The following is a 111,812-nucleotide window of genomic DNA, read 5'->3' on the forward strand; positions in this document are numbered from 1 at the left end:
AGCGTCACCCTCGACGTCGGTGACCAGAAAGGTGGTTACGAAGCCATCCTGCGGGCGTCCGGAGAGCTCGACGACCTGGACTACCGCGTCAAATGGTCCACCTTCACCTCCGGCCCACCGCTGCTGGAGGCCGTGAGCGCCGGGGCCGTCGACATCGGCGGGGTGGGCAACACGCCGCCGGTCTTCGCCGCCGGGTCGGACTCGAACATCGTCGTCGTGGGGGCAAGCCACGGATCGTCGGCGGGTGAGGCCGTCGTCGTCCCGAAGGACTCGCCGCTCAAGAAGCCCGAGCAGCTCAAGGGCAGGTCCATCGCCGTGGCGCAGGGCAGTTCGGCCCACTTCCAGCTGGTCGCCTCGCTCAGGAAGGCCGGTCTCTCCCTCAAGGACGTGAAGCTCAACTACCTTCAGCCCGCTGACGCGTTGCCGCGTTCAGCCGGGGCAAGGTGGACGCCTGGGCGATCTGGGACCCGTACACCTCGCAGATCCTGCGGGCGGGGAACGCCCGGGTGCTGACGACCGGCGAAGGCGTGGTCAACGGCCTCGGTTTCCAGGTGGCTTCACCTGGCTCGCTCAAGGACAAGCAGAAGTCGCGGGCCATCGGCGATCTGCTCGTCCGGCTGGAGCGGGCGCAGAACTGGGTCTTCGAGCACCCGGAGGAGTGGGCGAAGGTGTGGGCGAAGGAGACCGGGCTCCCCTACGAGGTGGCACTGGACGCCGTGAAGCTCACCTACGGCACCCGCGTCCCCGTGGCGATCGACGCGGCCGCCATCGCCTCCGAGCAGGAGATCGCCGACACCTTCGCCGAACTCAAGCTGATTCCCCGGCGGTTCGACTTCGAGGAGTACGTCGACACCCGCTTCAACCGGAACCTCCCCGCCTCCTCCACCGCCCCCCGCTCGTACGGAAAGGCCTCGTCGTGAACGTACATCTGCACTGGTTCCTGCCCACCGGAGGTGACGGCCGGACGCTCGTGGACCGGCACGCGTACACCGACGGCGGGATCAAGCGCGACCGGATCACCCCGGTGAGCGGGGTGCGCGCACCGGACATCGAGTATCTGGCGCAAATCGCGAAGGCGGCCGAGCAGTTGGGCTTCGAGGCCGTGCTGACGCCCACCGGAACGTGGTGCGAGGACGCCTGGCTGACCACGGTGGCGCTCGCCCAGCACACCGAGCGGCTGAAGTTCCTGGTGGCCTTCCGGCCGGGGGTCATCTCGCCCGTGCTCGCCGCCCAGATGGCCGCGACCTACCAGCGGATCACCCGGGGGCGGCTGCTGCTCAACGTGGTGACCGGGGGCGATTCGACCGAACAGCGGCGGTTCGGGGACCACTTGGACCACGACCGGCGCTACGCGCGCACCGCGGAGTTCCTTTCGGTGGTACGGGGTGCGTGGAGCGGGCAGCCGTACGACTTCGACGGCGAGCACTACCAGGTGGAGGGCGGGCTGACCGCGCTGCCGCCGGACCCGCTGCCGGAGATCTTCTTCGGCGGGTCGTCGGCGGCCGCCGGCCCGGTGGCGGCCGCGCACGCCGATGTCTATCTGACCTGGGGGGAGCCGCCGGCGGCGGTGAAGGAGAAGATCGACTGGATTCGCGGGCTCGCGGAGGAGCAGGGACGCACGGTCCGGTTCGGTATCCGGCTGCACACGATCTCGCGCGACTCCTCGGCCGAGGCGTGGGCCACCGCCGACCGGCTGCTGGGGGACCTCGACGCCGACACGATCGCGGCGGCGCAGCAGGCTCTGGGGCGGAGCGAGTCGGTCGGGCAGCAGCGGATGCTGGCGCTGCACGGCGGTTCGCGGGACAAGCTGGAGATCGCGCCGAACCTCTGGGCGGGCGTCGGTCTGGTGCGCGGCGGGGCCGGGACCGCACTGGTGGGCAGCCATGCGGAGGTCGCCGACCGGATCGAGGAGTACCACGCGCTGGGCGTGGAGCACTTCGTGCTCTCGGGCTATCCGCACCTGGAGGAGGCGTACTGGTTCGGTGAGGGCGTGACGCCCGAGCTGGCGCGGCGCGGTCTGCTGTCGACCGTACCGGCGTCCCCGCGGCTGGGGGCGCCCGGCGCCGAGACCCGGGCGGCCCCGGCTCCCGGCGGGGCGCCGCTGCTGCTGGCCGGAGGGCGCTGAACCTCGCGGCCCCTGCCGGCACCGGGCGCCCCGCCCGGTGCCGGCAGGGGTCGTCCCGGGAAGATCCCGGGCGCCCCGCGAGTTAGTAGAAACGTGAACATTACTGGGGTGCGCGAGCTGGACGTGGTCGTGATCGGCGCCGGACAGGCGGGGCTGTCGGCCGCTCACCACCTGCGCCGCGTCGGACTGGAGCCGGACCGCGATTTCGTGGTGCTGGACCACGCTCCCCGGCCGGGCGGGGCGTGGCAGTTCCGCTGGCCCTCGCTGACGTACGGCAAGGTCCATGGGATGCACGCGCTGCCGGGCATGGAGCTGACCGGCGCGGATCCCGACCGTCCCTCGTCCGAGGTGATCGGCGCGTACTTCACGGCGTACGAGGAGCGCTTCGGCCTGCGCGTGCACCGGCCCGTCGAGGTCAGCGCCGTACGCGAGAGGAGCGGCGGGCGGCTGCTCGTGGAGACGTCCGAGGGTACGTACGCCCCTCGGGCGCTGATCAACGCGACCGGCACCTGGGACCGGCCGTTCTGGCCGCGCTACCCGGGCCAGGAGACGTTCCGGGGGCGGCAGCTGCACACGGCGGACTATCCGGGGCCCGAGGAGTTCGCGGGGCGGCGCGTCATCGTGGTCGGGGGCGGCGCCTCCGGTACGCAGCACCTGATGGAGATCGCCGAGTACGCCGCCGAGACCTTCTGGGTGACCCGGCGCGAACCCGTCTTCCGCGACGAGCCGTTCACCGAGGAGTGGGGGCGGGCGGCCGTGGCGATGGTGGAGGAGCGGGTCCGCCGGGGGCTGCCGCCGCAGAGCGTGGTGAGCGTGACCGGGCTGCCGGTCACCGACGCCGTGCGGCGCGCCCGTGAGCAGGGTGTGCTCGACCGGCTGCCGATGTTCGACCGGATCACCCCGGCCGGGGTGGCCTGGGACGACGGACGGACGGCGGAGGCGGACGTGATCCTCTGGGCGACCGGCTTCCGGCCCGCGGTGGACCATCTGGCACCGCTGAAACTGCGCGAGCCGGGCGGCGGCATCCGGGCGGAGAACACCCGTGCCGTACGGGACGGACGCGTCCATCTCGTCGGGTACGGCCCGTCCGCCAGCACCATCGGCGCCAACCGGGCGGGGCGCACCGCCGTGCGGTCGGTGCTGCGGCTGCTGGGGAGGACCGGCGACCGGGAGCAGGATGTGACCGGCGACGGGCGGGGCGCGGAGGAGAAGGCCGGGGCGGCCGTGTGACGGTTGCCGTCGTCAGCCCGCGGCGGCCGACCGGCGGTTGCGGTTGAACTCCTCGACGTTCTTCAGCTGTTCGTCGTAGCTGTCGGTGAACCTGGTGTCCCCGGGCGCGACCGTGACGAAGTACAGCCACGGGCCCGGCGTCGGGCTGATGGCGGCGCGCAGGGCCTCCTCCCCCGGGTTCCCGATGGGCGTCGGCGGCAGGCCCTTGCGTACGTAGCTGTTGTACGGGCTGTCCAGCTGGGTGTCGGCGGTGGAGGTGTCCAGGGTCGAACGCTTCAGGGCGTAGTTGATGGTGGAGTCCATCTGCAGCGGCATGTCCTTGAGCAGCCGGTTGTAGACGACCCGGGCGACCTTGCCCATGTCGGAGGCGGTGTCGGCCTCGGCCTGGACGATGCTGGCGATGGTGGCCGTCTCGTAGACGGTGACGTTGTTGCGCTGGGCTCCGGCGGTGATGTGGTCCGCACCGAACCGTTTGCGGGCGGTGTCCGCCATGTAGCGCAGCAGGCCGGCCGGCTCGGTCGCGGAGTCGATCGGATACGTGGCCGGGAAGAGGTACCCCTCGGGGTTGCCCTCGGCCTGGTCGGGCAGGTCCAGGTCCACCGTCGTCACGGTCTTCCGCGCGGAGCCGGGCTTCAGGCCGAGCGCCCGGTCGACGGCGGCGTACACCTGCGAGGCGCGCCAGCCCTCCGGGATCACCAGCGTGCTCTGCGGGCTCTCCTTCTTCTGCTCGTCCGGCCCGATCAGGGACAGCGGGATCAGTACGGCGGCCGACACGACGAGCAGCGCGGCGACGACCAGGACGATCTTTCCGCGGCGGGTCGGGCGGAGTCTGCGACGGGGACGGGCGTCCGGGGACTCGTTCACCATGCGGGCACGTTAACCCGGGGTGCGGCCCGGGGCCGGTAGCCCGGCTGGGAGGTCGGCTCCGGCGACACGAACGCCGTACCGCACGACCAGAACACACGAACAAGGGATCGGGTGTTCGCTGGAACGCGTGATCGTACGAGGAATCGTTGCCCGTCTCCCCCGCCGGGCGTGATGATTGCAGAGCGCAGTCAACGGGCTGCAGACCGCTACCGCGCACGTCCCACACATGCACCACGCACAAGGAGAAAGACCGGATGAACTTCCTGACCAACCTGCTGGCCGGCATCGTCCACTTCGTGGGTTGGCTCGTCTGACCATCGCTCCGCCCGGCGCCGTCGCTTCCCGTCCCACGGAAGCGGCGGCGCCGCTGCGTGTACGGAGCCGGGGCGCCGTACACAGCCTGCGTACGGCTTCAGCCCCTTGCCCCGCCCGGTCCGGCGAAGGGCGGCAGCGCGGTGAACCCGGGATCGACCGTCACGACCTCCGCGAGCGCGCCGAGTGTCCGGCGGACCCGGGTGAGCGGGTGGTCCGGGAACTCCGCGTCCCACTGGGCGTGGTCCGCCGCGTGGAAGGGCAGCCCGCCCTGGACCTCGGGGGCGTACGGATGCGGCCGGAAGTAGCTCTCGGGGCCGAGCTTGGCCAGCACCACGGCCTCCCGCATGCCCGTCATGCCGCGCTCGGCCGCCTGGATCTTCACGACGGTGCTGCAGGCGGCGCGCGGCACGGTGAAGCTGCCGATGAACGCCTGGCCGCTGGGCTGCCCCGGCAGCGGCAGTTTGAGTATCTGCCGCAGAGCGGGCAGCTCGCCGAGCCGCTTCACCGATGCCTCGATGAGCCCGCCGCCCGCTCGTGCCGTGAAGTGGGTCAGGCCGTGGCGCAGGGCCGGGCCGTCGTCCAGGGCGGCCGGCAGGTCCGGCGGCAGGTCGAAGAAGTGCAGCGACAGCACATCGCCGTGGTCGTTCAGCCAGGTGTCGGTGTCCACGGTCCGGTAGCCGGGGAGTTCGACCCCGAGGAGAGCTCTCATGCGCGGGGATCATGCCGTACGGACGGTGCGCCGGTGACGTCGGGGTCCGGCCGCACGGAGAGCGGTCAGGAGGCCGGGACCGGGGCCCGGTGGGAGTCGCGGCGGATCAGGGCGGCGTACCGGCCGTCCCGGTCGAGCAGCTCGTCGTGCGTACCGCGCTCGGCTATGCGTCCGCTGTCCAGGACGACGATCTGGTCCGCGTCGCGGACGGTGGAGAGGCGGTGCGCGATGGTGAGGGTGGTGCGGCCGGCCGAGAGCGCGTCGATCGCTTCCTGCACGGCGTGTTCCGTACGGGTGTCGAGCGCGCTGGTCGCCTCGTCGAGGATCAGGACCGGCGGGTCGCGCAGGATGGTGCGGGCGATGGCGAGGCGCTGCTTCTCGCCGCCCGAGAAGCGGTAGCCGCGCTCGCCGACGAGGGTGTCGTAGCCGTCGGGGAGGGAGGCGATGTGGTCGTGGATCTGCGCGGCGCGGGCCGCCGCCTCGATCTCCTCGTCGGTGGCCTCCGGCTTGGCGAAGCGGAGGTTGTCGGCGACGGAGGCGTGGAAGAGGTAGGTCTCCTGGGAGACCACGCCGACCGCTCTGGCCAGCGTGTCGAAGTCCAGGTCGCGGACGTCGACTCCGTCGAGCGTGACCCGGCCGCCGGTGACGTCGTAGAGCCGGGGCACGAGATAGCTGAGGGTGGACTTGCCGGAGCCGGTGGGGCCGACGACCGCCAGGGTGTTGCCCGCGGGAACGGTCACGTCGATGGAGCTGAGCGTGGGGCCGCTCTTGTCGTCGTAGGCGAAGTCGACGTTCTCGAAGGCGATCTCACCGCGGATCTTCTCCAGCCGGACGGGCTTCTCCGGCTCGGTGATGTCCACCGTGAGGTCGAGGTACTCGAAGATCCGCTGGAAGAGGGCGAGGGAGGTCTGCATCTGCACGCCGGTGGAGAGCAGGCTCACCGTGGGGCGGAACAGCCCCTGCTGGAGCGTGACGAAGGCGACGAGCGTACCGATGGAGACAGCGGTGCCGCCCGGCTGGAAGGTCAGGCCGGCCACCCAGTAGATGACGGCGGGCATGGCGGCCATGACGATGCCGATGGTGGACATCCGCCAGCGGCCCGCCATGTTGGAGCGCACCTCCAGGTCGACCAGGCGCTCGGACTCCTCGGTGAACCCCTTGGTGAGGGAGTCGGAACGGCCCATCGTGCGGCCGAGGAGGATGCCGCTGACCGAGAGGGATTCGGTCACCGTGGCGGCCATGGCGGCCATCTGCTTCTGGCGCTGGGTGGTGATCCTCTTGCGCTCCCGGCCGACGCGGCGGCTGATCGCGACGAACACCGGCAGCAGGAGCAGCGAGACGACGGTGAGGCGCCAGTCGAGCGCGAGCATGGCGACGACCGTGGCGATGACGGCGGTGAGGTTGGAGACGAGGGAGGTCGCGGTCGAGGTGACCGTCGCCTGCATACCGCCGATGTCGTTGGCGATGCGGGACTGGACCTCGCCCGTGCGGGTCCGGGTGAAGAAGGCGAGCGGCATCCGCTGGAGCTGGGTGTACACGGCGGTGCGCAGGTCGTGCATGACGCGCTGGCCGACGGTCGTCGAGATCAGGGTCTGCAGGACGCCGAAGACGCTGTTCATCACGGCGGTGAGGATCATGCCGAGCGCCAGCAGCGTCAGCAGTCCCGTGCGCCCCTGAGGGATGGCGGTGTCCAGGATCTCGCGCAGCAGGAACGGGGAGGCGACCGACACCAGGGAGGAGGCGCCGACCAGCAGTCCGACCACGGCGAGCCGGCCGCGGTAGGGGTGGAAGAGGCGGAGGATGCGGCGCACCTCGCCGGGCGGCCGGTCCGAGGCCGCGTCGGGTGGGGGCGTCCACACGGGTTCGTCGGGTTTCATGGGCTCCTTCGTGGGGCGTGCGGAACAGTCGGAGGTGTCCGAAGTTCAGAGCTTAGCTCATTGTTACCTACACTCACAATGAACGGGGTCCTGATATTGTTCCCGTATGGATGTCTCCGATTCCCCCGACGCCGACCCGGCGGATGCTGTCCCTGCCGCGGATGCCGTCCGTGCCGCGGATGCGGCAGGTGCCGACCGTGACCGTGACGCCGACGGCATGCTCGCCGAGCAGTTGCTGCGGCTGACCCGTCGGCTGCACCGCATCCAGAGCCGCCAGCTGGAGCCGATCGGTATCACCCCGGCCCAGTTCCGGCTGCTGCGGACCGTCGCGAGTTACGACGCGGCCCCCCGGATGGCGGATCTCGCCCAGCGCCTGGACGTGGTCCCGCGCGCCGTGACGACGCTGGTCGACGCCCTGGAGGCGAGCGGGCGGGTCCGCCGCGCCCCGGATCCGGACAGCCGCCGGGTCGTGCGCATCGAGATCACCGACGAGGGACGCGCCACGCTGCGCTCCCTGCGCAACGCGCGCCGGGCGGCCGCGGAGGAGATCCTGGCTCCATTGACCGCCGGCCAGCGCGAGGTGCTCGGCGGACTGCTCTCCGCTCTGGTCGACGGAATGCCGGAGCGCCGCTGCTGAGACCGGCCGCGGACCACCGACCACCGGACCGCACCGGCTGTACCGACCGCACCGCACCCACCGCACCGACCGCCGAGGGGACACCGAGATGCCGCTGCTGGAGCCCGAGCCGGAAGCCCTCCGCCCCGGTACGGCACGCGAACCCGCCCCCGACCGGGTCACCGACCGGAGTGCGACCGGCACCCCCGAGCCCCTCCGCGCCGAGCTGACCGCCCTGCTCGGCGCGGACAAGGTGCTCTGGAAGATCTCCGACCTCGTGCGGTACGCCTCCGACGCCAGCCCCTACCGCTTCCTCCCCCGGGTCGTGCTGGTCCCGGAGGACCTCGACGACATCTCCGCGATCCTGTCGTACGCCCACGGCAAAGGCCGCGAGGTCGTCTTCCGGGCCGCGGGCACCAGCCTCAACGGCCAGGCGCAGGGCGAGGACATCCTGGTCGACGTACGCCGTCACTGGACCGGGATCGAGGTGCTGGACGACGGGGCGCGGGCCCGGATCCGGCCCGGCACCACCGTCCTGCGGGCCAACACGACGCTCGCCCGGTACGGCAGGCTGCTGGGCCCCGACCCGGCGAGCGCCATCGCCTGCACGGTCGGCGGGGTCGTCGCCAACAACGCCTCGGGCATGACGGCCGGCACCACCCGCAACTCCTACCGGACGCTCGCCTCGCTGACGTTCGTCCTGCCGAGCGGCACCGTCGTCGACACCGCCGATCCCGCCGCCGACGAGGAGCTGGTCCGGGCGGAGCCGAAGCTGTGCGCGGGGCTGTTGGCGCTCAAAGCGGAGATCGAGGCGGACGAGGAGCTGACGGCCCGTATCCGCGCCAAGTACGCGATCAAGAACACCAACGGCTACCGCCTGGACGCCTTCCTCGACGGCGCGACGCCGGTGCAGATCCTGCGCGGTCTCATGGTCGGCTCCGAGGGCACGTTCGGCTTCATCTCCGAGACCGTCTTCGACACCCTGCCCCTGGACCGGCGGGTCACCAGCGCCCTGCTCTTCTTCCCCTCCCTCACCGCCGCCGCGGCCGCCGTCCCCCGGTTCAACGAGGCGGGGGCCATCGCGGTGGAGGTGATGGACGGCAACACCCTGCGCGCCTCGGTCAGCGTGAAGGGAGTTCCGGCCGACTGGGCGGCCCTGCCCCGGGAGACGGCAGCGCTGCTGGTCGAGTTCCGCGCCCCGGACGAGGCCGGGCAGGAGGCGTTCGAGGAGGCCGCAGCCGAGGTGATGCGGGGGCTCGACCTGGTGGTTCCGGCGGCGTCCGTCACCAACGCGTTCACCCGGGACGCGGGGACGATCGCCGGGTACTGGAAGGCGCGCAAGGCGTTCGTGACGGCGGTCGGCGGTTCCCGCCCCTCGGGTACGACGCTGATCACGGAGGACTTCGCGGTCCCCCCGGACCGGCTGGCCGACGCCTGCGAGGCACTGCTGGAGCTCCAGTCGCGCCACGGCTTCGACGCCGCCGTGGCCGGTCACGCGGCCCACGGCAATCTGCACTTCCTGCTCGCCTTCGACGCGGCGCTCCCCGCCGATGTCGAGCGGTACGACGCGTTCATGCAGGAGTTCTGCGCCCTCGTCGTGGACCGTTTCGACGGGTCGCTGAAGGCGGAGCACGCCACCGGCCGCAATATCGCGCCGTTCCTGGAGCGCGAGTGGGGTGAGCGGGCGACGGAGCTGATGTGGCGGACGAAGCAGGTCATCGACCCCGAGGGGGTGCTCGCACCGCGCATCGTTCTCGACCGTGATCCGCGGGCCCATCTGCGGGGGCTGAAGACCATTCCGAAAGTGGAGGCGGTCGCCGACCCGTGCATCGAGTGCGGCTTCTGCGAACCCACCTGCCCCAGCGAGGACCTGACGACCACTCCGCGCCAGCGGATCGTGCTGCGCCGCGAGATGATGCGCCAGGCGGACGGCTCCCCGGTGGAGGCCGGACTGCTCGACGCCTACGGGTACGACGCGGTGGACACCTGCGCCGGGGACTCCACCTGCAAGCTCGCCTGCCCGGTCGGCATCGACACCGGGGCGATGATGAAGGGGTTCCGGCACCGCAGGCACACCCCGCGCGAGGAGCGGATCGCCGCGCTCACCGCCAAGAACTTCCGCGTGGTGGAGGCCTCGGCGCGGCTCGCGGTGGCGGCGGGGGACGCCATCGGGAAGCGGGGCGGCGACCGGCTCCTCGCATCCGTGACGCGGCTCGCCCGCAGGGCCGTCCGCCCCGATCTCGTACCGGAATGGCTGCCCCAGCTCCCCGGTTCCGCCGCCCGGGAGCTGCCCCGCACCACGCGGGTGGGGGCGAGCGCGGTCTACTACCCGGCCTGCGTGAACCGCATCTTCGCCGGACCGGAGGCGGGACCCGGGGGCACGCCCGCCCCCTCCCTGGCCGAGGCGGTGGTGGCCGTGTCCGAGCGGGCCGGAAAGCCGGTGTGGATCCCCGGGGACGTGGCGGGGACGTGCTGCGCGACGATCTGGCACTCCAAGGGGTACGACGCGGGCAACAGGGTGATGGCCAATCGCATCGTGGAGGCGGCCTGGGGCTGGACCGCGGGCGGGACGCTGCCGCTCGTCGTGGACGCGTCCTCCTGCACGCTCGGCATCGCCGAGGAGGTGGTGCCCTACCTCAGCGAGGACAACCGGGAGCTGCACCGGGAGCTGACGGTGGTGGACTCGCTGGTGTGGGCGGCCGGGGAGCTGCTGCCGGAGCTGACAGTGTTCGAGAGGGCCGGTTCGGCGGTCCTCCACCCGACGTGCTCGATGGAACACCTGGGCGATGTCGAGCAGTTGCGCGTGCTGGCCGAGGCCTGCGCCGAGGAGGTGACCGTGCCGGACGGGGCGGGGTGCTGTGCCTTCGCGGGCGACCGGGGCATGCTGCACAAGGAGTTGACCGACGCGGCGACGGCGAAGGAGGCGGCGGAGGTCAACTCCCGTGACTACGACGCCTATCTGTCGGCCAACCGCATGTGCGAGATCGGCATGGAGCGGGCCACCGGGCATCCCTACCGTTCGGCCCTGATCGAGCTGGAGCGCGCTACCCGGCCGCCCGGCCGCTGAGCGTCCGAAGGTCCCTTCCGGCGCAGGTCAGACGCCCCAACTGGTTGAACCAGTTGGGGTTTTCGCGTGCCCTGAAGAAAAGTCCATGGTTTGAGGACGAGAGTCCAATTGGCTCCCTTGCGCACCATCAGCCTCACCGTCCAGGGTCCTTACCGAGGCCCGGTCCCCAGGTCGCTCACGCGCGTACGGGACCGGACGCGCTCGCGCACCGTCAGAACCCCCACACCCCACCTGGAGGCTCGATGAACGACGACGACGCCCGGCCCGGACAGCCCCCGCAGGACCTCCCCCCGCAGAACACCGGAGACGGCCCCGCCCGGCAGGACCCCAGCCGCCGTTCGGTGCTGTGGACCACGGCGGGCGTGGCCGGCGCCGGACTCGGCCTCGGCGCGCTGGCCCCCGGCACCGCGTCGGCCGCCGGAAGCAACGTTCCGGAAGCCGTGGCGGCCGCGGCCGCCGCCCCCGCCCGCCAGGGCCGCACGATGACCGACGTCCCCTTCGAGCGGCGCTCGACGGTCCGGGTCGGCATCGTGGGCCTCGGCAACCGGGGCGACAGCATGATCGACCTCTTCCTCGCCGTCCCGGGCGTCCGGGTCGTGGCGGTCTGCGACCCGGTCCGGGACAAGACGGAGAAGGCGGCCGCCAAGGTGACGGCCGCCGGGCAGCCCGCCCCCGCCGTCTACGCCAAGGGGGAGGACGACTACGTCAACCTCTGCCGGCGCGGGGACATCGACTTCGTCTATGTGGCCACCCCCTGGGAGCTGCACTTCCCGATGGCGAAGGCGGCGATGCTGAACGGGAAGCACGTCGGCGTGGAGTGTCCGATCGCGATGCGGCTGGAGGAGCTCTGGCAGCTCGTCGACCTCTCCGAGCGCACCCGGCGCCACTGCATGCAGCTGGAGAACTGTTGTTACGGCAAGAACGAGATGCGGGTGCTCCGGATGGCGCACGCGGGTCTCTTCGGGGACCTGCTGCACGGCGCGGGGGCGTACAACCACGATCTGCGCGAGCTGATGTTCGACCCGGACTACTACGAGGGTCCGTGGCGGCGGCTGTGGCACACCCGGCTGCGTGGCGACCTCTACCCCAACCACGGGTTCGGCCCGGTCGCCAACTACATGGACGTCAACCGGGGTGACCGTGCCGTCTCCATCACCAGCATCGGCACCCCCGCCCTCGGCCTCGCCGCGTACCGCGAGGAGCACATGCCCCCGGGCGACCCCAGCTGGAAGGAGTCGTACATCGGCGCCGACCGGACGATCAGCCTCGTGCAGACCGCCAAGGGCCGGGTGATCCGGCTGGAGCACGATGTGTCGTCGCCGCACCCGTACTCCCGGATCAACAGTCTCGGCGGGACCCGGGGGGTCTTCGAGGACTATCCGGAGCGGATCTATCTGGAGCCCACGAACACGAACCACCAGTGGGACGACTTCAAGAAGTACGCCGAGTGGGACCACTGGCTCTGGAAGGAGCACGCCAACCCGCCGGGCGGCCACGGCGGGATGGACTACATCATGGTGTTCCGGCTGATGCAGTGCATGCGGCTCGGGCTCGTCCCTGACTTCGATGTGTACGACGCGGCCACCTGGACGGCCCCGGTGCCGCTCAGCCACCTCTCCATCAAGGCCAAGGGCGTCCCGCTGCCCATACCCGACTTCACCCGGGGCGCCTGGAAGAAGGCCAGGTCCGGCATGGACTCGGAGAAGCCGGCCGCATGACGGCGGCGGGGTCCCGGGCGGCTCGGCGCGGGACCCCGCAGGGGGCTGAACGGCCGTAAAACCGGTTGCCCCGAAGGGGGCCGGGAAGCGAACCTTGCACGGTTTGGTCACCCCGTATCTCCGAGGTCCGCACGGACCTCGCGCATACCGAGCCCTGGGACGTCATGCAGATTCGCGATCTTCCGTATACGGATCCCGGCGACCCCGATGTACGGTCGGGCCCACGCTTCCTGTACTGGCTCGGGCGCAATCAGCTCGGCGGACAGCTCAAGGCCCTTGGCTGGGGACTGCTCCATCAGCTGGGCATCGCCGGACTCCCGGTCACCGTGGGCGTCGCCGTCCAGGCCGTCATCGAGCGCTCCGGCACCCGGCTGGCGCTGGCCGGCGGTCTGATCCTGGCCCTCGGCATCCTCATCGCGGTGGGCGACACCATGCTCCACCGGACCGCCGTCACCAACTGGATCACCGCCGCCGCCCGGGTGCAGCAGCTCCTGGCTCGCAAGACCGCCGAGCTGGGCGCCGCCCTGACCCGGCGGGTCGCCGCCGGTGAAGTCGTCGCCGTGTCGACCGGTGACGTGGAGAAGATCGGCTGGTTCGTCGAGGCCCTCTCGCGCTTCCTGGCCGCCGCCATCGCGCTCGTCGTGGTCTGCGTGGGGCTGGTCGTCTACCTCCCGGCCCTGGGCGTGCTGGTGGCCGTCGCCATGCCGGTGCTGGCCCTCGCCGTGCTGCCGCTGCTCCCCCGCGCCACCCGGCGCGCCGACGAGCAGCGCGAGAAGGCGGGCAAGGCGACCGAGATGGCCTCGGACACCGTGGCCGGACTGCGGGTGCTGCGCGGCATCGGCGGCGAGGAGCTCTTCCTCGGCCGCTACCGCCGCGCCTCCCAGGAGGTCCGCAAGGCCGCCGTGCGCTCCGCGAGGATGTGGGCGCTGATCTCGGCGGTGCAGGTGTTGCTGCCGGGCATCCTGCTGATCTCCCTGGTCTGGTACGGGGCGACGCTGGCGCGGGACGGCCGTATCGACGTGGGCCAACTGGTCACCGTCTACAGCGCGGTCACCCTGATGCTGTTCCCTCTCCGTCACTTCGAGGAGATCGCCATGGCCTATTCCTTCTCGCGGCCCTCCGCGCAGCGCGCCGTACGGGTGCTGTCGCTGCGCCGCAGCGACCGGACGGCCACGGAGGCGGGCGTTCCGTCGGGCGACCTGTACGACCCCGCCACCGGGCTGATGGCCCCCCAGGGGCAGTTCACCGCCGTCGTCTGCGGCGACCCGGACGAGGCGGGACGGCTGGCCGAACGGCTGGGCGGCCACGCCGAGACCGGCGACCAGGACACCGACACCGAGCAGGAGAAGCAGGCACCGTCCGTCCTGCTCGGTGCCGTCGCGCTGGACGAACTCCCGCTGGACACCGCGCGGACCGTGGTCCTGGTCCAGGACAAGGACCCGGTGCTGCTCTCCGGCACGCTCCAGGAGCTGCTGGACGTGCCGTCCTCGGGCCTGGTCACCGCCGAGGCGGCGCTGGAGGCCGCGCAGTGCGGCGATGTGCTCGCCGCACTGGCCCAGGCCTCCCCCGACGCCGACCGGGACCCGATGCGGACCCGGATCACCGAGCGGGGCAGGTCGCTCTCCGGCGGTCAGCGCCAGCGCCTCGCGCTGGCCCGGTCGCTCATCACCGACCCGGAGGCGCTGGTGCTGGACGAGCCGACCTCCGCCGTCGACTCGCACACCGAGGCGCGCGTCGCCACCGGGATCGCGGGGCTGCGCCGGGGCCGTACGACGGTCGCGTTCGCCTCCTCGCCGCTGCTGCTGGACGTCGCCGACCGGGTCGTCCTCGTCCACGAGGGCAGCGTGGTCGCCGTGGGCACCCACCGCGACCTGCTGCTCACCGAACCGCGCTACCGGGCCGTCGTCACCCGCGAGACCGACGACGAGGCGGCGGCCGACCCCCGCCAGGACATCGGGGCGGTCCCCGCCATGAACAGCATCCAGGAAATCGAGGAGAGGGCATGATCGGCGTCGCACCACCGGCGTACGACCCGGCCGCCCCGGAGTCGGCCACCACCCTGCCCGTGGGCACCCCCACGACCGTACGGAGTTACGTACGGGATCTGCTGCGGCGCCACCGCAAGGCCTTCGCCCTCCTGATCGGCGCCAACACGGTGGCGGTCGTCGCGTCGATCGCCGGACCGTATCTGCTGGGCGGGCTGGTCGAGGACCTGTCCAAGGGGGTCGCCGAACTGCATCTGGAGCGCACGGCGGCGATCTTCGCCCTGGCGCTGGTGATCCAGACGGTCTTCACCCGGTCCATGCGGCTGCGCGGGGCCATGCTGGGTGAGGAGATGCTCGCCGACCTGCGCGAGGACTTCCTCGTCCGGGCGGTGGGTCTGCCGCCCGGAGTTCTGGAGCGGGCCGGGACGGGCGATCTGCTCTCCCGGATCACCACGGACATCGACCGGCTGGCCAACGCGATGCGGGAGGCCGTGCCGCAGCTGGCCATCGGTGTCGTCTGGGCCGGGCTGCTGCTCGGCGCGCTCACCGTCACCGCGCCCCCGCTGGCGCTGGCCGTCGCGATCGCGCTGCCGGTGCTGATCGTGGGCTGCCGCTGGTACTTCCGGCGCGCGCCCTCGGCGTACCGCTCGGAGGCCGCCGGTTACGCGGCCGTCGCCGCGATGCTCGCCGAGACCGTGGACGCCGGGCGGACCGTGGAGGCGCACCGGCTCGGTGCCCGCCGGGTGGCGCTGTCCGACCGTCGGATCACGGAGTGGACGGCCTGGGAGCGGTACACGCTGTTCCTGCGCTCGGTGCTGTTCCCGGTCTTCAACGCGACGTACGTGACGATCCTCGGCGCGGTCCTGCTGCTCGGCGGCTGGTTCGTGCTGGAGGGGTGGCTGACGGTCGGGCAGCTGACCACGGGGGCGCTGCTGGCGCAGATGATGGTCGACCCGATCGGCCTCATCCTGCGCTGGTACGACGAGCTCCAGGTGGCCCAGGTGTCCCTGGCGCGGCTGGTCGGCGTACGGGAGATCGAGCCGGACGCCGGGAACGCGGAGGTCGGGCCGGACGGCCGGGACGTGCGGGCGGACGAGGTGCGCTTCGGGTACCGGGAGGGCGTCGACGTCCTGCACCAGGTGTCGCTGAACGTGGCTCCGGGGACCCGGCTGGCCCTGGTCGGGCCTTCGGGTGCGGGCAAGTCGACGCTGGGGCGGCTGCTGGCCGGGATCTACGCCCCGCGCACCGGTGAGGTGACCCTCGGCGGGGCCGAGCTGTCGCAGATGACGGCGGAGCGGGTCCGTGAGCACGTGGCCCTGGTCAACCAGGAGCACCACGTCTTCGTGGGTTCGCTGCGGGACAACCTGCTGCTGGCCCGGAACGGGGCCCAGGACGCCGAGCTGTGGGCCTCGCTGGCCGCGGTCGACGCGGACGGCTGGGCGAAGGGCCTGGACAAGGGGCTGGACACGGAGGTCGGTTCGGGCGGGTTCGCGCTGACCCCGGCGCAGGCCCAGCAGATCGCGCTGGCCCGGCTGGTGCTGGCCGACCCGCACACGCTGGTCCTGGACGAGGCGACCTCGCTGCTGGACCCGCGGGCGGCCCGTCATCTGGAGCGTTCACTGGCCCGGGTGCTTGAAGGCCGTACGGTGGTGGCGATCGCGCACCGGCTGCACACCGCGCACGACGCGGACGTCATCGCGGTGGTGGAGGACGGCCGGATCAGCGAACTGGGCAGCCACGACGAGCTGGTGGCGGCGGACGGCGCGTACGCGGCGCTGTGGCGGTCCTGGCACGGGTGAGACCCCCTGTCCTGGCACGGGTGAGACCCTGTCCTGGCACGGTGAGGCCCTTGGAGGCCCCGGGCGTCACCGTACGGTTCGCGTGCGGTGCGGCTGGAGGAGCTGGTCCACCGGTGCGTGGTCGTCGGTGAGGACGGGGACGTCACCGGTCCAGGCGGTGACGGTGTCGCCGGTGGCGATCCTCCAGCCGGTCTCCCGGGTGTCCAGGGCCTTCTGGATCGCGGGGGCGTCGAACGGCCGGTCGGAGGCGAGCACCACCAGGTTGCCGCCCACGGGGGTCGCGGCCGGATCCAGGCCGATGTCCACGGGGGCGCCCATGACGGCGACGTGCTCGAAAACCCTCGCGAGCGTGGCGACTTCGGCGCGGGCGAAGGCCAGGCGGCCGTGGTCGATGAGGTTGGCGGCGTACAGGCCGTCGTCCTTGAGGGCCCGGTGTACGTCCCTCAGCGCCTCCGTTGTCGTGAGGTGCCAGGGCACGCTGACGCCCCCGAAGGCGTCGCCGACGACGAGGTCACGGCTGTCGGCTTCCAGCCGCTTCAGGCCCAGCCTGCCGTCCTCCACGCGTACGTCGATGCCGGTGGACGCCCCCAGATCGAGCTGTTCGCGGTCGATGCGGACGACCCCGCCGTCGATCTCGGAGACGAGGCTGCGGGTCCCGGGGCGTACGGCGGCGAGGTAGCGGGGGAAGGTGAGCCCGCCGCCTCCGATGTGGTGGGCGGCGAGCGGCTCGCCCGCGGGGAAGGTGGTGTCGACCACCGCCGCGATGGCGCGCACGTATCCGAACCGGAGGTACGTCGGGTCCTCGACGTCGACATAGGAGTGGCGCAGGCCGTCCAGGACGAGCGTCCGGCCGGTGGCCCGGTCGGGGTCCGCGACGATCCGGGCGCAGTGGTACCGGGTCTCCGCGTCGCAGCCGCCGGGGGCGAACGCGGTGGCGAGGGTGCCCGCGACGACGGTGGCCAGCGCCACGGCCGAGGCCCGGCGCCAGCGGCGGGCCCGCCAGCCGGTCAGGAGAGCACCGAGCACCAGCAGGGCTCCCAGGCCGATCAGGATGGAGCTGACGGGCAGCCGGGAGACCAGGACGAAGCCGGTGAGGACGGTGCCGACGATGGCGCCGAAGGTGCCCACACCGGAGAGCCGCCCCACGACCGTCCCGGTCTCGGCGAGGCTGGTGAGCCGCAGCTTCGTCACGAACGGGGTCACCGCGGAGAGCAGCGCGCCGGGCACGAGGAGGGTCCCCGCCGCGACCAGCAGGAGCAGCGGCGAGGCCCACTCGGCGGTGGTGCGGAGCAGGAGCGGGGTGAGCGCGACGACGACGCCCGACACCCCGAGCGCGGGGGCGATGAGCCGGTGCGGATCGACCTGGTCGGCGACGCGCCCGCCCAGCCAGGAGCCCAGCGCGATCGCGGTGAGGGCGATGCCGATCACCAGGGTGCTGGTTTCCAGGGTGAGGCCGAGGTACGGGGCCAGCAGGCGCAGGGCGACGATCTCGACGACCAGGACCGCGGCCGAGGATCCGAACACGAGGACCGCGGCGGAGCGTTGGCTCAGGCCCTGGTCGCTGGGCGGGGCGTCGGCCACGGGCGGGGAGGACGGTGTGGTCACCGCAGCATCCTCGCATGCGGGCGGAGGAACTCCGTGCGGCCGGACGGGCACTTGGACGCAGCCGCAGCCCTCAAGCGCTTCCTGGCTGACACCGCTCCCGGCTGGAGCGGGTCAAAGCCCGGCCCGGCATGCGGAGCCGGGCCGGACAGGCGATCAGGCCGGGGCGTCAGGAGTCCAGGAAGACTCCGCAGCCGCTCCAGACCCAGCGGTGGGAACTGATCTGGTTGTTCACCGCGACTCCGCTGGTGAAGTACTGGCCCGCGAGGCTGGACATGTACTTCTCTCCCGTCGAGAGACAGGTGTGGCCGCCCGCCCAGTCCTGTCCCGTTCCGTTGAAGAGCTGGACGTGCATGCCACTGTCGCCCTTGTTGATCAGGGACGATGCCTTGTTGGTGTCGCCACCCCGGAAAGGCCCGCTGCTGTTGCCCCAGTCCGAGTCCCAGCTCGCCGTGATGCCGAGCCGGGTGCCGCAGTTCGTGGCGTCGTAGGCGACGAAGTTGCCGACGTCGACCGCGCGGTAGGCGTTGTCGCACGCGGTCGCGGCGTGGGCGCCGGTCGCGGGGACGATGAGGGCGAGGCTCGCGAGGCCGGTCGTCGCGGCCAGGGCCAGGATCTTGCGCATGATGGGCCACTCCTTCTGTGTGGGTGTGTTCTGTATGGGTGTGGTCGTGCGGATCTCCCGCGGCGCTGTCCGCCACGGAGGTCTGGGAGGGGTGAGGCCCGGGTGCGCCGAGCCTCCGCCCCGATGGGGAGGGAGGGGTCAGGCCGTCGAGCCGGTGATCCTCTCGGCCCGGTCGAGTGCGTCGAGGCGCATCTGCCGGTAGGCGGCGATCTCGCCGGAGTACCGGGCGAGCCGTTTCTCCCGGTACTCGGTGTCGAGGGCGCGGGCCGTCTCCGCGAGGGGCGTCGTCGTGGCGCACGTGGCCTCGGCGACCGCCAGGCCGACCTCGACGGCGTACGCCTCCGGCTCGTTCAGCCCGCGGGTGAGTTCCGGCAGCTTCTCGCGCGCCGCCGGCGGGGTGGCGTGGTCGTGGCCGGCCGCGCGCATACACGCCGACCATGCCGTGACCGCCCCGGTGAAACGCGGGTCCTCGACGAGGTCCGGCACGTACAGGGACGTCAGGTTGGTGGCCGTCTTCTCGGCGTGGAACCAGGCCGGGTGGTCCCCGTACAGCCGGCCCTTCGCCGCCGCCCGGCAGCCGTCCCGCGGGGTCTCGACGGTGCCGCCCCCGGGCAGTTCGGCCGTCAGCGCCCCCTTCGACGGTGTTCCCAGGAGGGTGTCGGAGTAGCGGATGCCCTTCTCGTCCGGCAGCGTCCTGACGTAGACGCTGTTCCGGTCGTCGCGCCGGGTGTTCTGGGCCTTTCGCTGGAGCCGGCTGCCGTAGCCGTGACGCTTCGCCCAGCCGACGTCGGTCAGGAAGTACCCGCCGCCCTTCAGGTCGTCGGGTGTCGGCAGCGTGTCAGCCCAGTACGGGAAGCCGGCCTTCTCCATGCACTCCTTGACGAGCAGTTGCTCGGCCCGCCGTACGAGTACCTCCTCGGCGGCGGTCAGTTCACGGTTCCCGTCCGCGGGTCCGCCGTTCCGGTGGGAGCGTTCGGGCGCGGGCCGGTCCGGTGGTGCGGCCGCGATGCAGCCGGCCGTCGTCACCGCCGCGATGGCGGTGAGGGCGGTGGCGATCGCGACCGTCGCGGCGGAGCTGAACGCGCGCATCATGTCCGTTGAACCCCCGTTCATCACCTGTTGATCCCTCGCGACCTACGATCGCCCGGCCGGCCGTGACCGGCCAAGGCCGTTGCACCGGAGTGCAAAAGTCGAGCAGGAGGGGGATGCCGGCATGCTCCGCATCCATTTCACCGACGCGGACCTCGCGCGGACCCGGATCGCCACCGCGCCCGATCCGGTCTGGGAGATCGCCGTGAGCCTGCACCGCCTCCAGTCGCGCAAGGGCCGGTGGGCGTACGCCGGCTGGTACCGCGAGGCGCGGCGGCAACTGCGGGAGAAGGGGCTGGAACGCGCCCTGCGCGGGGTGCTGCTGCCTCTGTATCCGAGGGCCGCGTACTTCCCGGACTTCCTGACGCCCGCCGACGCGGTGGGCGACCTGGACGCGGGCCTGGAGTCGATCCAGGCCACCCCTCCGCGGCGGGTGCTGGGGGAGCTGGCCATCCTCGACCGGACCGTCGGGGCGCCCGCGTGGGCCGGGCAGCTGGCCGGGCAGGCCGCCCGCACGGAGTTCGCGGGCATCCTGCGCGCCTACCACGACGCGGTGATCGCCCCGCACGAGGAGGAGGTGCAGGCCCGGGTCGAGGCGGAGCGGGCGGTGCGGTGCCGGGGGCTCCTGGACGGCGGGACCGACGGCATGCTCGCCGGTCTCGGGCCCATGCTGCGCTGGCGGCCGCCCGTCCTCGAGGTCGCCTACCCCCGGCAGGCCGATGACCGGGATCTGCATCTGAACGGCCGCGGGCTCACGCTCGTCCCCTCGTACTTCAACTGGGGCGAACCGGTCGCCTTCGCCGATCCGCGGCTGCCGCCCGTGCTCTGGTACTCGCTGCTCCACGAGCCGGGCCCGCCGGGCAGCCCGCTCCGCGCCGACGACCCCGTCCGGTGCCTGGTCAACCTGCTCGGGCGGGCCCGCGCGGTCGCGCTGCGCGCCGCCGCCACCGGGGCCACGACCGGCGAGATCGCCCGGGCGGCCGGGGTCTCGGCGTCCTCCGCCAGCCGGCACGCCACCGCCCTGCGGGACGCGGGGCTCGTCACGACCGTCCGCACCGGGCCGTCCGTGCTGCACACCCTCACCCCGGCCGGGGCCTCGCTGCTCCGGGCAGGCACCCGGGCCCGCGACTGAGCCGGGCCGGGGTGCCTCCTGGCGCCGCACGTCCACCGTGCGGGGGCCCGTTCACCGCAGCCGGGAGGCGGACCGAGCCGCATCCGGTGAGGATGAGGAGTGCATCGGCCGGTATACGGGGCAGGCGAGCGCAGAACCACGCAAGCCCGAGAAGGGACGCAGACCGTGGCACCACCCAGGATTCTCGTCGTCGGCGCCGGCTTCGCAGGTGTCGAATGTGTACGACGGCTGGAGCGCAGGCTCGCTCCGGGCGAGGCCGAGATCGCGCTCGTCACGCCGTTCTCCTACCAGCTGTACCTGCCGCTGCTGCCCCAGGTGGCCTCCGGTGTTCTCACCCCCCAGTCGGTCGCGGTCTCCCTGCGCCGCAGCCGCCGCCACCGCACCCGGATCATCCCCGGCGGAGCGATCGGCGTGGACCCGAAGGCGAAGGTCTGCGTCATCCGGAAGATCACGGATGAGATCGTGAACGAGCCGTACGACTACATCGTGCTGGCCGCCGGCAGTGTGACCCGGACGTTCGACATCCCCGGGCTGCTGGACCACGCCCGCGGGATGAAGACGCTGGCGGAGGCGGCGTACGTACGCGACCACGTCATCGCCCAGCTCGATCTGGCCGACGCCAGTCACGACGAGGCCGAGCGGGCCTCGCGGCTCCAGTTCGTGGTGGTCGGCGGCGGATACGCGGGCACCGAGACGGCCGCCTGCCTCCAGCGCCTCACGACCAGCGCCGTCAAGCACTATCCCCGGCTGGACCCGAAGCTGATCAAGTGGCACCTGATCGACATCGCGCCGAAGCTGATGCCGGAGCTGGGCGACAAGCTGGGGCGGGCCGCACTGGAGGTGCTCCGCAAGCGGAACATCGAGGTGTCGCTCGGGGTCTCCATCGCCAAGGCCGCCGCGGAGGAAGTGACGTTCACCGACGGCCGGGTGCTGCCCTGCCGGACGCTGATCTGGACCGCGGGGGTGGCCGCCAGTCCGCTGATCGCCACGCTCGGCGCGGAGACCGTACGCGGCCGCCTCGCCGTGACACCGCAGCTGAAACTGCCGGGCGCGGACGGGGTGTTCTCCCTCGGTGACGCGGCGGCGGTGCCCGACCTGGCCAAGGGCGACGGGGCGGTCTGCCCGCCGACCGCACAGCACGCGATGCGCCAGGGCAAGGTGCTGGCGGACAACCTGATCGCCTCGCTGCGCCGTCAGCCCCTCAAGGACTACGTCCACAAGGATCTGGGGCTGGTCGTGGACCTCGGCGGCAAGGACGCCGTGTCCAAGCCGCTGGGCATCGAGCTGCACGGGCTGCCCGCGCAGGCCGTGGCGCGCGGCTACCACTGGTCGGCGCTGCGGACGAATGTGGCCAAGACCCGGGTCATGACGAACTGGATGCTCAACGCGGTCGCCGGTGACGACTTCGTACGGACCGGGTTCCAGTCCCGCAAGCCGGCGACGCTGCGGGACTTCGAGTACACGGACGCCTATCTGACGCCCGAGCAGATCAAGGAGCACATGGAGTCGACGGTCATCAAGCACTGAGCACCCGGCTGAGCGCGCCCCCTTCCGTCAGGGGGCGCGCTCAGCGCTGTCGCGAGAGGACCGTCTCCACCGTGTCCGCCTCCTGTGCGGTCTTGTCATCGCGGTAGCGCAGGACGCGGGCGAAGCGGAGGGTGACGCCCGCCGGGTAGCGGGTGGAGCGCTGGAGTCCGTCGTAGGCGATCTCCACGACGAGTTCCGGGCGCACGGTCACGACGTGTCCGTCCTCGCCGGTCGCCAGCTCCCGCAGCTTCTCCGTCTGCCACTCCAGCAGTGCGTCGGTGAGCCCTTTGAAGGTCTTGCCGAGCATCGCGAACGTACCGTCGGGGCGGCGCGCGCCGAGGTGGAGGTTGGAGAGCTTGCCGGTGCGCCGGCCGCTCCCCCATTCGGCGGCCAGCACCACCAGGTCCAGGGTGTGCACCGGCTTGACCTTGAGCCAGGAGGCGCCCCGGCGGCCCGCGCTGTAGGCGGCGGCCAGGTCCTTGACCACCACCCCCTCGTGACCGCGTTCCAGGGTCTCGGCGAGGAACGCCTCGGCGGCCCGGCGGGCGTCGGCGTCCCCCGCTTCGGGGACCAGGGCGCGCCGGACCCGCAGGTGCTCGGGGACCAGCCGGGCCAGGGCGGTGTGGCGCTCGGTGTAGGGGAGGTCGAGCAGGTCCTCGCCGTCGGCCGAGAGGGCGTCGAAGAAGACGGGGACGATCGGTACGCCGGCGGCCGCGGCGGCCACGTCACGCCGCGAGCCCACCCGGGCGGCGGTCTCCTGGAACGGGCGCGGCCTGCCGTCGTCGCCCAGCGCGATCACCTCGCCGTCCAGGATGAAGCGCCCGGTCTCCAGTGCGGCCACGGCGGTGACCAGTTCGGGCAGCCGGTCGGTGATGTCGTCGAGGGTCCGGGTGAAGGCGCGGACCCGGTCGCCGTCCCGGTGCACCTGGACCCGGATGCCGTCGAGCTTCTCCTCGACGGCGCAGGGGCCCAGCTTGTCGACGGCCTCGGTGACCGAGGCGGCGGTGTGGGCCAGCATCGGCTGGACCGGCCGTCCGACGGTGAGGCGGAAGGCGGCGAGCGCGCCGGGTCCTTCCGCGAGGAGGGTCCGGGCCACTTCCTGGAGCGATCCGGCGAGCATCACGGCCCGGCGGACGTCGGCGGGCGGGGCCTCGGCGGCCCGGGCCAGCGCGTCGGCGGCGACGGCGTCCAGGGCGCCCTGGCGGACCTCCCCGGTGAGCAGGGCCCGCAGGAAGTGCTGCTCGTCGGCGGTGGCGGCGGCGAACAGGGCGCGCAGCCGTTCGCGGCGCAGGGCCTGGGAGCCGCTGCCGCTGACCGCCGCCAGCGCGGTCAGCTCGGCGTCGACGCCGGTGACGGTGAGCGTGGGCTCGGAGGCGGGCTCCACGGGATCCCCGAGGCTCCGCCAGCCGACACCGATGCGGCCCTGGGGCAGCCGTCCGGCGAGGTACGGGATGACGACGGGGACGTCGTCGGGTCCGGCGTCCCGGAAGAGTGCGGCGAGGAGCGCCACCTTCTTGGACCGGGCGGAGGTGGCGGCGACCTCCAGGGAGACCTGGGCGAGCTCGGCGAGCAGCATGCGGCCATGGTGCTACGGGCCGGGGCGGCGGGCGCGTCGGGAAGCCGGCGCGTCCGTCATATGTAGTTGAGCGCGGCGGCCCCGCCCACTCCCCCGAGCACCATGAACGCGGGCATCAGCACCTTGATCTCCACCCAGCTGCCGGCCCGGAACCGCATGAACTTCGGAGGGCCGAGCGGGTACCAGCGCTTGCCGGCGATCGGGAGGGGCCACAGGATCGGGCACCCCGAGACGGTCAGCGCGTCCCCGATGTCGTGGACCAGGGCGCCGAGCACGATGGGCAGGCCGAGCCACATGTACTCCTGGCCGGGGGCCTCGAAGAGCCAGCCCGCGCCGTTGCCTGGCTGGTCCAGGACGCCCGCGAGGATCCAGGCGCTGGTGGCGCCGAGGAGCCAGACGAGGACGTCGCTGGAGACCCGGGCGGCCCGCCAGAGCAGGCCCTCGACGGCGAGCACCAGGTGGACGAAGAGGATCGCGAGGACCGCCCAGCGCCCGCCCGTGATCGCGGCGAAGGAGCAGCCGGCGCCCATCAGGACGGCGAAGAACCAGGTGTGGGTGAGGGTGCGGTGGCCGCCGGTGCGGCGGGGGTCGGCCTTGCTCTTGGTCGCCTTGTAGACGGCGTACGAGAGCTTGTCGGCTATCTCGCAGAGCCCCTTGGAGAGCGGGCCGAAGGCGCGCGAGATGGTGGCGGACTTGTGGTCGAGGTCGGGGGCGAGCGCGGCTCCCGCGCAGATCAGCGCCCCGACGACCAGGACGGGCCAGGGCATCGTGTGGCCTGTGGCGGCCGCCGCGGCGCCCACCCCCAGCCAGGCCGCTGCCCCTGACAGAGAGTGTGCCGGTCCCATCATGGTCTGTTCCGCCCCCAGAGCGTGGTGCGCCCATCGCCGGTGCGGCGCGGGCTGGTTGAGAGCGCAGCGTATCGCCCGTGATCTTCGTGCCGTCCGCCGGTTCCCTCATCCGGGCGGAAGACAGGCAAGATGGGGGGTGTGACCCTCATCGACCAGCTGCCTAAGACCCCCGACCCGGACGCCCTCTTCGAGGCCTTCTCGTCATGGACCGAGACCCAGGGCATCACCCTTTACCCGGCTCAGGAGGAGGCGCTGATCGAGGTGGTCTCCGGGGCGAACGTGATCCTTTCCACCCCGACCGGCTCCGGGAAGAGCCTGGTGGCGGCGGCCGCGCACTTCACCGCGCTGGCCCAGGACAAGGTCACCTTCTACACCGCGCCGATCAAGGCGCTGGTCTCGGAGAAGTTCTTCGACCTGTGCAAGCTCTTCGGTACCGAGAACGTCGGCATGCTCACCGGTGACGCCTCGGTCAACGCGGATGCCCCGGTGATCTGCTGTACGGCCGAGGTGCTGGCCTCCATCGCGCTGCGCGACGGGAAGTACGCCGACATCGGCCAGGTCGTGATGGACGAGTTCCACTTCTACGCCGAGCCGGACCGGGGCTGGGCCTGGCAGATCCCGCTGCTGGAGCTGCCACAGGCCCAGTTCGTCCTGATGTCGGCGACGCTCGGCGACGTCTCGATGTTCGAGAAGGACCTGACCCGGCGCACCGGCCGCCCCACCTCCGTGGTGCGCTCGGCGACCCGCCCGGTGCCGCTGAGCTACGAGTACCGCTTCACGCCGATCACCGAGACGCTGACGGAGCTGCTGGACACCCGGCAGTCGCCCGTCTACATCGTGCACTTCACGCAGGCGGCGGCCGTCGAGCGGGCGCAGTCGCTGATGAGCATCAACATGTGCACGAAGGAGGAGAAGGAGAGGATCGCCGACATGATCGGCGGCTTCCGCTTCACCACCAAGTTCGGCCAGAACCTCTCCCGGTACGTGCGCCACGGCATCGGGGTGCACCACGCGGGGATGCTGCCCAAGTACCGCCGGCTGGTGGAGAAGCTGGCCCAGGCCGGTCTGCTGAAGGTGATCTGCGGTACGGACACGCTCGGCGTCGGCGTCAACGTACCCATCCGTACGGTGCTGTTCACGGCGCTCACCAAGTACGACGGGACCCGGGTGCGGACCCTGCGCGCGCGGGAGTTCCACCAGATCGCGGGGCGCGCCGGGCGGGCCGGGTTCGACACGGCCGGCTTCGTCGTGGCGCAGGCCCCGGAGCACGTCATCGAGAACGAGAAGGCCGTCAAGAAGGCGGGCGACGACCCGAAGAAGAAGCGCAAGGTGGTCCGTAAGAAGGCCCCCGAGGGGTTCGTCGCCTGGTCGGAGACCACCTTCGACAAGCTGATCACCTCCGAGCCCGAGCCGCTGAACTCGCGCTTCCGGGTCACGCACACCATGCTGCTCGCGGTCATCGCCCGTCCGGGCAACGCGTTCGAGGCGATGCGGCATCTGCTGGAGGACAACCACGAGCCGCGCCGGGCGCAGCTGCGGCACATCCGGCGGGCCATCGCCATCTACCGCTCGCTGCTGGACGGCGGGGTGGTGGAGCAGCTTCGGACGCCGGACGCCGAGGGGCGGATCGTGCGGCTGACGGTCGACCTCCAGCAGGACTTCGCGCTGAACCAGCCGCTGTCCACGTTCGCGCTGGCCGCGTTCGACCTGCTGGACGCCGAATCCCCGTCGTACGCGCTGGACATGGTCTCGGTCGTCGAGTCGACGCTGGACGATCCCCGGCAGATCCTGGCCGCCCAGCAGAACAAGGCGCGCGGTGAGGCCGTGGGCCAGATGAAGGCCGACGGGGTCGAGTACGAGGAGCGGATGGAGCGGCTCCAGGAGGTCACGTACCCCAAGCCGCTGAGCGAGCTGCTGTGGCACGCCTACGACGTGTACCGCACGAGCCACCCGTGGGTGAACGACCATCCGGTGTCGCCGAAGTCGGTGATCCGGGACATGTTCGAACGGGCCATGACCTTCACGGAGTTCACCTCGCACTACGAGCTGGCCCGGACCGAGGGCATCGTGCTGCGGTATCTGGCGAGCGCGTACAAGGCGCTGGAGCACACGATCCCGGACGACCTGAAGTCCGAGGACCTACAGGACCTGATCTCCTGGCTCGGCGAGATGGTCCGCCAGGTCGACTCCAGTCTGCTGGACGAGTGGGAGCAGCTGGCCAACCCCGAGGTGGAGACCGCCGAGCAGGCCCAGGAGCGGGCGGACGAGGTCAAGCCGGTCACGGCCAACACCCGCGCCTTCCGGGTGCTGGTGCGCAACGCGATGTTCCGGCGGGTGGAGCTGGCGGCGCTGGACCGGGTGCGTGACCTGGGCGAGCTGGACGGCGACTCCGGGTGGGACGAGGACGCGTGGGGCGAGGCGATGGACGGGTACTGGGACGCGCACGAGGATCTCGGCACCGGCCCGGACGCGCGCGGCCCGAAGCTGCTGAAGATCGAGGAGGACCCGGCGCACGGTCTGTGGCGGGTCTGGCAGGCGTTCGCCGACCCGGCGGGCGACCACGACTGGGGCATCAAGGCCGAGGTGGACCTGGCGGCGTCCGACGAGGAGGGCCGGGCGGTCGTCCGGGTCACCGAGGTCGGCCAGCTGTGAGGGACCCCCTGAGGCGTGAGCGGAGAGGTACGGCATGACGAATCCGGCCGAGCGCCTGGTCGACCTTCTCGACCTGGAGCGGATCGAGGTCAACATCTTCCGCGGCCGCAGCCCTGAGGAGTCCCTGCAACGGGTCTTCGGCGGGCAGGTCGCGGGCCAGGCGCTGGTGGCGGCGGGCCGCACCACCGACGGGGAGCGGCCGGTGCACTCGCTGCACGCCTACTTCCTGCGGCCGGGGCGTCCCGGGGTGCCGATCGTCTACCAGGTGGAGCGGGTGCGGGACGGGCGGTCCTTCACCACCCGCCGGGTGACCGCCGTCCAGGAGGGCCGGACGATCTTCAACCTGACGGCGTCCTTCCACCGCCCCGAGGAGGCGGGCTTCGAGCACCAGCTACCGCCGGCCCGGATCGTCCCGGACCCGGAGGAGCTGCCGACGGTCGCGGACGAGGTGCGCGAGCACCTGGGCGTACTGCCGGAGGCGCTGGAGCGGATGGCCCGGCGCCAGCCCTTCGACATCCGGTACGCGGACCGGCTGCGCTGGACGCAGGAGGAGATCAAGGACGCCGATCCGCGCAGCGCGGTGTGGATGCGCGCGGTGGGCCCGTTGGGCGACGACCCGCTGGTGCACACCTGCGCGCTGACGTACGCGAGCGACATGACGTTGCTGGACGCGGTGCGCATCCCGGTGGAGCCGCTGTGGGGTCCGCGCGGCTTCGACATGGCGTCCCTGGACCACGCCATGTGGTTCCACCGGCCGTTCCGGGCGGACGAGTGGTTCCTGTACGACCAGGAGTCGCCGATCGCGACGGGCGGGCGCGGTCTGGCGCGCGGCCGGATCTACGACCGTTCGGGGCAGCTGCTGGTGTCGGTGGTGCAGGAGGGGCTGTTCCGGCGGCTGGAGAAGTAGGGGACCGGCTCAGGTGCCGGGCAGCGGGTCCTGCTCGACCTCGTGGCGGCGGGTGCGGATGTCCGGCGGCGCGGGGTGCAGCTTGGCGTCGCAGGAGGGCCCCAGGCCGGTGCGGCGGGAGTCGGCGCCGGTGAGGGGGCGGCCGCAGAGGCGGCAGCGGATCAGGCGGCGCCCCGGGGGCGTCCCGTCGTCGGCCGCCGGGCCCTGTGCGCCGGCTCCGTCGGCCCCGGGCAGCGGTTCGGGGAAGGCATCGGGAGTATCCACGCCCCGATCCTCCCAGTACGGCTCCGTGGCTGCCCGAGGGGGCGGCCGACCGCCTCAGCGGCGGTCGTGCTCCCGGTCGAGTGCCTCGTCCAGGGTGCGGGCCGCCATGATGAGCGAGAGATGGGTGAACGCCTGGGGAAAGTTGCCCAGTTGTTCGCCACTGGGGCCGATCTCCTCGGCGAACAGGCCGACGTGGTTGGCGTACGTGAGCATCTTCTCGAAGGTGTAGCGCGCCTGCCGCAGCCGCCCGGCCCGGACGAGCGCGTCGACGTACAGGAAGGTGCAGAGGCTGAAGGTGCCCTCCGAGCCGCGCAGCCCGTCCGGGGAGGCGGCAGGGTCGTAGCGGTAGACGAGGCTGTCCGAGACGAGGGTGCGGTCCATGGCGTCGAGGGTGGACAGCCAGCCGGGATCGCGCGGAGCGAGGAATCCCACCCTCGGCATCAGCAGCAGGGACGCGTCGAGCACGTCGTTCTCGTAGTGCTGGACGTAGGCCTGCCGGGTCTCGCTCCAGCCGCGCTCCACCACCTGTTCCAGTACGGCGTCCCGCGCCCGGGTCCACCGGGCCGTGTCGGCGGGCCTGCTGAACTGTCCGGCGAGCTTGAGCCCCCGGTCGAAGGCGGCCCAGCACATGACCCGGCTGTAGGTGAAGTCCTTGCGCCCGCCGCGGGTCTCCCAGATGCCCTCGTCGGGGCGGTCCCAGGAGTCCGCGAGCCAGTCCAGGGTGCGGGAGAGGATCTTCCATCCCTGGTAGCCCGCCTGGATACCGACCTCGCGGCCCTCGGACAGCGCGTAGAGCGCTTCGCCGTAGATGTCGAGCTGGAGCTGGTCGGCGGCGGCGTTGCCGAGCCGCACCGGGTGGGAGCCCCGGTACCCCTCCAGGTGCCCGAGGACCTCTTCCGCGTCCAGGGGCCGGCCGTCGACCCGGTACATGATCCGCAGGGCCTCGCCGCCGCCGTCCTGCCGGTCCCGGAGCCGGTCGCCGAGCCAGTGGGTGAAGGCGGTCGCCTCGTCGACGAAGCCGAGGTCCAGCAGGGCCCGTACGGACAGGGAGCCGTCCCGCACCCAGGTGTACCGGTAGTCCCAGTTGCGTTCGCCGCCCAGCTGTTCGGGCAGGCCCATGGTGGCCGCGGCGACGGGCGCGCCGCTGGGCTCGTAGGTGAGGAGCTTCAAGGTGATCGCGGAGCGGTTGACCATGTCGAGCCAGCGGCCGTGGTAACGGGAGCCGCGTACCCACCCCTGCCAGAAGTCGACGACGTCCCAGAGCTGTTCGGTGATCCCCTCGACGGTGGGGCGCGGCGGCTCGGGGCCGTCGGGGCCGCAGAGCGTGAGGACGGCCCCCGCGGTCTCCCCGGCGTTCAGGGTGACGCCGCCGACGGCGTCCTGGCCGTCGCGGGTCAGGGGGAAGGCCGTCTGGAGGTGGGCCGTGATGCCCGGTGCCCGGAAGACCGCTCCGTGCCCCGTCGGGCCCAGTGCCAGCTCGTGGGCGGCCCGGCCGTAGTCGAACCGGGGCCGGCACTCCAGGCCGAAGCGCACGGTGCCGCGCACCGAGCGCACGGTGCGTACCAGCGTGTGCCGGTCGGTCGGCCCGCCGGAGCGTACCGGGGTCATCCAGTCGAGGACCTCGCCGACGCCGTCGGGGGCCATGAACCGGGTGACGACGACCGCGGTGTCGGGGTAGTAGAGCTGCTTGCACGTGTGCGTGCCGCCGTCGGGCGACAGCCGGAAGAAGCCGCCGCGTTCGTGGTCGAGCAGGGCGGCGAAGATGCTGGGCGAGTCGAATCTGGGGGCGGCGAACCAGTCGACGACTCCCTGTGAGGAGATCAGGGCGGCCGTCTGCAGGTCGCCCACGAGTCCGTGGTCGGCGATCGGCGGATACCGGTCCATGAGCCGTTCCTCCCGGTCGGGCCCCCGTGCCCCTCACTATCCGGCACTCCCGCCCCGGGTGCGCGGTACGCATCCGCGCCGACGGGTCCGGGGCCGGGTGCCCGGTTCGCCGAACGGGGCGAGGTGCCCGGTTTGCCGAACGGGGCCGGGGCCGCGTTACTGGAATGAGCCCCCGTGCCGCCGGCCGGGCGGAGCTCCGCCCCACGGAGCCGGGAGCCGCGGAGGTGGCGGTATGGACATGATCCACATCCGCGCGGTGAGCCCGCCCGGGCTGACCGACGAGGTGGTCGGCCTGCTCGCGGACGATCCGTGCGTGCTCAACCTGATCGTGCAGCGGGACGCGGCCCGCAATCCCGACGGCGATTCCATCGCCTGCGACGTGCTGACCGGGGCGGCCAACGACGTGCTGCACCGCCTGCGCGGCGTCGAGCTCGACCAGCGGGGCTCCCTCGTCATCGAACCGGTCGACATGGCCTTCTCCGGCAGGGCGAGCGAAGGGGGACGGCGGGCGCTCGGACCGCTGAGCCGGGCACCGGTCTGGGAGCAGGTCGAGGCACGTATCAGGTCCGAGGGGCGGTACCCGCCGAGCTTCTATCTCTACCTGGTCGTAGCCGGGATGATCGGCTCGGTCGGCATCGTCACGAACTCGCAGATCCTGATCGTGGCGGCGATGGTGGTCGGGCCCGAGTACGGCGCCATCGTGAGTGTGGCGCTGGGGATCGACCGGGGCCACCGGGCCATGGTGCGGAGCGGGCTGGCCGCCCTGGGCACCGGCTTCCTCCTGACCGTGGTGGTCACCTTCCTCTTCGCCCTCCTCATCCGTGGCTTCGGGCTGCAGTCGGAGGCCTTCGACCGGGGACTGCGCCCCGTCTCCAACCTCATCAACACGCCGAACTTCTTCTCGGTCGCCGTCGCCACCCTGGCCGGGATCGTCGGGATCGTGTCCCTCACCGAGGCCAGGACGAGCGCCCTGCTCGGCGTGTTCATCTCGGTGACGACGATCCCGGCCGCCGCGGACATCGCGGTCTCCACCGCGTTCACCAGCTGGAGCGATGTGCGGGGTTCGGCCATCCAGCTGCTGGTGAACATCCTGGTGCTGATCGTGGTGGGCGCGGCCACGCTCAAGGCCCAGCGGGCGATCTGGCGGCGCGTCGGCCTGCGGCGTGACCGCAGCCGCGCGGGCGGAGAGGCCTGACGAACTCCGGAAGGGGCTGTCCCATGGACCAGGAAGCAGCAGCGCCACTGCGCGCCTCGCCGCGTGCGACACCGGCCGAGCGGGCGGCCCTCGGCAGGGCGGCCCGCCGCACGGCTCCCCGTTCGAGCCACGCCGGGTTCACTCCCCCGCCGGGGCGCCCCGACCCGCTGGCCCTGCTGGAAGCGCAGTCCGCGGACCGGGTTCCCGGGCTCGTCCCGATCCGCTACGGCAGGATGACCGAGTCCCCGTTCCGCTTCTACCGGGGCGCGGCCGCGGTGATGGCCGCCGACCTGGCCAGCACGCCGGATTCGGGGATCCGGGCCCAGCTGTGCGGCGACGCCCACCTGATGAACTTCAGGCTGCTGGCCTCGCCGGAGCGGAATCTGGTCTTCGACATCAACGACTTCGACGAGACACTGCCGGGCCCCTGGGAGTGGGACGTCAAACGGCTGGCGGCCAGTCTGGTCATCGCGGCGCGGGCGAACGGCTTCACGGACCGGGAGCGGGCGGGCATCGTGCGGGCCTCGGTGCGGTCGTACCGGGAGTCGATGGCCCGGTACGCCGGGATGCGCAATCTGGACGTCTGGTACGCGAAGACCGATGCCGAGGGGCTGCGTACGGTGGCGGCGGAGCGGCTGCCCGGGCGCGGCCGCAGGAACCTGGACCGGGCGCTGCGCAAGGCCCGTTCGCGGGACAGCCTGCAGGCCTTCGGCAAGCTCGCCGAGGTGGTCGACGGGCGGCTCAGGATCGCCCCGGACCCGCCGATGGTCGTCCCGCTCACCGATCTGATGCCCGGCGTGGAGCGCGACGCGGTGCACCGGCGGTTCCGCGGGATGGTCACGAGCTACAGCGGCAGCCTGGCGTCCGACCGGCGCAGTCTGCTGGAGGACTTCACCTTCGTCGACGTGGCCCGGAAGGTGGTCGGGGTGGGCAGCGTCGGCACCCGGTGCTGGATCATCCTGCTGCTCGGCCGGGACGGCGGGGACCCGCTCCTGCTCCAGGCCAAGGAGGCCGGCCCGTCGGTGCTGGCCGAGCACGCCGGGGCGAGCCGGTACGTGAACCAGGGCGAGCGGGTGGTCGCGGGCCAGCGCCTGATGCAGGCCTCCAGCGACATCTTCCTCGGCTGGGAGCAGGTGGACGGGATCGACGGCCGCCGCCGGGACTTCTACGTCCGCCAGCTGCGCGACTGGAAGGGCATCATCGAACCGGAGTCGATGGTGCCGAAGGGGATGCGCGCGTTCGGCGAGGTGTGCGGTGCCACGCTGGCCCGCGCCCACGCCCGGTCCGGGGACCGGATCGCCATCGCGGCCTACCTGGGGCGCAAGGACACCTTCGACCGGGCGATCGCCGCGTTCGCGGAGTCCTACGCGGACCGGAACGAGCTCGACCACCGGGCGCTGGTCGACGCGGTGCGCTCCGGCCGGCTGCCCGCGGAGGGTGCGGTGACCGGGTGACCCGGCCGTGGCGCACCGGCGACCTCCCGGAGGGCCCTCCGGGGCCGGGCGGCTGACCTTCGCCGCCGGAAGGCGTGTCCCGGGCCGCCGGGCGGCTGTCTGTCGGCCGGTGCGTGATATCCCGGCGGGAACCCGTGGGGCGCGTCCCCTTCCCCGCGGACCGCGCGTTCCGCGGGGACGTCACGCCGAGGAGTCGAGATCATGCCGGCCGAGCCCGCGGGCACATCCGTCACCGGACCGGCGGACCCGTACGCGCCGGTCCGCACCCGGCGCTACGTGGGGCTGCTGGTGATGGCGGCCGCGCTCGGCGTGCCCGTCTCCGCGATCGCGTTCGGCTTCCTGGCCCTGGTCTCGGAGCTCCAGTCGCTGACGTACACGGAGCTGCCGAAGGCGCTGGGCTTCGAGGGGACTCCGTCGTGGTGGCCCGTCCCCCTGCTCGGCCTGGCCGGCCTCCTGGTCGGAGTCACCGTCCGTCATCTGCCGGGCGGGGGCGGGCACCGGCCGGCGGAGGGGCTGGTGTCCACCGGGGCCCCGGCTGCGGCGGAGCTGCCCGGTATCGCTCTCGCGGCGCTCGCCTCGCTGGGCGTGGGAGCCGTGCTCGGGCCGGAGGCGCCCCTGATCGCGCTGGGCGGCGGGCTGGCCGTCTGGGCGGCGGGCCGGGTCAAGCGGGACCTGGCACCGGAGGCGCGGACCCTGGTCGGGGCGTCGGGGAGCTTCGCCGCGGTGAGCGCCCTGCTGGGGTCACCGCTGCTCGGCGCGTTCCTGCTGATGGAGGTGGCGGGGCTGGCCGGGCCGATGCTGGGCGTGGTCCTGGTTCCCGGGCTGCTCTCCGCGGGGGTCGGTGCCCTGATCTTCACCGGTCTGGGCTCCTGGACCGGTCTGGGCACGTACTCCCTGACGCTGGGCGAGGTTCCCCCGGCGGCGGACCCCGGTATCGCCGAGTTCGGGTGGGCGCTGGTCCTCGGTGTCGCGGCGGCCTTCGCCGGTGCGGGCATCCGCAGGCTGTCGCTGGCGCTGCAGGAACGTGTGGAGCGGCGGACGGTGGTGGCCACGGCGGCGATGGGGCTGGTCATCGGCGCTCTGGCGCTGGTGTACGCCGAGACGTCGGGCAAGGACGGTTCCGAGGTGCTGTACTCGGGCGAACACGAGCTGGGCCATCTGCTGTCGAGGAGCGCGGAGTACTCGGTGGGCGCGCTGGTGCTGCTCATCGTCTGCAAGTCGCTCGCGTACTGCGCCTCGCTGAGCTGCTTCCGGGGCGGTCCCGTCTTCCCAGCGATGTTCGTGGGCGCGGTGGCCGGCGTGGCGCTGTCCCACCTGCCGGGACTGCATCTCACCGCGGGGTTCGCGATGGGCATCGGGGCCATGTGCGTGGCGATGCTGCGGCTGCCGATGACCTCGGTGCTTCTGGCGACGCTCCTGCTGGGCAGGGAAGGACTCACCGTGATGCCCCTGGTGATCGTGGCGGTGGTGGTGGCGTACGTGGTCACCCTGCGGCTGACGCCCGCACCGGTGGACCGGGCACGGCCGGAGGCGGCGTAGCCCTCTCCGGCATATCGTCTCCCGCATATCAGGGACACCATCCGGACAGGAGAGATACGGCGGAGGAGCCGGATCACGTCGGCGTCCGGCGCGCCGCGCCCCGCGGATCGTCCTGCCCCGACTCCGTACCCCTCCCGACCGTTGCGCTGGAAAGGACCCCGTACCCATGACCGAGATCGTCCACGTGAGCGGCCCCGAGCTGGTCACGTACGCCGATGAGATGGCCGAGCTGCTGGTGGAGACCGTCGAGGAGGGTTCCTCGGTGGGGTTCCTGGCCCCGCTGGACCGGGAGAAGGCCGCCGTCTGGTGGCGGGAGCGCGCCTCGGCCCTGGAGTCCGGGCAGCTGTCCGTCTGGATCGCCCGGGAGGGCTGCCGGGTCGCCGGCACGATCGCCCTGGTCCGGGCGCCGCTGCCGAACGCCCGCCACCGTGCGGAGGTGGCCAAGCTGATGGTCCGCCCCGCCGCCCGCGGCCAGGGCCTCGGCCGGGCGCTGCTGGCGGCCGTCGAGGCGTACGCCGAGGTCGAGGGCATCACGCTGCTGATCCTGGACACCGAGAGCGGCAGCCTGGCCGAGCAGGTCTACTGCAAGGCGGGCTGGACGGAGGTCGGCACCGTGCCGGGATACGCGGCCGACCCGGCGGGCAGCCTCAAGCCGACCACCTTCTACTACAAGGAGCTCGCCGCCCGATGAGCGGCGGGCGGCACAATGAGCACCACGCACGCGATGATCAGGGAGAGTTTCATGACGCTGCACGACATTCCGCTGCACACCCTCACCGGCGAGCCGACCACCCTGGGCGCCTGGAGCGGCCGGGCCGTCCTGCTGGTGAACGTGGCGTCCAAGTGCGGGCTCACCCCGCAGTACGAGGGCCTGGAGCGGCTGCAGCAGGCGTACGGGGACCGGGGGCTCACCGTGCTCGGTGTGCCCTGCAACCAGTTCGCCGGGCAGGAGCCGGGCAGCGCGGAGGAGATCCAGACCTTCTGCTCGACGACGTACGGCGTCACCTTCCCGCTCCTGGAGAAGCTCGACGTCAACGGGGCGGACCGGCACCCGCTGTACACGGAGCTGACGAAGCTGGCGGACGCGGACGGGGAGGCCGGGGACGTCCAGTGGAACTTCGAGAAGTTCGTGATCTCACCGGCCGGTGAGCCGGTGGCCCGGATCCGGCCGCGCAGCGAGCCGGAGTCGACGGAGGTCGTGGCGGCGATCGAGGCGCAGCTGCCGGGCTGAGTACGCGGAAGGGGCCGTCCGGGACGTGTGCCCGGGCGGCCCCTTCCGTCCGTCCGCTAACGGATCGGCATGCCCGACAGGGTCCGGGCTATCACCAGGCGCTGGATCTCGCTGGTGCCCTCGAAGATGGTGTAGATGGCCGCGTCGCGGTGCATGCGCTCGACCGGGTACTCGCGGGTGAAGCCGTTGCCGCCGAGGATCTGGATGGCCTGCGCGGTGACCTTCTTGGCGGTCTCGCTGGCGTAGAGCTTGGACATGGAGCCCTCCGCCGAGGTGAACGGCTTCCCGGTGGTCGCCATCCAGGAGGCGCGCCAGACCAGCAGCCGGGCCGCGTCGATCTGGGTACGCATGTCGGCGAGCTGGAAGGCGATGCCCTGGTTGTCGATGATCGGGCGGCCGAACTGGCTGCGCGTCTTCGCGTAGTCGAGGGCGACCTCGTACGCCGCGCGGGCGGTGCCCACGGCCATGGCGCCGACGGCCGGGCGGGAGGCCTCGAAGGTGGCCATCGCCGCGTTCTTGACGCGCTCGCCGCCGGACTTGACGCGCTCCCGGGCGCGGGCGAGGCGCTCGTCGAGCTTCTCCTTGCCGCCGAGCAGGCAGTGGCCGGGGACGCGGACGCCCTCCAGGACCACCTCGGCGGTGTGGGAGGCCCGGATGCCGTGCTTCTTGAACTTCTGGCCCTGGGAGAGGCCGGGGGTGCCCGGCGGCACGATGAAGGAGGCGTGGCCCTTGGAGCCGAGGCCGGCGTCGACGACGGCGACCACCACGTGGACGTTGGCTATGCCGCCGTTGGTCGCCCAGGTCTTGGTCCCGTCGAGGACCCACTCGTCCGTGGCCTCGTCGTAGACGGCGCGCGTCCGCATGGCGGCGACGTCGGACCCGGCGTCGGGCTCGGAGGAGCAGAAGGCGGCGACCTTCACGTCGTTCGCGTCGCCGTACATCTGCGGGATCCAGGTGCCGATCTGCTCCTCGGTGCCGTTGGCGAGGACGCCGACGGCCGCCAGGCCCGTACCGACGATCGACAGGGCGATGCCCGCGTCGCCCCAGAAGAGCTCTTCCATGGCCATGGGGATGCCGAGCCCCGTAGGGTCGAAGAACTGCTGGGCGTAGAAGTCGAGGGAGTAGATGCCGACCTTGGCCGCTTCCTGGATGACGGGCCAGGGCGTTTCCTCACGCTCGTCCCACTCCGAGGCCGCGGGGCGGATCACATCCGCCGCGAAGCCGTGAAGCCAGTCACGGACCTGCTTCTGGTCGTCGTTGAGGTCAAGCGTGAACTCGGCCATGTTCCCCTCCATGCACTGCCGTGAAAAGCATGCGTTACTTGCGGTAACCGCAGTCTGTTACCGGACAGTAGCCGCTGTCAACCGCCCCGGAGCTGATCGACAGGGGCACCGGGCAGGGTGTTACGTTGCGCAGGCGCGAAGAAGCAGACGTGAAGAAATTGCATGGCCTGGGGTGGGAGAGACGACATGGAGAGCACACGCGGCGCCGAGCGAGCACGGACCGCGGCCGAGATCCGCCGCCGCGAACTGCTCGAAGCAGCGGACCGGGTGGTGCTCAGGGACGGCCCGCAGGCGTCGATGAACGCGATCGCCGCCGAGGCCGGGATCACCAAGCCCATCCTCTACCGCCACTTCGGCGACAAGGGCGGCCTCTACCGCGCGCTCGCCAAACGCCACACCGACGCCCTGCTCAGCGCCCTGCGCGCGGCCCTGGACGCCCCCGCCGAGCGCCGCGCACGGGTCGAGGCCACGCTCGACACCTATCTCGCCGCGATCGAGGCCCGCCCCCAGGTCTACCGCTTCCTGATGCACCCCGCCGACGGAGCGGACTCCACCATCTCCGCCGAGGCCGCCCTCTCCACCGAGCAGGGCTTCGACGTCGGCCGCCACTCCGCCCCGCTCCTGCGCCGGCTCGGCGAGGAGCTGGGCCAGGTGATCGCCGAGCGGGTGGACCTGGGACCGGACAGCGAGCTGACGGCGCGCATCTGGGGCCACGGCATCGTCGGCATGATGCACGCGGCGGGCGACTGGTGGCTCGGCGACCGCCCCTGCTCCCGCGAACGGCTGGTGCGCAGCCTCGCCGACCTGCTCTGGGGCCGGCTGGCGGAGGCGGGCGACCGCGACGTCAAGGGCGGCCCGGGGTTCTAGACCCCGTCCTTACGGGCCCACGGCGCCCGCCGCGCCGCCCGCAGCGCCCGGGACCGCCGCAGCCCGGTCAGCCGGTCGGTGTAGACCATGCCCTCCAGGTGGTCGCACTCGTGCTGGAGGCACCGGGCGAACCACCCCGTCCCCGCGATCCGCACCGGCTCACCCGTCATCGTCAGCCCCTCGACCACCGCGTGGTCGAAGCGTTCCGTGCCCGATTCCAGCCCCGGAAGTGACAGACAGCCCTCCGGTCCGCGTACGGTGAGTCCGTCCGCCTCGACCAGTTCGGGGTTGACGACGTGTCCCAGATGACGGACGTCGTCGTCGTCCGGGCAGTCGTAGACGAACACTTTGAGCGGGACGCCGATCTGGTTGGCGGCGAGCCCGACACCCTGCGCGGCATACATCGTGGCGAACATGTCCTCGACCAGCTTCGCGAGCGACGGGCCAAAATCCGTGACGTCCTCACAGGCACGGTGGAGCAACGGGTCGCCGAGCAGACTCATCTCACGGATGAGTCCGGAACTGCCGGGGATCGGGCGGTTTCGCATGGCGGTAAGCGTACGTTCCGCCACGGCCCGGGAGTTCCCGTGGTGCCGCGGTGCGGTCGCCGCACCGGACATCGATAGGCTGGGCGCGGACCGATGCAAGGAGGATCTAGGACGATGGCAGGCAACACGGAGCCGTTGTCGCCGCGGGCCAAGCTGGCCGTGACGGCGGGCAAGGCCGCGGCGGCGGTGTCACGCGCCGCGGGGCGGGGCAGCGGATCGGTGATCGGCGGCCGGGTGGCGCTCAAACTCGACCCCGACCTGCTGGGGCGGCTGGCGCAGCACCTGGACGTGATCCTCGTGTCGGCGACGAACGGCAAGACGACGACCACCCGGCTGATCGCCGAGGCACTGGGGGCGGCCGGGCCCGTCGTGTCGAACGCGCTCGGCGCGAACATGCCCGCGGGCATCACCTCGGCGCTGGCCGGCGGCTCGGACGCGAAGTTCGGCGTGATCGAGGTCGACGAGAAGTATCTCGCCGGTGTCGCGCGCGACACCACCCCCAAGGCGATCGCCCTGCTCAACCTCTCCCGCGACCAGCTGGACCGCGCGGCCGAGACCCGGATGATGGCCGAGCACTGGCGCGAGGGCCTCTCCGGCTCGAAGGCCGTGATCATCGCCAACGCGGACGACCCGCTGGTCGTCTGGGCGGCCTCCTCCTCGCCCAACGTGGTGTGGGTGGCGGCCGGTCAGGCGTGGAAGGACGACGCCTGGTCCTGCCCGTCCTGCGGTGGTGTGATGCAGCGCCCCGGCGACGACTGGTTCTGCGGGCAGTGCGGCTTCCGCCGCCCCGCCCCGAGCTGGGCGCTCAACGGCGACTACGTCCTGGACCCGCACGGTTCGGCCTGGCCGATCCACCTCCAGCTGCCCGGCCGCGCGAACAAGGCCAACGCCACCAGCTCGGCCGCCGTCGCCGCCGTCTTCGGTGTGCCGCCGCAGGTCGCACTGGAGCGCATGTACCAGGTGCAGGCGGTCGCCGGACGGTACGACGTCGTCACCTTCCACAACCGTGAGCTGCGCCTGCTGCTGGCGAAGAACCCGGCCGGCTGGCTGGAGACGTTCTCGCTGATCGACCCGCCGCCGACGCCGGTGATCCTCTCCGTCAACGCCCGCGGCGCGGACGGCACGGACACCTCCTGGCTCTGGGACGTGGACTACACGCAGCTGGCCGGTCACCCGATCTTCGTGCTCGGCGACCGCAAGCTGGACCTCGCGGTCCGCCTCGAAGTGGCCGGTCTGGACTTCCGGGTCTGCGAGACGCTCGACGAGGCCGTGCAGTACGCCCCGCCCGGCCGCATCGAGGTCATCGCCAACTACACCGCCTTCCAGGATCTGCGCCGTCGTGTCGGCAACTGACCCCGGCCCCGGCCACCTCCGGAGAGGACGAAGCATGAGCAACAACGGTCTGCGTCTGGTCTGGGTCTACCCCGACCTGCTCAGCACCTACGGCGACCAGGGCAACGCCCTGGTCGTGGAGCGGCGGGCCCGGCAGCGCGGGCTGGACGTGCAGCGCGTCGACGTGCGCAGCGACCAGCCGGTGCCGACGTCCGGCGACATCTATCTGATCGGCGGCGGTGAGGACCGGCCCCAGCGCCTCGCGGCGGAGCGGCTGCGCCGCGACGGCGGGCTGAGCCGGGCCGCCTCCAACGGCGCGATCATCTTCTCGGTCTGCGCGGGCTACCAGATCCTGGGCCACGAGTTCATCAACGACCTCGGTGAGCGCGAGCAGGGCCTCGGTCTGCTCGACGTGGTCTCCACCCGCGGCGAGGGCGCCCGGTGCGTCGGTGACGTACTGGCGGACATCGACCCGCACCTCGGCCTGGAGCCGCTGACCGGGTTCGAGAACCACCAGGGCGTCACCCATCTCGGCCCGACGGCACGGCCGTTCGCCCGGGTCCGGCTGGGCCGGGGCAACGGCACCGGGGACGGCACGGAGGGCGCGTACAACGACACGGTCTTCGGGACGTACATGCACGGCCCGGTGATGGCCCGCAACCCGCAGATCGCCGATCACCTGCTGAAACTGGCCCTCGACGTGAACGCGCTGCCGCCCACGGACGACCGCTGGTACGAGGCGCTGCGCGCGGAGCGGATCGCCTCGGCGACACAGCCCGCCTGATGAGGGGTTTTCCGCTCTGTTGAGCGGAGTCCAGCAGGCGGACGCACGGTTCGGTCCCGCCACCCTGCGCCGGTAGGGTGGCGGGGATCCAACCGGACGACGTGGTCCGGTCGTCGACTTAACGTTGCAAAGGTTCTCGGGCCATGCGCATTGGCGTACTCACCTCCGGCGGCGACTGCCCCGGCCTCAACGCCGTCATCCGTTCCGTCGTGCACCGCGCGGTGGTGGACCACGGCGACGAGGTCATCGGCTTCCACGACGGGTGGAAGGGCCTGCTGGAGTGCGACTACCGCAAGCTCGACCTGGACGCGGTGGGCGGCATCCTGGCCCGTGGCGGCACCATCCTCGGCTCCTCCCGGGTCCAGCCCGCGCATCTGCGTGACGGCGTGGAGCGGGCCCGCGGCCATGTCGCCGATCTCGGTCTCGACGCCATCATCCCGATCGGCGGCGAGGGCACCCTCAAAGCGGCCAACCTCCTCTCGGAGGCCGGGCTGCCCATCGTCGGGGTCCCCAAGACCATCGACAACGACATCGCCTCCACCGACGTCACCTTCGGCTTCGACACCGCCGTCGGTGTCGCGACCGAGGCGCTGGACCGGCTGAAGACCACCGCCGAGTCCCACCAGCGGGTGCTGATCGTCGAGGTCATGGGGCGTCACACCGGCTGGATCGCCCTGCACTCCGGGATGGCGGCCGGCGCCCACGCCATCGTCGTGCCCGAGCGCCCCTTCGACATCGACGAGCTGACCGAGCTGGTCGGCAAGCGGTTCTCGGCGGGCAAGAAGTTCGCCATCGTGGTGGTCGCCGAGGGCGCCAAGCCCCGTACGGGCTCCATGCAGTTCGAGCAGGGCGTCAAGGACATCTACGGCCACGAGCGGTTCGCCGGGGTGGCCACGCAGCTCTCCGGGGAGCTGGAGCAGCGGCTCGGCAAGGAGGCCCGCCCGGTCATCCTCGGCCATGTCCAGCGCGGTGGCACGCCGACCGCGTACGACCGCGTCCTGGCGACCCGGTTCGGCTGGCACGCGGTGGAGGCGGCGCACCGGGGCGAGTTCGGGATGCTGACCGCGCTGCGCGGCACCGACATCGTGATGGTCCCGCTGGCGGAAGCCGTCGAGACGCTGAAGACGGTCCCGGCCGAGCGGTACGCCGAAGCGGAGTGCGTGCTCTAGTCGTCGCTCCCGTAGAACTGCCCCCGGCCGCAACCGCGGCCGGGGGCAGTTCTACGCTGTACCGGACAACCGGCACGAAACGGGGACGTGTCCCCATCGGGAGTGAACAGATGGATCACAGCGGGCACGGCATGAACATGGATCTGCCGCCGTTCACGCTGGGACGGGGGCTGGAGCTCTCCGCCGACCCGTTCTTCCTGACCGGCTGCGTCCTCGCACTCGCCCTGTACGGGTACGGCGTGGTGCGGCTGCGTCGGCGCGGGGACGGCTGGCCGGTCAACCGGATCGTCTTCTTCACCGTGGGTGTGCTGAGCATCGCCCTGGTGATGTGCACCAAGCTCAACGACTACGGCATGGTCATGTTCAGCGTGCACATGGTGCAGCACATGGTGATCAGCATGCTGTCGCCGATCCTGCTGCTGCTGGGCGCTCCGGTGACGCTGGCGCTGCGCGCGCTGCCGCCCGCCGAGCGGGGCCGGACCGGGCCGCGCGAGCTGCTCCTGAAGCTGCTGCACAGCCGGTACATGAAGATCGTCACGCATCCGGCGTTCACGATCCCGCTCTTCATCGCGAGCCTCTACGCGCTGTACTTCACGCCGGTCTTCGACTTCCTGATGAGCTCCAAGCCCGGCCACATCGGGATGATGGTGCACTTCCTCGCCGTCGGCCTGGTCTTCTTCTGGCCGATCATGGGCGTCGACCCGGGCCCGCACCGGCCCGGCTATGTGATGCGGATGCTGGAGCTGTTCGCCGGGATGCCGTTCCACGCGTTCTTCGGGATCGCGCTGATGATGGCGAGCACGCCGATGGTCAAGACGTACGAGAACCCGCCCGCCTCCCTCGGTATCGACGCCCTCACCGACCAGAACTGGGCGGGCGGTATCGCGTGGGCGTTCAGCGAGATCCCGTCCGTGCTGGTGCTGATCGCACTGGTGTACCAGTGGTACCGCTCCGAGCAGCGCACGGCCAAGCGTTCGGACCGGGCCGCCGACCGCGACGGCGACAAGGAGCTGGCGGCGTACAACGCCTATCTCGCGTCATTGCAGGCGCGACAGTAGCGCGGGGGGCGCGTTCGGGGTGACCATGGGGACAACGGCCGCGCGGCCGACGAGGAGCGTGCGCGCATGTCCGGATCGACGAAAACCATGGGATACCTGACCGTCGGGGCGCTGGTCACGGTGACCGCGTACACCGTGGCACTGGGAAGCAGCGGCTGGCTCTGGTTCGGCTGGGTGGTGCTGGGGCTCTGCACCCTCGGCATGCTGGCCACCCAGGACACCTGACGGTCCCGGCCGACACGCCTGACGGGCCCGGTGGCGGGTACGAGCCGGGTGACCGGTTCGCTACGGTCGCACGGTGATACCGGGGACCTACACTGACGTCCCCGGCACGACCATGACCTGGTAGTACGCAGCGACCTGGCAGAACGCAGCCCTGACGCCGGCCCGGCAGAGCGAGGTGCACCCACAAGGTGTTTTATTACATCCTGAAATATGTCGTGCTGGGGCCCGTGCTGCGGGTGCTGTTCCGCCCTCGGATCGAGGGTCTGGAGAACATCCCGGAAGAAGGCGCGGCGATCGTCGCGGGAAACCATCTCTCCTTCTCCGACCACTTCCTCATGCCCGCCATCCTCAAGCGGCGCATCACCTTCCTCGCGAAGGCCGAGTACTTCACCGGCCCGGGGATCAAGGGCCGGCTCACCGCCGCGTTCTTCCACAGCGCGGGCCAGATCCCGGTGGACCGCTCGGGCAAGGACGCGGGCCAGGCGGCGATCCGCGAGGGCCTGGGCGTGCTGAGCAAGGGCGAGCTGCTGGGGATCTACCCGGAGGGCACCCGCTCGCACGACGGCCGGCTCTACAAGGGCAAGGTCGGGGTGGCGGTCATGGCGATCACCGCGGGGGTGCCGGTGATCCCGTGCGCCATGCTCGGCACGTTCGAGATCCAGCCGCCCGGCCAGAAACTCCCGAAGATCAAGCAGGTGGCCATCCGGTTCGGTGAGCCGCTGGACTTCTCACGCTACGCGGGCATGGAGAACCAGAAGGCCGCTATCCGGGCCGTGACGGACGAGATCATGTACGCGATCCTGGAACTGTCGGGCCAGGAGTACGTGGACGAGTACGCGGCGAAGGTGAAGGCCGCCGAGCAGGAGGCCGCCCCGCCGAGGAAGTTCCCCAAGCTGCGACGCTGACGGCGGATTCGCCACCGGCAGAGCGAGCTGGTCCGGCCGGGGCCGCTCCCCTAGCGTCGTCCGTATGAGCCAGGGACATGCGTGGGTGCTGGGAGCGACGGGACAGATCGGGCGGGCGGCAGTGAGCGCGCTCGCCGGGGACGGCTGGGAGGTGACCGCCGTCTCGCGCGGCGGCGGCCGGGACGGGCGGTGGGACGGCGGGGTACGGGCCCTGGCGCTCGACCGGGACGAGGAGGGCGCGCTGGAGAAGGCGCTCGGCGAGGGCTGCGACGTCCTGGTCGACATGGTCGCCTTCGGCGCGCGGCACGCACAGCAGCTGACAGGGCTCGCCGGGAGGGTCGGCTCGGCGGTCGTGATCTCCAGCGGCGCGGTGTACGAGGACGACCGGGGCCGCAGCTTCGACACCCAGGAACAGCCCGACGGCTTCCCCCGCTACCCCGTGCCGCTGCCGGAGACCCAGCGCACGGTGGAGCCGGGCGGGGCGACGTACGGGACCCGCAAGGTACTGCTGGAGCGTGAGTTGCTGGCGGTGGGCGACGCGCTGCCGGTGACCCTGCTGCGGGCGGGCGCGGTCCACGGCCCGTACTGCCGCACACCGCGCGAGCTGTACTTCGTGAAGCGGCTGCTCGACGGCCGGCGGCGGCGCGTGCTCGCGTACGGCGGCGAGAGCCGCTTCCACCCGGTCCACGTGTCGAACGCGGCGGAGCTGATCCGGCTGGCCGCCCGCCTCCCCGGTTCGCGGGTGCTCAACGCGGCGGATCCGCAGGCGCCCACGGTCGCCGGCATCGGGGCGGCGATCGACGAGGTGCTGGGCCGGGAGACGGAGACGGTCCTGGTCGACGGCCCGGCGCCAGAGGGGGGCGTGGGCGAGACGCCGTGGAGCGGGGCCCATCCGGTGGTGTACGACATGACGGCGGCGGAGCGGGAGCTCGGCTACCGGCCGGTGACGGGGTACGTGGAGTCGCTGCCGGAGACGGTGGAGTGGCTCGCCGGGGAACTGGCGGGGCGGGACTGGCGGGAGGCGTTCCCGAAGATGGCGCGCAACTACGGGGAGGCGCTCTTCGACTATGCGGCGGAGGACGCGTGGTTGGAGGCGTACGACCGGGGCGGCCGCTGAAGGATGCGGGGCCCCGGCCGTACGCCTCACAGGATTGCTACGGCTTCGGCGTGGCGTGCGGGGTGCACGTCACGTCGCGCCGGTCGGTCTTCCCGGTGAGCAGGTAGGTGTCCACCCGCTCGTTGACGCAGGGGTTGGCCAGCCCGGTGACGCCGTGGGACCCGGCGCCCTTCTCGGTGATGAGCCGCGAACCCTTGAACCGCTTGTGCAGCTCGACGGCGCCTTCGTACGGGGTGGCGGCGTCCCGTGTGGCCTGCACGATGAGGACCGGCGGCAGGCCCTTGCCGGTCTTCACGTTCAGCGGGGTCTGCTGCTTGGTGGGCCAGGTGGCACAGGGCAGGTTCATCCAGGCGTTGGCCCACGTCATGAACGGGTACTTCTTGTGCAGCCGGGTGTTGTCCCGGTCCCAGGTGCGCCAGCTGGTGGGCCACTTGGCGTCCGCGCACTCGACGGCGGTGTAGACCGCGTTGCCGTTCTCGGCGGAGGCGTTGCCCGCGAGGTCGCTCATGTCGGGGGCGGCGGCGTCGATCAGCGCCTGGGTGTCACCGGCCCGGTAGGCGCTCCAGGTCTTGGCGGTGGGCGCCCAGGCGGAGTCGTAGTACGGGGCGCTCTGGAAGAAGCCGATGAGTTCGGCGGGTCCGACGACACCGCCGATGGGCTTCTTCTTGGCGGCGGCGCGGAGCTTCAGCCACTCCTTCTCGACCTTCTGCGGGGTGTCGCCGATGCCGTAGACGGAGTCGTGCTTGGCGACCCAGGCCTTCCAGTCGTCCCAGCGCATCTGGAAGGCGATGTCCTGGTTCAGGTTGGCCCGGTACCAGATGCTCTCCCGCGAGGGGTTGACCACGCTGTCGACGACCATGCGCCGTACGTGGGTGGGGAAGAGCGTGCCGTAGACGGCGCCCAGGTAGGTGCCGTAGGAGACGCCGAGGAAGTTGAGCTTCTTCTCCCCGAGCGCGGCCCGGATGACATCGAGGTCACGTGCGGTGTTGGGCGTGGTCATGTGCGGCAGCATCCAGCCGCTGCGCTCGGCGCACCCCTCGGCGTACTCGCGGGCCAGCTTGCGCTGGGCGCGCTTGTCGGCCTCGCTGTCGGGAACGGGGTCCGCCTTCGGAGCCTTGACGAACTCCTGCGGGTCGACGCAGGAGATCGGCGCCGAGCGGCCCACCCCGCGCGGGTCGAAGCCGACGAAGTCGTACGCCTTCGCGGTCTTCGTCCAGAGCGGGTTCTTGGCGGTGACACGGGTGGGGAAGCGCATCCCCGAACCGCCGGGTCCGCCGGGGTTGTAGATCAGGGCGCCCTGGCGCTCGCCCTTGGTGCCGGTGCTGACGTGCCGGTCGACGGCGAGCTTGATCTTCTTGCCGTTGGGCTTGGCGTAGTCGAGCGGTACGGTCACCCAGCCGCACTGGATGGGGGCGGTCAGGCCCCAGTCCTCCGGGCAGCTCTTCCAGTCGATCCCGGCCCTGGCCGAGCGTTCGGCGGCGATCCTGACTCCGCGCGCCTCGGAGCCCACCCGGTCGTGGTGGCGGCCGTCGGCGCTGGCGGCGGGCGCGGTTATCGCTCCCGCGACGAGCGTGCCCGCGATCAGCGCCCCGGCCGTGCCCAGCACTGCTGTGCGTCCCACGTGGAACCTCCCCCATCGTCGTCCGATGCGCCGCCGGTGGCGGCGTGGTCTCATCGGAGCGTTCCGGGGATCCTTTCGTCTGTGGGGTTCCTGGGGCCAGGGCGTACACCTGTTTCTTTACCGAACCCATAACCGGTGAAGAGAATCCGCTCAGCGGACTTCCTGACGGTGATCCGCCTTCAGACCGTCCAGCAGCTCGCGCATCGCCTCGTTCAGGACGGCGCGGAGCAGGCGGGCGTCGGCGGCCACCGCCGTGACGAGGACGGCGGGACCGGCGAGCGGGGTGAGGGCGGCGGTGGGGCCGAAGAGGCGGGCGGGCAGCGGGGCGTCCTCGAAGGACGGGTCGGCCAGCAGGAGTTGACCGACCGCACGGTGGCCGCCGAGGACGGCGGGGCCGTCCCAGCCGCCGGGTGCGCCGGGCCCGTAGGCCAGTTGCTGGTCCAGGAGCGGGCGGCCTCCCCGGTGGACGGTGAGCCGGGTGGTGAGGGCGCCGGTGGGCTCGCCGTGGCGGCCGAGGATCTGCTCCTCGCGCAGCAGCAGCCGGGCGGTGGGGGCGAGTTCGACACGGGTGGACTGGCGGAGGTCGCTGCCGTGGGCGGAGACGAGCTGTTCGGGCAGCCAGCGCAGGGCGGCCCCCTCCCCCACCCTCAGATGCACGGCGTACGTGGACGGCTCGCCGTCCGCCCGCGCGCCCGGCAGCGCGACGGTGGCCGCCGCCGCGTCGACGGTGAGGTGTGCGCCGTCCGCGACCTCGGCCTCGATCGTCAGCCGGTCGCCGTTGAGCGGGGCGCTCATCGCGCCGACGACGGTGGCCCGGGCGTGTCCGGGGAGCGGAGAGCGGGTGCGGCGCAGCGCGAGCGGCCCGTCGCTCTCCAGGACGGGCAGGGCGGTGCCACCCCGACCGTCGGGCTCGGCGCGGAGGCGGGCGGTGGCGCGGACGCTCATGCGGTCCAGGCGGCGAGCTGCGCCCGCACCCAGTCGGCGACCGGCCCGACGCCCTCGGCGGAGGTCAACGAGGTGAAGAGCACGGGGAGTTCGCCGCGCTGCTCCTTGGCGTCGCGGGCCATCCGCTGGAGGTCGGAGCCGACGTAGGGGGCGAGGTCGGTCTTGTTGATGACGAGGAGGTCGGCGGTGGTGACGCCGGGGCCGCCCTTGCGCGGGATGTCGTCGCCGCCCGCCACGTCGATGACGAAGACCTGGGCGTCGACGAGCCCCTTGGAGAAGGTGGCGGTGAGGTTGTCGCCGCCGGACTCCACCAGGATCAGGTCGAGCGGGCCCACCGCGTCCTCCAGGTCCTCGACGGCTTCGAGGTTGGCGGAGATGTCGTCGCGGATCGCGGTGTGCGGGCAGGCACCGGTCTCGACGGCCTGGATCCGCTCGGGCGGCAGGACCGCGTTGCGCAGCAGGAAGGCGGCGTCCTCCTGGGTGTAGATGTCGTTGGTGACGACGGCGATCGAGATCCGGTCGCGCAGCTCGCGGCAGAGGGCGGCGACGGTGGCCGTCTTGCCGGAGCCGACGGGGCCGCCGAGTCCGATGCGCAGGGCGCGCCGGGTGCCGTCGGGGCGGGTGGCGTCGGCGCTGACGGCGGCGGGGCCGTCGTGGGTGTGGCCGAGGTGCATGGTGCTGCTCCTGTTTCTTTTGAAGGTGAGGGTCAGGAGGCGAAGAGGCGGACCGGCCAGGCGGCGTGCGCCTCGGCGGTGATGTCGAGGAGCGGGGCGGAGGCGGCGGGCAGGGCGTCGATGCCCCGCCGGGCGGCCTCGGCGGCCTGTGCGGCCACATCGTCGAGCTCGGGGGCGAGCCGGGCCAGTACGGCGGTGGCGTGGAAGGGGTCGAGGGAGAGCAGCCGGACCACGGCGGTGGCCGGGCCGCTGACCGTCTCGTACGCCACCCAGTGCGCGGCGTCCTCGGATTTCAGCCCCGCCGCCCGGGCGGTGAGGCCGAGGACGACGGGCTGGTGGGCGCCGCGCGGCCGGGCCGTGGCGAGCGCGTCGAGTTCGGGGCTCGGCCAGGTGGCGCGGGCGGCCCGCATCATCTGCCGGCCCAGCTTGCGGGCGGTGGCCCGCAGGGCGGGCGAGGGCGTACGGGCGTCGGCGGCCTCGTCCAGCGCGAGCGGGTCGAGGCCGTGGGCGGCCGCCGCCGCGAGGGCGGCGGCGGTGAGCCCGGCGGTGTGCAGACGGCCCCGGCAGAAGGCGGCGAGGTCGTCGGCGTTACGGATGCGCCCCTGGGTGACGGCCGGTTCGGCCCCACCGGAGTGGGCGTGGCCGCCGGCGGGGAAGCGGCCGTCGGCGAGGACGAGCAGGGCGGCGCGTGACATGACCGGTCCCGGCTCAGAAGAGGAAGTAGCGCTGGGCCATGGGCAGTTCCGCCGCCGGTGCGGGCTCGACCGGTTCGCCGTCGATGGTGACGGCGAAGCTGTCTGGGTCGACCTGGACGTGCGGCATCGCGTCGTTCTCCCGCATGTCCGCCTTGGTGACCCCCCGGGTGCTGGTGATCGGGGTGAACCGCTTGTCGAGGCCGAGCCGTTCGGGCAGTCCGTCCTCGATCGCCGTCTCCGTGACGAAGTTGAAGGAGCCGCGTGCGGCGGCCCGGCCCAGTGCGCCGAACATCGGCCGGGGCAGCACCGGTTGGGGCGTCGGGATGGACGCGTTGGCGTCGCCCATCTGCGCGTACGCGATCTGGCCGCCCTTGATGACGGTCTGCGGCTTCACCCCGAAGAACGCCGGGTCCCAGAGCACGAGGTCGGCGAGCTTTCCGCTTTCCACCGAGCCGATCTCCCGGTCCAGGCCCTGGGCGACGGCCGGGTTGATGGTGTATTTGGCGACATAGCGACGGACCCGGTGGTTGTCGGCCGCTCCGTCCCCGGCGAGCGCGCCGCGCCGCTTCTTCATGACGTGGGCGGTCTGCCAGGTCCGCAGGATCACCTCGCCGATGCGGCCCATCGCCTGGGAGTCCGAGGAGATGATCGAGATGGCGCCGAGGTCGTGGAGGATGTCCTCGGCCGCGATGGTGGAGGGCCGGATGCGGGACTCCGCGAAGGCGAGGTCCTCGGGGACGGCGGGGTTGAGGTGGTGGCAGACCATCAGCATGTCGAGGTGTTCCTCGATGGTGTTGACGGTGTGCGGCCGGGTCGGGTTGGTCGAGCTCGGCAGGACGTACGGCTCCGAGACGACGGTGATGATGTCGGGCGCGTGCCCGCCGCCCGCACCCTCGGTGTGGTACGCGTGGATGGAGCGCCCGGCGATGGCGGCGAGGGTGTCGGCGACGAACCCGGCCTCGTTGAGGGTGTCGGTGTGGATGGCGAGCTGGGCGCCGGTCTCCTCGCAGACCGTGAGGCAGGCGTCGATGGCGGCCGGGGTGGCACCCCAGTCCTCATGGATCTTGAACCCCAGTGCTCCGCCGCGCAGTTGGGAGTACATGGCGTCGTGGGAGGTCGTGTTGCCCTTGCCGAGCAGCCCGATGTTGACGGGGAAGGTCTCCAGCGCCTCGAACATCCGGGCAAGGTGCCAGGGGCCGGGGGTGATGGTGGTCGCCTTGGTGCCTTCGGCGGGTCCGGTGCCGCCGCCGACGAGGGTGGTGATGCCGCTGGAGAGCGCCTGGTCGACGAGGGTCGGCGAGATGAAGTGGACGTGCGCGTCGACCGCTCCGGCCGTCAGGAACTTGCCGTTGCCCGCGATGATCTCGGTCTCGGGGCCGATCACCAGGTCGGGGTGGACGCCGTCCATGGTGTCCGGGTTCCCGGCCTTGCCGATGCCGGTGATCCGGCCGTCGCGGATGCCGATGTCGGCCTTGACGATGCCCCAGTGGTCGATCACGACCGCGCCGGTGATGACGGTGTCGGGTGCGCCCTCGGCCCGGGTGGTGCGGGCCTGGCCCATGGACTCGCGGATCACCTTGCCGCCGCCGAAGACCGCCTCGTCGCCCGCGTGGCCCGGGCCGCCGGAGCGGTCCTCCTCGATCTCGACGAAGAGGCCGGTGTCGGCGAGGCGGATCCGGTCGCCGGTGGTGGGCCCGAAGAGGTCCGCGTACACGGTCCTGCTGAGGTCAGGCATCGAGGGCACCTCCGGTTTCGCCGCGCAGGCCGGGGACGATGCGGCGGCCGGCGAGGGGGACGAGTTCGACGTCGACGGGGATGCCGGGTTCGAAGCGGACCGCCGTACCGGCCGCGATGTGCAGCCGCAGTCCGCGGGCGGCCGCCCGGTCGAACCGGAGCCCGGGGTTGGCCTCGGCGAAGTGGTAGTGGGAGCCGACCTGGACGGGGCGGTCGGCGGCGTTGAGGACGGTGAGGCGGGTGACGGGACGCCCCTCGTTGAGGGCGATGCCCCCGTCCCCGTACAGGATCTCTCCGGGAATCATCGGCGTGGCCCCGTCAGACGATCGGGTCGTGGACGGTGACGAGCTTGGTGCCGTCCGGGAAGGTGGCCTCGACCTGGACGTCGTGGAGCATCTCGGGGATGCCCTCCATGACCTCGTCGCGGGTGAGCACCTTGCGGCCGGACGCCATGAGCTCGGCGACCGTGCGGCCGTCGCGGGCGCCTTCCAGCAGATGGGCGGTGATCAGGGCGACGGTCTCGGGGTGATTGAGCTTCAGCCCGCGTGCCCGGCGCTTCTCGGCCACATCGGCGGCCACATGGATGAGCAGGCGTTCCTGCTCGTGCGGGGTCAGTTGCACGCTTCCACCTCATCGTCTTCGCCCGGTACCGGCCTCCGGGCGCAGCGGGACCCTATCCCCGTTCAACAGTTCGTTGAACGACGGACCCGGCCCTCGCGACCAGGTATTGCACGTTAGGGCGGAAGTTTTTCCGTTGCGTTAACTGGCCTTTTGCGGACCCATGGACATCAGCCCGCGCAAGCCGTCCGCCAGCACCTCGGGGCGTACGTCCCCGAACAGGGCCTCCTGCACGATGAAGCCCTGGGCGGTGGCGATCATCGTTCGCGCCACATGGTCGGCCGCCACGTCACCGCTCAGGATCCCGGCGTCGCGGTAGGCCTCGACCAGCTTCGTCCATGCGGCCCGCATCGTGGCGTAACCCTCGTCGAGCTGTACGGCGAGTCGCTCGTCGCGCAGCGTCTCGGACCAGAGCTGTACGGCGAGGGCGGCGAAGGTGCGGCGTTCCAGCCCGTGCAGCTCCCCGGCGAGCACCCGGCCGAGCACCCCGCTCAGCAGCACGTCCGGGGTGGGCGGCGGAGACATGCGGCTCGCCTCCGCGAACGCGCCACGGATGGTGGCGAAGGTCTCCTCGGTGATGGCCGCGATGATGTCCTCCTTGCCCGGGAAGTAGCGGTAGACCGCACCGGCCGACAGGCCCACCTCCTTGAGGACGTCCTGCATGGACGTGCCGTGGAATCCGCTGCGGGCGAAGCAGCGCGCCGCGCCGTCGAGGATCTGGCGGCGCCGGGCGTCGAGGTGTTCCTGGGATACACGAGCCATGGGCTCAACCTAAAACGAACGTTCCTTCTTGACAAGCGAGCACCCCGTCCGGACAGTGGGAGTATCTGCAAAACGAACGATCCTTCTTTTTGATCGCCGCCCGAATCGAGGCCCCCATGTCCACTCCACCCAATCGCCGCGCGGTGGCGGTCGTCCTGCTGATCCCGCTGGTCGTCACGCTCGCCCTCTGGGCCTTCGCCTGGCCCGCCGCCCGGATAGCGCCCCGCGACCTCCCGGTGGGGGTGGCCGGTGCGGCGCCTGCGGCCGGTCAGCTGCAGCAGCAGTTCGAGCAGCGGGAGGGCGCCTTCGAGGTGCACCGCTTCGACGACGAGGCGGCAGCACGGGAGGCGATCGAGGACCGGGTCGTATACGGAGCGGTCGTCGCCGGACCGGAAGGCCCGCACGTGCTCACCGCCTCGGCCGCGAGCCCCGTGGTCGCCCAACTGCTGCGCGAGGCGGTGACGGCGGCCGCACCGGAGGGTGCGCGGGTCCAGGTCACCGACGTGGTGGCCGCCCCCTCCGGGGACCCGCGCGGCAGCGCGCTCGGCGCGAGCGTGCTGCCGCTGGCCCTGGCGGGGATGGGAGCCGGAGCCGCCGTGACCCTGCTGGGGCTGCGCGGGGCGCGGGCAGTGCTCACGCTGACCGGATCGGCTGCCCTGGTGGGCCTCGCCGCCACGGCCGTCGCGCACAGCTGGCTCGGGGTGATCACGGGCGACTGGTGGACCGAGGCAGGCGTGCTCGCCCTGACCGTCCTGGCGATCAGCGCGGCGGTGGCCGGGCTCGCCGCCCTGCTGGGCCCACGCGGGCTCGGCCTCGGAGGGCTGCTGATGATCCTGCTGGGCAACTCCTTCTCCGGGGTCACCAGCGCTCCCCAGCTGCTCCCCGATCCGGTCGGCGTGATCGGCCAGTGGCTGCCGCCGGGCGCGGGCGGATCACTGCTGCGCTCGGTGGCGTTCTTCGACGGCAGCGCGGCGGGCGGCCCCGCCCTGATACTCGCCCTCTGGTCGGCGCTCGGCCTGGCGGCGGTGCTGATCGCGGGCCGACGCATGGCGGCGGCCCCGGCCGGTCCGGCCGGACCGGCCGGACCGGCACCAGTCACGCGGGAGACAGCGATGGCGGGCTGAGGGCGCGGGGGCTTCCCTCTGGGGGCGGGCGCAGCGAGCGGGCGATACGGGCGGGCGTTGCCAGCGGGCGATACGGGCGGGCGTTGCATCCGGGCCGAAGCCCCCCGGTAACCCCCGCCCGAACGTCAGCCGTCCGGATGCCAGGCGTGCGGACGCCAGGCGTGCGGACGGTCAGGCGTGCGGACGGTCAGGCGTCCGGGTTTCCGTGGTCGCGGTGCTCGGCGGCGATGCCGAACCGCTGCCGGTCGCCGTGGACCGACGGCGCGGAGCCGACCGAAGAGACCGAGCTGATCACCTGCTCCTCGACCACGGTCTCCTCCCCTTCGAGCCGTTCCAGGTCTGCGGCGGACACCAGCGCGACGAGCGGCTTGCCGTGCCGCGTCACGACCACCCGCTCGCCGCCGTAGACGACGCGGTTGATCAGGTCGGCGAGCTCCGCCCGTGCTTGCGTCACCGGAATCTCGTAAGCCATGGCCCCAGCTTAAGGCGCGCGCGCAACCGCCACGGAGCCTTGCGGCACCTCGCGTGCCCAGCCTCCGAAAGGCCGGCGATAGAAAGGGGCGACCACTACTCCCCCGCCTTTTGGTCACAACTCCATCACCACCGGAACATCCTGCTCCTGTGGGTGCACCCGGCTCGCTAGCGTCATGCCTCCACGAACTGCCTTGGGGGACACATGAATTGGAACGACCCGCAGCACCCGTCCCGGCAGGCCGACTGGGGCCCGGGCGTCAACGTCCCGCCGCCGAGCCCGTCCACCGGCCCCGGGTGGGCCCGTAAGCGTGTCGTACTCCCCGCCGCCGGTGTGCTGTTCCTGCTCGGCATCGGGATCGGCACCACCGGCGAGCAGCCGGAGACCGTGCGGACGGCGGCGGCGAAGGCGGAGCCCGGGCCGACGGTGACCGTCACCGTCACGGAGACGGCGAAGGTCACGGTGACGGCCACCCCGGAGCCGGCCCCGACCGTCACGAAGATCAAGAAAGTGCGGGTGACGGTCACCGCGGCCCCGCCGGAGCCGGATCCGGCGCCTGCCGCCGAGGAGCCCGACCCGGTCTACGAGGACGACTCGGGCGGCGGGTCCACGTACTACAAGAACTGCACCGCCGTCCGCGCCGCGGGCGCCGCCCCCATCAGAAGGGGTGACCCCGGCTACGACTCCCACCTCGATCGCGACGGTGACGGAGTCGGCTGCGAATAGGGACGCCCACCGGCCCTCCCCGCCACCCACCGGCACGGAACCCCCTCCCCTCATTCTGTACGTCCTGTACATTTCTGACGGGGCGTACGAAGCACCGGCCTGCGCCGCCCCGGCGTTCCGTTGTGCAACGAGGAGAGGGGCTCCGCCATGATCCGACCCGCCGCCCGTCATGTACTGCCCGAGTTCACCGAGCGCACCGCGACCGGAACCCGGACCCAGGACCCGTACTCCAAGCTCCTGTCCGAGCGGATCGTCTTTCTCGGGAGTCCCATCGACGACACCGCCGCCGGCGATCTGATCGCGCAGTTCATGTATCTGGAGCACGCCGACCCGGACCGGCCGCTGTCGCTCTACATCAACTGCCCCGGCGGCTCGTTCGGGGCGATGGCAGCGGTCTACGACACGATGCGGTTCCTGACGTGCGACGTGGAGACCTTCTGCCTGGGGCAGGCCGGCTCCTACGCGGCCGCCCTGCTGGCGGCCGGAGCCCCGGGGCGCCGACATGCCCTGCCCGGTGCGCGGGTAGTCATTCAGCAACCCGCGCTGGAGGAGCCGCTGCGGGGCCAGCCGTCCGACCTGGAGATCCACGCGCGCGAACTGGTCCGCACCCGCGAGCAGTTCACGGCGATGCTGGTCCGGCACACGGGCCGGACCGCCGAGCGGGTCGCCGCGGACATCGAGCGCGACACCATCCTCGACGCGCCGGCCGCCCTCGCCTACGGGCTGGTGGACCACGTCGTGGAGAACCGTAAGCTCTCCCAGCCGCCGCACGACGCGAGGTGAACCGCCCATGGAGCCACCGGAGTTCCCGCCGCTGCCCGCACTGACCCACGCCGAGGGCGAGTTCATCGACTGTTACCTGGCAGTGCTCGACCAGGTGGGCCGTATCAACCCGGCGCGCGGCAACGACACCTACAGCGCCCTCAAGGCCGCACAGGCCCTGGCCTCCCGGGCGGCGGCCCTGCGCGACGCACTGGCCCTGATGCACGAGCGCGGCGAGCGGCAGATCCACGCGGCGACGCTGGCGCGGGCCCTGCGGGTGCTGGACGGCGAGCGCCGGGCGGGCCGGGTCGCCATGCCTCCGCCGGCGAACTGAGCCGCTCCGTCCGCCGACGTGGAACTGAGCCGCCCCGCGCGCCGGGAGCGCATTACGGGAGCGGGCCGGTCACCGCGCCTCACGACACGCCCGGCCCGGCGATCAATTCCTCTCGCTCGTTCGGCGTAGGCGATCACCCGCGCGAGCGACGGCTCAACTTGCGCTCAGCACGCGGTACGTACTCGAAATGTGCCCTTTCGTCGCTGGTACGAGGGTGTGCGCCCGGCGCGTCGGCGGGGGCGAATCTCCCCTGTCCACCTGAATGGATCAGTGGTGAGGAGACTCACAAATCACTGTTTCGACTCGGAAATCCGGCACTTCGTGAGTCAAGATCCCTGGGACGACAAGCCCCCGCCGCCGCGGCGGGGCGGTCCGGGTGGACGCCGAGTCCTGCCGCTTCCCGGATGACTGGTCGACAGGAGTGGATCGGCAGGAGTGGAGGACCCGAGCAGTACGGGCCGACCGGGAGACCGGGGAGCCCTCGGGGTGAAGCCGCATCATGCGGCCGGGCAACTTCGCCAGCCCGAACCCGACAGGTCATCCTTCACAGGCGGCTGACGAAGGGTTGCGCATGTCTGCGCAGGTTCATGTCCCGTCTCTGTTCGCCCGGGTCGGTACGGCTTCCGTACTCACCCTGGCCGTGACGTCCTCGATGCTGGCGCCAGGTCTGGTCAACGATGCCGAGGCCGCCACCCATTCGACGAAGGCGCTCAAGGTAGCCGCGTCGAAGAAGGGCGCTCCTTACAAGTACGGGGCCGCCGGTCCCAGCCGCTTCGACTGTTCGGGGCTCACTCTCTACTCGTTCAAGAAGGCCGGGAAGAAACTTCCCCGCACGGCACAGCAGCAGTACAACAAGACCCGCCATATTGCGAAGTCGCAGCGCAAACACGGCGACCTCGTCTTCTTCCATTCGGGGCGCAGCGTCTACCACGTGGGCATCTACGCCGGGGGCGGGAAGATCTGGCACTCCCCCAAATCCGGGGATGTGGTGCGAAAGGCGAAAATCTGGTCCAAGAGCGTCTGGTACGGACGGGTCCGCTGACCCACCGGCCGGACGCTCTTCCCTTGCGGGCGGCCCGGGCTTCCCCTGCGGGCGGCTCGGGCACCCCCGGTGCCGCCCGCAGGCTTCCCTGCGCACCTCAGCGCAGGAGGGGCCCGGTCACCAGGGCCAGCCCCAGTCCGGTGAGCGCCACGCCGCTGCCGCCCTCGATCGCCCGGGCGGTACGCGGTCGGCGCAGCCACCGCCCCAGCCGGTCCACTAGGAGGGCGACGGCCGGGAACCAGATGAGGGCCAGGGCGACCACCAGGGCGGCGAGCAGCAGTGTCCGGGGCAGCGGCGGCTGACCTTCGGGGACGAACTGGGGCAGCAGGCTGAGGAAGAGGACCGGCGCCTTCGGGTTGAGCGCGTTGGTCAGGAACCCCTGCCGCAGCGCGCGCCCGGGCTGCTGGGGTGAAGCCGACGGTACGTGGTCCGGTGCGCTGCTCTCCTCGGAGACCCGGCGCCGGACCGCGTACAGCGCACTGATCCCCAGGTAGAGCACGTACGCGCCGCCCAGCAGCTGGACCGTGCGGAAGAGCACGGGCATCGTCACCAGCACCGCGGCGAGCCCCGCCACGGCGAGCGCGGTGTGTACGAGCAGTCCCCCGGCGACGCCGAGCGCGGTGGCCAGGCCGGCGGTGCGCGAGGCCAGGGCGTTGCGTACGACGACGGTGAAGTCGGCGCCGGGCAGCGCGACCATCCCGGCGGCGACCCCGGTGAAGGCGATCAGTTGTGCGTCCATGGGGTCCAGCCTGGACCGCCGGAGCCTTTAGCGTGTACTTGCAATCTTCTGGGTCTGCCTAAAGGAACGCTTCATGTACGACCCGACACGGCTCGCCGCTCTGGTGGCGGTCGCCGAGACCGGATCGATCACCCGGGCCGCCGCCCACCTGGGCTACACCGCGCCCGCACTCTCCCAGCAGCTGGCCAAGCTGGAGCGGGAGGCCGGGGCGACGCTGCTGGTGCGCCACCACCGCGGGGCGCGGCTGACGGCCGCCGGTGAGCTGCTGGCGGGCCGGGCCCGTCGGGTCCTGGACGAGCTGGACCAGGCGCGGCACGAGCTGGCGCAGCTGGCCGGGCTCTCCGGCGGCAGGCTGCGGGTGGGGACGTTCACGACGGCCGGGGTGCATCTGCTGCCGCCGGTCCTGAGCGCGTTCCGGCGGGCCCATCCGGATGTCGAGCTGGCCGTCACCGAGTACGAGCCACCGGGCGGGATCGCCGCGGTCACGGCGGGCGAGGTGGACCTGGCGCTGACCCACACGTACGAACCGGCGGTGGCGGACCCGCCGCCCCCGGGCGTCACGGTCGAGCCCCTGCTGGTCGAGGAGCTGGTGCTGGCGACCGCGGTCGGCCACCGGCTCTCCGAGGGGTCCGGACGGCTGGCGGTCGCCGAGCTGGCGGGGCGGCCGCTGATCAGCAGTGCTCCGGCGCATCCGCCCCGGCGCGGGGTGGAGAGCGCGCTGGCGGAGGCGGGCGCCACCCCGGCGGTGGTGTGCGAGTCGCCCGGCTACGCGCTGGTGTGCGCGCTCGTCAGCGCGGGGCTCGGGGTGGCGGTGGTGCCGGAGATGGTCGCCTCGCTGTCGTCCACCCCGCTGGCCGTGCGGCGGCTGGAGCCCGCGGACTTCCGCCGGACGATCTCCGTGGTGCACCGCGGCGACCGGGCGACCGCCGCGGCGGCGACGCTGCTCGCCCTGCTGCGGAGCGGGTTCGGGCGGGCCGCGGCTCCTTGACCCGCGGCCCGACCAGTGGCGGCCCGGCCGTGGCGCCCTGACCGTGGCGGCCCGACCCGTGGGATCAGCCCTGGACCGCTACCGCCCAGGGCAGCACGATCCAGACCGTCTTGCCGCCCTCGGCCGTCGGGACGACGGTGAGCCGCCCGCCGTACTCCTTGGCCAGGGCCCGGATGATCACCATGCCCCGGCCGTTGTCCTGCCGTACGGCGGCGGGCAGCTTCTGGGGCCACCGGGGGTGACTGTCCGTCACCCCGAGGCGCAGTTCCTCGTCCCGTTCGAGGCGCAGATCCACGGTGAAGGTGGGTGACTGGCCGAAGGTGTGCTGAACGGCGTTGGTGGCGAGTTCGGAGATGATCAGCCGGATGGTGTCGGCGAGTTCCGTGTCTTCGGAGAGGCCCCATTCGGCCAAGGTCCTGGCCACATATCTGCGGGCCGATGAGACCGAGACCGGATCGCTCGGCAGAGTGACGGTTGCTTCCTGATGGTCTGCCATGGCGACGCCGTCCCTTTCGCGCCCCGGCCGACCGGCAGTCGGCCCGGATTGTGCTTCGCGCCAGACTGCCACTGTTGAAGCTCGCTGTAACGACGTTCGACCAAGATATGCATATATCTGTCGCTCGAAGCGGTGAATTCGGGTCCCGGACGACGGGGACGAAGGGCACACTGGCCCCTCTGCGGGCCCGGACCGTGCGGTGTGTGCCGGTCCCGTCCCGTTCCGCACAGCCCGTTCCGCACAGCCCGTTCCGCACAGCGCGAGGAGACCTGGATGCTGCACGGCCCCGTCGTCCGACGACGGAAGCTCGGCGAGGAGTTACGGAGTCTGCGGCACGCCTCCGGACTGACCAGCCGGGACACGGCGCGCCTGCTCGGCTGGCACCAGTCGAAGGTGAGCCGCATCGAGACCGGCGCCAGCGGTGTCAGCCCCGGCGATGTGACGCGCCTGCTCGACATCTACGCGGTCCGCGACACGCAGCTGCGTGCCCTGCTCGAAGTGCTCGCGGGGTCGGCGGGCGGCGGCGGCTCGGGGTGGTGGCACGCGTACCGGGGGCTGATCCCGCCCCAGTACCGCGACTTCATCAGTCTGGAGTCCCAGGCCGGTACGGTGCGGACCCTGGAGACCTCGGTGGTGCCGGGGCTCCTCCAGACCGCCGGATACGCGCGGGCGGTGACCCGTGCCTCGCTCGACGGGTTACCGGCGGACCATCTCGACTCCCTGGTCGAGGTGCGGCTGACCCGTCAGAGGGTGCTGCGCGCCGATCCGCCGTTGCGGTTCACCGCCGTACTGGACGAGGCGGTGCTGCACCGGGAGGTGGGCGGGCCCGAGGTGATGCGGGACCAGCTGCACCATCTGACCCAGGTGGCCCAACTCCCTCATGTGGAACTCCAGTTGCTGCCGTTCTCGGTCGGCGGGTATATCGGACTCACTTGCCCTTTCGTTATCTTCTCCTTTCCGAACATTTCTGATCTGGATGTGGTCGTTCTTGACCACTTGACGAGTAGCCTCTATCTGGAGCGGAAAGAAGACCTTGAGGCGTACAGCTCGGCCTTCCGCACCTTGCAGGCGCACGCACTGACGCCTGACCGATCGCTGGATCTCGTCGCCGCGATCCGCCGCGGCTTCCGTTAGCCCGACCACCCGCCAGGACGTCCGACTCTGCCCGAGGGGGGCATCATGTCCGACCGTCTCGCACCGCATCCGTCACCTCCCACCGCCGGGCCACCGCTGTGGCTCCGCAGCAGCCGCTCCACCGGAATGAACAACTGCGTGGAGACCGCGCTCCTCGGCCGCCCCGGCTCCGGCGGCGCGCTCCTCGCCGTACGCGACTCCAAGGATGTGGAGCGGCCGCCGCTGCGCTTCTCCGCGACGGCCTGGACCACCTTCGTGGCCGGGCTCGAGCCGGACCGGTTCAGCTGACCGGAGCCACAGCCTGCCGGGGAGCGGTGGAGAGGACCGTGGCCACCGCGGCTCCGATCTGCTCCTCGGTCAGGTCCGCCCGCGCGGTCAGCCGCAGCCGGGAGATGCCGTCCGGTACCGACGGCGGGCGGAAGCAGCCCACCGCCACCCCGGCCGCCCGGCAGTCGGCCGCCCACCGCACCGCCGCGTCCGCCGAGGGCGCCCGGACGGAGACGACCGCCGCGTCGGGCCGGACCGCGGTCAGCCCTGCGGCGGTGAGCCGCGTGTACAGCGCGGTGGCGACCTCCCGGGCCCTGGCCGCCCGTTCCGGTTCCCGGCGCAGCAGCCGGAGCGCGCCCAGTGCGCCGCCCGCCGCGGCCGGGGCGAGGCCGGTGTCGAAGATGAACGTACGGGCCGTGTTGACCAGGTGGTCGATGACCCGGGCCGGTCCGAGGACCGCACCGCCCTGGCTGCCCAGCGACTTGGAGAGGGTGAGCGTGGCGACGGTCCCCGCGCCGCCCGCCAGTCCGGCGGCGGCGAGGGCCCCGCGTCCGCCGTCGCCGAGGACGCCGAGGCCGTGGGCGTCGTCGACGAGGAGGGCGGCGTTCGCGGCGCGGCAGACCTCGGCCAGCGCGGGCAGCGGTGCCGCGTCCCCGTCGACCGAGAAGACCGAGTCGGTGACGGCGAGCGCCCGTCCTTCGTGGGCCTGGAGCGCCTTGGCGACCGCGTCCGGATCGGCGTGCGGGACGACCGCGGTCTCCGCGCGCGAGAGCCGGCAGCCGTCCACGATGGACGCGTGGTTACCGGCGTCGGAGACGATGAGCGAGCCGCGCCCGGAGAGCGCGGTCAGGGCCGCGAGATTGGCCGCGTAGCCGGAGGAGAGGACGAGGGCCGCCTCGAAGCCGCAGAAGTCGGCGAGTTCCCGTTCGAGTTCGGCGTGCAGCGCGGTGGATCCGGTGACCAGCCGTGATCCCGTCGCGCCCGCACCCCAGCGGTGGGCGGCGTCGGCCGCTGCGGCGACGACCTCCGGGTGCCGGGTGAGGCCCAGGTAGTCGTTGCTCGCGAGGTCCAGGAGCTCGGCTTCCGCACTTCTCGGGCGCAGGGCCCGCACGAGTCCGGCCTCGGCCCGGCGGCGGGCCTCGTCGTCGATCCAGTCGAACGGGGCGAAGGACATAGGACGGTCCCTTTTGTAGGCAGCTCACAGACCCTAGCGGGGTGCGCAGCAGGTCAGGGTGTGGCAATACACACACCCTCGGCGACGTCTCCTGTCTGGTTCCTCCTTGGCTGGAGGCGGTGCCGTAAGCCAGGATCATCTTTCATGGACCTGCTGAACACGCTGGTGGACAAGGGGCTGCGGCGCGAACTGCCGACCCGCGAAGAAGCGCTCGCCGTGCTGGCGACCTCCGACGACGACCTGCTCGACGTGGTGGCCGCCGCGGGCAAGGTACGCCGCCAGTGGTTCGGGCGGCGCGTCAAACTCAACTACCTGGTCAACCTCAAATCGGGGCTCTGCCCCGAGGACTGCTCGTACTGCTCGCAGCGGCTCGGCTCCAAGGCCGGGATCCTCAAGTACACCTGGCTGAAGCCGGACGAGGCGTCCAAGGCCGCTGCCGCCGGGGTCGCGGGCGGGGCCAAGCGGGTCTGTCTGGTGGCGAGCGGGCGCGGGCCGACGGACCGGGACGTCGACCGGGTCACCAAGACCATCGAGGCGATCAAGGAACAGAACGAGGGCGTCGAGGTCTGCGCCTGTCTCGGTCTGCTCTCCGACGGACAGGCCGACCGGCTGCGCTCCGCGGGCGCCGACGCGTACAACCACAACCTCAACACGTCCGAGGAGACGTACGGGGCGATCACGACCACCCACACCTACGCGGACCGGGTGGAGACCGTGCAGCAGGCCCAGGCCGCCGGGCTGTCGGCGTGTTCCGGGCTGATCGCCGGGATGGGCGAGAGCGACAAGGACCTGGTCGACGTCGTCTTCGCGCTGCGGGACCTGGACCCGGACTCGGTGCCGGTGAACTTCCTGATCCCGTTCGAGGGAACGCCGCTTGCCAAGGAGTGGAACCTCACCCCGCAGCGCTGCCTGCGCATTCTGGCGATGGTCCGCTTCGTCTGCCCCGACGTGGAGGTCCGGCTCGCGGGCGGCCGTGAGGTGCATCTGCGCTCGATGCAGCCGCTGGCGCTGCACCTGGTCAACTCGATCTTCCTCGGTGACTATCTGACCAGCGAGGGCCAGGCCGGCCAGACCGACCTGGACATGATCGCCGATGCCGGTTTCGAGGTGGAGGGCGCGGGCACCACGACGCTCCCCCGCCACCGGGCCGACGCGCTGAGCGGCGGCGGCTGCGGTTCGCAGGGCGCCCCGGAGGCGGCGGGCTGCGGATCACATGAGGCGTCCGGTGCCACGGGCTGCGGTTCGCACGGAGGTGCCGGTGGCTGCGGCCCGTGCGGCGGTCACACGGAGCCGGAGCCCGTGGTCGTCGCGGATGCCGGGGACAGCGTCCCGGCCGGGCGTACGGATTCGGCGCGTACGGATGCGGGCGGCGGGGCGCGTACGGATCTGGTGACGGTCCGCCGCCGGGGTGCGGGGACGGATCTCGCGCCCAATGCCTGAGCCGTACGTCCCCGGGGCCGGCCCGGACCTCGGACCCGCCGCGCCGAAGCCGTACTCCCCCGACGAACTGCGGGCGCTGGACCGCGCACACGTCTGGCACCCCTACGGCCCGATGCCGGGCCGGCAGGAGCCGCTGATCGTGGAGTCCGCCTCCGGGGTACGGCTCCGGCTCGCCGAACCCGTCGAGGGGCGGCGGGAGTTGGTGGACGGCATGTCGTCCTGGTGGTCGGCGGTGCACGGCTACAACCATCCGGTCCTCAACGAGGCCGCGCGCGGCCAGCTGGACCGGATGAGCCATGTGATGTTCGGCGGGCTCACCCATGAGCCCGCCGTCCGGCTGGCCACCCGGCTGGTGGAGATCACCCCGGAGCCGCTCCAGCACGTCTTCCTCGCCGACTCGGGGTCCGTCTCCGTCGAGGTCGCGGTCAAGATGTGCCTGCAGTACTGGCGTTCGGCCGGCCGCCCGGACAAGCGCCGGCTGCTGACCTGGCGCGGCGGCTACCACGGCGACACCTGGCAGCCGATGTCGGTGTGCGACCCCGAGGGCGGGATGCACGAGCTGTGGTCGGGGTCGCTGCCCCGCCAGGTCTTCGCAGACGCCCCGCCGGACGGCTTCGACGCGGAGCCGGACCCCTCCTACGTCACCCATCTGCGGGAGCTGATCGCGCACCACGCTGACGAGCTGGCCGCCGTGATCGTGGAACCCGTGGTGCAGGGGGCCGGCGGGATGCGGTTCCACTCCCCCGCCTATCTGCGGGTGCTGCGCGAGGCGTGCGACGAGCTGGACGTCCTGCTGGTGTTCGACGAGATCGCGACCGGCTTCGGACGTACGGGGAAGCTGTTCGCCGCCGGGCACGCCGGGGTCTCACCGGATGTCATGTGCGTCGGCAAGGCGCTGACCGGCGGCTATCTCACGATGGCGGCGACCCTGTGCACCTCGCGGGTGGCCGAGGGGATCTCGCGCGGCGAGGTGCCGGTGCTGGCGCACGGCCCCACGTTCATGGGCAACCCGCTGGCCGCTTCGGTGGCCTCGGCTTCGGTGGACCTGCTGCTCGGGCAGGACTGGGAGGGCGAGGTGGCGCGGATCGGCGCGGGACTGCGCGCCGGTCTGGCGCCCGCGTCGGAGCTGCCCGGGGTCGCGGACGTACGTGTCCTGGGGGCGATCGGGGTCGTCCAGCTCGACCACGAGGTGGACATGGCCGCGGCGACGCGGGCGGCCGTGCGCGAGGGCGTGTGGCTGCGGCCGTTCCGCGACCTGGTGTACACGATGCCGCCGTACGTCACCGGGGACGACGACGTACAACGGATCTGCCGGGCCGTGTGCGCCGCGGCGCGGGAAGGCTGACATGACGATCCTGGTGGTGTCCGGTACGGGCACGGAGATCGGCAAGACGGTGGTGACCGCTGCGGTGGCGGCCGCCGCGCGGGGCCGCCGGGTCGCGGTGCTCAAGCCCGCGCAGACCGGGCTCGCGCCCGGGGAGCCGGGGGACGCGGCCGAGGTGGCGCGGCTGGCGGGCGGACATGTGACCGCGGTCGAACTGGCCCGTTTCCCCGACCCGTTGGCCCCGGCCACGGCCGCCCGGCGGGCCGGGCTCGCCCCGGTGCGGCCGCACGAGGTCGCCGAGGCGGCCGAGAAGCTGGCCACCGAGCACGATCTGGTGCTGGTCGAGGGGGCGGGCGGGCTGCTCGTCCGGTTCGACGACGAGGGCGGCACCCTCGCGGACGCCGCCCGGCTGCTGTCCGCTCCGGTGCTGGTGGTGGCGCCCGCGGGCCTGGGCACGCTCAATGCCACCGCGCTCACGGCCGAGGCGCTGCGGGCTCGGGGTATCGAATGCCTGGGCGTCGTGGTGGGAAGCATGCCCCGGCGGCCGGACCTGGCCGCCCGGTGCAACATCGGGGACCTGCCGGTGGCGGCGGGGGCCCCGCTCCTGGGAGCCGTCCCGGCCGGTGCGGGGGCACTGCCGGGCGCCGAGTTCGCGGCGGGGGCGGCGGGCTGGCTGGCCCCGGAGCTGGGGGGTACCTGGACCGTGCCGTCGCTGTGAGGCGGGGGCCCGCCCCGGGCCCGTACGGACATGCCTGGACCGGCCCCTACGGGGGAGAATCGATGAGGAGAGCCGTACGCCCTCTCCTCCCGGAGGTCCGTCATGCAACTGCGCAGCAGGAAGCTCCCGCGGGACGCCGTGCACCACCCGGTCTTCGCCCGCTTCTACGCCCGGATGAGCGTGACGGCCGACCTCAAGGGCGGCGTCGCCGCGTACCGCGACGAGCTGCTGGCGGGGCTCTCCGGCCGGGTCATCGAGATCGGCGCGGGGAACGGCCTGAACTTCGCCCACTACCCGGGGGCGGTATCGGAGGTCGTGGCGCTGGAGCCGGAGCGCTCACTGCGGCAGCTCGCCGTCCGTTCCGGGCTGCGCGCCGAGGTGCCGGTGGACGTGGTGCCGGGGGCGGCCGAGGCCCTGCCGGTCAAGAGCGAAGCTTTCGACGGCGCGGTGGCCTCACTGGTCCTGTGCACGGTACGGGACCTCCCGAAGGCGCTCTCCGAGATCAGACGGGTCCTGCGCCCCGGCGGCGAACTGCGGTTCTTCGAACACGGGTTGGCACCCGGCAGGGCCCTGGCCGTCGCACAGCGCACGGCGGACCGGACGGTGTGGCCCCTCCTCTTCGGCGGCTGTCACACGGCCCGGGACCCGCTGGCCGCGATCGAGGCGGCGGGCTTCGAGGTGGGGACGTACCGCAGGCTGCGGATCCCGGAGAAGGGGATGCAGTTCCCCTCGTCCCCCTGCGTCCTGGGCGTGGCCCGCAAGCCGTTCACCGAGCCGCCTTCGAGCTGAGGGCGCGCCGCCTCACACGCTCCACTGGCGCAGCTCGTCGGCGATGGCCCGCACGTCCGCCTTGCCCTGCTTGACGAGGAGGGCAAGGTCGCGCACTTGTTCGGGCGAGGTGATGACCTTCAGCCCGGAGGCGACCAGATAGCCGTACGCGACGGCCGAGGCGAACATCGCGTTGGAGCGTTCGAGCGCGGGGACATGCAGGAGCAATTGCAGCAGGGCGGCCGCCCTGCTGTGCGGGTCGCTGTAGACGGCGCTCCCGAAGATCTCCGCCTCGTGCCGGGCGACCGCGGCGACGAGCGCGCCCCAGTCGACGACCTGGGGGTCACCGGGGGTCTTGTGCTCGGCGACCATGAGCAGCCAGGAAAGGTCGATCCGCAGATTCAACGGGTGCCTTCGCGCTCCGGGCCGAACTCCTCGGCGAAGACCGACTCGTACTGCTTCATGAAGTCGGCGGCGGCTTCGACGAAGGTGTGTCCCACCTCGCCGGCGTCCTGTTTGACGAGCTCCTCTATGTAGCGGTTCACGCTCATCCCCCTCTGGAGCGCGCGCTGCCGCGCGGCCTCGGCGGTGGCCTCGTCCACTCGAACGTTCAGCTGAGTCTTGGGCACCCCTCCAAGCTAGCGCGGGCGCGCTAGCACCGGCAAGAGGAGGGCAGGGCCCCGGGGCCGGCACTCGGGAAAGCGATCGACTTCCGGAGCGGGCGGGTGGTGGGATGGCCGCCATGAACGATCTTTCGATACGGCCCGCGACCGCGGCCGACCTGGACCGGGTGCTCGCGTTCTGGAAGGTGGCCGCGGAAGGCACCAGCATCAGCGACGACGGCGACGGGGTCGCACGTCTGGTGGAACGGGACCCGGACGCCCTGATCCTGGCGGAGCGGGACGAAACTCTGGTGGGCACCGTGATCGCGGGCTTCGACGGCTGGCGCTGCCACCTCTACCGGCTCGCGGTCCATCCGGAGCAGCGCCGCCGGGGCGTGGGCGGGGCCCTGCTCGCGGCGGCGGAGGAACGGTTCGCCGCCCTCGGCGGACGGCGCGCCGACGCCATGGTGCTGGACCGCAACGAACTGGCACAGCACACCTGGCGGGCGACGGGGTACGGCCCGCAACCACAGTGGAGCCGCTGGGTGAAGCCCCTCACGGACTGACGCGGTACGGGCGGGGGTCGCTGGGCAGACGCTCTACGATGAATCCCTTGCCCGTCACCCCACCGCATCTGCCGAAAGGTGTGAGCGTCCGCCCATGGGCGAGCCTCCCGGTAGCCGACATCGCGCGATCCTTCCGCCCCTGCCCGATCATGGGACGGAGGTGAACCGATGATCGAAGTGCTTCTGCTGCTCGTCGCCCTGCTGCTCTGTGTCGCGTGCGGCGCCTTCGTCGCGGCGGAGTTCTCCCTGACCACGGTGGAGCGCGGGGAGCTGGAGCGGGCTGTCGAGCGGGGTGAGCGGGGTTCCGCGAGCGCCCTGAAGGCCGTCCGCAGCCTGACCTTCCAGCTCTCGGGCGCGCAGCTCGGGATCACCGTCACCAACCTGGTGATCGGCATGCTCTCCGAGCCGTCGATCGCCAAGCTCATCCGGGGCCCGGTGGAGGCGGCCGGCCTGCCCCCCGCCGCGGCGTCCACACTGGCCCTCGTCATCGGTACGGCCCTGTCCACGGTGGTCCTGATGGTGGTCGGCGAGCTGGTGCCGAAGAACTGGGCGATCTCCTCGCCGCTCGCCGTGGCCAAGGCGGTCGCCACCCCGCAGCGGGTGTTCACCGCCGTGTTCCGCCCCTTCATCAGCCACCTCAACAACACGGCGAACCGGATCGTGCGCCGCTTCGGCCTGGAGCCGACCGAGGAGCTGGCCTCCGCCCGCAGCCCGCAGGAGCTGGTCGCGCTGGCACGGCACTCCGCGAAGGAGGGCGCGCTGGAGGCGGACACCGCCGAACTCTTCGTACGCACCCTGAGCCTGGCGCAGCTGACGGCGGAGAACGTGATGACGCCGCGGGTGCAGGTGACGGCCCTGGAGGTGCGGGCGACGGCGGAGGACGTGGCCAATGCGACCCGGGCCACCGGTCTTTCCCGCTTCCCCGTCTACCGCGGGAGCCTGGACTCGGTGGTCGGCGTGGCGCACATCAAGGACGTGCTGGCGATCCCGGCCGACCAGCGCCCCCGTAAACGGGTCTCGGAGATGCTGCGTGAACCCCTGCTCGTACCGGAGACGCTCACCGTCGACCGGCTGCTGGACCAGCTGTCCGGGAAGCTCGCCATGGCTGTGGTGATCGACGAGTACGGCGGTACGGCGGGCGTCGTGACGTTGGAGGACATCGTGGAGGAGGTCGTCGGTGAGGTCCGCGACGAACACGATCCGCACGAGACGCCCGACCTGGCGGCCGCCGGTGAGGACGCCGACGGCCGCACCCTGTGGTCGGCCGACGGCGCGGCCCGCACCGACCAGCTGAGCCGGATCGGGCTGCGGGTGCCGGAGGGGCCCTACGAGACGCTCGCCGGGCTGATCGCCGCGGAGCTCGGACGGATCCCGACGGTGGACGACACCGTCGAGCTGACGGGCTGGCGGATCGACGTGGTGGATGCCACGGGCCGCCGGGCCGCGCGGGCGCTGCTGCACGCGCCGCTGCCCGGCGTTGAGGAACGGGCGGAGGAGGGCCGGTGATCGTTCTGCAGCTCTTCATCGGTCTGCTGACCCTGGTGGTCAACGCCTTCTTCGTGGGCGCCGAGTTCGCCCTGATCTCCGTACGCCGGAGCCAGATCGAGCCGCAGGCCGAGGCCGGCGACCGGCGGGCCCGCAGTGTCATCTGGGGGCTGGAGCACGTCTCGGCGCTGCTGGCCGCAGCGCAGCTCGGCATCACGCTCTGCACCCTGGTGCTGGGCATCGTGGCCGAGCCCGCCATCGCCCATCTGCTGGAGCCGGTCTTCGACGCGGTGGGGGTGCCGCACCCGCTGGTGCACCCGATCTCGTTCGTGATCGCGCTGGGTGTGGCGACCTATCTGCACATGCTGCTGGGCGAGATGGTGCCGAAGAACATCGCGCTGGCCGAACCGGCCCGCAGCGCCCTGCTTCTCGGCCCTCCGCTGGTCGCCGTGGCCCGTGCGCTGCGTCCGGTGATCTTCGCGATCAACGCCTTCGCCAACGCTCTCCTCAAGCTCCTGCGGGTGGAGACGAAGGACGAGGTCTCCGCCACCTTCTCGGACGACGAACTGGCGCGGCTGGTGAAGGACGCCGGAGACGCGGGGCTGGTCGACGACCGCTCGGCGGAGCGGCTGCGGCACGCCCTGGAGCTGGGCCGTCGTCCGGTACGGGATGTGGTCATGCCGGTGGACCGGGTGCTGTACACCCGGGTCGGCACCACCCCCGAGGAGCTGGAGCGGCTCTCGCACGAGTCCGGTTTCTCCCGCTTCCCGGTGATGGACAGCGAGGGCCGCATCCTGGGCTACCTCCATGTGAAGGACGCCCTGGACGCCACTCCCCGGGACGCCCCCTTCCCCGTGACCGCTCTGCGGCCCATCGCCCGGGTCCGGGCGGCGACACCGCTGGACGACGTGCTGACCGCGCTGCGGCGCAGCCGGACCCATCTCGCCGCTGTGCTCGACGAGGATGACCGGCTGGTCGGCATGGTCACGATGGAGGACGTCCTGCGCGAGCTCGTCGGCAGGGCCCAGACCCGCTGAGCGCCCGCCGTGGCGGCTCCCGTACCGGCCGGACGGTACGGGAGCTGCCACGGTAGAATCAGTGGGCCATGGAATTGAATGCCACCTACACCAGTCTCGTCGCGGTCGGCGACTCGTTCACCGAGGGCATGTCGGATCTGCTTCCCGACGGCACCTACCGGGGGTGGGCCGATGTCCTGGCCTCCCGGCTCGCGGCCCGGTCCCCCAACTTCCGGTACGCCAACCTCGCCGTCCGGGGCAAGCTCATCAGCCAGATCGTCGACGAGCAGGCGCGCCCGGCGGCCGCGATGCAGGCCGATGTGGTGACCCTGGTCGGCGGGCTCAATGACACGCTGCGCCCTAAGTGCGACATGGGCATGGTCCGTGGGCGGCTCGAAGAGGCCGTGGAGCTGCTGGCCCCGTCCTGCAAGAAGCTGGTGCTGATGCGCAGCCCCGGGCGCAACGGCCCGGTGTTCGACCGGTTCCGTCCTCGGATGGAGGCGCTGTTCGCCCTGATCGACGACCTGGCCGACCGGCACGGCGCCTCGGTGGTCGACCTCTACTCCGCGCCCTCGCTCAGCGACCCCCGCATGTGGGACTTCGACCGGTTGCACCTCGCCGCCGAAGGGCACCGGCGGGTGGCGGAGGCGGTCTGGCAGACGCTGGGTCTTCCGCCGGAGCTCGACTGGCAGGCGGCGGTCCCCGCCTCCTTGCCGCCGCGCTGGGCGAACCGGCGGGCCGACGACATCCGCTTCGCCCGCCGCCACCTGGGGCCCTGGATCGGCCGACGGCTCACCGGCCGGTCCTCCGGCGACGGCCGGTGGGGCGCCCAGTTCGACGCGGGGACGGCCTCGGCCTTCTGGATCACGCCCACCGACGCCGCGGCACCCGGCCCGGTGACGGGATGGCGCCGGGCTCAGGACCTCCCCCAACCGGGACCGCTGGACGGGAACACCGGCCTTCCCCCGGAGGGCGCGGCTCCCGCTTCCTCGTAGCCGGCCTCCGCTTGCTGGTAGCCGGCCTCGGCGTCTTCGTGACCGGCCTCCGCGGCAGACCCCGGCAGCCGGCTCCCGCAGCCGCCCTTCGTAGCAATCCACAAACCGGCCCGCGGCGCTGGCCTGCAGAAACCCACAGTAGAATCCCTCCACGTGACTGCTGTGTCTGCGAAGCCTCGCATCCCCAATGTCCTGGCCGGCCGCTACGCCTCCACGGAGCTGGCCGTCCTCTGGTCCCCCGAGCAGAAGGTGAAGCTGGAGCGTCAGCTGTGGCTGGCGGTGCTGCGCGCTCAGAAGGACCTCGGGATCGAGGTGCCGGACGGAGCGGTGGCCGACTACGAGCGTGTGCTCGACCAGGTCGACCTGGCGTCGATCGCCGAGCGCGAGAAGATCACCCGGCATGACGTGAAGGCCCGGATCGAGGAGTTCAACGCCCTCGCTGGTCATGAGCAGGTCCACAAGGGCATGACCTCCCGGGACCTGACGGAGAACGTCGAGCAGCTGCAGATCCGGCTGTCGCTGGAGCTGATGCGCGACCGCACCGTGGCCGTGCTCGCCCGGCTCGGCAAGCTGGCGGCGGAGTACCGCGAGCTCGTGATCGCCGGACGCTCGCACAATGTCGCCGCGCAGGCGACGACGCTCGGCAAGCGCTTCGCGACGGCGGCCGACGAGCTGCTGGTGGGCTACGGACGGCTGGAGGACCTCCTCTCGCGCTACCCGCTGCGCGGGATCAAGGGACCGGTCGGTACGGCTCAGGACATGCTGGACCTGCTGGGCGGCGACGGGGACAAGCTCGCCGACCTGGAACGGCGCATCGCCGGGCACCTCGGTTTCGCCGAGGTGTTCACCTCGGTCGGCCAGGTCTACCCCCGTTCGCTCGACTACGACGTGGTGACCGCTCTGGTGCAGCTCGCCGCGGCGCCCTCGTCGGTGGCGAAGACCATCCGGCTGATGGCAGGCCACGAGCTGGTGACCGAGGGCTTCAAGCCGGGCCAGGTCGGCTCGTCCGCGATGCCGCACAAGATGAACACGCGCTCCTGCGAGCGGGTCAACGGCCTGATGGTGATCCTGCGGGGCTACGCCTCGATGACGGGTGAGCTGGCGGGTGACCAGTGGAACGAGGGCGACGTGTCCTGCTCCGTGGTCCGCCGGGTGGCGCTGCCGGACGCGTTCTTCGCGTTCGACGGTCTTCTGGAGACCTTCCTGACGGTGCTCGACGAGTTCGGCGCCTTCCCCGCCGTCGTGGCTCGCGAGCTGGACCGCTACCTTCCCTTCCTCGCCACCACCAAGGTCCTCATGGGGGCGGTGCGGGCCGGGGTGGGCCGCGAGCTGGCCCACGAGGCGATCAAGGAGAACGCCGTCGCCTCCGCACTGGCGATGCGGGAGCAGGGTGCCGAGCGCAATGAGCTGCTCGACAAGCTCGCCGCCGACGAACGCATCCCGCTGGACCGTGCGGAGCTGGACGCGCTGATGGCCGACAAGCTCTCGTTCACGGGTGCGGCGGGCGACCAGGTGACGGCGCTGGTCTCCCGGATCGAGGAGATCACCAAGCAGCACCCCCAGGCCGCGGCCTATTCCCCCGGCTCGATCCTCTGACCGGCAGCACCCCCACCGCATGACCCCCGAGGAGCTCCGCGCCGCCCGCGACCGCATCGTCCCCGATGTGGCCGCGGGCGGGTTGCGTGTGCTCTTCTGCGGTATCAATCCGAGCCTGATGACCGCGGCCACGGGCCATCACTTCGCCCACCCCGGCAACCGCTTCTGGCCGGTCCTGCACCGCTCGGGCTTCACACCCCGGCAACTGCTGCCCTCGGAACAGTCCGAGCTGCTGCCCCTGGGCCTCGGCATCACCAATGTGGTGGCCCGGGCGACGGCTCGGGCGGACGAACTCGGCGCGGACGAGTTCCGGGAGGGCGGGGCGGCCCTCACCGCGAGGGTCGAGCGGCTCGCTCCGGCGTGGCTCGCGGTCGTCGGCATCACCGCCTACCGCACGGCCTTCGGAGAGCCCCGTGCCCGGATCGGCCGGCAGGAACGCATGATCGGCGGTGCCCACGTATGGGCCCTGCCCAACCCCAGCGGTCTCAACGCCCATTGGACGATCGCGACGATGGCCGAGGAGTACGCCCGCCTCCGCGAGGCCGTCCTGACGCCACACCCCGCGACCTGACGCGCGGGGCCGACGGCAGAATCTTCCGGTCGGATCTGTAGGTCGGGTCCATCGGCCGGACCTATCGGCCGGATCCGTCGGTCGGGTCTGGCCGTCGGGTCTGTCCGTCGGGTCTGTCCGTCGAATCTGGCGGGATCAGGGCGGATCGATGACGGTCACCAGCACCGTCAGTTCACAGCCCGGTCCTCCCTCCTCCAGCACCAGCCCTATCGCGATCCACCGCCCCTCGACCCGCCACAGCCGGACGAATTCGCATCCGGCCACCGGATCCTCCCAGGGGGCCGGTATCACTTCGCCCGACATCATCCGCTCCTGCGCGCTCCACAGGCTCATCAGCTGCGGTTCGCCCCAGCGGGCGGTGAGGAGCGTGAGCAGTGCGTCGTGCTCCACCAGGCACTGGACCCGGTGCTCCGGGCCGGCCGGTTCGTCATCACCCCACGGTTCGTGTTCGGTGCGCAGGAATGCCGTGTGATAGCCGGGTCCGCTGACTCCCGAGACCGACGGCATGCACGCCACGGGGAATTCCCTGGTGCGCATCTCGTCGATGAGGCGGAGATGGTGTGCGGTCGTCATGACGTCAGTAAACCGTTCGGCGCTGACAACCGGTGCCCTGGCCCCGGACTCAGGCGTCGCGCCTGTGCACCGCCCACCAGCCGGCGAGGAGCGCGGCAGCCGCCCAGGCGGCCGTCACGGCCGGGCCGCACCATGGTCCGAGAGGGCCCTCCGGGTTCTGGTGGAGCACCAACTGCTCAGCACGATCAGGCAGATACTGCGGGCCGGGGCCGCCGGCTTTCCGCTCAAGCGGGCGAGGCCCGCGGAGATCGTGCATGCCGTGCGTCTGGTTGCCGAGGGAGAGTCGCTGCTCTTCCCCGCGGCGGTCCGGCAGCTCGCGGCCGAGTACGGCACGAACGCGGCGCGCGCGGCCCTGGAGCGGGCCGCGCTCACCGACCGGGAGGCGGAAGTGCTCCGGTTGATGGCGCGGGGCCTGTCGAACGCGGAGATCGCCGCCGGGCTGACCGTCGGCGTCGAGACGGTGAAGTCTCATGTCAGTTCGATTCTCGCGAAGTTGGGGGCACGGGACCGTACACAGGCCGTCATCGCTGCCTACGAGTCCGGTTTCGTCGCTCCGAGCTGACGCAGGTTGCGGCTCGATACCGGCTTGCGGAGCTGCTCGCAGGGCCTGCGAGCAGCGAGTACGATCCGGCAGACATGGGCACGAGCTGGGAGGACACACCGTGAGCCGGCTGACCGGGGGAGATCCGTCGCTGCTGCGGCGTATCAATTCAGCGGTGGTACTGCACGCTCTGCGAGGGGCCGGCTCGCCGACGCTCACGGACCTGACCCGGATCACGGGTCTCTCCCGGCCGACGGTCGAAGGCGTGGTCGAGGGGCTGTTCGAGGCCGGTCTGGTGGTCGAGGCCCTGCCCGACGAGAGTGAGGCGCGGCGCCAGGGGCGGCCGGCCCGCCGGTTCCGTTTCCGTGCCGAGGCAGGCTATCTGCTGGGCGTCGAGATCGGGCCGCACCGGGTTTCGGCACTGCTCTCGGGGCTCGACGGCCGGGTGACCGGGGCGGGTTCCCGTACGGTGTCGGAGACGGCGGATGCGGATGAGCGGCTCGACCAGGTGAGAGCCGTGATCGCGGACCTGCTGCGCCGCACCGGGGTGGCCCGGAGCAGTCTGCGCGCCGTCGGTGTCGGCAGCCCCGGCATCGTGGAGGCCGACGGGACCGTGCGGCTCGGCACGGCGCTCCCGGGGTGGACGGGGCTCGCGCTCGGGGAGCGGCTGCGGCGTTCGTTCCGCTGTCCGGTCCTCGTGGAGAACGACGCCAATGCCGCCGCGGTCGCCGAGCACTGGAAGGGTGCGGCCACCGAGTCCGACGACATCGTCTTCGTCCTGGCGGGGCTGAGCCCGGGGGCCGGTTCGCTGATCGGTGGACGTCTGCACCGGGGGTTCGGCGGGGCGGCCGGGGAGATCGGCGCTCTGCACCTGCTGGGCAGGGACGTGACCCCGGAGCATCTGCTCTCGACCACGGGCACCCCGCTGGAGCCGCTGGACGAGCAGGCGGTGGCCGTGGTGTTCGCCAAGGCGCGGCAGGGCGACGCGGAGGCGCAGGCGGCCGTCGAGCGCTTCCTGCAGCGGCTCGTGCACGATGTGGCGGCCCTGGCGCTGGCACTCGACCCGGAGCTGGTGGTGGTCGGTGGCTGGGCCGCCGGTCTCGACGGTGTGCTGGAGCCGCTGCGCGAGGAGCTGGCCCGCTACTGTCTGCGCCCGCCGCGGGTGACGTTGTCGCTGCTCGGCGAGGCGGCGGTCGCGACGGGAGCCCTTCGGCTGGCGCTGGACCATGTCGAGGAGGAGCTGTTCGCCGTGGAGGGCGCGGTGACGGCCCGCCGCTGACCGCGGCCGGGCCCGATGACATGCGTATGGCGGCCCGGCCGGTTTCCCGGCGGGCCGCCATCAGGTGGCGCTGTTCTCGGAGGGCCTGAGGTTTACGGAGGCCCGAGCCTTCCGGGCAGCAGCGGCCCGCGGGCCGCCCGCGCGGAAGGCGTCAGGATGCCTGGCGCTCCTGCTGCCCGTCGTGGCTGATCTCCAGTGCGCCGGAGTCCCCGAAGGTGAGCCGGCAGGTGTCCGCCCGGTAGGTGGCGATGGACACCGCCGCCGTACCGCCCTCTGCGAAGTACCGGGTGGTGACCACGAGCACGGGTGCGCCGGGGAGCCGGTCGAGCTCCTTGGCGTCGTCCGCGCGCGCCGAGCCGAGCTCCACGGAACGGTCCTGCCCCGCCAGGCCCAGCCGGTGCAGCTCGCGCAGCACGGCGCGGGCGCGGACGGTGCCGGACGGCGCGTCGATCGCGGAGAGGTCGGGGACCGAGGAGGCGGGAACGTAGAGAAGTTCGGCTGCCACCGCCTGGCCGTGGGTGTCGCGGATACGGCGCACCACGTGCACCGGCTCCGTACCCGTGCCGAGCATGGCGGCCACGGCGCTCGGGGCGGCCTCGCTGACACAGTCGACCGGCTGCCACGCCTCGCCGACCGCGCCACCCGTCCACTCGTGCTGGGCGGTGGTGACGGCCACGCCCACCCGCGGCGGGGCGACGGTCGTGCCGACGCCACGGCGGCGCTGCAGTCGGCCTTCGAGTTCGAGCTGCTCCAGAGCCTGTCGGAGCGTGGCACGCGCGACTCCGAACCGGGCCGCGAGGTCCCGCTCGTTGGGCAGGATCTCACCCACCGCAAAGTCCGAGTCGAGTGCCTCACTGAGCACGGTCTTGAGGTGCCAGTACTTCGGCTCCTGCACCGATTCCAGCTGCGTGGTCCCCACCAAGTCCTCCGCAATCGCCCAGCGGCTTTTCCGCGACGCTATTTATTAAAGGTTCCTGTCTTAAGTTGACCCTAGGACGGCGCACCCCCTTGGTCAAGACCAATCCTTATTCCGTAACGGAACGAAACGGGACTTTGGCGCAGAGCGTTCACAAGACGTTCGCGGTGCCGTGAGCCGCGCGCAGCATGAAGCCCCACCACCGGGCCGGTGATGGGGCTTCGACCGGTCAGCCGCAGAGCGGGCTCACCGGGATTTCTCTTGGCCGGAAAGAACGCGCGACTACACGGCGGCCAGACCTGAGAGCTTGTCCGGATTACGAATGATATAGACGCATCGAATGACTCCGTCCCGGACATCGAGCTGGAAGAAGGTATCCGGCTTTCCCCCGACAAAGCACGCCACGGCAGGCCCGCCGTTGAACTCCGCGATGCGCATGTCCCAGTCCGGCCCGATCTCCTGAGCCACCGCGGCGAGGAACCGGCCGACCTTGTCGGCGCTCTCGATGATCCGCCGCGCCGCCTTCGCCTTGCCGCCGGCGTCGCTGACCATCCGGACGTCCGGCGCCAGGAGAGCCATCAGCTGTTCGATGGAGCCGCCGGACGCGGCGGCCAGGAACCGCTCGGTGATGTCCCGGCGCTCCGCCGGATCGACGTCGTAGCGCGGCTTGCGCTCGTCCACGTGCCGCCTGGCACGCCCGGCGAGCTGGCGGACGGCCGCCTCGGTGCGGTCGAGGGCGGTGGCGATCTCGGCGTACGGAAAGCCGAAGGCCTCCCGGAGCACGAAGACCGCGCGCTCCAGCGGCGAGAGCGATTCGAGGACGACCAGTACGGCGAGGGAGACGGAGTCGACGAGGACGGCCTGCTCCGCCGCGTCCGGCATGGTCGGCCCGAAGTCGGTGACCACAGGTTCCGGCAGCCAGGGACCCACGTACGACTCCCGGCGCGACTGCAGGTGGCGCAGCCGGTCGATGGCCAGCCGTGTGGTGATCCGCACCAGAAAGGCCCGTGGCTCGCGGACGCTCTCCCGGGTCGCGGACGACCACCTCAGCCACGCCTCCTGCACCACGTCCTCGGCGTCGGCGACACGGCCGAGCATGCGGTAGGCGACGCCGGTGAGGAGGGGCCGGTGCTCTTCGAAGACTGCGGTCGCGGTATCGGCTGTCACCGGCCCATCCCAGCCGACCCACCGGACGGTGTCCAGCGGGAATCGCCTGAGCCCTTGAACTCCAAGCTACCGAACGGTAAGTGTTGTTGACGCGATGTCTACCCACTCCAGGGAGCAGCTCCATGACCACCACGGTCTCCTTCACCGTCGATTCGGCGCACGGCCCCCGTCCGGTCTCGGTGAACTACGAACGGACCGGTGCGGGAGCGCCGCTGGTCCTGCTCCACGGCATCGGCCACCACCACCAGGCCTGGGACCCGGTGACACGGATCCTCGCCGCCGAGCGCGAGGTGATAGCCCTCGACCTGCCCGGTTTCGGCACATCTCCCGCTCTGCCGGACGGAGTTCCGTACACCCTGGAGGCGGTCACTCCGGTGCTGGGGGCCTTCTTCGCCGCGCTGGGCCTCGACCGCCCGCATGTGGTCGGCAATTCCCTCGGGGGCCTGTTCGCCCTGGAGCTGGGGCGCAGGGAGCTGGTCCGTTCGGTGACCGCCCTGTCGCCCGCGGGCTTCTGGAACGAGCCGGAGCGCCGCTACGCCTTCACCACCCTGCGGGCGATGCGCCGTGCCGCGCTGGCCCTCCCGGTGCCGGCGATCGAGCGGCTCTCCCGCAGCGCGGCCGGGCGTACGGCGCTGACCAGCACCATCTACGCCCGGCCCGGCAGGCGTTCACCCGAGGCCGTCGTCGCCGAGACCCTGGCCCTGCGGGGCGCGACCGGCTTCCACCAGACGCTCGCCGCCGGCGGCGCTGTCTCCTTCACCGACGATGTGAAGGGCCTTCCCGTCACCGTCGCCTGGGGCACCCGGGACCGCATCCTGCTGCGCCGGCAGGGGATCCGCGCCAAGCAGGTGATCCCCGGGGTCAGGCTCGTGCGGCTGCCCGGTTGCGGGCACGTCCCGATGAACGACGACCCCGCCCTGGTGGCGCGCGTCATCCTCGACACCAGCCGCTGAGGGCGCCGGGCGCGTACCGGCGGGACCGCCGCGCCCCAGGACTCCCGAGCCGAGCGCCACCCCGACGCCGACCAGCAGACTCCCGGCACCCTGCGCCATGCCGTACGTCCCGGCTCCGACGAGCGGTGCGGTCAGCGCTGCGGAGACCGGGATGAGGCCGGAGAAGAGGGTGGCGCGTTCGGCCCCGATGCGCTGCAGGCCGATGTACCAGCAGACGAAGCCGATCACGGTCACGACGACGGCCTGCCAGAGGAGGGCCGTCGTCTCCGCCGGGGTCGGAACCCGCAGGAACGCGGCACCGTCCATCACCAGGCCGAGCAGCGCGGACTGTACGGCGGCGATGGCGCAGACCGTCGCGGCGAGCAGCTTCGGGCCGAGCGGCCGCAGCACCGGTACGGCGAGGACCGCGAAGCCGACCTCGCCCGCGAGCGCGCCGGCCGACCAGCAGATGCCTGCCAGGTCGGTGCGGCCCCAGCCCTGGACCGTGAACGCTCCGGCGACGACGAGCCCGGCAGCGTACAAGGTGACACGGGAGGGGCGGCGGCTAGCCAGCAGGGGGACCAGGACCCCGACGACGATGGGCGCGCAGCCGACGAAGACGCCCGGAACGGCTGGTTCCGCGGTCCGTTCCGCCGCCAGGATCGCCAGGTTGAAGCCGACCATTCCGACCGCGGCGAGCAGACCGAGCCGCATCCACCGGCGCCAGGAGAGCGCCCGCAGCGGGGCGGCCACGGGGACGGGGCCCCGCCGCAGCACGGCCGCGAGCAGCAGAGCGGCCAGACCGTACCGGAGCGCCTGGCCACCCGCGTACGGGTAGTCGCCGAGGACACTGTTCGCGGTGAAGGAGGCCCCCACCAGCACACAGGCGAAGGCCGCCAGGAGGGCCCCGCGCAGAGAGTTCGCGTTCATGTGGGTGACGCTAGGTTCGGCGCCGGACCGGTTTAAGGTCCACTTCCATGACGTCTTCGGGGACCAATTCGACCGGTGGGGTGGGCCGTGGCGACAGCGGCAGCCTCGATTCCGCCTCTCCGGCCTGGGAGTTGCTGCTGCCCGCCGCTGCCGGCCCGGTACGCGGACGGGGGCGGGCCCTCCAGTCGGCCCTGCGGGAGGCCGTCCGCTCGGGCCGTCTCGTCGCCGGCACGAGGCTGCCGTCCAGCCGGGAACTTGCCGCGGATCTCGGGGTGTCGCGCGGGCTGGTAACCGAGGCCTACGAGCAGCTGACCGCCGAGGGCTATCTGCGCAGCGGTCAGGGCGCGGGAACCTGGGTCAGCGGCGGAGTTCGAGCTGCGGCGCGTTCCGTACGGGATCTGGCGCCGCGCACGCCGGGCGCGCGGGTGGACTTCCGGCCCGGCGTCCCCGACCTCTCCCTCTTCCCTCGCGCCGCGTGGGCCGCCACCCAGCGGGCGGTGCTCGGCCGGTTGCCGCACAGTTCGCTGGGGTATCCCGATCCGCGCGGCCTGCCGGAGCTGCGGGAGGCGCTGGCCGGACTGCTGGCCCGGCGGCGCGGGGTGGTGGCCGATCCCGAGCGGCTCGTGGCCTGCTCGGGAGTGGCGCAGGCGACGACGCTGCTCGGCTTCGTACTCCGCGAGCAAGGCCTTGCCTCGGTCGGGGTGGAGGACCCGGGGAGCCCGGAGCACGCGTCGCTGTTCGCGGCGACGGGTCTGGGCGCGACCTCGCTGCCGCTCGACGCGGAGGGGCTGGCCCTGGGGCCGCTGCGACGCTCCGGCGTGCGCGCCGTGGTGACCACGCCGGCGCACCAGTTCCCCACCGGAATCGCTTACCCCGCGGAGCGTCGCCGCAAGCTGCTCGACTGGGCACGCGAGGCGGACGCCGTGATCATGGAGGACGACTACGACGGGGACTTCCGATACGACCGGGCTCCGGTGGGGGCGTTGCAGGGGCTCGACCCGGAGCGCGTCGTGTACACCGGATCGGTGAGCAAGTCGCTGGCTCCGGGCCTGCGGCTGGGGTGGCTGATCGCCCCCGTTTCACTGACCGGCCGGATCGTCGCCCGCAAACGGACCATGGACCTGGGAAATCCCGCCATCGACCAGGCGGTTCTGGCCGACTTCATCTCGCGCGGCGCCTACGACCGCCAGCTGCGCCGCTGTCAGCGCGCCTACCGGGAACGCCGGGACGCCATGGTGGCCGCACTCGACGAGCACTTCCCCGGTACCGAGGTCAGCGGCATCGCCGCGGGGCTGCACATCATCGCGCGGCTGCCTGAGCGTTACGGCCCGGAGGGCGTCTTCCTGGGCCGCGCGGCCGGGGCCGGAATCGCGCTGCGGCCGTTGAGCGACTGCGGGGACGCGGGACCCGAGGACGGCTCGGTGGCGCTCGCCCTCGGCTATGCCCATCTGGGGGTCGGCGACATCGCCCGGGGTGTCGCGTCGCTCGCGGCCGCGCAGGGACTCGGCTCCGGCGCCTGACGGGCTGTCGCCGGGAGTGCGCCCTGACCGGCCCTGTTCACCCGGTGTTGGGGCCCCGGCCTCCGCGGCCCACTAGGCATGGGGGCGGAGACCGGCTCCGGCCCGACGGAGCGTTGCGGCCGCCCCGGCCCGTTGTCCGCCCGCCCGTTCCACCCACCGTCCTGGAGGCGCCCCGATGCCGCACCGTCCGCGTATCCCCTCGCCCGGCCGTCGTACCGTTCTGCGCGGCTCGCTGCTCGTCCCTGCGGCGGCTCTTCCCGCGGCTGCCTCTTCGGCTCCCGCCCTGGCTCTGGCGGGGCGGCCGGAGGCGGCTTGGGGGGTGCAGGTGGGGAGCGTCACCGCCTCCTCGGCGCTGGTGTGGGTGCGGTCGGACCGGCCCGCCCGGATGCTGGTGGAGACCTCGGCGACCGAGTCCTTCCGCCGGGCCCGGAGCTGGTACGGGCCGCTGATCGGGCCGGGAGGCGACTTCACCGGCACCACTCCCCTGTACGGCCTTCCGGCGGGCGAGCAGGTGCACTACCGCGTCACACTGGCCGACCCGGGCGATCCGCGCCGCACGGGAAAACCGGTGTACGGAACGTTCCGTACCGCTCCGGCCCGGCGTCGTGACGGGGTCCGCTTCCTGTGGTCCGGTGACATCGCGGGGCAGGGGTGGGGCATCAATCCGGACATCGGCGGCTACCGGGTGTACGAGGAGATGCGGCGCCTCGACCCGGACTTCTTCCTCTGTAGCGGTGACACCGTCTACGCGGACGGGCCGCTCCAGCCGAGCGTGACCCTGCCCGACGGCAGGATCTGGCGCAACGTCATGACCGAGGAGAAGGCCAAGGTCGCCGAGACGCTGGACGAGTACCGGGGGAACTTCCGCTACAACCTGCTCGACCGCAACTTCCGGCGCTTCAACGCGCAGGTCCCCTCCGTCGTCCAGTGGGACGACCACGAGGTGCGCAACAACTGGTACCCCGGCCAGATACTCGATGACGCGCGCTACACCGAGAAGAACGTCGACATCCTCGCGGCCCGTTCCGCACGCGCCTTCCACGAGTACTTCCCCGTGTCGACGCCGCACGGCTCCGCGCGGCGGTCCCGCATGTACCGCGCCGTCCACCACGGGCCGCTGCTGGACGTCTTCGTCCTGGACATGCGGTCGCACCGCAACCGGAACTCCCCCAACCGGCAGGCCGACGACACGACCGGCATACTCGGCGCCGAGCAGCTCCGTTGGCTCAAACGTGCCCTCGCCGAATCCCGCGCGGTGTGGAAGGTGATCGCGGCCGACATGCCGCTCGGCCTGGTCGTCCCGGACGGGGCGACGGACTTCGAGGCCGTGGCCCAGGGCGATCCGGGCGCCCCGCTCGGACGTGAGCTGCAGATCGCCGAGCTGCTGCGGTTCATCAAGCACCGCAAGGTCACCGGCACCCTGTGGCTGACGGCCGACGTGCACTACACCTCTGCGCAGCACTACGCCCCCGAGCGGGCGGCGTTCAAGGATTTCGCACCGTTCTGGGAGTTCGTCTCGGGCCCGCTGGCCGCAGGGGGATTTCCGGCCAACGCGCTGGACGGCACGTTCGGGCCCGACCGTGTCTTCGTCCGGGCGCCGGACCGGGCCAATGTGTCGCCGATGGAGTCGCCGCAGTTCTACGGCGAGGTCGAGATCGACGGCGACAGCGCGGATCTGACGGTACGTCTGCGGGCGGAGGGTGGTGCGGTGCTGTTCACCAAGGTGCTGCGGCCGGGCCGGACCGGTCAGTGAACGACCGCCGCTGACCTGGGCGTACGGCTGCTCGGGAGGCCCGTTGTCAGTCGTGCCCGGCGCCCGTTGTCAGTGGTGGGTTCTACGGTTTCTTCCATGACCCGATCCGTTCAGGCCTTGGCCTACGCACGCCCGTCCGCCCTGGAGTCCTCGCAGGTGGGAGCCGTTCTCGGTCTGGAGACCGCGGGCGGTCTCACCCCGCGTGGGGCGGAGGCGCATCCGCGGTTCTTCGCCGGATTCCTCTCCGCTCCGCGCATCGCCGCCCGTGGGCTGCTGGCGGTGGCCGATGTGGCCGCCGCCCGCTACTACCAGCGCGCCCTGCCCTCTTCCCTCGATCCGGTGGTGACGGGGAACGGCGACCGGCTGCGCTTCGAGTCGTTCTCCGGCTGCTGCGGGGTGTACGCACGCCTCGATGTGCTCCAGGAGGGCCTGGACGGGGAGCGGACCGGGCACGGTACGACCAACGTGGACGTGAACAATCCGCTGCGGGACGCCCTGTCCCGGATAACGGCGGACGATCCGCTGCATCTGCGGGTGGGCCCCGACGAGTTGGCGGTCACCACGCTGGACGGCCCGGTGGTGGAGAAGAAGGTTCCGCTGCCGGACCGGTGGCTGCGGGGGTTCGCCGAGGCTCAGGTCGCCTCGGCCGGTTTCGATCTGCGGGCCGAGCTGACGGCGGCGCAGGCGGTGGCGTTCCTGCGCTCCCTGCCGCGCGGCTCGGGCAACGCGGCGCGGGGCGCGCAGTGGGTGGTGGCCTCCGGCTCCGGTCTGCGGCCGACGACCCGGCCGGTGCCGGGCGCGGTGTGCCTGCCGGGCCCCGAGCGGCTGGTGGCCCTGCAGCGGGTGCTGCGCCACGCGACGGCGCTTCGGGTGTACGGGCCTCCGGTGGCGGACGGGGCCGCTGCGGCGAGCGCCTGGGAGGTGGTGCTGCCGGGGATGCGGCTCACGCTGACGCTGTCGCCGGACTCCTCGCGCGGGTTCTCGGGCGAGGGCGGCGTCCTGGAGGCGCTGGCCACCGACGACGCGGCGGCCGACGCCGAGCTGGTCTCCGTCCTGCTGGCCTGGGAACCCCGGATCGAACCGGCCTCGCTGGCCGAGCAGTCGGGGCTGAGCGCCGAGCGGGTTCGGGCCGCGCTCACCCGCCTCGGCACGGCGGGCCGGGTCGGGTACGACCTGGCCGACGCCGCCTACTTCCACCGTGAACTGCCCTACGACGCCGACCGGGCGGAGCGTCACAACCCGCGTCTGGTCGCCGCCCGCGAGCTGGCCGGTGCGGGGGCGGTGACGCTCGACGGCACGCTGGCGTCCGTGTCCTCCGGCGACCGCCGCTACCAGGTCCGCCAGAGCGACGGCGCACTCACCTGCACCTGCCAGTGGTGGGCGGACTACCGCGGAAAGCGGGGCCCGTGCAAACACGCCCTGGCCGTGACGATGGTCCGCCGCGGCGCGACGGTCGCCGGAGGTGTGCGATGAGCGACCTGCTCACCGCGGTACGCGCGGGACAGCACCGCGATGTCCCGGCGCTGGTGCTCCGGCTGGACCGGGCCGGACGCAGGTCGGCGCTGGCCGGGCTGAAGGAGCTGCGCAAGGAGGCCCGGGGCTGGGAGTGGCAGCGGCAGGACAAGATCCGCAAGGCGCTCCTGGTGGCCGGGGCCGGCTGCAACACCGGGGCGGCGGGCTGCGCCACCTGGATCGGCGGCCGGGACCTGCGCAGCTGGTCGCGGTCCCCGTACCCGCTGATCCTCGTGGCGCTGGGGGACCGTGATCCGGCCTGGCTCGGCGATCTCGCCCACCGGCTGGCGGGACGCCCGATGAACTCCGAGGCGGAGTACACGTTCATCAGCGAGCTCGTACGGATGGCCGGGTGCCCGATCCCGACGACGGACAGCCTCGTCGAGGGCTGGTCGGAGCGGATCGGCACGGCGCGGTGGCACGGCAGGTCCGGCCGGGTGCCGCTGGTCGGCATCCTCCGTTCCGACCCGCACGTCGCCGTGCTCGCGCCCCGGCTCTTCGAGATGCCGGAGCTGCCGTCCCAGATCGGCTGGTACGACACACCGGAGTCGCTCGACCAGTGGCCGGCCGCGCTCTGCGCACTCGCCGCTGAGGGGGTACTCGACCGATCCCACCTGGTCGAACGGTGTGTGACGCGTCTGGTGCGCGGTGGCAAGACGGGTGACCAGCGGTTCTTCCTCACGGTGCTTCAGCAGCTGAACGTCACGGAGGACGAGGAGAAGAACCACCTCCGCGACTGGATGGGGATGGCGGCGGACGGCATCTCCGTGGTCGCCTCCCACGCCCAGGACGTGCTCACGCGGCTGGACGCCCGGGGCGAGCTGTCCACCGGGGACCTCGCCGAGGTGTCGGGATCGGTGCTCTTCCGCCGGGAGAAGAAGCTGGTGCGGGCCCAGTTGGTCCTGCTGGGGAAGGTGCTGAGCCGGGACGCGACGGCGGCGGGTGAGCTGCTTCCGGTGGTCGCCGAGGCGTTCGGGAACGAGGACATCGCCCTCCAGGAGCGGGCGCTCAAGCTGATCGCGCGCCACCTTCCGGCCGACGACGCGCTGCTGCGGGAGGAGCTCTCCTTCTCCGCCGCGCAGTTGGGGCCGCTGCACCGGGAGGCGGTCACCGCCCTGTTCGGGGCGGTGGGCGAGGACGCGCCGGCGGACGGCCCGTACGAGGAGCTGCTGCCGCCCGTGCCGGTGCCGTGCCGGCTCGACCCGGCGCCGGGGACCGTGGCGGAGCTCGTCGAGCAGGTGGCGGCCCAGGTGAAGTCCCGTTCCTGGCAGGGCTCCACTCCGGGGGCCTCGGCCGCCGCGTCGGGGATCTCCGACTTCGAGCGCACTCTGGACGGGCTCGTCCGCCTCTCGCGCACCGACCGGGCCGCGCTGGCGGAAGGGCTGCAGGAGGCCCTGGCCGGGGAGTGGTACATCGAGCACGGAATCGACCGGGAGCCCGAACCGGCGTACATGACCACCGCCCACGCGCTCGCGCTGGTGGTGGGCTCGCTCCTCGGCCGGCTCTCCTACCGGTCCATCACCGAGGGGAAGAGCCGCTGGACCGGCACCGGGACCTGCGCCCACGCCGCGCTCAACGGGGTGCTGCTCGCCCGGGCCTGGGAGGCGGCCGGTGCGGTACAGGCCGACCGGGTGCCCTTCCTGCTGGCCACGCCCACCTGGCACACCGGCTCGCTGGACGCGGCGGAACTGGTCGAGCGGCTGCGGACGTACCGGCGGCTGGGCGCCGACCCGGGTCCGGCCGACTTCTCCCAGGCCCTGCTGCGGGTGCGGCGGAGCGGCGAGTCGGCGGCCGCCGAGGCCGCAGCGTCCCTCGGCACGCCGGAGGGGGACCGGCTGGCCGCCTGGATACGCGCCGACGAGCCGGTGGCTCCCGTGCTGCGTCACGGTCTGACCAGCGATCGCCCCTCGGCGGGCAACTGGTGGCAGCGGTCGGCCGCCGGAACCCGGCGGGTGCTGCTGGCCACCAAGGAAAGGCTGCTGATCCAGCAGGAGTTCCCGCGTTCCTTCCACTGGCTGGGCCGTCCGCACACCCCCCAGTCACGGGAGTGCTACCACTGGGGTGCCGACCAGTGCCCGCACTGGACCGCCACGCTGCCCGAGGACGGGGAGACCCTGGCCGCCTGGCTGATGCCGGATCTGCTGCACACCGCCGACGAGGGGCGCAGGGGCGGGGCCTGGTTCCTGCCGCCGCTCATGGAGACCGGCGGCGCGGCCGGTGTCGCGCTGCACCTGGCACTGGCCTACGGGCTGGGCGCCCGGCACGCCGAGGACCGGATATCCGCCGTGGACGCGCTGCTCGTCCTGGCCGCGCAGGGGCGGCTGGACACCGTGCTGCTCGGGCGCGAGCTGGGGGTCCTCGTCGACCACGACCTGGTCAAGGTCAACCGGCTGGCCGACGCCGCCCGGACGGCGGCCGCCACCGGGGCGTACCGGACGGTGCTGGGCATGCTGGCCGTGGCGCTGCCCACCTTGCTGGCGTACGAGAAGGCGCCACGAGGGATCGGGGATCTGCTGGCCGTGGCGGCGGAGTGCGCCGAGCGCTGCGGTACGGAGGGGATCGAGCCGATCGTGGGGCTGGCCGCAACGGCCGGGCGCAAGGGCTCCTCGCAGACGGTCCGGCAGGCCGCCCGCCTGCTGGCCGTGTTCCCGCCGACGCCGACGTCCTCGCCCGTACCGGAGGAGGCGCGGTGATCAGTGGATCAGGGCTCAGGGGATCAGGGGCCGAAAAATACGGCCGAAAAACGACGATAGGTGATCAGATCCACACTTAACCCATCAGTCACAAGGTGTTCGTGATCAGGCAACACCGTTCGTTCACAGTAAGGATATGACTGATGTGACGTCTTCGAAGACCGCCCGCCGTCCGCACCACTGGCGGCGGGACCTGATCGAGCTGGCCGCGCTGTTCACCGCGGTGGCCGTGGCCGACGCGATCGCCAATCTGATCGGGCACCAGCCCGACGGGCCCTACCTGCTCATGGCGTCGGCCGTGGCCCTGGTGGCCACGGCGACGTTCCACACCTGGTGGGCACGGCGCCACAGCAACGCTCCCCCGCCGGAGGAACCGGGCCGGTCCGATCCGGCGCCGGACGAGGTCACCGACTCGATCGACGGGTCCGGGGCCGGCGAGACGGTTCTCTGGCGGATGCGGACGACCGTGCGTGACGCGCCGGGGAGTCTGGCCGCGCTCTGCCTCGTGCTCGCCCGGTTCCGGATCGACATCCTGACGCTGCAGACCCACCCGCTGGCCGAGGGGACGGTCGACGAGTTCCTGCTGCGGGCGCCCGCCTCGCTCCCGGCGCAGGAGCTGACCCGGCAGATCTCGGCGGCGGGCGGCACCGCCACCTGGATCGAGCGGGCGGACGCCCACGATCTGGTCGACACCCCGACCCGGGTGCTCTCGCTGGCCACCCGCACGGCGCTCGACGCGGCGGAACTCCCCCTCGCCCTGCGCCAGTTGCTCGGCCGGTGCACCATCCACTCGCTGCCCGCCGTCTCCATCACCGGCCGCCCGACCGGGGAGAGCGCCCCGGTCGAAGGCGTGCTGGAGGAGACGGTGATGCGGCTGCGCGACCCGTCCGGCGGTGTCATCTCCGTCGAGCGGCCCTATCTGCCGTTCACCCCGACCGAGTTCGCCCGGGCCCGCGCCCTGGTGGAGCTGGACGCCCGGCTCGGCCCGCGGGTGCCCCGTAGCGAGGACATCCTCACACTGCCCGAGGGCAACGAGATCACCGTGCGCCGGGCGGACCGCAGCGATCTCGCCGCCGCCCGCGCCATGCACGACCGCTGCTCCCCGGGCACCCTGGGCCTGCGCTACCACGGCCCCGTCGGGGACGCCGACCGCTACCTGGACCACCTGCTGAGCCCGCGTTTCGGCCGCACCCTGGCCGTCCAGACCGCCTCCGGCAAGCTGGTGGCGCTGGGCCACCTCCTGTGGGACGGCGACGAGACCGAGGTGGCCCTCCTCGTCGAGGACGACTGGCAGCGCCGGGGCATCGGCTCGGAGCTGCTCGGCCGCCTGGTGCAGCTCGCCGAGGAGGCCGGCTGCGACAGCGTGTACGCCGTCACCCAGTCCCGTAACACCGGCATGGTCGCCGCCATGCGCGCCCTGGAACTGCCCCTCGACTACCAGATCGAGGAAGGCACCCTGGTCATCACCGCGCGGCTGACGCGTGCGACGGACGAGCGGACCGCTCGGCCGTCCGGGAGGACCGCTGGGCCTTCCGCGCCCGCGGAACGGGCCCGTCGCTGAGCGCCTGACACAGGTCGGCCCAGAGGTCCTCGACGTCCTCAAGACCCACCGACATGCGCAGCAACCGGTCACCGACGCCGGACGCCTGCCGGTCTCCCTCATCCACGATGCGGTGGCTGATGGAGGCCGGATGCTGGATCAGCGAGTCCACGCTGCCGAGGCTCACGGCGGGCGTGATGAGCCGTACGTTGGCGATCACGTCGTGCGGGTCGCCGTACACCTCGAAGGAGACCATCGCCCCGCCGATCTCCGGGTAGTGCACCCGGGCGATCCGCGGATCGGCGGTCAGCCTGCGGGAGAGCTCGGCGGCGCTCGCCGAGGCGGCCCGTACGCGTACCGGCAGGGTGGACAGCCCCCGCAGCAGCAGGTAGCCGGCCAGCGGATGCAGCACCCCGCCGGTGGCGAACCGCACCTGGCGCAGCCGGGCGGCGAACTCCTCGTCGCAGGCCACGACTCCGCCCATCACATCGCCGTGCCCGCCGAGGTACTTGGTGGCGCTGTGCAGGACGATGCGGGCACCGTGTTCGACGGGGCGCTGGAGTACGGGGGTGGCAAAGGTGTTGTCGACCAGGAGCGGCACGGATCCGCAGGAGTGGGCGACGGCCCGGATGTCGATCTCGGCGAGCGTGGGGTTGGCCGGGGTCTCGACCATGACCAGCCCGGTGTCCGGCCGGATGGCGTCGGCTATGCCCGCCGGGTCGGTCCAGGTCACCTCGGTGCCCAGCAGCCCGGCACCCAGCAGATGGTCGCTGCACCCGTAGAGGGGCCGGACCGCGACGACATGGCGCAGCCCCATGCTCGCGCGGGCCAGCAGGACCGCGGTGAGGGCCGCCATGCCGCTGGCGAACGCGACAGCGCTGTCGGTCCCCTCCAGCCGGGCGAGCGCCGTCTCGAAACGGGCGGTGGTCGGGTTGTCCAGCCGGGCGTAGACGGGCGGGCCGTCCGGCCGGGCGCCCGTGGTGGCGAAGGCGTCGATGCGCTCCGCCTCGCCGCGCGAGTCGTACGAGGGGTAGGTGGTGGACAGGTCGAGCGGCGGGGCGTGCAGGCCGAGGGAGGCGAGATCATCGCGTCCGGCATGCACGGCTTCGGTGGCCAGCGCCCTGGTCGGGGTGGGGGCAGGGGGCGTCATCGAGACTTCGTTGTCCATGACAACACTCTGAACAGTTACCGGCTCGTAGCGGCAAAAGGCCGTGCTACGTTCGCCGCATGGCCGATTCTGTCGCTCTGGACCCGGTGGATCTACATATTCTGCGGCTGCTGCAGAACGATGCGCGGACCACGTACCGCGAGCTCGCCGCCGAGGTGGGCGTGGCCCCCTCGACGTGTCTGGACCGGGTCACCCGGCTGCGCCGCTCCGGTGTCATCCTCGGCGATCAGCTGCGCCTGGATCCGTCGAAGCTCGGCCGGGGTCTCCAGGCGCTGCTCCTGGTGCAGGTCCGGCCGCACCGCCGCGAGCTCATCGGCCCGTTCGTCGACCGGGTGCGGGCCCTGCCGGAGTCCCGCGCGCTCTTCCACCTCACCGGCCCCGACGACTATCTGGTCCAGGTGGCGGTGGCCGACGCGGCGGAGCTCCAGCGGCTGGTGCTGGACGAGTTCACCTCGCGCCGGGAGGTGGCCCGGGTGGACACCCGGCTGATCTTCCAGCAGTGGGACTGCGGCCCCCTGCTGCCGCCCGCCGAGCCGGTCCGCCCGTGAACGACGGAGACGCGGCCCGCCCGTGAACGACGGAGCCGGTGCGCCCGTGATCGTCTTTCGGACGGACCCCGTTCGACGGTGGTGACGGGGAGGGGCCCGCCGTTGGAGGATGTCCGCATGTCAGACACTTCGAACAGCGCGCTGCCCCGTCAGGTCGCCGACGCCTACGTCGACGCAGTCATCGAACTCGACCCCATCACGGGCACCTATCTCGGTGTCCGGGAAAGCTCGCGCCGTCTGCCCGACTTCTCACCGGCCGGCCAGGACGCGGCCGCCGACCTCATCCGCGCCACGCTGCTGAAGCTGGACGAAGCGGGGCGGCAGCCGGGTGCCGACAGCGATGAGGAACGCCGCTGCGGGCGGCTCCTGCGGGAACGGCTGACGGCGGAACTCGCCGTGCACGAGGCGGAGGAGGGACTGCGGACCGTCTCCAACCTGCACTCGCCCGCCCACAGCATCATCCAGGTCTTCACGGTCACGCCCACCGAGACGGAGGAGGACTGGGCGGCGGTCGTGGAACGGCTGCGCGCGGTCCCGGCCGCGTTCGAGGGGTACCGGGCATCGCTCGGCCTGGGGCTTGAGCGCAAGCTGTACGCCGGGCCCCGCGCGACCGCCACCTTCATCGGGCAGCTCACGGAGTGGAGCGGTGGCGGCGGGAGCACGGCGTTCTTCACGGACTTCGTCGCCGCGGGACCTGAGGCCCTGCGTACCGAACTGACCGAGGCCGCCGGGCTCGCGACCGGCTCCGTCGCCGCCCTGCGGGACTGGATGCGCGACGTCTACGCACCGGCGATCGAGGGGGCCCCCGACACGGTGGGCCGCGAGCGGTACGCCCGCTGGTCGCGCCAGTTCAACGGGACGGACCTCGACCTCGACGAGGCGTACGCGTACGGGTGGTCCGAATACCACCGGCTGCTGGCCGAGATGAAGGCCGAGGCCGCGAAGATCCTTCCCGGGGCGGGGCCCTGGGAGGCGCTCGCCCACCTCGATGTGCACGGCAAGCACATCGAAGGGGTCGAGGAGGTCCGCGAGTGGCTCCAGAGCCTGATGGACGAAGCCATCGAGGCACTGGACGGCACCCACTTCGACCTGGCCGAGCGGGTACGGAAGGTGGAGTCCCACATCGCCCCGCCCGGCGGCGCCGCGGCCCCGTACTACACGGGCCCCTCCGAGGACTTCTCTCGCCCCGGACGCACCTGGCTGCCCACCATGGGCGAGACCCGCTTCCCGGTGTACGACCTGGTCTCGACCTGGTACCACGAGGGTGTTCCCGGCCATCATCTGCAGATCGCGCAGTGGAAGCATGTCGCCGACAGCCTCTCCCGCTACCAGACGTCACTGGGGCAGGTCAGCGCCAACGCCGAGGGGTGGGCGCTGTACGCGGAGCGGCTGATGGACGAGCTGGGCTACCTGCCCGACGCGGAGCGGCGACTCGGTTATCTGGACGCCCAGATGATGCGTGCCAGCCGGGTGATCGTGGACATCGGCATGCACCTGGAGCTGGAGATCCCGGCGGACTCGCCGTTCCACCCCGGTGAGCGCTGGACGCCCGATCTGGCGCAGGAGTTCTTCGGCAGCCACAGCGGGCGGCCGGCCGACTTCGTGGAGAGCGAGCTGACCCGCTACCTCTCGATGCCGGGCCAGGCCATCGGCTACAAGCTGGGCGAGCGGGCCTGGCTGCTCGGCCGGGAGAACGCCCGCGCGGCGCACGGCGACTCCTTCGACCTGAAGGCCTGGCACATGGCGGCACTCTCCCAGGGGTCGCTCGGTCTGGACGATCTGGTGGACGAGCTGTCCAGGCTCTGATCCGCTCCGCCCCCGGCCGGTCCCGCTCGCGGAGCGGGACCGGCCGGGTTCCGCACACCACCGAGTGAGGGCGCCCGCCATGACCGGACGGACCGGATTCCTTTTCTGCGCCGACCCGTTGCGGCCGAACCGGCCCGACCCGCACTCCGCCGACGAGGTGGCGGCCGTCCGGGCGGCGGGAGGCGGGGTCGCGTTGGTCGACCACGAGGCGCTTCTGGCCGGGGACGCGGACCGGGCGGTGGCACGGGTGGCGCGGGGCTCCGGCCCGTACCGGTACCGGGGCTGGATGGTCCCGTCCGGCCAGTACGCGGAGCTGGAGAAGGCGCTCGCCGTACGCGGCTGCGCCCTCCTCACCACCGCCCCCGACTACCGCCGCGCTCCTGAACGAGCTGACTGCTGCCGGGCCGCACCCCTGAACGAGCCGGCCGCCGCCGGGCCGCGCCCCTGAAGGTGTCGGCGTGGCCCTCAGCAGCCGCAGTCCGCGTCGTCGACCGGCGCGGTGAGCGGGTCGACGGCGCGCTGCTCGCCGCCCTCCCAGGTCTCGAAGGCGAACCCCTCGCGCGCCCAGTACTCGAAGCCGCCGAGCATCTCCTTGACCTGGTAGCCGAGCTGGGCGAGCGCCAGGGCGGCACGGGTGGCGCCGTTGCATCCCGGCCCCCAGCAGTACGTGACCACGGGGACGGCCGGGTCCAGCAGCGCGGCCGCCTGCTCGAGGATCAGCGCCGTCGGCAGGTGGACCGCACCGGGAACGTGCCCCTGGTCCCAGGAGGCGGTGGAGCGGGAGTCCACGACGACGAACCCGGGGTCGCCGCCGGCGGCGAGTGCGGAGGCGACGTCGGAGACATCGGCGTGGAAGGCGAGCGAGGCGCCGAAGTAGGCGGCCGCCGCGGCCGGGGAGGCGGGCGGGACGCGCAGGACGGAGTTGACGGCGGTGGCCGTGGTCGGGGAGGTCATAACCATGAATCTATGACCCTCTTCCAGGGCCAGGAAGTGGAATTCCCCGGTGCTGGTCTTGATCCGCCGGGGAATTCCCTGTTGTCTCGTGGGCGTGACCGACTATTCCCCGGACGCCACCGACTGGCGCATTCTCGATGTCCTCCAGCGCGACGGCCGCGCCACTTTCGCCGAGCTCGCGCGCGCCGTCGCCATGTCCCCGAGCGCCGTGACGGAACGGGTGCGGCGGCTGGAGGAGACCGGGGTGATCAGCGGTTACGCGGCGGTGGTCGACGCCGAGCGGCTCGGGCTGCCGGTCCTCGCGCTCGTACGGCTGCGCTATCCGAACGGGAACTACAAGCCGTTCCACGACCTCTTGGAGACCACCCCGGAGATCGTGGAGGCCCACCACGTCACCGGTGACGACTGCTTCGTCCTCAAGGTGACGGCACGCTCGATGCGGCACCTGGAGGAGGTCACCGGCCGGATCGGCGCGCTCGGTTCGGTGACCACCAGCGTCGTGTACTCCTCGCCGCTCCCCCGGCGCGCGATCGGTCGCTGACAGATCCGGACGACGGGCCCTACAGGCGGTGGTGCACCGTCGATCCGTGCCGGTCCTTGACCACTTCGAGGCGGGCGGGGATACGGCGGCGCAGATCGGCCACATGGCTGACGATGCCGACGCTGCGGTCCCTCTCCCGCAGCGAGTCCAGCACGTCGAGCACCTCGTCCAGGGTCTGGTCGTCCAGGCTGCCGAACCCCTCGTCGATGAAGAGGGTGTCCAGGCGTACGCCCCCCGCCTCCTCGGTGACGACATCGGCGAGACCGAGCGCCAGGGCCAGCGAGGCGAAGAACGTCTCGCCGCCGGAGAGGGTCGACGTGTCCCGTTCGCTGCCCGTCCAGGCGTCCACGACATGGAGTCCGAGCCCGGCCCGGCGGCCGCCCGTGCGGGCGTCGGAGTGGACGAGGGTGTAGCGGCCGGAGGACATCCGCTGCAGCCGGGCAGTGGCGGCGGCCGCCACTTGTTCGAGGCGGGCGGCGAGGACGTACGCCTCCAGGCGCATCTTGCGTTCGTTGTCGGCGGAGGTCCCCGCGGTCAGCCCCGCGAGCCGGGCGACCCGCTCGTACTCCTGGCGCACCGGTCCCAGCCGCCGTACCTCCTGGGCCGTCCGCTCCGAGAGACGGTCGAGTTCGGCACAGCGGTCGCGGGCCGCCGCGAGCGCCGAGGCGGCCTCGCGCAGAAGCCATTCCGCCGCCCCATGTGCACTTTCGGCCGCTGCCGGCCGTGCGGGGGGCTGCTCGGCGGCTTCGCGCGCGTCCCGTTCGGCACGGCGGTCGGCGACCGCCGCTGCCTCCGCCTGCCAGGCGTCGACGCGGTGCTGGAGGTCGCGCTGTGCGGCGGCGCCGAGGAGCGTCGCGGCGGCGGCCTGCGGGGTGTCGAACCCGGCCTTGAAGGCCGCGTCGGAGAGCCGGTCGTCGGCCTCCTTGCGCCGCTGGGCCGCGTCCTGTTCCGCGCGTACGGCCTCGGCGGCGTCGGCGAGGCGCGCGACCCGGCGGGTCAGCCGCTCCGCCTGCGCGGCGACGGACGCCGACTCGCCCCGGGCGGCGGCGAGCCGGTCCTCCAGGGCGGCCTGCTCCCGGTCGAGTGCCTCGCGCTGGGAGGTACGGGCGGCGGCCCTGTTCGCGGCCTCCTGCCGCTGCTCCACCCGCCCGAGGTGCTCCCGCTCGGCGGCGGCGAGGGCCTCGCGCGCGGCGTGCGTTCCCGCGGCGAGGCGGTGGGCCCCGGCGTGTTCGGCGGTCAACCGGTCGACGAGGGAGCGGAGTTCGGCGACAGTGGGGGCCGCGGAGTCGTCGCCCAGGGCTTCGGCGTGCGCCGCCGTGTGCCGTTCGCGTACGAGTCCGAGCGCCTGCTCCGCGCTGGTGCGGGCTCCCTCGGCGCGCCGGTGGGCGGCGAGGGCCCTTTCCTCCGTGGCCCGGTCGACATGGCCGTCGCCGGGGCTGGCGGGGGCCGGGTGTTCGGCGGCGCCGCAGACCGTGCACGGCTCGCCCTCCACGAGGCCCGCGGCCAGTTCCGCCGCGATGTCGCGGAGACGGCGTTCGCGCAGCCCGAGCCAGGATTCGTGCGCGTCCAGGGCCTGTTCACGCGCGGTGGCGACCGCCTGCCGGGCGTCCTGTACGTCGGCGGCGAGCGTGTCGCGGCGACGCGCCGCGTCGAGTCGGCGGCGGGCCGGGGCGAGCAGTCCGGCGAGCTGTTCGGCGCGGGTGGCGGCCTCCTGGGCGGTCTCGATGCGCTGCTGGAGCTCCGCGCGGGTGGCGTCCCAGCCTGCCAGCCAGGCGTCGGCCTCCCGGACGATCTCGTCGTCGGCGCGGGCCTCCCGGTTCAGCCGCCCCCGCTCCTCGTCGATCCGCGCACTGCGCGCCTCGTCCTGGCGGGCCGCTTCGAGTCCGCCGAGCTCCTGCCGGAACCGGCGTTCCAGCTCGGCGAGTTGGTCGGCGCCCGCATCGACCAGGTCGGAGGAGAGCAGCGCCCGGGCCCGGTCGAGAGCGTCGCTCGCCGCCCGGTACGCCCGCTCGGCCTCCTCCCGCAACTCCAGGGCCGGCGCGACCCGGTCCGCCCTGCGGGCACGCTCCAACTGCTCCTGGCAGCTGTCGTGTTCGGGTCGCCGCTCCTCCAGCGCCTCGGCGCGCCGCCGGGTCTCCTCGTACCGCTGCTGGAGGCGGGCCAGTTCGCGTTCGGCGTCCAGTGCCCGGCGGGCGGCCAGTTGGCGGCCTTCCGCCTCGGACAGCACGGCGCGGGCGATGCCGAGCTGTTCGCGGGCCGTGGAGCGGGCGATCGCGGCCCACTCCAGTACGGCTTCGGCGAGGCCGGGTTCGCCCGGCCGGACGGCGGGCGGCGCCGCCTCGGCCGCCGCGGGTCCACCCGCCTGGGCGATGCGCTGGGCGAGGGCGAGGATCTGCTCGTCCCCCGCCTTCACCCGGGCTTCGGCGCCCCGGCGCAGTTCGGCGAGGCGTTCCTCCACCGCGGCGAAGCGGCGGGTGTCGAAGAGCTTGCCGAGGAGTTTGCCGCGGGCCTCGGCGTCGGAGCGCAGGAAGCGGGCGAAGTCGCCCTGGGGCAACAGCACGACCTGGCAGAACTGGTCCCGGCTCATGCCGATCAGCTGGGCCAGCTCCTCGCCGATCTCCTGGTGCGACTTGCTCAGGGCCTGCCAGCCGCGCTCGGAGTCGTAGGCGCGCAGCCGGCTCTGGGCCTTCTCCAGGGTGAAACCGTCACCCCGCTTCTTGGGGCGCGGCTGGGCGGGGCTGCGGGTGACTTCGAGGCGGCGGCCGCCGACCGTCAGCTCCAGCTGGACCTCGGTGGGCAGGCCGGCGGGGGCGTGGTCGCTGCGGAGGGTGGCGCCGGGGCTCTGGCGGGCGCCGGGGACGGCCCCGTACAGGGCGAAGCAGACGGCGTCCAGGACGGATGTCTTCCCGGCGCCCGTCGGGCCGTGGAGCAGGAAGAGGCCGGCCGAGGAGAGCGCGTCGAAGTCTACTTCCTGGGTGGTGCCGAACGGGCCGAAGGCGGTGAGGGTGAGGCGGTGCAGTCTCAACGGGACACCTCGCGCACGCTCTCGTCGACCCGTACGTCGTCGAACGCGGCCCGCAACACACTGCGTTCCGGGTCGCTCGGTCCGCTGCCACCGCGCACATGGGCCACGAAGTCCTCCGCGATCTGGTGGTCGTCGCGGCCCTTGAGGCGCTGGGCGTAGGAGGCGAGCGGGTCGTCCGGAGGGCGCTCGGGGTCGAAGACGAGGTTCAGGGTGTGCGGGAAGCGGGCGCTGAGGCGGGCCATGGGATCGGCGGGGCGGACCGGGTCGGTGAGGGTGGCCTCGACCCAGGCGTGTTCGTGGCGGTCGAGGGCCGGGTCCGTCAGCAGGGTTTCCAGGCGGCCCCGGAGCCGGGCGAGGGGGCGTTCGACGGGGCAGTCGATCCGTTCCTCGGCGGTGATGTTCCCGCTGCCGTCCAGGTCGATCAGCCACATGGTCTTGCGGTGGTCGGCCTCGGAGAAGGAGTAGGCGAGCGGGGAGCCGGAGTAGCGGACGCGGCTCGTGACCCGCTGCGAGCCGTGGAGGTGGCCGAGGGCCACGTAGTCGACGCCGTCGAAGACCCCGGCCGGGACGGCGGCGACCCCGCCGACGGTGATGTCGCGTTCGCTGTCGCTGGGCTCGCCGCCCGCCACGAAGGCGTGTGCGAGGACGACGGACCGGGTTCCGGCGGGGCGCGTGGCGAGGTCGGCGCGGACCCGGTCCATGGCGGCGGTGAGGACCGCCTCGTGTCCGGCTCTGGCGGCGCGGAGGGTGTCCTTCACGAGGGCGGGTTCCAGGTAGGGGAGGCCGTAGAGGGCGACATCGCCGTGGTCGTCGGCGAGGACGACGGGGGTGGCGCAGCTCTCGGGGTCGGTCCGCAGGTGGATCCCGGCCCGGTCGAAGAGCCCGGCGCCGACACCGAGCCGGCGGGCCGAGTCGTGGTTCCCGGAGATCATGACAGTGGGGACGCCGGCGGCGGCGAGCCGGTGCAGCGCCCGGTCGAAGAGCTCGACGGCGGTGAGCGGCGGGACGGCCCGGTCGTAGACGTCGCCGGAGACGAGGACCACGTCCACCTCCTGGGCCTGGGCGGTGGCCACCAGGTGGTCCAGGAAGGCGGCCTGGGCATCGAGCAGGGGCACCCGGTGGAAGGACCGGCCCAGGTGCCAGTCCGAGGTGTGCAGCATCCTCACGCGATCGCTCCGCCGGTTGTGCGCTGCATGTACGTCGTCCTCCACCCCTGGCCGCGCGGGGACGTCCCGTGATCCCGCCGTCGGCACCGACCACGCTAACGCCGCCGGGCCGCCGATCCCGCATCGATCAAGGATTTGCCCGGCGTGGGATTGCCCTCACGCCGCTCCACCGAGCCCCTCGCACGCCCCCGGGGACGGTCGGCTCACACGTCCCCGTACGCCTCGCCGCCCAGCTCCAGCGTGGCCGCACCGGCGGTCGCGTCGGCCAGCCAGGCGGTGAAGGCGGCGACATCGGCGTCCGGCAGCCCGATCTCGATGGTCACGGCCTCGGCGTACCGCACCTCCCGCACATCCCGCCCGGTGGCCCGCAGGTCGTTCTCCAGCTTGCCCGCCCGCTGGTGGTCGACGCGGATCGTGGCCAGCCGGAAGCGCTGCCGGGTGAGGGTGCCGAGTGCGTCGAGGGCCTCGCCGACCACTCCCCCGTACGCCCGGATCAGTCCGCCGGCTCCGAGCTTGACCCCGCCGTAGTAGCGGGTGACGACCGCCGCGACGTACCGCACCTCGCGGCGCAGCAGCATCTGGAGCATGGGTACGCCGGCGGTGCCGCCGGGCTCGCCGTCGTCGCTGGCCTTCTGTACGGAGGCGTCGGCGCCGATCACGTACGCGAAGCAGTTGTGGGTGGCGGTGGGGTGCTCCTTGCGGACGCGTGCGACGAAGTCCTGCGCCTCCTGTTCGGTGGCGGCGGGGGCGAGGGAGCAGAGGAAGCGCGATCGGTTGATCTCGCTCTCGTGCACACCCGCGCGGGCGACGGTCCGGTACTGCTCCTGCATCCGTCCACCCTATGCGCCAAGGTGGCAGCGGGTTCCGGCGGGAATGACGGGGCCGGGACCAGCGGTTGTCCCGGCATGGACAACGAGACAGAGACGATCCGGCGGATTCTTCAGGACTCGGGCGACACCTGGGCCGTGGTGGGCCTCTCCAACAACCGCTCCCGTGCCGCCTTCGGGGTGGCGCAGGTCCTCCAGCGCTTCGGCAAGCGGGTGGTGCCCGTGCATCCGAAGGCCGAGACGGTGCACGGGGAGCAGGGGTACGCCTCGCTGGCGGAGATCCCGTTCCCGGTGGACGTGGTGGACGTGTTCGTGAACAGCGAGCTGGCGGGGCCGGTCGCCGACGAGGCGGTGGCCGCGGGGGCGAAGGCGGTGTGGTTCCAGCTCGACGTGATCGATGTGGGGGCGTACGAGCGGACGCGTGCGGCGGGGCTGGACATGGTGATGGACCGGTGCCCGGCGATCGAGATCCCGAAGCTGCCTCCGCGGGGCTGAGACCGGGGGTGTGGGGGGCGCCCGGGGAGGGGAATGATCCCGGCCGTGAGCGACCCCCTGTACGGTGAGCGGACGAGCGGGGCACGGCTGCCCGTGCGGGACGACGGCGGCCGTGCGGCCGCGTCCCTGCCAGCCCCCGACGACGGTGAGCGGCTGGCCGGTGCGCTGTCCGCGCTCGGTGTGCGGCCCGGCGATGTGCTGCTGGTGCATGGCTCCCTGCGGTCGGTGGGGCCCGTCGCCGGCGGGCCCGGCGCCGTGCTGGCGGCCCTGCGCCGGGCGGTGGGGCGGGAGGGGACCGTGGTGGTCCCCTCGTTCACCCCGGAGAACTCGGACACCTCGCCGCACTACCGCGCCCGGGTGCGGGGCCTGGACGCCGGGGCGCGCGAGGCGGTCCGCTCGTCGATGCCACCGTTCGACCCGGCGCTCACCCCCGCGCCCTCGATGGGTGCCCTGGCGGAGACCGTGCGGACGGCGGTGGGGGCGCGGCGCAGCGGCCATCCGCAGACCTCCTTCGCCGCGCTCGGCCCCCGCGCCGCCGAGCTGCTCGCCGGGCACCGGCCCGACTGCCACCTCGGCGAGGACTCCCCGCTGGCCAGGCTGTACGAGGCCGATGCCGGGATCCTCCTGCTCGGCACCGGCTTCGACACCTGCACCGCGTTCCACCTGGGCGAGTACCGCAGGCCCGGCCCCCCGCTCCGCCGCTACCGGTGCGTGGTGGCCCCGCGGGGCGTGCGGCAGTGGTGGGAGTACGAGGATGTCGCCCTGGACGACGGCGACTTCGCGGCCCTGGGCGCCGCCTTCGAGGAGTCCGCCGGGCCCGGTGACGTCACGACGGCTCCGATCGGGTCCGCACCGTGCAGGCTCGTCCGGCTGCGGGCGGCCGTCGACTTCGCCACCGAGTGGCTGACGGACCACCGGCAGAGCGGCAGTTGAGAGGAGCGGCCACTCGAACACGCGCTCTGTCGCGGGTCCTGCGGAGTCCCTAGAGTGACGCTGCTCGCACGGCGGCCGACGGGGGGTCCGAAGCGTGAACACATCGCAGCGGGTGGTGCGGAGAAATCGTGTCCTGTCCGGCCTGCTGACCTGGCTCGTCCATCTGTCCCTGCTGCTGCTCGCCTACAGCGTGTGGCGCGAGAACGCCCCGGACACGCTCACGGACTCCTGGCCCTGGAAGCTCCAGCTGCTGGACGTCCAGTCCGCCACCACGGCGGCGGTCGGCAGTCTGGGCGCCTCGCTGGCCAGGGCGCAGTACGCGCGGGCGGTCCGCCCCGCGCTCGGCTACTTCGGCCAGGTGAAGGAGGGCATGGCCCCCGACGACCGGCTCGCCTGGGTGTGCAGCGTCCTCAACGCCGCCCAGGACGTGGCCGTCGTCGAACAGCTCGGCTACCGGGTCGTCCTCGCCGGGGACGAGGGCGCGGCGGACGACGAGGCGGGCTGGGTGCGCCGGGACGAGGCCCAGCGGATGATCGAGGAGCGGGGGCCGGTCGACCGGGCGGACTTCGCGCTCCACTTCATAGGGGTCGGCAGGCCCCTCCCGGCCCAGGGGATGATGCTGATCGGCTGGTTCACCGAGGCGGCGATGGCCCAGGTCCGCGACGTCCATGTGCGGTTACGGGTCACGGACCGGGTGGGCGACACCCACGAGCGCATCATCGACGTGCTGAAGGGCGCCGACCGGTCACCGCGACGCGCCGACCCGCCCCTGTTGTGACGGGTGTGCCGTCAGACCCCCAGGCCCTCCACGACCACCGCGCCCGGGAGCGCGGCGAGCGCTTTGCCGGGCACGATGAGCTTGCCCCGGCGGCTGCCGCTGCCGATCAGGACCCACTCCTCGTCCACGACCGCGGGGTCCAGCAGGAGGGGCCAGTGGGCGGGCAGGCCGATCGGGGTGATGCCGCCGTACTCCATGCCGGTCTCGCCGACCGCCGTGTCCATCGCGGCGAAGGACGCCTTGCGGGCGCCGAGGTGCTTGCGCACCGCGCCGTTGACGTCGACCCGGGTGCGGGAGAGCACCACGCACGCGGCGAGGGTGGTCTCCCCGCCGCGCTTGCCCGCCACGACGACGCAGTTGGCCGAGGTGTCCAGCAGGTCCGCCCCGTGGTGCTGGACGAAGACCGCGGTGTCGGCCACGGCCGGGTCCGTGTCGACGTGGATGATCCGGTCGGCGGTGACATCGCCCCACCCGGCGGCCAGGGCCGCTGCGACGGGGGCGGGGAGCAGGCGGAGCCGTTCCGAGGCGGGGGAGGCGTCCTCGAAGGTGCCGATGGGTGCGCGCATACGGCCACGCTAACAGCGTCCGGCGGGCGGCCGGTTGGCCGTCCCACCGCAGGTGCCGCCGCTACCGGGCCCCCTGCCCGGCGGGACGCCCTTACCGAGCCCCCGGCTCCTGGTCCAGGTCGGCCAGAGCGAGGAGCTGCTCGGGCGTGACGCCCTTCGGGATCGGCACGGGGGCCGGCGTGCGCAGGGGCGGCTGCCAGCCCTTCTCCGGGTCCCAGCTCCGTACGACACGGGCCGGGGCCCCCGCGACCACCGCGTGGTCGGGGACCTCGCCCCGTACGACCGCGCCCGCGGCGACCACCACATTGCGGCCGAGCCGGGCGCCGGGCAGGATCACCGCGCCGGTGCCGATCCAGCAGCCGGGGCCGATCTCGACGGGTTCCATGCGGGGCCACTGCTTGCCCACGGGCTCGTGCGGGTCGTCGTAGCTGTGGTTCGTCGAGGTGATGTAGACGTACGGACCGCAGTACGTGTCCGAGCCGATGCTCACCGTCGTGTCGGCGATGACATGGCTGCCGCGCCCCAGGACCACCCCGTCGCCCAGGGTGAGGATCGGCTCGGGCCCCAGGTCCAGGTCGGGCATCATCCCGGCCGTCAGCGTCACCTGCTCGCCGATGATGCAGTGCCCGCCGAGCTCGATCCACGGCTCCCCGAAGACGGTGCCCTGCGGAAAGGCGAGCCGGGTGCCCTCCCCGATCGCGCCGAAGCGCAGCCGTCCCGGGTGCTCGGCGGTGACGGCACCCGCCTCCTGCGCCCACGCCCAGCCGCGGTGGACCACCCAGGAGGCGGCGCGGCGGCTTCGGCGGGCGAGGAAGGAGAACGTGTTTCGGTTCTTCGGCACGGGCTCACCGTAGTCGGCGCGGCAGGCGGCGATCCGTGCCGTGACCTGTGATGTTCACCCCACCCCCAGGCGTACGCGGGGAGCCGTCGCCTACCGTGTGGGTCGGCCCGATCCCGATCGAAGGCCCCAGGAGCAGCACACCGGACCACCGAGGAGCAGGCCATGGCGGAAGCGGCATTGATCACGGGCATGGGCGGCAAGGAGCCGGACATCGACGCGGACGCGTTCGTGGCCCCGACCTCCGTGGTGATCGGGGAGGTGACGCTGGCGGCCGGTTCCAGCGTCTGGTACCAGGCGGTGCTGCGCGCCGACTGCGGCCCGATCACGCTCGGCCCCGACAGCAACATCCAGGACAACTGCAGCGTCCACACCGACCCCGGCTTCCCGCTCACGGTGGGCGCGCGCGTCTCGGTCGGCCACAACGCGGTGCTGCACGGCTGTGTCATCGAGGACGACGTCCTGGTGGGGATGGGCGCCACGGTCCTCAACGGTGCGCACATCGGCGCCGGCTCCCTGGTGGCGGCCCAGGCGCTCGTACCGCAGGGGATGCAGGTTCCGCCGGGGTCGCTGGTCGCGGGCGTGCCCGCCAAGGTGAAGCGGCCGCTGACGGCGGAGGAGCTGGAGGGCATCCGGTTCAACGCGGCCGGTTACGTGGAGCTGGCCAAGGCCCACCGCGCGGCGCACGAGGACTGAGACGCGCCGGCACACTCGGTCCCGCACACCCTGCGCCACACGCTCCACCCGGACGCGCGCAGCGGCCCCTGCCCCGCCCCGGACATACCGGGGCCGCCGCGCCCTCCCCGGCCGGAGGGTGCGGCGGCCCCGGGAACATGGGCCCGCGGGCGTCAGCTGTTGGGGCGCAGGGTCCACACGACGGTCATCTCGCCGGTGACCGCTCCGTCCGCGCGCCGGATCTCGATGGCGACGGGGAACTCGGGGCGCTCCCCCGCGTCGAGCTGGGCCACGACTTCGGCGATCGGACGGCCGAGGGTGGCGGTCGCGGTGACCTCGCCCATGGCGAGCTTCTTGTAGCCGATCTCGGCCTTGACGGCGAGCGGCACGGCCCGCGACATCTGGTCGCCGAAGGCGGCGATGACGATGGCGCCGCTGGCGGACTCGGCGAGCGTGAACATCGCTCCGGCGTGCGGTCCGCCGACGTGGTTGTGGTACTCCGCCTGGTCCGGCAGCCGGACGACGGCGCGCTCGGCGGTGGTCTCCAGGAATTCGAGGTTGAGGGTCCGGGCCATCGGAACCGTCGCGACGAGCATCTCGCCGACGGTCATCTGTTCAGCGCTCATGGACCGTAGGTTACTCACGAGTAGCCAGGTTTGGCCATCCCTCTGTGACAGCACCGGGACAGCCTTGGGACAGGGGCGGCCGTAGCAGTGGACACGCCACCCAACTATGGTTACGAGCCATGTGGCCAGGACAGCAGCCGCCCGGGGGCGAGCAGAACCCGCAGGACCCGAATCAGAACCCGTACCAGCAGCCGGGGTACCAGCAGCCGAATCCCTATCAGCAACCGGGATATCCGCAGCAGGGGCAGCAGCCGGGGCAGCCCGGGGCGCCCGGGTACCTGCCGGGCCAGCCCGGTCAGCCGGGACAGCCGGGCTATGGGCAGCCGGGTTACGGACAGCAGCCCGGGTACGGGCAGCCCAACCCGTACCAGCAGCCGACCGTCCCGCAGTACGCGGTCCCGGGTCCGCCCGGCGGGCCCAAGCCGGACGGCGACAAGAAGAAGACGACCGTCATCGCCATCGTCGCGGCGACCGCTGTCGTCGTGGCCGCCGTCGTCACCGGCGTCATCGTGATGAACAAGGACGACGAAGGCGGCTCGACCGTCGCCGACGACAAGAAGTCCGCCTCCCCGAGCGCGAAGCCGAGCGCGTCGGACAGTGCGGGCTCCGCACCGGTGGAGAACCCGCGCGGCGCCGACAGCGACCCCAAGCCCCTCATCCCGGGCTGGAAGGTCGTCACCAACCCGAAGTGGGGCACGCAGTTCGACGTCCCCGGTGACTGGGAGGTCTCCAGCTCGGGTGTGTTCGCCGGCTTCGAGGACGCCAAGGAGCCCACGGGCGCGCCCGTCGCCGGTTTCTCGGCGCCCGCCTACTACAAGAGCAAGTGGTGCGTCGACGACTCCGACAAGGACGGCTCCGAGGAGGAGACCGAGCTGGCCGGTGTCGGCACGAAGGGCGCACGCGGGGCGAAGAACTCCGACGAGGCGGCGCGCAACGAGGCGGGCACCTGGGTGTGGGCGGCGTACGCCCAGACCGATTCGAAGGACAAGGTCAAGGTCGCCCCGGCCAAGCCGTTCACCACGAAGTCGGGTCTCTCCGGCAGCGTCGTGACCGCCACCGCGACCGGTCTGGCCAAGAAGGAGAAGTGCGACACCGACGGCAAGTCGATCGCCTTCTCGTTCAAGAACGGCAATGACGAGTTCTCGACCTGGGTCCTCTACGGCCCCAAGGGCGTCGAGGGCGAGCTGCCGGACACCACCATCCAGCAGATCCTGAGCACGGTCCGCCTCTCCGCCGACAAGCCGACCGGCTGACACGGCCGACGCCCCTGGCACTGGCACTGCTGACGCCCGCTCTCCGCCCCGGGAACGCTGTCCCCCGGGGCCGGAGAGCGGGCGTCCGTACGTCGTGGCCACCTCAGCCGATGGTGAAGGCGCCGTCCGGCGGCTCGGGCGAGGCGACGGCGTCCGCGTCCGGCACCGGGCGGGCCCGGCCGATGAACCGGACCAGCGCCTCACCGTGGGTGACCCGCGCCGGAAAGGCGTCGGCGGCACAGCGGCGGGTGAGCGGCGCCGTGTCGATCGGGGCGTGCGAGGCGAGCAGGACGACGTTGCCGAACCGCCTGCCGCGCAGCACCGCGGGTTCACCGATCAGCGCCAGTTCGGCGAAGACGGCCGCGAAGTTGGCCAGTTGGGACCGGAGGAACGCGAACGGCGCGCTGTCCGCCAGGTTGGCGGCGTAGATCCCGTCGGGGCGCAGCACCCGCCCGGCGGCCCGCGCGTACTCCACCGATGTGAGGTGGGCCGGGACCCGGGAGCCGCCGAAGACGTCGGCGACGACGAGGTCGGCGGACGCGGGCGGGGCCGCTTCCAGCCGGGCCCGGGCGTCGGCGGCGTGCACGGTGATGCCGCAGCCGTCGGGCAGCGGCAGATGCTCCCGGACCATCCGCAGCAGCGCCCGGTCCGCCTCGACGACGTCCTGGCGTGAGCCGGGGCGGGTCCCGGCGACGTACCGGGGCAGGGTCAGCGCCCCGCCGCCGAGGTGCAGGACGTCCAGCGGGGCGTCCTCGGGCGTCGCGCAGTCCACGACATGCGCGAGGCGCCGTACGTACTCGAACTCCAGGTACGAGGGGTCGTCGAGGTCGACGTAGGACTGGGGCGCGTCATCGACCGTGAGCAGCCACGCCCGGTCGCGGTCCACATCGGGCAGCAGCCGGGCGGTGCCGTGGTCGACCTCGCGGATGACGGGTATCGGCTCGTTCACCCCTCCATTGTCGCGCGGCCTCCCTGCCCGCCGCCCCCGAGCCGAAGGGGTGGCGGGCAGGCGGGCCGTCAGAGCAGGCCGGTGACCGTGCCCGCGCCGACCGTGCGGCCGCCCTCGCGGATCGCGAAGCCGAGGCCGGACTCCAGCGGGACGTCACGGCCGAGCTCCACGGTCATCGTGACCGTGTCGCCGGGGCGCGCGACCGCCACCTCGCCGAGGTCGACATCGCCGACGACGTCAGCCGTACGGATGTAGAACTGCGGGCGGTAGCCGGTGGTGACCGGGGTGGACCGGCCGCCCTCCTTCGTCGACAGGACGTACACCTGCGCGGTGAAGCGGCGGCTGGGCACCACGCTGCCGGGCGCGGCCACGACATGGCCGCGGCGGACCCGGTCGCGCTCCACCCCGCGCAGCAGCAGCGCCACGTTGTCCCCGGCCTCGGCGGACTCCATCGGCTTGCCGAAGGTCTCCAGGCCGGTGACGACCGTCTCGATGTCCGCGCCCAGCACCGCGACCCGGTCGCCGACGCGGACGGTGCCGCGCTCGACCGCGCCGGTGACGACGGTGCCCCGGCCGGTGATGGTCAGGACGTTCTCGACGGAGAGCAGGAACGGCGCGTCAGTGTAGCGCACCGGGATCGGTACGTACGTGTCGACGGCGTCCAGCAGCCCTTCGATCGCCGCCGTCCACCGCGGGTCGCCCTCCAGCGCCCTGAGCCCGGAGACCCGGACCACGGGGACGGTGTCACCGCCGTACCCGTGTGCGGAGAGCAGCTCGCGGACCTCCAGCTCGACCAGGTCGGTCAGCTCGGGGTCGCCCGCGTCGGCCTTGTTGAGGGCGACGACGATGTGGTCGACGCCCACTTGACGGGCCAGCAGGACGTGCTCGGCGGTCTGCGGCATGATCCCGTCGAGCGCGGAGACGACGAGGATCGCCCCGTCGAGCTGCGCCGCTCCGGTGACCATGTTCTTGATGTAGTCGGCGTGGCCCGGCATGTCGACGTGGGCGTAGTGGCGGGTGTCGGTCTCGTACTCGACGTGCGCGATGTTGATGGTGATGCCGCGCTGGGCCTCCTCGGGGGCCCGGTCGATCCGGTCGAACGACACGTAGGAGGTACTGCTGCCGCCGCGCTCGCTGAGGACCTTGGTGATGGCGGCGGTGAGGGTGGTCTTGCCGTGGTCGACGTGGCCCATGGTGCCGATGTTGAGGTGCGGCTTGGTGCGCACGTAAGCCGTCTTGGACATGGCTCGTTCCTTTGAGAACTCGAAGCTGAGAAAGAAGAAGACCCCAGGGCCCCGCCGACCCTCCCCTTGCGGGGTCCGCCGGACTGTCGGGGGAGGGTCAGCTTCGGGCGCCGCCGGTGGGCGATGCGGCAGCGGTGAACGCTGCTGCGCAGAGCGCCGCTGCTTCGGCGGTGACGGCTGCTGCCGCGAGGACCGCGTCGTTCACGGCAGCCTTCGGCGCGTCCGCGACTGCGGACTGCGCTGCGAGGAAGGCGTACCGGAACATGCCCCGATCATGGCCGGGCGGGGGCGCCGAGTCGAATGGTTTTCCGTGACTCCCCTGCGCTTCAGAGATTCTTGAGCGCCTCGCGCACGGAGAGCGGCGACAGGCGGTCCCGGGCGCCATCGACGAAGTCGCGTACGGCGGTGGGGTCGGTCTTGGCATACTCCCGCAGCGCCCAGCCGATCGCCTTGCGGATGAAGAAGTCCGGGTGGTCCGCGCGGCGCAGGCAGTAGCCGAAGAGCCGGTCGGCGTCGGTGGCCTCCTTGTAGCGCAGCTGGTGCAGCAGGGCGGTGCGCGCGACCCACAGGTCGTCGTCGTCGATCCACCGGTCCATCTCGCGGGCGAGCGCCGGGTCGGCGGCGACGAGCGGCCCCGCGACATGTGCGGCGAGCAGATCGACCGTGTCCCACCAGGGGACGGTGGTGACGAGGTGGTGCAGGACGGGCAGGAACCCGGAGGAGCAGGAGGACACGTACCGGCGGAGGTAGTCGACGGCGAAGTACGCGTACTCGCGCTCCGGCAGCCGCCAGCAGCGCAGCGCGATCGCCGTGCAGTCCTGCTCGTCCGGCCGCCCGGTGCCCGCCAGCACGGCTTTGGAGAGGGCGCGGCGGCGCGGAGTGGGGATCCCGAGGAACGGGGCGACGTGCTTCATGTACGCGGCGGCGCCCCCGGCCCGGACGGGGTCGGCGGCCGGGGCGTACAGGTCGGTCAGCCGGGCGAGGACGGCGTCGGCGAGCGGGCTGTCCGGGACGGCGGGGGCAGGGGCTGCTGCGGGGTCCACGCGACGCACATTACGGCGATCACACACCGTTTTCGGTTAGTCTCCCCGAATGTTCGACCCCGTCCCCACCGCCCGTCCCACCGGCGGCCTGGCCCTTCGCTGTTCGAAGGCGCTGCTCTCCCCCTGGTCCCGGTTCTCGCTGCTCGTCGCGGTACTGCTGGCCGCCGCGTCGACGATGCTGCTGTTCGAACCACAGCGGCTGCTGGCGTCGGGGTGGCCGGAGCAGCTGACCGGCAGCGGTGCGGCGATGCTGTTCGGGCTCGCGTACGGGGCGCTGACCGTGGCGTTCGTGCCGCGCCCGCTCCTCAACCTCGCCGCGGGGGCGCTCTTCGGTGCGCAGACGGGTCTGGCGGCGGCCCTCGCGGGCACGGTGCTCGGCGCGGGCGTCTCGTTCATGCTGGGCCGGGTACTGGGCCAGGACGCGCTGCGCACCCTGCTGCGCGGCAAGCTGCTGACCGCCGCCGACGGGGTGCTGAGCCGGCACGGCTTCCGCTCGGTGCTGGCGCTGCGGCTCTTCCCCGGGATCCCGTTCGCCGCCGCCAACTACTGTGCGGCGACCTCCCGGATGGGCTACCCGCCCTTCCTCCTGGCCACCGGGCTCGGCTCCATCCCGAACACGGCGGCGTACGTGATAGCCGGCAGCGAGGCCGCCTCGCCGACCTCGCCCCTGTTCCTGGCGGCGATGGGGTTCATCGTGGTGTCCGGTCTCGGCGGCGCGCTGGTGGCCTGGCGCAAGCGCCACCGGCTCGGCCGGGACACGCCGGACGACTGAGGGGGCGACGGCACGTGGATGACCTCTGCGGTCGTCCTGGCGTTCACCTTCAGGCGATACGCTGCCCGCGACCTCGATGTCCTTGATGTCCGCGACCGCACTCCGTACTCCGCACGCCGCACTCTGCCGACGGGCCCAGTCGTCCCTGGCCGATGCACGATCATTTCCGGGATGGCCAAAGCCCCATGAGCTGGTTCGAATCATTCGTCCTGGGACTCGTTCAGGGACTGACCGAGTTCCTGCCGATCTCCTCCAGCGCCCATCTGCGGCTGACCGCCGCGTTCGCCGGCTGGCACGACCCGGGGGCGGCCTTCACCGCCATCAGCCAGATCGGCACGGAAGCGGCGGTGCTGATCTACTTCCGCAAGGACATCGCACGGATCCTGTCGGCGTGGTTCCGCTCGCTGACGGACAAGCAGATGCGTGGCGACCACGACGCCCAGATGGGGTGGCTGGTCATCGTGGGCTCGATCCCCATCGGGGTGCTCGGCATCACGCTCAAGGACCAGATCGAGGGCCCGTTCCGCGATCTGCGGCTGATCGCGACGACGCTCATCGTCATGGGCGTCGTGCTCGGCATCGCCGACCGGCTGGCCGCGCGCGACGAGGTGGGCGGCAAGCACCGTGCGGTGAAGGAACGCAAGACCCTCAAGGACCTCGGCATCCGGGACGGTCTGATCTTCGGCTTCTGCCAGGCGATGGCGCTGATCCCCGGTGTCTCGCGCTCGGGCGCGACGATCAGCGGTGGTCTGCTGATGGGCTACACCCGTGAGTCGGCCGCCCGCTACTCGTTCCTGCTGGCGATCCCCGCCGTGCTCGCCTCGGGCGCCTACGAGCTCAAGGACGTCAACGAGGGCCATGTCTCCTGGGGGCCGACGATCTTCGCGACCGTGGTGGCCTTCTTCGTCGGATATGCCGTGATCGCGTGGTTCATGAAGTTCATCACGACCAAGAGCTTCATGCCGTTCGTCATCTACCGGGTGGCCCTCGGCATCCTCCTCTTCATCCTGATCTCGACCGGTGTGCTGAGCCCGCACGCGGGTGAGTCCGCGGGCTGACACGCCCGATGTGCGCTCCGCCCGGGAGCAGCCGGGCGGAGCGATCCAGCAGCGCAGCAGCCAGCAGCGCGGATAGATGTCACCACCGTAGAGCGGGGGTCTGACAACGCCGCCGCGCCGACGGCTCAGGGGGCCGGGCCCCTCAGCATCGCGCCGACGGCTCAGGGGGCCGGGAGCCCGGTCGCCGCGAGGACCGCGTCCACGGTCTCCGCCACCGTCAGCTCGCCGTTGTCGATCCGGATCGCCTCGCCGGCCAGTTCGGCGCGCATCGCCGTGTCCAGGAACGACCAGTCCGTCGTGAGCGTCTTGTCGCGGGCGAGGTTGCGCTCCCCGGCCTTCGCCGCGCCGGGGGCGAGGACCACGCAGTGCAGCGGTCCGACGGCGATCCGCCTCCGGTAGAAGTCGAGGTGGGCCCGGCGCACGACCACGTCGTCGATGACGGGCAGGAACCCCGCGGCGACGAAGCTGTCCGCCAGCAGGCAGGCGTTGCGGGCCCGCAGGAAGATCTGCCGGTCCGCCTCCTCGTCCCGCTCCGGGGAGGGCCACCGGCCACCGTTGACGATGAGCCCCTGGAGGGCGTCCACCTCGATGTGCGCCGAGGCGGCGAACCGGGCGGCGAGCGCGGCGGCCACCGTGGACTTGCCGCTGCCCGGGATCCCGCTCAGCAGGACGGCTCCCGCCGCCGGTCCGGTGTCCACCGGCACCTCTGTCCAGGTCATCGTCGTCCGCTCCCTCCGCGGGCGGTCGGCTCCGCCCCCGCGAGCGATCGTAGGTCACCGCTCACCGCCGGCGGGTGGCGGGAACTTCCGGGACCGGGCCGCCGACTACTGGAGGACAGTTCAGCGAGCAGGTGCGGCAGCAGGACGGCCCCACGAGGGCCGGGAGGAGGCCGAGAGGCATGCACTGGTACGAGGACGACGCGCTCTGGTCCGATTTCGCCTCGACGATGTTCCCGCCCGCCCGGGCCGAGTCGGCCGCCGCCCTCGTCGCCTCCTCGCCCCTGCTGGACTTCCCACCGGGTTCACGGGTGCTGGACCTGTGCTGCGGACCGGGCCTGTTCGTGGTGCCGCTCGCGGCGCGCGGGTACGCGGTGACGGGCGTCGACCTCTCCCCCTCGATGCTGGAGCGGGCCCGGAACGTCTGCGAAGCGGCGGGGGCCGATGTCCGCCTGGAGCGGGCCGACATGCTCACGTACACGGAGCCCGGCGCCTTCGACGTGGTGCTGAACGTCTTCACCTCGTTCGGCTACTTCGAGGACGCCGAGGACAACCTCCAGGTGCTCCGCAACGCCCACGAGAGCCTCGCGCCGGGCGGGCAGCTCCTGGTGGACGTGATGGGCAAGGAGGTGCTCGCGGGGTGGATCGGGCGGCCGAAGGCGGTGGACCTGCCGGACGGTTCGTACGTCGTCCAGCGCGACACCGTCCTCGACAGCTGGCGGCGGCTGCGCACCGACTGGACGCTGGTGCGCGGCAGTTCGGCCCGTACGGCCTCGATCCACTCCTGGCTCTACTCCGCCGCCGAACTGCACGCCCTCTTCGAGCAGGCGGGCTTCACCGACGTGGAGTGCTTCGGCGGTTTCGACGGGTCGGGCTACGACCAGCACTCCGACCGGCTCATCGTCCGCGGGCGGCGCAAGTGAGGGCCGGGGCGCGGCAGTCCGCCGCCACCGCGACCGTGCACGAGCACATCACCGACGCCGTGAAGAGCCCGGACCTGATCCGGCTGGACGGTGACGTGGTGCTCGCGCGCTTCGAGACGATGAAGGTGTACGCGGCGCTCGGCGCGGTCCGTTCGCTGCTGCGCCGGGGCCGGGTGGTGCCCGGTCAGACGCTGGTCGACAGCTCCAGCGGCATCTATGCGGTGGCACTGGCCATGGCCTGTCACCGCTACGGGTTGCGCTGCCACATCGTGGCGTCCACCACCGTCGACGCGACCATGCTCGCCCAGTTGGAGATCCTCGGCGCGACCGTGGACAGGATGCCGCCGTCGCAGAGCCTGCGCCTGGACCAGGAGCTGCGGGTACGCCATGTGCGCCGGCTCCTCGCGGAGCGGCCGGACTTCCACTGGATGCGGCAGTACCACGACGCCGTCCACCACGAGGGGTACCGGGAGTTCGCCGACCTGCTCACCGCGTCCCTGCCCGAGGGCCCGCTGACCGTGGTGGGCGCGGTCGGCACGGGTGCGTCGACCGGTGGACTGGCCCGCGCGCTGCGGGAGTCGGGGCGGGCGGTGCGGCTGGTGGGGATCCAGCCGTTCGGCAGCGTCACCTTCGGCAGCGAGCAGTTCAGCGACCCGGAGGCCATCATCGCGGGCATCGGCAGCTCCATCCCGTTCGGGAACGTCCACCACGAGCTGTACGACACCGTGCACTGGCTGGACTTCCGCCATGCGATGGCCGGTGCGGTCGGACTGCTGCGCCGGCACGCGGTGTTCGCCGGCCTCTCCACCGGGGCGGCCCACCTGGCGGCCTCCTGGGAGGCCGAGCGCAACCCGGGCCGGCTCCATCTGGTGCTGGGCGCCGACACCGGACACCGTTACGCCGAGCGGGTGTTCACCCGCCACACCGAAGCGCTGGACCCGGCCGGACTGCGGCCCCGGCCGATCGCTTCGCTGGAGGCCCTGCGGCCGCCGTGGTCGGTGATGGAGTGGGGGCGGCGCGCCGCCCCCGAGGCCGCCCGCCTG

Annotated in this window: 104 protein-coding genes, 4 pseudogenes and 1 riboswitch (2 of these 109 running past the window's edge); of the genes and pseudogenes, 64 read left to right on the forward strand and 44 right to left on the reverse strand. The window is 72.3% G+C overall.

From position 1 onward, the window contains the following. The 3 genes and pseudogenes from IE264_RS23835 to IE264_RS23845 all read left to right on the forward strand — a co-directional run. Positions 1-920 (forward strand): annotated as a pseudogene (locus IE264_RS23835) (ABC transporter substrate-binding protein) (it extends 111 nt beyond the left edge of the window). Beyond that, complete coding sequence (locus IE264_RS23840; protein WP_015607116.1) at positions 917-2,125, forward strand: LLM class flavin-dependent oxidoreductase; 1,209 nt, start codon at positions 917-919, stop codon at positions 2,123-2,125. The pseudogene IE264_RS23835 and the gene IE264_RS23840 overlap by 4 nt, the downstream one beginning before the upstream one ends. Before the next feature lie 108 nt (positions 2,126-2,233). After that, complete coding sequence (locus tag IE264_RS23845) at positions 2,234-3,355, forward strand: NAD(P)-binding domain-containing protein (RefSeq protein ID WP_190167689.1); 1,122 nt, start codon at positions 2,234-2,236, stop codon at positions 3,353-3,355. Positions 3,356-3,367: 12 nt separating this feature from the next. Here IE264_RS23845 and mltG read toward each other — a convergent pair whose 3' ends face one another. The 3 genes from mltG to IE264_RS23860 all read right to left on the reverse strand — a co-directional run bounded on the left by mltG (position 3,368) and on the right by IE264_RS23860 (position 7,123). Continuing rightward, complete coding sequence (gene mltG / locus IE264_RS23850; RefSeq protein WP_032755432.1) at positions 3,368-4,222, reverse strand: endolytic transglycosylase MltG; 855 nt, start codon at positions 4,220-4,222, stop codon at positions 3,368-3,370. Positions 4,223-4,634: 412 nt separating this feature from the next. Then, positions 4,635-5,246, reverse strand: a complete 612-nt coding sequence (locus IE264_RS23855; protein WP_032755431.1) for a hypothetical protein — start codon at positions 5,244-5,246, stop codon at positions 4,635-4,637. A gap of 65 nt (positions 5,247-5,311) precedes the next feature. Continuing rightward, positions 5,312-7,123, reverse strand: coding sequence for an ABC transporter ATP-binding protein (locus IE264_RS23860; RefSeq protein ID WP_032755430.1), 1,812 nt, complete (start codon positions 7,121-7,123; stop codon positions 5,312-5,314). 217 nt (positions 7,124-7,340) lie between these two features. Between IE264_RS23860 and IE264_RS23865 the strand changes: the two genes are divergently transcribed. The 5 genes from IE264_RS23865 to IE264_RS23885 all read left to right on the forward strand — a co-directional run bounded on the left by IE264_RS23865 (position 7,341) and on the right by IE264_RS23885 (position 16,308). Beyond that, on the forward strand, positions 7,341-7,760 hold the full coding sequence (locus IE264_RS23865; RefSeq protein ID WP_032755746.1) for a MarR family winged helix-turn-helix transcriptional regulator: 420 nt from the start codon (positions 7,341-7,343) through the stop codon (positions 7,758-7,760). A gap of 88 nt (positions 7,761-7,848) precedes the next feature. Continuing rightward, on the forward strand, positions 7,849-10,806 hold the full coding sequence (locus IE264_RS23870; RefSeq protein ID WP_032755429.1) for an FAD-binding and (Fe-S)-binding domain-containing protein: 2,958 nt from the start codon (positions 7,849-7,851) through the stop codon (positions 10,804-10,806). 242 nt (positions 10,807-11,048) lie between these two features. Next, positions 11,049-12,524 (forward strand): Gfo/Idh/MocA family protein, encoded by a 1,476-nt coding sequence (locus IE264_RS23875; protein ID WP_032755428.1) that lies wholly within the window; start codon positions 11,049-11,051, stop codon positions 12,522-12,524. A gap of 164 nt (positions 12,525-12,688) precedes the next feature. Further along, positions 12,689-14,530, forward strand: a complete 1,842-nt coding sequence (locus IE264_RS23880) for an ABC transporter transmembrane domain-containing protein (protein WP_032755426.1) — start codon at positions 12,689-12,691, stop codon at positions 14,528-14,530. Beyond that, a complete protein-coding gene (locus tag IE264_RS23885) occupies positions 14,527-16,308 on the forward strand; it encodes an ABC transporter ATP-binding protein (RefSeq protein WP_032755424.1) in 1,782 nt (593 codons plus the stop codon). Before IE264_RS23880 ends, IE264_RS23885 begins: the two co-directional genes overlap by 4 nt. 66 nt (positions 16,309-16,374) lie before the next feature. On the opposite strand, the gene IE264_RS23890 is transcribed toward IE264_RS23885, so the two are convergent. The 3 genes from IE264_RS23890 to IE264_RS23900 all read right to left on the reverse strand — a co-directional run bounded on the left by IE264_RS23890 (position 16,375) and on the right by IE264_RS23900 (position 19,648). Then, positions 16,375-17,913 carry a fused MFS/spermidine synthase gene (locus IE264_RS23890; protein WP_032755422.1) on the reverse strand — a complete coding sequence of 513 codons (1,539 nt, stop codon included), beginning with the start codon at positions 17,911-17,913 and terminating at the stop codon, positions 16,375-16,377. Between the two features lie 166 nt (positions 17,914-18,079). Beyond that, positions 18,080-18,535 carry a hypothetical protein gene (locus tag IE264_RS23895; RefSeq protein WP_015607127.1) on the reverse strand — a complete coding sequence of 152 codons (456 nt, stop codon included), beginning with the start codon at positions 18,533-18,535 and terminating at the stop codon, positions 18,080-18,082. Positions 18,536-18,673: 138 nt separating this feature from the next. Then, positions 18,674-19,648 (reverse strand): hypothetical protein, encoded by a 975-nt coding sequence (locus tag IE264_RS23900; protein WP_032755419.1) that lies wholly within the window; start codon positions 19,646-19,648, stop codon positions 18,674-18,676. A 100-nt stretch (positions 19,649-19,748) separates the two neighbouring features. On the opposite strand from IE264_RS23900, the gene IE264_RS23905 reads away from it, so the two are divergent. Both IE264_RS23905 and IE264_RS23910 read left to right on the forward strand, forming a co-directional pair. After that, complete coding sequence (locus tag IE264_RS23905; RefSeq protein ID WP_032755417.1) at positions 19,749-20,756, forward strand: helix-turn-helix domain-containing protein; 1,008 nt, start codon at positions 19,749-19,751, stop codon at positions 20,754-20,756. A gap of 165 nt (positions 20,757-20,921) precedes the next feature. Continuing rightward, a complete protein-coding gene (locus tag IE264_RS23910) occupies positions 20,922-22,283 on the forward strand; it encodes an NAD(P)/FAD-dependent oxidoreductase (protein WP_015607130.1) in 1,362 nt (453 codons plus the stop codon). 40 nt (positions 22,284-22,323) lie between these two features. Here the strand turns inward: IE264_RS23910 and IE264_RS23915 are convergent, their stop codons facing one another. Continuing rightward, positions 22,324-23,859 carry an ATP-dependent DNA ligase gene (locus IE264_RS23915; RefSeq protein ID WP_032755416.1) on the reverse strand — a complete coding sequence of 512 codons (1,536 nt, stop codon included), beginning with the start codon at positions 23,857-23,859 and terminating at the stop codon, positions 22,324-22,326. 56 nt (positions 23,860-23,915) lie between these two features. Continuing rightward, the gene (locus IE264_RS23920; protein WP_015607132.1) at positions 23,916-24,707 is read right to left on the reverse strand and encodes a metal-dependent hydrolase; all 792 of its coding nucleotides are present in this window, start codon (positions 24,705-24,707) and stop codon (positions 23,916-23,918) included. 138 nt (positions 24,708-24,845) lie between these two features. On the opposite strand from IE264_RS23920, the gene IE264_RS23925 reads away from it, so the two are divergent. Together IE264_RS23925 and IE264_RS23930 are read left to right on the forward strand one after the other, a co-directional pair. Continuing rightward, the gene (locus tag IE264_RS23925; RefSeq protein WP_032755744.1) at positions 24,846-27,359 is read left to right on the forward strand and encodes a DEAD/DEAH box helicase; all 2,514 of its coding nucleotides are present in this window, start codon (positions 24,846-24,848) and stop codon (positions 27,357-27,359) included. A gap of 34 nt (positions 27,360-27,393) precedes the next feature. Then, positions 27,394-28,266, forward strand: coding sequence for an acyl-CoA thioesterase (locus tag IE264_RS23930; protein WP_015607134.1), 873 nt, complete (start codon positions 27,394-27,396; stop codon positions 28,264-28,266). A 9-nt stretch (positions 28,267-28,275) separates the two neighbouring features. On the opposite strand, the gene IE264_RS23935 is transcribed toward IE264_RS23930, so the two are convergent. Beyond that, positions 28,276-28,530 (reverse strand): DUF6011 domain-containing protein, encoded by a 255-nt coding sequence (locus tag IE264_RS23935; protein WP_015607135.1) that lies wholly within the window; start codon positions 28,528-28,530, stop codon positions 28,276-28,278. A 54-nt stretch (positions 28,531-28,584) separates the two neighbouring features. Then, complete coding sequence (locus IE264_RS23940; protein ID WP_032755415.1) at positions 28,585-30,414, reverse strand: glycoside hydrolase family 15 protein; 1,830 nt, start codon at positions 30,412-30,414, stop codon at positions 28,585-28,587. Between the two features lie 232 nt (positions 30,415-30,646). Here IE264_RS23940 and IE264_RS23945 point away from each other — a divergent pair, with 232 nt between their 5' ends. From IE264_RS23945 to IE264_RS23965, 5 genes are all read left to right on the forward strand, one after another. Next, positions 30,647-31,609, forward strand: coding sequence for a DUF389 domain-containing protein (locus IE264_RS23945; RefSeq protein ID WP_032755413.1), 963 nt, complete (start codon positions 30,647-30,649; stop codon positions 31,607-31,609). Between the two features lie 23 nt (positions 31,610-31,632). Beyond that, entirely contained in the window at positions 31,633-33,063 is a 1,431-nt protein-coding gene (locus IE264_RS23950) for a DUF2252 domain-containing protein (RefSeq protein WP_190167690.1), read from the forward strand. 201 nt (positions 33,064-33,264) lie between these two features. Beyond that, positions 33,265-34,602, forward strand: coding sequence for a chloride channel protein (locus tag IE264_RS23955; RefSeq protein ID WP_015607139.1), 1,338 nt, complete (start codon positions 33,265-33,267; stop codon positions 34,600-34,602). A 166-nt stretch (positions 34,603-34,768) separates the two neighbouring features. Next, on the forward strand, positions 34,769-35,293 hold the full coding sequence (locus tag IE264_RS23960; protein WP_015607140.1) for a GNAT family N-acetyltransferase: 525 nt from the start codon (positions 34,769-34,771) through the stop codon (positions 35,291-35,293). 51 nt (positions 35,294-35,344) lie between these two features. Beyond that, a complete protein-coding gene (locus tag IE264_RS23965; RefSeq protein ID WP_032755742.1) occupies positions 35,345-35,833 on the forward strand; it encodes a glutathione peroxidase in 489 nt (162 codons plus the stop codon). Between the two features lie 56 nt (positions 35,834-35,889). On the opposite strand, the gene IE264_RS23970 is transcribed toward IE264_RS23965, so the two are convergent. Beyond that, positions 35,890-37,116: an acyl-CoA dehydrogenase family protein gene (locus IE264_RS23970; RefSeq protein ID WP_032755410.1), complete on the reverse strand. Its 1,227-nt coding sequence runs from the start codon at positions 37,114-37,116 to the stop codon at positions 35,890-35,892. Between the two features lie 186 nt (positions 37,117-37,302). On the opposite strand from IE264_RS23970, the gene IE264_RS23975 reads away from it, so the two are divergent. Continuing rightward, complete coding sequence (locus tag IE264_RS23975) at positions 37,303-37,983, forward strand: TetR/AcrR family transcriptional regulator (RefSeq protein WP_032755408.1); 681 nt, start codon at positions 37,303-37,305, stop codon at positions 37,981-37,983. Here IE264_RS23975 and def read toward each other — a convergent pair. Further along, positions 37,980-38,531, reverse strand: a complete 552-nt coding sequence (gene def / locus IE264_RS23980; protein ID WP_031121841.1) for a peptide deformylase — start codon at positions 38,529-38,531, stop codon at positions 37,980-37,982. The genes IE264_RS23975 and def overlap by 4 nt on opposite strands. Positions 38,532-38,645: 114 nt before the next feature. Here def and IE264_RS23985 point away from each other — a divergent pair, with 114 nt between their 5' ends. The 7 genes from IE264_RS23985 (at position 38,646) to IE264_RS24015 (ending at position 45,121) form a co-directional block, all read left to right on the forward strand. Then, the gene (locus tag IE264_RS23985) at positions 38,646-39,884 is read left to right on the forward strand and encodes a MurT ligase domain-containing protein (protein ID WP_015607145.1); all 1,239 of its coding nucleotides are present in this window, start codon (positions 38,646-38,648) and stop codon (positions 39,882-39,884) included. Between the two features lie 34 nt (positions 39,885-39,918). Beyond that, on the forward strand, positions 39,919-40,647 hold the full coding sequence (locus IE264_RS23990) for a type 1 glutamine amidotransferase (protein WP_015607146.1): 729 nt from the start codon (positions 39,919-39,921) through the stop codon (positions 40,645-40,647). Between the two features lie 143 nt (positions 40,648-40,790). Continuing rightward, positions 40,791-41,816 carry a 6-phosphofructokinase gene (locus IE264_RS23995; RefSeq protein ID WP_015607147.1) on the forward strand — a complete coding sequence of 342 codons (1,026 nt, stop codon included), beginning with the start codon at positions 40,791-40,793 and terminating at the stop codon, positions 41,814-41,816. Between the two features lie 110 nt (positions 41,817-41,926). Next, complete coding sequence (locus tag IE264_RS24000; protein WP_015607148.1) at positions 41,927-42,874, forward strand: cytochrome c oxidase assembly protein; 948 nt, start codon at positions 41,927-41,929, stop codon at positions 42,872-42,874. A gap of 66 nt (positions 42,875-42,940) precedes the next feature. Further along, positions 42,941-43,099, forward strand: a complete 159-nt coding sequence (locus tag IE264_RS24005; protein ID WP_015607149.1) for a hypothetical protein — start codon at positions 42,941-42,943, stop codon at positions 43,097-43,099. Between the two features lie 188 nt (positions 43,100-43,287). Continuing rightward, positions 43,288-44,004: a lysophospholipid acyltransferase family protein gene (locus tag IE264_RS24010; protein WP_032755403.1), complete on the forward strand. Its 717-nt coding sequence runs from the start codon at positions 43,288-43,290 to the stop codon at positions 44,002-44,004. Between the two features lie 85 nt (positions 44,005-44,089). Then, the gene (locus IE264_RS24015) at positions 44,090-45,121 is read left to right on the forward strand and encodes an NAD-dependent epimerase/dehydratase family protein (protein ID WP_032755400.1); all 1,032 of its coding nucleotides are present in this window, start codon (positions 44,090-44,092) and stop codon (positions 45,119-45,121) included. A gap of 37 nt (positions 45,122-45,158) precedes the next feature. Here IE264_RS24015 and IE264_RS24020 read toward each other — a convergent pair whose 3' ends face one another. From IE264_RS24020 to IE264_RS24055, 8 genes are all read right to left on the reverse strand, one after another. Beyond that, positions 45,159-46,742 carry an alpha/beta hydrolase gene (locus IE264_RS24020; protein WP_015607152.1) on the reverse strand — a complete coding sequence of 528 codons (1,584 nt, stop codon included), beginning with the start codon at positions 46,740-46,742 and terminating at the stop codon, positions 45,159-45,161. A 150-nt stretch (positions 46,743-46,892) separates the two neighbouring features. Beyond that, positions 46,893-47,687, reverse strand: a complete 795-nt coding sequence (locus tag IE264_RS24025) for an urease accessory protein UreD (RefSeq protein WP_032755394.1) — start codon at positions 47,685-47,687, stop codon at positions 46,893-46,895. After that, positions 47,684-48,361: an urease accessory protein UreG gene (gene ureG / locus IE264_RS24030; RefSeq protein ID WP_032755391.1), complete on the reverse strand. Its 678-nt coding sequence runs from the start codon at positions 48,359-48,361 to the stop codon at positions 47,684-47,686. Before ureG ends, IE264_RS24025 begins: the two co-directional genes overlap by 4 nt. 32 nt (positions 48,362-48,393) lie before the next feature. Next, on the reverse strand, positions 48,394-49,056 hold the full coding sequence (locus IE264_RS24035; RefSeq protein ID WP_032755388.1) for an urease accessory protein UreF: 663 nt from the start codon (positions 49,054-49,056) through the stop codon (positions 48,394-48,396). A gap of 13 nt (positions 49,057-49,069) precedes the next feature. Beyond that, on the reverse strand, positions 49,070-50,791 hold the full coding sequence (locus IE264_RS24040) for an urease subunit alpha (protein WP_032755385.1): 1,722 nt from the start codon (positions 50,789-50,791) through the stop codon (positions 49,070-49,072). After that, complete coding sequence (locus tag IE264_RS24045; RefSeq protein WP_015607157.1) at positions 50,784-51,095, reverse strand: urease subunit beta; 312 nt, start codon at positions 51,093-51,095, stop codon at positions 50,784-50,786. Before IE264_RS24045 ends, IE264_RS24040 begins: the two co-directional genes overlap by 8 nt. 13 nt (positions 51,096-51,108) lie before the next feature. Then, complete coding sequence (locus IE264_RS24050; RefSeq protein WP_015607158.1) at positions 51,109-51,411, reverse strand: urease subunit gamma; 303 nt, start codon at positions 51,409-51,411, stop codon at positions 51,109-51,111. 138 nt (positions 51,412-51,549) lie between these two features. Beyond that, positions 51,550-52,170 carry a TetR/AcrR family transcriptional regulator gene (locus tag IE264_RS24055; RefSeq protein ID WP_032755381.1) on the reverse strand — a complete coding sequence of 207 codons (621 nt, stop codon included), beginning with the start codon at positions 52,168-52,170 and terminating at the stop codon, positions 51,550-51,552. Positions 52,171-52,286: 116 nt separating this feature from the next. Between IE264_RS24055 and IE264_RS24060 the strand changes: the two genes are divergently transcribed. Next, entirely contained in the window at positions 52,287-53,294 is a 1,008-nt protein-coding gene (locus IE264_RS24060; RefSeq protein WP_032755740.1) for a hypothetical protein, read from the forward strand. Between the two features lie 187 nt (positions 53,295-53,481). Here the strand turns inward: IE264_RS24060 and IE264_RS24065 are convergent, their stop codons facing one another. Next, entirely contained in the window at positions 53,482-53,766 is a 285-nt protein-coding gene (locus tag IE264_RS24065; protein ID WP_032755378.1) for a type II toxin-antitoxin system Phd/YefM family antitoxin, read from the reverse strand. A gap of 204 nt (positions 53,767-53,970) precedes the next feature. On the opposite strand from IE264_RS24065, the gene IE264_RS24070 reads away from it, so the two are divergent. The 4 genes from IE264_RS24070 to IE264_RS24085 all read left to right on the forward strand — a co-directional run bounded on the left by IE264_RS24070 (position 53,971) and on the right by IE264_RS24085 (position 56,630). Further along, positions 53,971-54,492 carry an excalibur calcium-binding domain-containing protein gene (locus IE264_RS24070; protein WP_015607162.1) on the forward strand — a complete coding sequence of 174 codons (522 nt, stop codon included), beginning with the start codon at positions 53,971-53,973 and terminating at the stop codon, positions 54,490-54,492. A 147-nt stretch (positions 54,493-54,639) separates the two neighbouring features. Continuing rightward, positions 54,640-55,275, forward strand: a complete 636-nt coding sequence (locus tag IE264_RS24075) for an ATP-dependent Clp protease proteolytic subunit (RefSeq protein ID WP_032755374.1) — start codon at positions 54,640-54,642, stop codon at positions 55,273-55,275. Between the two features lie 7 nt (positions 55,276-55,282). Then, positions 55,283-55,588 carry a hypothetical protein gene (locus IE264_RS24080; RefSeq protein ID WP_032755371.1) on the forward strand — a complete coding sequence of 102 codons (306 nt, stop codon included), beginning with the start codon at positions 55,283-55,285 and terminating at the stop codon, positions 55,586-55,588. 446 nt (positions 55,589-56,034) lie between these two features. Further along, positions 56,035-56,156, forward strand: a riboswitch (cyclic di-AMP (ydaO/yuaA leader). A 3-nt stretch (positions 56,157-56,159) separates the two neighbouring features. Further along, positions 56,160-56,630 (forward strand): C40 family peptidase, encoded by a 471-nt coding sequence (locus IE264_RS24085; protein ID WP_032755368.1) that lies wholly within the window; start codon positions 56,160-56,162, stop codon positions 56,628-56,630. 97 nt (positions 56,631-56,727) lie between these two features. Here IE264_RS24085 and IE264_RS24090 read toward each other — a convergent pair whose 3' ends face one another. Beyond that, complete coding sequence (locus IE264_RS24090) at positions 56,728-57,369, reverse strand: LysE family translocator (protein WP_032755365.1); 642 nt, start codon at positions 57,367-57,369, stop codon at positions 56,728-56,730. 73 nt (positions 57,370-57,442) lie between these two features. On the opposite strand from IE264_RS24090, the gene IE264_RS24095 reads away from it, so the two are divergent. After that, positions 57,443-58,357 (forward strand): LysR family transcriptional regulator, encoded by a 915-nt coding sequence (locus IE264_RS24095; protein WP_031121822.1) that lies wholly within the window; start codon positions 57,443-57,445, stop codon positions 58,355-58,357. A gap of 64 nt (positions 58,358-58,421) precedes the next feature. Here IE264_RS24095 and IE264_RS24100 read toward each other — a convergent pair whose 3' ends face one another. Continuing rightward, positions 58,422-58,853, reverse strand: a complete 432-nt coding sequence (locus IE264_RS24100; RefSeq protein ID WP_032755361.1) for an ATP-binding protein — start codon at positions 58,851-58,853, stop codon at positions 58,422-58,424. A gap of 273 nt (positions 58,854-59,126) precedes the next feature. Between IE264_RS24100 and IE264_RS24105 the strand changes: the two genes are divergently transcribed. After that, positions 59,127-59,987, forward strand: a complete 861-nt coding sequence (locus IE264_RS24105) for a helix-turn-helix domain-containing protein (protein ID WP_190167691.1) — start codon at positions 59,127-59,129, stop codon at positions 59,985-59,987. Positions 59,988-60,032: 45 nt separating this feature from the next. Beyond that, positions 60,033-60,275 (forward strand): DUF397 domain-containing protein, encoded by a 243-nt coding sequence (locus IE264_RS24110; RefSeq protein ID WP_032755354.1) that lies wholly within the window; start codon positions 60,033-60,035, stop codon positions 60,273-60,275. Here IE264_RS24110 and IE264_RS24115 read toward each other — a convergent pair. Further along, entirely contained in the window at positions 60,268-61,428 is a 1,161-nt protein-coding gene (locus IE264_RS24115; protein WP_032755351.1) for an 8-amino-7-oxononanoate synthase, read from the reverse strand. The genes IE264_RS24110 and IE264_RS24115 overlap by 8 nt on opposite strands. A gap of 144 nt (positions 61,429-61,572) precedes the next feature. Between IE264_RS24115 and bioB the strand changes: the two genes are divergently transcribed. From bioB to IE264_RS24135, 4 genes are all read left to right on the forward strand, one after another. After that, positions 61,573-62,868, forward strand: coding sequence for a biotin synthase BioB (bioB, locus tag IE264_RS24120; RefSeq protein ID WP_032755348.1), 1,296 nt, complete (start codon positions 61,573-61,575; stop codon positions 62,866-62,868). Beyond that, a complete protein-coding gene (locus tag IE264_RS24125; protein ID WP_015607173.1) occupies positions 62,861-64,213 on the forward strand; it encodes an adenosylmethionine--8-amino-7-oxononanoate transaminase in 1,353 nt (450 codons plus the stop codon). Before bioB ends, IE264_RS24125 begins: the two co-directional genes overlap by 8 nt. Before the next feature lies 1 nt (position 64,214). After that, positions 64,215-64,910 (forward strand): dethiobiotin synthase, encoded by a 696-nt coding sequence (gene bioD, locus IE264_RS24130; RefSeq protein ID WP_032755345.1) that lies wholly within the window; start codon positions 64,215-64,217, stop codon positions 64,908-64,910. A 102-nt stretch (positions 64,911-65,012) separates the two neighbouring features. Beyond that, on the forward strand, positions 65,013-65,699 hold the full coding sequence (locus tag IE264_RS24135; RefSeq protein WP_032755341.1) for a class I SAM-dependent methyltransferase: 687 nt from the start codon (positions 65,013-65,015) through the stop codon (positions 65,697-65,699). A 12-nt stretch (positions 65,700-65,711) separates the two neighbouring features. On the opposite strand, the gene IE264_RS24140 is transcribed toward IE264_RS24135, so the two are convergent. Beyond that, positions 65,712-66,083, reverse strand: coding sequence for a hypothetical protein (locus tag IE264_RS24140; protein WP_015607176.1), 372 nt, complete (start codon positions 66,081-66,083; stop codon positions 65,712-65,714). Continuing rightward, positions 66,080-66,307 carry a hypothetical protein gene (locus IE264_RS24145; RefSeq protein WP_014157595.1) on the reverse strand — a complete coding sequence of 76 codons (228 nt, stop codon included), beginning with the start codon at positions 66,305-66,307 and terminating at the stop codon, positions 66,080-66,082. Before IE264_RS24145 ends, IE264_RS24140 begins: the two co-directional genes overlap by 4 nt. A gap of 104 nt (positions 66,308-66,411) precedes the next feature. Between IE264_RS24145 and IE264_RS24150 the strand changes: the two genes are divergently transcribed. The 6 genes from IE264_RS24150 to mug all read left to right on the forward strand — a co-directional run bounded on the left by IE264_RS24150 (position 66,412) and on the right by mug (position 72,509). After that, on the forward strand, positions 66,412-66,846 hold the full coding sequence (locus IE264_RS24150) for a GNAT family N-acetyltransferase (RefSeq protein ID WP_032755338.1): 435 nt from the start codon (positions 66,412-66,414) through the stop codon (positions 66,844-66,846). A 168-nt stretch (positions 66,847-67,014) separates the two neighbouring features. Continuing rightward, positions 67,015-68,352: a hemolysin family protein gene (locus IE264_RS24155; protein ID WP_032755336.1), complete on the forward strand. Its 1,338-nt coding sequence runs from the start codon at positions 67,015-67,017 to the stop codon at positions 68,350-68,352. Further along, complete coding sequence (locus IE264_RS24160; RefSeq protein WP_015607179.1) at positions 68,349-69,368, forward strand: hemolysin family protein; 1,020 nt, start codon at positions 68,349-68,351, stop codon at positions 69,366-69,368. The genes IE264_RS24155 and IE264_RS24160 overlap by 4 nt, the downstream gene beginning before the upstream one ends. Positions 69,369-69,436: 68 nt before the next feature. After that, positions 69,437-70,342 (forward strand): SGNH/GDSL hydrolase family protein, encoded by a 906-nt coding sequence (locus tag IE264_RS24165; protein WP_032755333.1) that lies wholly within the window; start codon positions 69,437-69,439, stop codon positions 70,340-70,342. A gap of 162 nt (positions 70,343-70,504) precedes the next feature. Beyond that, complete coding sequence (gene purB, locus IE264_RS24170; protein ID WP_032755330.1) at positions 70,505-71,938, forward strand: adenylosuccinate lyase; 1,434 nt, start codon at positions 70,505-70,507, stop codon at positions 71,936-71,938. A gap of 19 nt (positions 71,939-71,957) precedes the next feature. Next, positions 71,958-72,509, forward strand: coding sequence for a G/U mismatch-specific DNA glycosylase (mug, locus tag IE264_RS24175; RefSeq protein ID WP_031121778.1), 552 nt, complete (start codon positions 71,958-71,960; stop codon positions 72,507-72,509). Between the two features lie 135 nt (positions 72,510-72,644). On the opposite strand, the gene IE264_RS24180 is transcribed toward mug, so the two are convergent. Then, a complete protein-coding gene (locus tag IE264_RS24180; RefSeq protein ID WP_032755328.1) occupies positions 72,645-73,082 on the reverse strand; it encodes a hypothetical protein in 438 nt (145 codons plus the stop codon). A 49-nt stretch (positions 73,083-73,131) separates the two neighbouring features. Next, a pseudogene (locus IE264_RS38710) lies at positions 73,132-73,281 on the reverse strand (ABC transporter permease); the annotation flags it as partial. Between IE264_RS38710 and IE264_RS24185 the strand changes: the two are divergent. Both IE264_RS24185 and IE264_RS24190 read left to right on the forward strand, forming a co-directional pair. Beyond that, positions 73,267-73,644: pseudogene (locus IE264_RS24185) on the forward strand (response regulator transcription factor); the annotation flags it as partial. The pseudogenes IE264_RS38710 and IE264_RS24185 overlap by 15 nt on opposite strands. A gap of 100 nt (positions 73,645-73,744) precedes the next feature. Then, positions 73,745-74,902: an ROK family protein gene (locus tag IE264_RS24190; protein WP_032755325.1), complete on the forward strand. Its 1,158-nt coding sequence runs from the start codon at positions 73,745-73,747 to the stop codon at positions 74,900-74,902. Positions 74,903-75,053: 151 nt separating this feature from the next. Here the strand turns inward: IE264_RS24190 and IE264_RS24195 are convergent, their stop codons facing one another. Then, positions 75,054-75,821 (reverse strand): GntR family transcriptional regulator, encoded by a 768-nt coding sequence (locus IE264_RS24195; RefSeq protein ID WP_032755323.1) that lies wholly within the window; start codon positions 75,819-75,821, stop codon positions 75,054-75,056. 279 nt (positions 75,822-76,100) lie between these two features. Continuing rightward, positions 76,101-76,985: an RNA polymerase sigma factor SigJ gene (gene sigJ, locus IE264_RS24200; protein WP_032755321.1), complete on the reverse strand. Its 885-nt coding sequence runs from the start codon at positions 76,983-76,985 to the stop codon at positions 76,101-76,103. A gap of 122 nt (positions 76,986-77,107) precedes the next feature. On the opposite strand from sigJ, the gene IE264_RS24205 reads away from it, so the two are divergent. Further along, on the forward strand, positions 77,108-77,938 hold the full coding sequence (locus IE264_RS24205) for an alpha/beta fold hydrolase (protein ID WP_032755318.1): 831 nt from the start codon (positions 77,108-77,110) through the stop codon (positions 77,936-77,938). 63 nt (positions 77,939-78,001) lie between these two features. Here the strand turns inward: IE264_RS24205 and IE264_RS24210 are convergent. Further along, positions 78,002-78,847, reverse strand: a pseudogene (locus tag IE264_RS24210) (DMT family transporter); the annotation flags it as partial. 47 nt (positions 78,848-78,894) lie between these two features. Here IE264_RS24210 and pdxR point away from each other — a divergent pair. The 5 genes from pdxR to IE264_RS24235 all read left to right on the forward strand — a co-directional run bounded on the left by pdxR (position 78,895) and on the right by IE264_RS24235 (position 87,886). After that, positions 78,895-80,367 carry a MocR-like pyridoxine biosynthesis transcription factor PdxR gene (pdxR, locus tag IE264_RS24215; protein WP_032755315.1) on the forward strand — a complete coding sequence of 491 codons (1,473 nt, stop codon included), beginning with the start codon at positions 78,895-78,897 and terminating at the stop codon, positions 80,365-80,367. A gap of 175 nt (positions 80,368-80,542) precedes the next feature. After that, on the forward strand, positions 80,543-82,120 hold the full coding sequence (locus IE264_RS24220; RefSeq protein ID WP_015607191.1) for an alkaline phosphatase D family protein: 1,578 nt from the start codon (positions 80,543-80,545) through the stop codon (positions 82,118-82,120). A gap of 96 nt (positions 82,121-82,216) precedes the next feature. After that, complete coding sequence (locus IE264_RS24225) at positions 82,217-83,593, forward strand: SWIM zinc finger family protein (protein WP_032755311.1); 1,377 nt, start codon at positions 82,217-82,219, stop codon at positions 83,591-83,593. Next, positions 83,590-86,325: a DUF6493 family protein gene (locus tag IE264_RS24230; RefSeq protein ID WP_032755308.1), complete on the forward strand. Its 2,736-nt coding sequence runs from the start codon at positions 83,590-83,592 to the stop codon at positions 86,323-86,325. Before IE264_RS24225 ends, IE264_RS24230 begins: the two co-directional genes overlap by 4 nt. Positions 86,326-86,470: 145 nt before the next feature. Continuing rightward, entirely contained in the window at positions 86,471-87,886 is a 1,416-nt protein-coding gene (locus tag IE264_RS24235; protein WP_032755306.1) for a GNAT family N-acetyltransferase, read from the forward strand. Here the strand turns inward: IE264_RS24235 and IE264_RS24240 are convergent. Continuing rightward, positions 87,789-89,033, reverse strand: coding sequence for a trans-sulfuration enzyme family protein (locus tag IE264_RS24240; protein WP_032755305.1), 1,245 nt, complete (start codon positions 89,031-89,033; stop codon positions 87,789-87,791). The two genes, IE264_RS24235 and IE264_RS24240, sit on opposite strands and share 98 nt — an antisense overlap. Before the next feature lie 59 nt (positions 89,034-89,092). Here IE264_RS24240 and IE264_RS24245 point away from each other — a divergent pair, with 59 nt between their 5' ends. From IE264_RS24245 to IE264_RS24255, 3 genes are all read left to right on the forward strand, one after another. Beyond that, positions 89,093-89,581 carry an Lrp/AsnC family transcriptional regulator gene (locus IE264_RS24245; protein ID WP_032755302.1) on the forward strand — a complete coding sequence of 163 codons (489 nt, stop codon included), beginning with the start codon at positions 89,093-89,095 and terminating at the stop codon, positions 89,579-89,581. A gap of 117 nt (positions 89,582-89,698) precedes the next feature. Beyond that, entirely contained in the window at positions 89,699-91,387 is a 1,689-nt protein-coding gene (locus IE264_RS24250) for a DUF885 domain-containing protein (protein ID WP_032755300.1), read from the forward strand. A gap of 79 nt (positions 91,388-91,466) precedes the next feature. Further along, positions 91,467-91,835, forward strand: a complete 369-nt coding sequence (locus IE264_RS24255; protein WP_063605725.1) for a hypothetical protein — start codon at positions 91,467-91,469, stop codon at positions 91,833-91,835. Positions 91,836-91,852: 17 nt separating this feature from the next. On the opposite strand, the gene IE264_RS24260 is transcribed toward IE264_RS24255, so the two are convergent. Beyond that, positions 91,853-92,347, reverse strand: a complete 495-nt coding sequence (locus IE264_RS24260) for a rhodanese-like domain-containing protein (protein ID WP_032755298.1) — start codon at positions 92,345-92,347, stop codon at positions 91,853-91,855. Positions 92,348-92,435: 88 nt separating this feature from the next. Here IE264_RS24260 and IE264_RS24265 point away from each other — a divergent pair, with 88 nt between their 5' ends. After that, the gene (locus tag IE264_RS24265) at positions 92,436-92,882 is read left to right on the forward strand and encodes an Lrp/AsnC family transcriptional regulator (protein ID WP_031121764.1); all 447 of its coding nucleotides are present in this window, start codon (positions 92,436-92,438) and stop codon (positions 92,880-92,882) included. Positions 92,883-92,901: 19 nt separating this feature from the next. Here IE264_RS24265 and IE264_RS24270 read toward each other — a convergent pair whose 3' ends face one another. The 3 genes from IE264_RS24270 to IE264_RS24280 all read right to left on the reverse strand — a co-directional run bounded on the left by IE264_RS24270 (position 92,902) and on the right by IE264_RS24280 (position 97,903). Next, positions 92,902-95,907, reverse strand: coding sequence for an AAA family ATPase (locus tag IE264_RS24270; protein WP_032755295.1), 3,006 nt, complete (start codon positions 95,905-95,907; stop codon positions 92,902-92,904). Continuing rightward, positions 95,904-97,073, reverse strand: coding sequence for an exonuclease SbcCD subunit D (locus IE264_RS24275; protein WP_032755292.1), 1,170 nt, complete (start codon positions 97,071-97,073; stop codon positions 95,904-95,906). Before IE264_RS24275 ends, IE264_RS24270 begins: the two co-directional genes overlap by 4 nt. 203 nt (positions 97,074-97,276) lie before the next feature. Further along, positions 97,277-97,903: a YigZ family protein gene (locus IE264_RS24280; protein ID WP_032755290.1), complete on the reverse strand. Its 627-nt coding sequence runs from the start codon at positions 97,901-97,903 to the stop codon at positions 97,277-97,279. A 75-nt stretch (positions 97,904-97,978) separates the two neighbouring features. On the opposite strand from IE264_RS24280, the gene IE264_RS24285 reads away from it, so the two are divergent. The 3 genes from IE264_RS24285 (at position 97,979) to IE264_RS24295 (ending at position 100,106) form a co-directional block, all read left to right on the forward strand. Further along, positions 97,979-98,395 carry a CoA-binding protein gene (locus IE264_RS24285; RefSeq protein WP_032755287.1) on the forward strand — a complete coding sequence of 139 codons (417 nt, stop codon included), beginning with the start codon at positions 97,979-97,981 and terminating at the stop codon, positions 98,393-98,395. Between the two features lie 33 nt (positions 98,396-98,428). Beyond that, positions 98,429-99,328, forward strand: coding sequence for an AAC(3) family N-acetyltransferase (locus IE264_RS24290; protein WP_229887722.1), 900 nt, complete (start codon positions 98,429-98,431; stop codon positions 99,326-99,328). Between the two features lie 94 nt (positions 99,329-99,422). Next, a complete protein-coding gene (locus IE264_RS24295) occupies positions 99,423-100,106 on the forward strand; it encodes a hypothetical protein (RefSeq protein ID WP_032755285.1) in 684 nt (227 codons plus the stop codon). A gap of 11 nt (positions 100,107-100,117) precedes the next feature. Here the strand turns inward: IE264_RS24295 and IE264_RS24300 are convergent, their stop codons facing one another. Together IE264_RS24300 and IE264_RS24305 are read right to left on the reverse strand one after the other, a co-directional pair. Further along, positions 100,118-100,672 carry a YbaK/EbsC family protein gene (locus IE264_RS24300; RefSeq protein ID WP_032755282.1) on the reverse strand — a complete coding sequence of 185 codons (555 nt, stop codon included), beginning with the start codon at positions 100,670-100,672 and terminating at the stop codon, positions 100,118-100,120. A gap of 91 nt (positions 100,673-100,763) precedes the next feature. Beyond that, positions 100,764-101,513 (reverse strand): acyltransferase, encoded by a 750-nt coding sequence (locus IE264_RS24305; protein WP_032755280.1) that lies wholly within the window; start codon positions 101,511-101,513, stop codon positions 100,764-100,766. Between the two features lie 162 nt (positions 101,514-101,675). On the opposite strand from IE264_RS24305, the gene IE264_RS24310 reads away from it, so the two are divergent. Further along, complete coding sequence (locus IE264_RS24310; protein ID WP_015607209.1) at positions 101,676-102,206, forward strand: gamma carbonic anhydrase family protein; 531 nt, start codon at positions 101,676-101,678, stop codon at positions 102,204-102,206. Positions 102,207-102,358: 152 nt separating this feature from the next. Here IE264_RS24310 and IE264_RS24315 read toward each other — a convergent pair whose 3' ends face one another. Then, positions 102,359-102,796, reverse strand: coding sequence for a DUF4442 domain-containing protein (locus tag IE264_RS24315; protein ID WP_031121754.1), 438 nt, complete (start codon positions 102,794-102,796; stop codon positions 102,359-102,361). A gap of 134 nt (positions 102,797-102,930) precedes the next feature. Between IE264_RS24315 and IE264_RS24320 the strand changes: the two genes are divergently transcribed. Then, a complete protein-coding gene (locus IE264_RS24320; protein WP_032755276.1) occupies positions 102,931-104,064 on the forward strand; it encodes a DUF8017 domain-containing protein in 1,134 nt (377 codons plus the stop codon). Positions 104,065-104,167: 103 nt separating this feature from the next. Here the strand turns inward: IE264_RS24320 and IE264_RS24325 are convergent, their stop codons facing one another. From IE264_RS24325 to IE264_RS24340, 4 genes are all read right to left on the reverse strand, one after another. Next, complete coding sequence (locus IE264_RS24325; RefSeq protein ID WP_032755273.1) at positions 104,168-105,013, reverse strand: spermidine synthase; 846 nt, start codon at positions 105,011-105,013, stop codon at positions 104,168-104,170. 68 nt (positions 105,014-105,081) lie between these two features. Continuing rightward, the gene (gene tuf, locus IE264_RS24330; RefSeq protein WP_015607213.1) at positions 105,082-106,257 is read right to left on the reverse strand and encodes an elongation factor Tu; all 1,176 of its coding nucleotides are present in this window, start codon (positions 106,255-106,257) and stop codon (positions 105,082-105,084) included. A gap of 97 nt (positions 106,258-106,354) precedes the next feature. Further along, positions 106,355-106,522: a hypothetical protein gene (locus tag IE264_RS24335; protein WP_164711271.1), complete on the reverse strand. Its 168-nt coding sequence runs from the start codon at positions 106,520-106,522 to the stop codon at positions 106,355-106,357. A gap of 61 nt (positions 106,523-106,583) precedes the next feature. Then, complete coding sequence (locus tag IE264_RS24340) at positions 106,584-107,300, reverse strand: DNA alkylation repair protein (RefSeq protein WP_032755271.1); 717 nt, start codon at positions 107,298-107,300, stop codon at positions 106,584-106,586. Between the two features lie 49 nt (positions 107,301-107,349). On the opposite strand from IE264_RS24340, the gene IE264_RS24345 reads away from it, so the two are divergent. Then, positions 107,350-108,072 carry a TVP38/TMEM64 family protein gene (locus tag IE264_RS24345; RefSeq protein WP_032755269.1) on the forward strand — a complete coding sequence of 241 codons (723 nt, stop codon included), beginning with the start codon at positions 107,350-107,352 and terminating at the stop codon, positions 108,070-108,072. 185 nt (positions 108,073-108,257) lie between these two features. Then, positions 108,258-109,130 carry an undecaprenyl-diphosphate phosphatase gene (locus IE264_RS24350; RefSeq protein ID WP_015607216.1) on the forward strand — a complete coding sequence of 291 codons (873 nt, stop codon included), beginning with the start codon at positions 108,258-108,260 and terminating at the stop codon, positions 109,128-109,130. A gap of 161 nt (positions 109,131-109,291) precedes the next feature. On the opposite strand, the gene IE264_RS24355 is transcribed toward IE264_RS24350, so the two are convergent. After that, on the reverse strand, positions 109,292-109,849 hold the full coding sequence (locus IE264_RS24355; RefSeq protein ID WP_015607217.1) for an AAA family ATPase: 558 nt from the start codon (positions 109,847-109,849) through the stop codon (positions 109,292-109,294). A gap of 179 nt (positions 109,850-110,028) precedes the next feature. Between IE264_RS24355 and IE264_RS24360 the strand changes: the two genes are divergently transcribed. After that, positions 110,029-110,769: a class I SAM-dependent methyltransferase gene (locus IE264_RS24360; RefSeq protein ID WP_032755267.1), complete on the forward strand. Its 741-nt coding sequence runs from the start codon at positions 110,029-110,031 to the stop codon at positions 110,767-110,769. Then, positions 110,766-111,812, forward strand: partial view of a pyridoxal-phosphate dependent enzyme gene (locus tag IE264_RS24365; RefSeq protein ID WP_032755266.1) — the 5' portion only. It continues 51 nt past the right edge of the window; only the first 1,047 of its 1,098 coding nucleotides appear in the window; the start codon lies at positions 110,766-110,768; its stop codon lies beyond the right edge, outside the window. The genes IE264_RS24360 and IE264_RS24365 overlap by 4 nt, the downstream gene beginning before the upstream one ends.

Origin of the sequence: Streptomyces microflavus, assembly GCF_014650075.1 — a bacterium.
Taxonomy (GTDB): domain Bacteria; phylum Actinomycetota; class Actinomycetes; order Streptomycetales; family Streptomycetaceae; genus Streptomyces; species Streptomyces microflavus.

Excerpts from the sequence above, each read along its gene's own strand:
- mltG (WP_032755432.1), bottom strand. The coding sequence starts at position 4,222 with ATGGTGAACGAGTCCCCGGACGCCCGTCCCCGTCGCAGACTCCGCCCG.
- IE264_RS23855 (WP_032755431.1), bottom strand. The coding sequence starts at position 5,246 with ATGAGAGCTCTCCTCGGGGTCGAACTCCCCGGCTACCGGACCGTGGAC.
- IE264_RS23860 (WP_032755430.1), bottom strand. The coding sequence starts at position 7,123 with ATGAAACCCGACGAACCCGTGTGGACGCCCCCACCCGACGCGGCCTCG.
- IE264_RS23865 (WP_032755746.1), top strand. The coding sequence starts at position 7,341 with ATGCTCGCCGAGCAGTTGCTGCGGCTGACCCGTCGGCTGCACCGCATC.
- IE264_RS23870 (WP_032755429.1), top strand. The coding sequence starts at position 7,849 with ATGCCGCTGCTGGAGCCCGAGCCGGAAGCCCTCCGCCCCGGTACGGCA.
- IE264_RS23875 (WP_032755428.1), top strand. The coding sequence starts at position 11,049 with ATGAACGACGACGACGCCCGGCCCGGACAGCCCCCGCAGGACCTCCCC.
- IE264_RS23880 (WP_032755426.1), top strand. The coding sequence starts at position 12,689 with ATGCAGATTCGCGATCTTCCGTATACGGATCCCGGCGACCCCGATGTA.
- IE264_RS23885 (WP_032755424.1), top strand. The coding sequence starts at position 14,527 with ATGATCGGCGTCGCACCACCGGCGTACGACCCGGCCGCCCCGGAGTCG.
- IE264_RS23895 (WP_015607127.1), bottom strand. The coding sequence starts at position 18,535 with ATGCGCAAGATCCTGGCCCTGGCCGCGACGACCGGCCTCGCGAGCCTC.
- IE264_RS23900 (WP_032755419.1), bottom strand. The coding sequence starts at position 19,648 with ATGAACGGGGGTTCAACGGACATGATGCGCGCGTTCAGCTCCGCCGCG.
- IE264_RS23905 (WP_032755417.1), top strand. The coding sequence starts at position 19,749 with ATGCTCCGCATCCATTTCACCGACGCGGACCTCGCGCGGACCCGGATC.
- IE264_RS23915 (WP_032755416.1), bottom strand. The coding sequence starts at position 23,859 with ATGCTGCTCGCCGAGCTCGCCCAGGTCTCCCTGGAGGTCGCCGCCACC.
- IE264_RS23920 (WP_015607132.1), bottom strand. The coding sequence starts at position 24,707 with ATGATGGGACCGGCACACTCTCTGTCAGGGGCAGCGGCCTGGCTGGGG.
- IE264_RS23930 (WP_015607134.1), top strand. The coding sequence starts at position 27,394 with ATGACGAATCCGGCCGAGCGCCTGGTCGACCTTCTCGACCTGGAGCGG.
- IE264_RS23940 (WP_032755415.1), bottom strand. The coding sequence starts at position 30,414 with ATGGACCGGTATCCGCCGATCGCCGACCACGGACTCGTGGGCGACCTG.
- IE264_RS23945 (WP_032755413.1), top strand. The coding sequence starts at position 30,647 with ATGGACATGATCCACATCCGCGCGGTGAGCCCGCCCGGGCTGACCGAC.
- IE264_RS23950 (WP_190167690.1), top strand. The coding sequence starts at position 31,633 with ATGGACCAGGAAGCAGCAGCGCCACTGCGCGCCTCGCCGCGTGCGACA.
- IE264_RS23955 (WP_015607139.1), top strand. The coding sequence starts at position 33,265 with ATGCCGGCCGAGCCCGCGGGCACATCCGTCACCGGACCGGCGGACCCG.
- IE264_RS23960 (WP_015607140.1), top strand. The coding sequence starts at position 34,769 with ATGACCGAGATCGTCCACGTGAGCGGCCCCGAGCTGGTCACGTACGCC.
- IE264_RS23965 (WP_032755742.1), top strand. The coding sequence starts at position 35,345 with ATGACGCTGCACGACATTCCGCTGCACACCCTCACCGGCGAGCCGACC.
- IE264_RS23970 (WP_032755410.1), bottom strand. The coding sequence starts at position 37,116 with ATGGCCGAGTTCACGCTTGACCTCAACGACGACCAGAAGCAGGTCCGT.
- IE264_RS23975 (WP_032755408.1), top strand. The coding sequence starts at position 37,303 with ATGGAGAGCACACGCGGCGCCGAGCGAGCACGGACCGCGGCCGAGATC.
- def (WP_031121841.1), bottom strand. The coding sequence starts at position 38,531 with ATGCGAAACCGCCCGATCCCCGGCAGTTCCGGACTCATCCGTGAGATG.
- IE264_RS23985 (WP_015607145.1), top strand. The coding sequence starts at position 38,646 with ATGGCAGGCAACACGGAGCCGTTGTCGCCGCGGGCCAAGCTGGCCGTG.
- IE264_RS23990 (WP_015607146.1), top strand. The coding sequence starts at position 39,919 with ATGAGCAACAACGGTCTGCGTCTGGTCTGGGTCTACCCCGACCTGCTC.
- IE264_RS23995 (WP_015607147.1), top strand. The coding sequence starts at position 40,791 with ATGCGCATTGGCGTACTCACCTCCGGCGGCGACTGCCCCGGCCTCAAC.
- IE264_RS24000 (WP_015607148.1), top strand. The coding sequence starts at position 41,927 with ATGGATCACAGCGGGCACGGCATGAACATGGATCTGCCGCCGTTCACG.
- IE264_RS24005 (WP_015607149.1), top strand. The coding sequence starts at position 42,941 with ATGTCCGGATCGACGAAAACCATGGGATACCTGACCGTCGGGGCGCTG.
- IE264_RS24025 (WP_032755394.1), bottom strand. The coding sequence starts at position 47,687 with ATGAGCGTCCGCGCCACCGCCCGCCTCCGCGCCGAGCCCGACGGTCGG.
- ureG (WP_032755391.1), bottom strand. The coding sequence starts at position 48,361 with ATGCACCTCGGCCACACCCACGACGGCCCCGCCGCCGTCAGCGCCGAC.
- IE264_RS24035 (WP_032755388.1), bottom strand. The coding sequence starts at position 49,056 with ATGTCACGCGCCGCCCTGCTCGTCCTCGCCGACGGCCGCTTCCCCGCC.
- IE264_RS24040 (WP_032755385.1), bottom strand. The coding sequence starts at position 50,791 with ATGCCTGACCTCAGCAGGACCGTGTACGCGGACCTCTTCGGGCCCACC.
- IE264_RS24045 (WP_015607157.1), bottom strand. The coding sequence starts at position 51,095 with ATGATTCCCGGAGAGATCCTGTACGGGGACGGGGGCATCGCCCTCAAC.
- IE264_RS24055 (WP_032755381.1), bottom strand. The coding sequence starts at position 52,170 with ATGGCTCGTGTATCCCAGGAACACCTCGACGCCCGGCGCCGCCAGATC.
- IE264_RS24060 (WP_032755740.1), top strand. The coding sequence starts at position 52,287 with ATGTCCACTCCACCCAATCGCCGCGCGGTGGCGGTCGTCCTGCTGATC.
- IE264_RS24065 (WP_032755378.1), bottom strand. The coding sequence starts at position 53,766 with ATGGCTTACGAGATTCCGGTGACGCAAGCACGGGCGGAGCTCGCCGAC.
- IE264_RS24070 (WP_015607162.1), top strand. The coding sequence starts at position 53,971 with ATGAATTGGAACGACCCGCAGCACCCGTCCCGGCAGGCCGACTGGGGC.
- IE264_RS24075 (WP_032755374.1), top strand. The coding sequence starts at position 54,640 with ATGATCCGACCCGCCGCCCGTCATGTACTGCCCGAGTTCACCGAGCGC.
- IE264_RS24080 (WP_032755371.1), top strand. The coding sequence starts at position 55,283 with ATGGAGCCACCGGAGTTCCCGCCGCTGCCCGCACTGACCCACGCCGAG.
- IE264_RS24085 (WP_032755368.1), top strand. The coding sequence starts at position 56,160 with ATGTCTGCGCAGGTTCATGTCCCGTCTCTGTTCGCCCGGGTCGGTACG.
- IE264_RS24090 (WP_032755365.1), bottom strand. The coding sequence starts at position 57,369 with ATGGACGCACAACTGATCGCCTTCACCGGGGTCGCCGCCGGGATGGTC.
- IE264_RS24095 (WP_031121822.1), top strand. The coding sequence starts at position 57,443 with ATGTACGACCCGACACGGCTCGCCGCTCTGGTGGCGGTCGCCGAGACC.
- IE264_RS24100 (WP_032755361.1), bottom strand. The coding sequence starts at position 58,853 with ATGGCAGACCATCAGGAAGCAACCGTCACTCTGCCGAGCGATCCGGTC.
- IE264_RS24105 (WP_190167691.1), top strand. The coding sequence starts at position 59,127 with ATGCTGCACGGCCCCGTCGTCCGACGACGGAAGCTCGGCGAGGAGTTA.
- IE264_RS24110 (WP_032755354.1), top strand. The coding sequence starts at position 60,033 with ATGTCCGACCGTCTCGCACCGCATCCGTCACCTCCCACCGCCGGGCCA.
- IE264_RS24115 (WP_032755351.1), bottom strand. The coding sequence starts at position 61,428 with ATGTCCTTCGCCCCGTTCGACTGGATCGACGACGAGGCCCGCCGCCGG.
- bioB (WP_032755348.1), top strand. The coding sequence starts at position 61,573 with ATGGACCTGCTGAACACGCTGGTGGACAAGGGGCTGCGGCGCGAACTG.
- IE264_RS24125 (WP_015607173.1), top strand. The coding sequence starts at position 62,861 with ATGCCTGAGCCGTACGTCCCCGGGGCCGGCCCGGACCTCGGACCCGCC.
- bioD (WP_032755345.1), top strand. The coding sequence starts at position 64,215 with ATGACGATCCTGGTGGTGTCCGGTACGGGCACGGAGATCGGCAAGACG.
- IE264_RS24135 (WP_032755341.1), top strand. The coding sequence starts at position 65,013 with ATGCAACTGCGCAGCAGGAAGCTCCCGCGGGACGCCGTGCACCACCCG.
- IE264_RS24150 (WP_032755338.1), top strand. The coding sequence starts at position 66,412 with ATGGCCGCCATGAACGATCTTTCGATACGGCCCGCGACCGCGGCCGAC.
- IE264_RS24155 (WP_032755336.1), top strand. The coding sequence starts at position 67,015 with ATGATCGAAGTGCTTCTGCTGCTCGTCGCCCTGCTGCTCTGTGTCGCG.
- IE264_RS24165 (WP_032755333.1), top strand. The coding sequence starts at position 69,437 with ATGGAATTGAATGCCACCTACACCAGTCTCGTCGCGGTCGGCGACTCG.
- mug (WP_031121778.1), top strand. The coding sequence starts at position 71,958 with ATGACCCCCGAGGAGCTCCGCGCCGCCCGCGACCGCATCGTCCCCGAT.
- IE264_RS24180 (WP_032755328.1), bottom strand. The coding sequence starts at position 73,082 with ATGACGACCGCACACCATCTCCGCCTCATCGACGAGATGCGCACCAGG.
- IE264_RS24205 (WP_032755318.1), top strand. The coding sequence starts at position 77,108 with ATGACCACCACGGTCTCCTTCACCGTCGATTCGGCGCACGGCCCCCGT.
- pdxR (WP_032755315.1), top strand. The coding sequence starts at position 78,895 with ATGACGTCTTCGGGGACCAATTCGACCGGTGGGGTGGGCCGTGGCGAC.
- IE264_RS24220 (WP_015607191.1), top strand. The coding sequence starts at position 80,543 with ATGCCGCACCGTCCGCGTATCCCCTCGCCCGGCCGTCGTACCGTTCTG.
- IE264_RS24225 (WP_032755311.1), top strand. The coding sequence starts at position 82,217 with ATGACCCGATCCGTTCAGGCCTTGGCCTACGCACGCCCGTCCGCCCTG.
- IE264_RS24230 (WP_032755308.1), top strand. The coding sequence starts at position 83,590 with ATGAGCGACCTGCTCACCGCGGTACGCGCGGGACAGCACCGCGATGTC.
- IE264_RS24240 (WP_032755305.1), bottom strand. The coding sequence starts at position 89,033 with ATGGACAACGAAGTCTCGATGACGCCCCCTGCCCCCACCCCGACCAGG.
- IE264_RS24245 (WP_032755302.1), top strand. The coding sequence starts at position 89,093 with ATGGCCGATTCTGTCGCTCTGGACCCGGTGGATCTACATATTCTGCGG.
- IE264_RS24250 (WP_032755300.1), top strand. The coding sequence starts at position 89,699 with ATGTCAGACACTTCGAACAGCGCGCTGCCCCGTCAGGTCGCCGACGCC.
- IE264_RS24255 (WP_063605725.1), top strand. The coding sequence starts at position 91,467 with ATGACCGGACGGACCGGATTCCTTTTCTGCGCCGACCCGTTGCGGCCG.
- IE264_RS24260 (WP_032755298.1), bottom strand. The coding sequence starts at position 92,347 with ATGGTTATGACCTCCCCGACCACGGCCACCGCCGTCAACTCCGTCCTG.
- IE264_RS24280 (WP_032755290.1), bottom strand. The coding sequence starts at position 97,903 with ATGCAGGAGCAGTACCGGACCGTCGCCCGCGCGGGTGTGCACGAGAGC.
- IE264_RS24285 (WP_032755287.1), top strand. The coding sequence starts at position 97,979 with ATGGACAACGAGACAGAGACGATCCGGCGGATTCTTCAGGACTCGGGC.
- IE264_RS24290 (WP_229887722.1), top strand. The coding sequence starts at position 98,429 with ATGATCCCGGCCGTGAGCGACCCCCTGTACGGTGAGCGGACGAGCGGG.
- IE264_RS24300 (WP_032755282.1), bottom strand. The coding sequence starts at position 100,672 with ATGCGCGCACCCATCGGCACCTTCGAGGACGCCTCCCCCGCCTCGGAA.
- IE264_RS24310 (WP_015607209.1), top strand. The coding sequence starts at position 101,676 with ATGGCGGAAGCGGCATTGATCACGGGCATGGGCGGCAAGGAGCCGGAC.
- IE264_RS24315 (WP_031121754.1), bottom strand. The coding sequence starts at position 102,796 with ATGACCGTCGGCGAGATGCTCGTCGCGACGGTTCCGATGGCCCGGACC.
- IE264_RS24320 (WP_032755276.1), top strand. The coding sequence starts at position 102,931 with ATGTGGCCAGGACAGCAGCCGCCCGGGGGCGAGCAGAACCCGCAGGAC.
- tuf (WP_015607213.1), bottom strand. The coding sequence starts at position 106,257 with ATGTCCAAGACGGCTTACGTGCGCACCAAGCCGCACCTCAACATCGGC.
- IE264_RS24335 (WP_164711271.1), bottom strand. The coding sequence starts at position 106,522 with ATGTTCCGGTACGCCTTCCTCGCAGCGCAGTCCGCAGTCGCGGACGCG.
- IE264_RS24345 (WP_032755269.1), top strand. The coding sequence starts at position 107,350 with ATGTTCGACCCCGTCCCCACCGCCCGTCCCACCGGCGGCCTGGCCCTT.
- IE264_RS24350 (WP_015607216.1), top strand. The coding sequence starts at position 108,258 with ATGAGCTGGTTCGAATCATTCGTCCTGGGACTCGTTCAGGGACTGACC.
- IE264_RS24355 (WP_015607217.1), bottom strand. The coding sequence starts at position 109,849 with ATGACCTGGACAGAGGTGCCGGTGGACACCGGACCGGCGGCGGGAGCC.
- IE264_RS24360 (WP_032755267.1), top strand. The coding sequence starts at position 110,029 with ATGCACTGGTACGAGGACGACGCGCTCTGGTCCGATTTCGCCTCGACG.